We start from the raw sequence: 113,703 nt of genomic DNA on the forward strand, positions 1-113,703 counted from the left end.
TGTCCAGCGCGCCCGCATGGTCAAACATTTCGGCCACCAGCGACATGGTGTTTGTTGCCGTAAAGCACCCGGCGCAGCCACAGGCCATTTCCTTGTTGGCGTCTGTATGCGGAGCACTATCTGTGCCCAGAAAATACCGCGCATCACCGGAGGTCGCGGCCATCAGCAGAGCCAGGCGGTGCTCTTCCCGTTTGGCGACGGGCAGGCAGTAATAATGCGGTTTGATGCCGCCAACCAGAATATGATTGCGGTTGATGATAAGATGGTGTGCCGTGATGGTCGCGCCCAGATCGGTGTCATTGGATTTCACATAATCCACGCCGTTGGCCGTCGTGATATGCTCCATCACCACCCGTAAGCCCGGGGTCGCTTTGCGGATCGGGTCCAGAACGCGGTCGATGAACACGGCCTCGCGGTCAAAGATGTCAATCTCGGCATCGGTGACCTCGCCATGCACACAGAGGGGCAGGCCGATTTCAGCCATCCTTTCCAGAACAGGTCGCACCTTGTCGAAATCCCGCACACCCGAGGCCGAATTCGTCGTGGCCCCTGCCGGGTACAGCTTTACCGCCTTAATCAACCCGCTGGCATGGGCGGCTGCCACGTCTTCGGCATCCGTATCCTCGGTCAGATACAGCGTCATCAATGGTTCGAATGTCATGCCGTCGGGCAAGGTCGCCATGATGCGGTCGCGATAGGCGGCTGCCTGATCCCCGGTCACGACAGGCGGCACCAGGTTTGGCATGATGATCGCACGGGCAAAATGGCGCGCGGTTTCGGGCAGGACGGCCTGCAACATCGCGCCGTCGCGCAGATGCAGATGCCAGTCGTCGGGGCGGCGGATGGTCAGCGTATCGGTCATGCCCCCCGCTAGCACAGCGAACCGGGCGGTGAAAGGCCCTCAATTTTGGTGAAGACCTTGCCTTCGGGACCGGTCGCCGTAAGTCCTTAAAAGATCACGGTCTTGACGCGCGTCCGTTGCCGTGACCTCTTGTGGCGAGGGAGAGATTTTAACATGACACCGCCAGATTCCATCGATGCCGTTCGGACCATGCTGGGCACACAAGGCTATGTCTGTGGGCGCGCTCTGGCGACAGTGGTGTTCCTGTCGCTGAAATTGGGCCGCCCTCTGTTTCTTGAAGGTGAGGCGGGGGTCGGCAAAACCGAGATCGCCAAAGCGCTGGCTTCCGGGCTGAACCGGCGCCTGATCCGGCTGCAATGCTATGAGGGGCTGGACGCGTCCTCGGCCGTTTACGAATGGAATTTCCCGGCGCAAATGGTAGCAATCCGCACGGCCGAGGCTGCGGGTGGGGCAGATCGCGACGCATTGCAATCCGAGTTGTTTTCGGACGAATACCTGATCGAACGCCCGTTGCTGCAAGCAATGCGCCCGGATGAAAACGGCGCGCCGGTCATGCTGATCGATGAACTTGATCGCACCGATGAACCGTTTGAGGCGTTCCTGCTGGAAGCCCTCAGCGATTTCCAAGTCACCATTCCTGAACTGGGTACGGTCAAAGCCACCGAACCACCAATCGTGATCGTCACGTCGAACCGAACGCGCGAAGTACATGACGCGCTGAAACGCCGCTGCCTGTATCACTGGGTCGATTATCCCGATTTCGACCGCGAGATCGAAATCCTGCACGCCCGCGCACCCGAAGCCGCCGAGGCACTCAGCCGCGAGGTCGTCGCCTTTGTCCAGCACCTGCGCACCGAGGACCTGTTCAAAAAACCCGGCGTGGCCGAGACCATCGACTGGGCCAAATGCCTGCTGGCGCTGGACGTTATCAACCTCAGCCCAGAAGTGATCGGGGATACACTGGGTGCGATCCTCAAGTACCAGGACGACATTCAAAAATTGCAGGGGTCCGAGGCGAAACGGATTCTGGATCAGGCAAAAGCATCTCTTGAACCGGCCTGATGCTTCATCTTTTCCGAAATACTCCGGGGGTATGGGGGCAGCGCCCCCATGAACGATGATGGCGGAACAACTCCCACTGGATATCCCCGACGACCCCAAGCTGGCTCAGAACATCACGCATTTCGCGCGTGCCTTGCGCAAGGCAGGGCTACCTATCGGGACGGGCCGGGTTGTGGACGCAATCCGGGCCGTGCAGGCCGCCGGGTTTACCGACAAGCGGGATTTCTACTGGACCCTGCACGCCTGCTTCGTGAACCGTCCCGAGCATCGCACCGTGTTCGCACAGGTCTTTCGCCTGTATTGGCGTGATCCGCGGTATCTGGAGCACATGATGTCCATGATGTTGCCCGCCATCCGCGGTGTGCAGGAGGAGCGTAAAGCTGACGCGGGTGAGAAACGCGCGGCTGAAGCGTTGCTGGATGGTGTGGAGCGCGATTTGCCCGAACCGACGGAACAGGAAGAAGTAAACGAACTGGAAATTGACGCTTCGCAGACCGCTTCTTCAGAGGAACGTTTGCGGAATCTGGACTTCGAACAGATGAGCACAGCCGAAATCGCGCAGGCCAAGCGAATGCTGGCGCGGTTGACCTTGCCGGTCAAACCCATCGAATCCCGGCGCGGGCAGGCCAACCATCTTGGCCATCGGATCGATCGCGCCCGCACTTTGCGTGCCGCAATGCGTCAGGGCGGCGAGTTGCGCGATATCGCGCACCTCAAGCCCAAGCCGCGTTGGCCAAACCTTGTGGTGCTCTGCGATATCTCCGGATCCATGAGTCAGTACAGCCGGATCATCCTGCATTTCCTACACACTGTTTCTAACGAAAAAGGTGCGGGTTGGGCAAAAGTGCACGCCTTCACCTTCGGTACCCGACTGACCAATATCACCCGTCACCTGCAGCAGCGCGATGTCGATGCGGCATTAGCCGCCGCCGGGGCTGAGGCGCAGGATTGGGAAGGAGGCACGCGGATTGGAGAATGTCTGCACGCCTTCAACCGGGACTGGTCACGCCGGGTTATGGGGCAGGGGGCCGTGGTGCTTTTGATCTCGGACGGTTTGGATCGCGGCGAGCCTGAAGCGCTGGGGAAGGAAATGGAGCGACTTAACCTGTCGGCGCGTAGGCTGATCTGGCTCAATCCTTTGTTGCGCTGGGATGGGTTCGCGCCCAAAGCGCAGGGCATCGCAGCGATGCTGCCGCATGTGGACAGCTTCCGCGCAGGGCATTCGATTGCGTCGCTGGAAGATCTTGCCACTGTCATCTCACAACCCGATGACGTGGGTGAGAAAGCGCGGCTGATGACCGCGCTTTCTGGCTGAATCTCAGCTCAGCTGTTCCTCGTTGCACTTGCGTGCCATTTCCATCGCTTTGAAGGTGCCGGTCAGGTCGACAGTGAAAGCGAATTCCTTTTCAGGAAACACAACCATGACTTTTTGCTTTGCAATGTCATCCGCAAATTGGGGGTCATCGGACAGAACGTAGCCGCCGGAATAGCCCTTGGTGATATTGCCCTTCATGCCGGTGGCTTCACCGACGTAAATGTTGTCGCCCAGAAGGATCGCCACGCCTTCTTTCTCACCGCGCTTGATGTCGGTTTTGGCCTTGGTGAAGACACCGACATACCCCACGCCACGGTCTTCAGTCAGACCCATCTGGACCACGTTTTCCGCGTCATCCACTGCTTCGATCAGACAGGATTTTTTCTCCTGATCGATGAAGACTTTCCACCCTTCAACCTCACCATAGCGCAGGAAAGTGTCTGCGGTCGCAGCGGTTGAGGCCAGCAGGCCAATTGCCATTCCGAGTGTAAAAATGCTTTTCAACTCTCTGTCTCCGTTGTGAAAAATTAATATGCGCATACTGGAATGCACCAGTCGCGCGTGTAGGCTAGAATCAGACCTGCTGACAATCAATCCTTAGCGTTACGGACGAAAATCCTGGCTTGTTTATGCCAAAGGTTCGACTTTTACGGCCGTGTCCAACCAATTGAGGGCGGCGGTTACTTTTCATCCTGCCAAACCTCCCTATGTTGGTTCAGAACACCCCGGGAGTGTGCAATGGACAGATTCGACAACAGCCCAGAGACGGCTTTGAACTGGCACAGACAAGGTAAACCTACGGCTCTGGCCACTGTCGTTGAAACCTGGGGGAGTGCGCCGCGCCGTGTTGGCGCACAGCTGGTGATCGGTGGCGACGGAAGTATCGAGGGCTCGGTCTCGGGTGGCTGTGTCGAAGGCGCGGTTGTCGTCGAAGCTCTGGAGGCGATCGAAGAGGGCGAAGCGCGCTTGTTGGAATTCGGGGTCAGCGATGAGGACGCCTTTGCCGTCGGTCTGGCTTGTGGGGGCACCATCCGCGTTCTGGTTGAGCCCGTGGGCAAGGTGCTGCCGGAACTGATGCTGCGCGAGTTGGTCGATGCACGGGCCCGGCGCGAACCAATTGCTTATGAGGTGAACATCGAAACCGGCCACAGGGACCTGCGCCGCAACGCTTATCCTGATCGGTTGCGCATGGATCGGTCGGGGTTCGAGGAGGATGGGCAAACCTTTGTTGCAGTTCACAATCCGCCGCTGAAACTGATCGTCGTTGGTGCGGTGCATATCGCGCAGGCTCTGGTCCCGATGGCGCGGATCGCGGGGTACGATCCGGCCATCATTGATCCGCGTGATGCGTTTGCCTCAAGCGCTCGGTTTCCGGGTGAGACGATCCTGACAGACTGGCCGGATGAAGCAGTTGCCAAGCTGGGGATGGATGCACGCACGGCGGTGGTGCTGTTGACCCATGATCCCAAGCTGGATGATCCGGCCCTGGAGGCCGCGCTGCGGGCAGGGGTCTTTTACATTGGCGCTCTGGGCTCGACGCGAACCCACGCCAAACGCGTGGCGCGCTTGAAAGACGCTGGTTTCACCGATGCCCAGATCTCGCAAATTCACGGTCCCATCGGTCTGGATATCGGTGCTGCGGACCCGTCGGAAATCGCGGTTTCCATTCTGGCGCAGATGACGGCTGTGCTGAGGGGCAAAGCGTGAAGTTTGGCCCTGTTCCCGTCGCAAAGGCTGCCGGTGCCATACTGGCCCACTCTGTGCAGACGGGCGACACCAAACTGCGCAAAGGCATCACCCTGACGCATGAGCATCAAAGCCAGCTGGCCACGGCCGGTTACAGTTCAGTCACGGTCGCCCAGCTCGAGCCCGGAGACTGCCACGAAGACGAAGCCGCCCGCATGTTGGCATCGGCGTTGGCACCTGATCCAGAAGCGGCGGGATTGCGGGTGACACAGCCCTTCACTGGTCGCGTGAACCTGCTGGCCGAAGGACCGGGCGTTGCGGTTTTGGATGTCGAAGCGCTTGAGGCCTTCAATCAGGTAAATCCGATGATTACCGTCGCCACCGTGCCACAACATCAGCAGATGGGCCCCGGTGGGATGGTCGCAACGATCAAGGTCATCTCCTACGCAGTACCCGGCGCGGACGTCCATGAGGCATCTCGTCTGGCGCAACGCGCCATCCGTCTGGCCATGCCCGTTTTTCGAAAAGCAGGGTTGATCGTGACCGACATCCCAGGTGGACCGCCCAATGAAAAGGGCATCGCGGCGGTCCGAGGTCGTGTCGAAGCGTTGGGAATGGAACTCAGTGACGTTCGTATCGTGCCGCATCAAACCGAAGCGATCGCAACCGCAGTGGCGGACACGCAAAGCGATGTGGTGATGATCCTGACCGGGTCCGCGACCTCGGACGTTCTTGATGTCGCGCCCGAAGCCGTGCGTGCCGCCGGTGGTCAGGTGGACCGATTTGGTATGCCGGTCGATCCGGGCAACCTGTTGTTTCTGGGGACTCTTGGAGAACGGCCCGTAATCGGACTGCCGGGATGCGCGCGGTCTCCGGCGCTGAATGGTGCGGATTGGGTGCTGTCTCGCGTTGCCTGCGGGATCGAGACGACTGGTGCTGATATCGCCGGAATGGGGGTCGGAGGATTGCTGAAGGAAATCCCGACCAGACCTCAGCCTCGGGCGTCGCGAAAAGATTGACGTTACGGCAATTTGTTTTCGCATTTAATAGGCTTAGCTAAAGAAGGCTAGGCGCAAAACCTGTGAAAACAGGTGGCGAAGTTTTTTGTTCTCAAACGAAAATTCCCGTGTTTAACTCGGGTCGAACAACAATACGAAATGGGAGGAACTTATGACACAGGTCTCAATGACCGTGAACGGAAAACCCGTGAGCGGTGATGTCGAAGGCCGGACTTTGCTGTCCAGCTTTCTGCGCGACCACCTGTCTTTGACCGGCACGCATGTGGGCTGTGATACCGCGCAATGCGGCGCGTGCGTTGTGCATGTGGATGGCGAGGCGGTCAAATCTTGCAACATGCTGGCGCTTGAGGCCGATGGGTCAGAGGTGGGTACCATCGAAGGGCAAGCCAATTCGGATGGCTCGCTAAATACCATCCAGCAGGCATTTCAGGATCATCACGGGCTGCAATGCGGGTTCTGCACTCCCGGCATGGTGATGAGTGCGGCGGCGCTATTGAAGGAGAACCCGCGCCCGACCGAGGCCGAGGTGCGCAAGTATCTGGAAGGCAACCTGTGTCGTTGCACCGGCTACCACAACATCGTCAAGGCGATCATGGCCGCATCGGGTCAGAACGTCAGCAGCATCGCTGCCGAATGATGCCACTGCGGGCGTGAGAGGAGACGCCCGTGGGAACGGAGAGGATGCGCTATCGCATCCGTTTATGGGAGGAGAACAAGCAATGCCCAAAGACAGTGGCATCGGAGCCAGTTCCAAGCGGCGCGAGGACGTGCGCTTTTTGACCGGAGCGGGCAATTATACCGACGACATCAACGCACGTGGTCAGGCCTATGTGCATTTCCTGCGGTCCGACATCGCGCATGGCAGGATCAAGAACGTAGACACTTCGGCGGCAGAAGGCATGCCGGGCGTGGTCAGGATTTTCACCGGCAAGGACTTTGAAGGCGTGGGCGGGATACCCTGCGGTTGGGAAGTCACCGACCGGCATGGCGCGCCTATGCAGGAACCTGCGCATCCCATTCTGGCACAAGGCAAGGTCCGCCATGTGGGCGACCCGATTGCTGCCGTTGTTGCCGACAGCCTGGAACAGGCGCGCGACGCGGCCGAGGCGATTGATCTGGACATCGAGGAATTGCCAGCAGTTTTGGACATGAAGGCCGCTGCACAGGATGGCGCGACGCTGGTTCATGACGATCTGAAGAACAATATCTGTTATGACTGGCATCTGGGCGAAGCGGACAACGACAAGGTCGATGAAGTTTTTGCCAATGCGGCACATGTGACGACTCTGGATCTGGTGAATAACCGTCTGGTCGCCAACCCGATGGAGCCGCGTGTGGCTGTGGCCGAATACAATCGGGGGACCGAGGAGTATACGCTCTATACAACCTCGCAAAACCCACATGTGATCCGCCTACTGATGTGCGCTTTTGTCTTGGGTCTGCCCGAGCACAAGGTGCGTGTTGTGGCCCCGGATGTGGGCGGCGGTTTTGGCACCAAGATTTTCCACTACGCCGAAGAAGCATTCTGCACCTTCGCAGCCAAGGCCTGCAATCGTCCGATCAAATGGACGGCCAGCCGGTCCGAGGCGTTCATGTCGGATGCGCAGGGCCGCGACCATGTCAGCACAATTGAACTGGCGCTGGATGCAGATAACAACTTTGTCGGGTTGCGCACGAATACCTACGCCAACCTTGGCGCGTATCTGTCGACCTTCTCCAGTTCGGTTCCGACCTGGCTGCACGGGACGCTTATGGCTGGCAACTACAAGACGCCGGTCATTCAGGTGAACGTGAAGGCGATGTTCACCAATACGGTGCCGGTGGATGCCTATCGTGGTGCCGGTCGACCCGAGGCAACATTCCAAATAGAGCGTGTGATCGACAAGGCCGCCCGTGAGTTGGGCGTCGATCCGATTGCCCTGCGGCGTCAGAACTTCATCACGGAATTTCCGTACGATACGCCCGTGGCATTGACCTATGACACCGGCAATTATCACGGGACGATGGACAAGCTTGAAGCGGCGGCCGATCTGGCGGGCTTTGCTGCACGCCGGGCGGAAAGTGAGGCCAAGGGCAAGCTGCGCGGTCTCGGCGTCAATTGCTATATCGAAGCGTGCGGGATTGCTCCGTCGAATATCGTCGGCATGCTGGGGGCTCGGGCGGGTCTTTATGATGCGGCGACGGTTCGGGTGAATGCCACCGGTTCGATCAGCGTCATGGTGGGTGCGCACAGCCACGGGCAGGGGCATGAAACCGCCTTTCCGCAGGTTGTGGCAGACATGATCGGCATCGACGAGTCGATGGTCGAGATCGTGCACGGTGACACCTCAAAAATTCCGTTTGGCATGGGCACCTATGGCTCGCGCTCTCTGGCAGTCTGTGGCTCTGCCATGGTCAAGGCGACCGAGAAGGTGATCGAAAAAGCAAAGCGTATCGCTGCGCACCTTCTGGAGGCATCCGAGGCTGATATTGAACTGAAAGACGGTCAGTTTAGCATTGCAGGTACCGACAAGTCGGTGGCCTGGGGTGATGTGACCCTGACGGCATATGTCCCGCACAATTACCCGTTGGAAGTTGAGCCGGGGCTGGAGGAAACCGCGTTCTACGACCCGGCTAACTTTACCTTCCCGGCCGGTGCTTATGCATGTGAAGTCGAAGTGGACCCCGAAACTGGCAAGGTCAGCATCGAAAAGTTCACCGCAGCGGATGATTTCGGCAACATCGTCAACCCGATGATTGTGGATGGCCAGGTGCATGGTGGCATTGGCCAGGGCATAGGTCAGGCTTTGCTGGAAAACTGCGCCTATGACGAGAATGGCCAGCTGCTGAGCGCGTCCTACATGGATTACGCAATGCCGCGCGCCGATGACGTGCCCTTCTATGCTGTCGACCATTCCAGCCAGACACCCTGTACCCACAACCCGTTGGGTGTGAAAGGTTGTGGTGAGGCCGGAGCGATCGGCTCTCCGCCGGCGGTGGTCAACGCGGTGCTGGACGCGCTGAATTCGGGTGGCAAGGCGGTGGATCACATCGACATGCCGGTAAGCCCGTCGCGCGTCTGGACGGCGATGAACGGTTGAGGAGAGAGGAAGGACCGGGGGCCAGCCCCCGGACCCCCGGAGTATTTCCAAAAAGATGAAGAGCGGAAGAGTGCTCTTTGGAAAGGAAGACGAAATGTACAGTTTCGAGTTTGAGAAGCCCTCGACCATTGCTGACGCGGTCACCGCGTTGGAGGGTGAGGAAGCGCAGGCATTGGGAGGGGGGCAAACCCTGATCCCGACGCTGAAACAACGGCTGGCGGCCCCGTCATCGCTGGTATCTCTGAATGGGATTGCTGAGATGAAGGGGGTGTGCGTCGAGGACGATGGCTCGCTAGCTATTGGCGGTGCAACGACTCATGCGACAGTGGCGCGTGAGGCGGCAGGCAATTACCCGGCGCTTGCGGCACTGGCAGGGCAGATCGGCGACCCGGCGGTGCGCAATCGTGGGACCATTGGCGGTTCGCTGGCCAACAATGACCCGGCGGCTTGTTATCCTGCAGGGGCCTTGGGGTCGGGCGCGACGATCATCACCAACGCGCGTCAGATTTCAGCGGATGACTTTTTTGAGGGCATGTTCACAACAGCGCTTGATGAAGGAGAGATCATCACTTCGGTTCGCTTCCCGGTTCCGCAAGCAGCGAGCTATCAGAAGTTCCTGCAACCCGCATCGCGTTTTGCATTGGTAGGGGTCTATCTGGCCCGCTTTGCGGACGGCGTCCGGGTAGCCGTCACCGGCGCCAGCGAAGACGGGGTCTTCCGCTGGTCCGAGGCTGAGGAAGCGTTGAACAAGGAATTCCGCGGTGACGCGTTGATGGGTTTGCGTATCAACCCGGCCAACATGATTGGCGATCTGCACGGCAGCAAGGAGTACCGCGCGCATCTTGTGGGTGTCATGACGAAGCGTGCCGTGGAAGCCTGCGTGTAATCGGCAAACGATCAGAGCCCCGGTATTTTATCGGGGCTTTTCATATGCGCCGAACCCTTGGGGGCTTAGCCGGTTGCCAATAAGCGCCTGTGTCCTCTCGTGCCTTTTGGTATTCTTCAACCCTTCGGCGGGCTGCGTCCCAACCGGCGTCAAAGAGGTGGCCCAGCAGACACTCCAGAACAGCCATGGCACCTGTAAAGCACGAAAAATGATGCAGAGTGCGGGTGCTGACGGTGAAGGCAGCGTCGGGCTCAACTCCGGGTGCGATCACGTCGCTGTCTGAGATCAGGATAATCTGCAGCCCGTTCTGTTTGGCAAAGCGCATCGATTGGATCGTGTCGGAAGAATAGGGGTGGATCGTGATGGCAATCAGGCAATCGTTTTCGTCGGCGTCCAGCAGGTCGTCAGCAGAACCGATATGTCGTGGAACCAGCTGAATTCCCGGATGTGCCATGTGTCCCGTATAGGAAAAGTAATAGGCCAGCGCGTAGTTTGCGCGAGTCGCGGTCACGAAGCACCGGTGCGCGGAGGTCATGTGTTCAACGGCATGGCGGACGTTTTCGGGTTTCATCAGACGCAGGGAACGTGTGACCGCATTCTGTTCATTTTGAACCAACCTGGCCTGCGTTTTGCTGAAGACGTCTTCAGACCGCATGGTTGTCATCCAGTCCTAGCCCGGGTCGGCCTCCCGGTCCGTCACCAGCGCGATTCTGAGAGGGTCCCGGTATGCCTCAAAACTGTCAAAGCCCAATCGCTGGGCCAAACGGACCAGAACATTTGAACTAGCGCCTATGTCGGCGGCGGAGCCACGGATGGGGTCCAGCCAGAAATCTCCGGGATGGTCGATGATATATTTGGCTGCAGCTTGCAGGCCGGGGGACATACGCCCGATCTCCAGTCGCAGTCGGTCGGTGAGTTGGCTTGGCGTGTTTTGCATGGAAAGAAAAAACATATGTTATCAAATTAGCAAGTAGAAAACAAAACGCAGTCGATTAGATGGAATGAGCAGTTCAGAGGTATGTCGATGTCAGAAACACGACCAGCAAACGAAACAGCCCGGTTACCTTATGTTCTGGTGGCCCCGAATGGTGCGCGGCGGCAGCACTCGGATCACGCGGAACTTCCTGTTTCCTTGGATCAAATCCTGCACAGCGCGCAGACCTGTTTCGAGGCCGGCGCGGATGGAATCCATTTACACGTGCGGGATAAACGGGGACGACATTCCTTGGATGCCGGGCAATATCTGGAGACGATCGCCGAGTTGGGCCGGGTCGTGCCGGACATGGACCTGCAGATCACGACCGAAGCTGCGGGTATTTTCGACGTACCCGCGCAATTTGAGTGTTTGCAGAAGGTGCAACCCGACTGGGCCTCGATTTCCGTGAGGGAAATAGCGCGAGCGCCGGATCTTGCGGCGCGGGTATACGGTTTGTGCGAGGAGCAGGGGACCCGTGTTCAGCACATTTTGTACGACGCAGAGGATGCTGCGTTGCTGGTGCAGTGGCGAAAGGACGGTATCGTTCACAAGGAACAGTCTGACCGTCTGTTGGTCTTGGGCCGCTATACAACCGGTCAGCAGTCCTCGCCTCAAGACCTGGATCAGTTCCCGGTCGGCGCGTCAGACTGGATGATTTGTGCTTTTGGTGCGCAAGAACACGCGTGTCTGGTAGAAGCCGCCGGGCGGGGCGGTGATGTGCGGGTTGGGTTCGAAAACAGCCTGACTGATCGCGACGGGAACACTTGGGAAAACAACGCGGCGTCGGTATCGGCGCTTATCGCCATGCTGGAAAGGGCAACAAAATGAGTCATGTATTTCCACGCCACACGAAGTCTGATTTGCCCGTAGTCGCAGGTGGTGACGGATGCTACCTGATTGACGCGCGGGGTCGGCGTTATCTGGATTGCGGCGACGCAGCCGTGTCCTGTCTGGGCCATTCCAACCCGGCCGTGATCCGAGCGGTAAAAGAGCAGGTCGAGAAGATCGCCTTTGCGCATACCGGCTTTATGACGTCAGAACCGGCAGAGGCGCTGGCTGACCTGTTGATAGAGCATGCGCCGGGTGATCTGGACCGCGTGTATTTTGTATCGGGCGGGTCCGAGGCGACAGAGGCGGCGATCAAACTGGCGCGGCAGTATTATCTGGAGATCGGGCAACCCGAACGGCGGCACGTTATCGCGCGGCGTCAAAGCTATCACGGTAATACTCTGGGTGCTCTGTCAGCGGGTGGGAATGAGTGGCGGCGGGCCCAATTCGCGCCGATGTTGATCGAGATGACCCATATCGCGCCGTGTTTCGAATACGCGGAAAAGCCGGATGGCGAGAGCAGCTATGACTATGGCCAACGGGTGGCCAACGAGCTTGAGGCCGAAATCCTGCGGCTGGGCTCCGATACGGTCATGGCCTTTATGGCCGAGCCGGTGGTTGGGGCCACCCTTGGTGCAGTTCCCGCGGTCGAGGGGTATTTCCAACGCATCCGCGAGATTTGCGACCAGTACGGTGTGTTGCTGATTCTGGACGAAGTGATGTGTGGCATGGGCCGGACGGGGCATCTTTTTGCTTGCGACCACGACGGCGTAGCGCCGGATATTCTGTGCATTGCCAAGGGCCTGGGAGCTGGGTACCAGCCGATCGGAGCGATGTTGTGCACAGGCCGGATCTATGGCGCAATCCGGGACGGTTCTGGGTTCTTTCAGCACGGGCACACTTATATCGGTCATCCGGTTGCAACCGCTGCGGCGCTGGCCGTGGTACGCGAGTTAACCGAACGGGACCTGCCCGCACGCGCGGGAGTTATGGGTGGCAAGTTGCAGGCAGCGCTTGAGGCCGCTTTTGGGCAACACCCGAACATAGGCGATCTTCGTGGCCGGGGGCTGTTTCGCGGCATCGAACTGGTCGCGGATCGCGAGGACAAGACGCCGTTCGATCCGGTGCTCGGCGTAGCCGGAAAGGTCAAGAAGGCCGCGATGGCTGAAGGGTTGATCTGCTATCCGATGTCCGGCACGCGCGATGGTCGATTGGGTGACCATATCCTGTTGGCACCGCCCTTTATTATCGAAGACGCGCAGATTGACGAGCTTGTGAGCAAACTGAGCAAGTCAATTTCAGCCGTGCTCTAGCGGGATCGGGCGCACGGCCTCTTAGCAGCCGTGCGCTTCACGGGTCTATAAGTGCAAAAAAGCCTCCTCAATTTGAGGAGGCTTTGGAAATTTCAGTCTTCGAAGACCTTATTTTTGCGGCAGGGGTCCGATCATCATGATCATCTGACGGCCTTCCATCTTGGGCATGTTTTCGATCTTGCCCAATTCCTTGACGTCCTCGGCCACACGTTCCAGCAGCTCACGACCCAGGTTCTGGTGCGCCATTTCACGGCCACGGAAACGCAGGGTGACTTTGACCTTGTCACCATTTTCCAGAAACTTGAACACGTTGCGCATTTTCACATCATAATCATGCGTATCGGTGTTGGGCCGGAATTTGACCTCTTTCACCTCGATGATCTTCTGTTTCTTGCGGGCTTCGCTCTCGCGTTTTTGCTGTTCGTATTTGAACTTGCCAAAATCCATGATCTTGCAAACCGGAGGATTGGCGTTCGGTGATATCTCAACCAGATCGAGGCCGGCATCAGCGGCAAGTTGCATGGCTTTGGCGGGATGAACCACCCCGACATTTTCACCTTCTGCGCCGATCAGGCGAATTTCGGGGGCACGGATCTTGTCATTGACGCGCGGGCCGGTATCTCGTTGCGGCGGCGCGTTGTGAGGTCTGCGAGCTATGGGTTCATTCCTTTGATGATTGCAGAATTTCGAGCCCGGAATTTAGACTGCTGCGCGTCCCGTTTCAAGCGTCATCCGCGTCGAAACGGTTGAAATTCACAGGATTCCCAGCGGGATTTTGCGCTGGCCAGGCTTATTCCAACGGCCCGCGCGATGGTTCAGCCAACAAAGGCCTTTTCGATCACGAATTCCTTGGGTTCGGAATTGGCGCCTTCGCGCAGGCCGAACTCTTCAAGGATTTCCTTGATGTCCAGGTTGAAGGCCAGCGAACCGCAGACCATGGCCCGGTCGGTGTCGGGCTTTATGCCGCCGTCGATGCCCAGATCGGCGAAGACGGTGCCGTCCTTCAGCAGGTTGGTGATACGACCCATCCTGGGGCTCTCTTCCCGTGTGGTGGTCGGGTAGTAGCGGATCTTGTCGGCAAAGCCTTCGCCCATCAGCTCGGCCAGCATTTCGTCCTGACGGATGCTTTCGATCAACTGACGGCCATACTCCAGCTCGGCCACTTCGCGGCAGGTATGGGTGATGATGACCTCGTCGTAATCCTCATAGGTTTGAGGTTCGCGCAGCAGTGAGGCAAAGGGAGCAAAGCCAGTGCCGGTGGCGAAGAACCACAGGCGTTTGCCGGGCAGCAGGGCGTCATGCACCAGAGTGCCGACCGGTTTGGGCCGCAGGATGATCTGATCGCCCGGTTTGATGTGCTGCAGTTTCGAGGTCAGCGGGCCGTCCTGCACCTTGATCGAATAGAACTCCAGCTCTTCATCCCAGGACGGCGAGGCGATGGAATAGGCGCGCAGCAGCGGCTTGCCGTTGTCGCCCAGAAGGCCGATCATCACAAACTCGCCCGAGCGGAAACGCAGCGAGGCAGGGCGCGATACCTTGAAGGAGAACAGGCTGTCGGTCCAGTGTTTGACGTCCGTTACAGTCTGGGCGTCCGGCAGAACGGGGGCCTTTACGGCGGTTGCTTCGGTCACGGGCTTCATCTCTGTCATCGTTTCACTGCCGGTCTGCTAAACCGACATCTCCGTTTAAGCTTTGATCCACATCAGGAAAAGGGGCAGATTGCCCCTTTCCTTAATTTAAGCTGGCTGTTGGCGGTCTTAACCGCGCAAGCGAGCCTGATAGTTGTTGTCCTGCCAGTTGGCGCGCGCCAGCCACTGATCTTCGGGCTGTCGGTTGGCAAGGGTGTGATCAATTTCGACCTCGTCAAAACCGCTGCGGCGGGCCATGGCGTATTGGTCGGCCAGCACATGGCCCTTGGCACGCAGGCGTCCTGTATAGCCCTTCAGGCGCAAAACACGTGCAATGGTGAAGCCGCGACCATCGGCCGAGGACGGAAAATCCACGCGGACCATCTTCGCGTTTCCCAAACGATCATACAGTTCCTCGGGGTCGGTATCTGATGGTACGTCCAGCGCAACCACATCATTGGCAGCATCTTCCAGCGTGACATAGCCGTCGGTCCAGTCATCGGGGGCGAACCCCTCATCCGTTACGATTACGTTCATGTTTTCTCTCCGGCGCGCACCATCTTGCCATCAACAAAATGGATGCCGCATTCTTCCTTGCTCTGGTCACGCCAACGTCCGGCGCGTGGGTCTTCGCCCTCTTTGACCGGCGAGGTGCAGGGCGCACAGCCGATCGAAGGGTATCCTTTGGCCACCAGCGGATGCCGGGGCAGGTTGTTTTCGTCCATATAGGTACGCACGTCCTCGGGTGCCCAATGGGCCAGCGGATTGACCTTGATCCGGCCGGTGCCATCCTCGACCTCGAAGAACTCGAGCGCGGCGCGTGTGCCCGCCTGAAACCGTTTGCGCCCTGTGATCCAGCCGCAATACCCGTTCAGGGCATGTTGCAGCGGGAACATCTTGCGCAGATTACAGCACGCATCCATATCGCTCAGCCGCAACGCGCCATAAGGGTCTTCGCGCTGAATGTCCTCATCATCCGCGCGGATGATGTGAACGTTCTTCAGGCCCAGACGTTCGCTGACCTCCTGCTGATATTCCAGCGTTTCGGTGAACAGCATCTGGGTATCGATGAACAGGACGGGCGTGGCCTTGTTGACCACAGCCGCCATGTGCAGCAATACAACCGATTCCGCACCGAAGCTGGAGACCAGAGCAAGCTCGTCGATCTCTTCAATTGCGCCGTGCATCACGTCATGGGCGCTGTGGTGGCGAAAACGGGCATTCAGCTCGTCGACCCGTTCGGTCAGTTCGCGTCTGTCCTGGCCCAGTTCCGTCTGGATCAGGTCAAGCGGCATTGGCACGCGCCTCGGGGTAGAGGGCCGCCTTGAACGGTGCCATGCCGACCCGGCGATACGTTTCGAGGAAGGTCTCCTCGGCGCTTTCCCTTTGGTTCAGATAGGTGTCCACAATGCGTTCAACGGCCGGCACGATTTCGTCATAGGCAAAGCCCGGGCCCGTGCGGTCGCCGACCGCTGCGGTTTCTGTTGCGTCACCACCCAGAGTAATCTGGTAGTTTTCGACGCCCGCGCGATCCAGACCCAGAATGCCGATGTGACCGACATGATGGTGGCCACAGGCGTTGATGCAGCCCGAAATCTTGATCTTCAGGTGGCCGATGTCGTGCTCCAGTTTCAAGTCGTCAAAACGGGTCGCAATTTCCTGTGCAACTGGGATTGCGCGTGCTGTAGCCAGCGCGCAATAGTCCATGCCGGGGCAGGCAATGATGTCGCTGATCAGACCGATATTGGCTGTGGCCAGTTCATGCTCTTTCAGCTTCGCGTGGATCGCGGGCAGGTCGGACTTGTGAACATGCGGCAGGATCACGTTCTGCTCATGGCTGATGCGCAGTTCGTCATATGCGAACTCTTCGGCCAGATCAGCCATCACGCGCATCTGCTCGGCAGTTGCATCGCCGGGCGTCTGGCCATGCTTCTTGATCGAGATCGTCACGATTGCATGGTCTGCGTTCTTGTGCGGCGCAATGTTGGTGTCGACCCACGAACGGAAGACCGGATCGTTGGTATAGGCGCTTTCGAACGACGCAACCGAACCTTCGCGGAAGGCGGGTGGCGCGAAGTGGCCCTTGATCTCTTCCAGCAGGTTCATGTCTGCGCCCTTGAACTGCGGGCGAACCTGCAGGAAGCGCTCATTGACCTTGGCGCGGATGGTGTCGATGCCGTTCTCGTGAACGGTGATCTTGATGCGTGCCTTGTACTTGTTGTCGCGGCGACCAATCTGGTTCCACACGGAAACAGTGGCCTCCAGATACGCCAGCAGATCGTCAAAGGCGACGAACTCGGACAGTTCCTTGCCGATCATCGGGGTGCGGCCCAGACCGCCGCCCACAATGACACGGGCGCCCAGAACGCCGTCACGCTCGACCAGTTGCAGGCCGATGTCATGCGCCTTGATCACGGCGCGGTCGTTTTCCGATCCTGTGATGGCGATCTTGAACTTTCGCGGCATGAACTGGAATTCCGGGTGGTCGGTGGACCACTGACGCAGCAGTTCGGCATAGGGGCGCGGATCGGCGATCTCATCCGCGGCGGCACCGGCGAAATGGTCGGCGGTCACGTTGCGGATGGTGTTGCCCGAGGTCTGTATGGCGTGCATGCCAACCTCGGCCAGCGCGTCCAACATATCCGGCACGTCTTTCAGTTTCGGCCAATTATACTGGATGTTCTGACGCGTGGTGAAATGGCCATAGCCCTTGTCCCACTTTTCTGCCAGCAGGGCCAGTTGGCGCATTTGCGCGCTGGACAGCGTGCCATAGGGAATTGCGACCCGCAGCATATAGGCGTGCAGCTGCAAATACAGCCCGTTCATCAGGCGTAGGGGTTTGAATTCGTCTTCAGTCAGCGAGCCGTCGATGCGGCGCTCGACCTGAGCGCGGAACTGCGCGTTACGTTCTGCCAAAAATGCTGTGTCGAACTCGGAGTAGCGATACATGATTAGCTGTCCTTAGTTGCAGCCCCGAACCTTGGGGCCTTGAAGGGGAGAGAGAGGGCCAGAGGTCAGGCCCGGGGCTGCGGGGAAGTTTCCTGTTTGCCGTGGGCATAGTTGGACGGACCAGTCCGGCGGAAGTCTTCCCGGAAATGGGTGGGCTCGGGGCCGTTTTCGCCAGCGACTGCATCCGCCAGATAGGCGCCAACGATCTTGTTTGCCTGGCGCTCGGCGTCCAGCAGGCGGACCTGCGCGTGGGCTTCGTCGGTGATCAGCTCGGCCTCGGATAGTTCGCGCGACCAGCGATCGTCTTCGGTCAGGTAGATGACGTCACCTTCCAACAGGTCGTTGGCGGTCACCACTTTGGGGGTAAAAGCGCGGGCCATCAGGCGTGCTCCTTTTTGAATTCGGTCAGGGCCCGGGCCGCTTGTCGCGGGGCGAGGCCATAAAATGTAAGGGTGGGGCCGTCCATTTCGGCGGCGGTAAGGTCGGTCGGCAACTGGTTCAGCGTGGTGGCCAGAATGCGCTGATCGGAGCGCGAGGCGTTTTCCACCAGCGTCACCGGCGTATCGCGGTCAGCGCCGTGCATGATCAGGCGGCCCTGAATGAAACGCGCGGACATTTTGCCCATGTAGATCGCCGCAACAGAACCAGGGCGCGCCAGTGCGTTCCAGTCGTGATCGGCAAAGCCCTTCATGTCGTGGCCGGTCAGAATGCGCACAGACGAATTACGGCCACGGCGGGTCAGGCTTTGGCCAATCCCGGCGACGGCTGCCGATGCAGCAGTGATTCCGGGTACGATCTGCCATGTGATACCTGCAGCCTCGACCGCTTCGATCTCTTCGTCCAGACGTCCGAAAACGGTTGGATCTCCGGATTTCAGCCGCACCACGCGCTGACCTTTCAAGGCGTAGTCCACCAGCAGGGCGTCGATGTCTTCCTGTTTCCAGGATGGGCCGAATCCGGCCTTGCCGACATCAATCAAATCAGCGGACTTTCCGGCCAGTTCCAGAACCTCGGCACTGATCAGGCGATCATGCAGCACGACGTCAGCGCGCTCGAAGGCACTCAGCGCCTTGAGCGTCAGCAATTCCGGATCGCCCGGGCCCGCGCCGACAAAGTCGACGTGTCCAATGCCATCATGAGAATGCGTAAACTGCATGTTCCGTCTCGGGTTGGTTTGACTTGACCTGCAATATAGGAAATATTCCCGGTAATACGCTATATGGGCGCATAAATAAGAACATTCGTTCCCTTGGGGTCGCCAAACGGGACGTGAGTTCCGAAACAAAGGAAAAATTGGAATGTCGGTGCGGATTGATGATACGGATCGGAAAATTCTGGTTGAGCTGCAGCGCGACGCCAGCCAATCGCTGGACGAAATCGCGGCTCGTGTCGGCAGTTCCAAGACGCCGGTCTGGAATCGAATCCGCAAGCTGAAAGGCGCGGGTGTGATCGGTCAACAGACCGTTCTGCTGGACGCCGAAGCGCTGGGGTTCGAGGCGACTTTTTTTGTCCTGATCCGCACCTCGGAACATGAGGCAGAATGGCAGCGCAAGTTCCTCAAGGCGCTACGCGACCGACCCGAAGTACAGGAGGCGCACCGACTGGCGGGGGACATCGACTATATCCTCAAAGTGCGCGTCAAGAACGCAAGAGCCTATGATGTGTTCTATCAAACACTGATCTCGGAAGTTCGGGTTCACAATGTGACCGCGCTGCTGTCGATGGAAGAGATCAAATCAACGACCATGCTGCCGCTGAACGCGCTGATGGAAAACTAAGACGGCTCAGACCTGGACCATTAGTCGGGTCAGCCCGTGGAAGTGGTAGGTGTTCGAGTACTCCGGCTCTGCGGTAAGGCGCATGTTCGAGCATCTCTCGAACAGCGCAGTCAACGCAATGCGCATTTCCAATCGTGCCAGCGGTGCCCCGACGCAGAAATGCAAACCGCCGCCGAAACTGGTATTGGTGACAATCGGACGACTGGGGTCAAACGTGTCGGGGTCAGTCCAAACAGCGGGGTCCCGGTTCGCGGCGCCAAGCAACAGAGCGACTTCATCACCGCGTTTGAATTCATGGCCAAAGACCTCAACGTCCTCATACGCAAAGCGCGTGAACATGTGCAGCGGCGGGTCATAGCGCAGGATTTCTTCGACCAAACCGTCAATTCGATCCTGCGCAAAGACCAATGGGTCAATGCCCAATTCCAGAACCATTTTGACGCCGTTTCCAAGCGAATGGACCGTTGCCTCATGCCCGGCATTCAGCAGCAGAATGCAGGTGGCCACCAGTTCGTCGCGCGACAGTTTCTCGCCGTCTTCTTCGGCAGCGATGAGGCGAGTGATCAGATCGTCCTGCGGGTCGTTGCGGCGTTGCTCGATATAGTCGCCAAGAAAGGCCGTAAAGTCCTGCGCGGCGGCCGCGGCGATGTCCTCGGTCTGACGGGTGCGGCTGGCCTGGTACATTGCCACCATGGCATGGGACCAACGCAACAGGTCACGCGACATGTCCTCGGGCACACCCAGCAGGCGGCAGATCGTAATCACCGGCACCTGCGTGCAAAACGCATCCAGCAAGTCAAAAGGACTCGTGGGAAAGCGGTCAATCAGGGTGTGACTGAGATCCAAAATGGAAGGCTCCAGTGCGGTAATCGCGCGCGAGGTAAAAGCCCGCATGACAAGCGCGCGCAGACGAGTGTGCCGGGGCGGCTCGGCCTCAAGGAGGGAATGCGCCTCGACATTTAACCAGGGCGCAAGATGGGCTGGTCTGGGGCGTTGCAGTTCAGCGGGAACTTCGCGACCAAAACGGCGGTCTTTCAGCAAGGCCTGCACAGCCCGGTGCGAAACCGCCGCAACCTTTTCGTAGTCATCCCAATAGACAAGATCACCCTCAGCCCGGGCCATGTCATAAAACGGGTAGGGGTTTTGCACGAAATCCGGTTTGACCGGGGATTGGAACACCGTCTTCATGCGGCGCAGACTTGCCATGCGGCGCGCTGAATGCAAGACCCTATGTCATGTACCGAGTTTGGGTCATATTGAGTTTTCTGTTTGCCGTCGGGCTGTTGTCCGCCGGAGTTTGGTCCTACGGCTATCGGCAGGCGCTGTCGCAACTGAGCGAAAAGGCCGAGGCTGACCTTGAACTGGCCGCCGACAGGCTGAGCACACAGATGCAAGGCTATCAGGAACTGGCAGTGCTGATGGCAAATCATCCCGTCCTTGAAGTGCTGGAAACTCCGGCTCAACGGCGGGCGGCGCAAGCGGTGCTGCTGGATGTGGCCGATAAGACGGCGGCTGCCAATATGATGTATCTGGACCGGAGCGGTCGGGTCCTTGCCGCGGCTCAGCCGGCAGCGCAGCGCAATATGGCCGGGCATCCCGCCTTTGAGCGCGCCATGCAGGGCGCGATGGGTAGCGCGCACGGCGTCCAGCCGGTCAGCGGCGATCGGATCTATTCCTATGCAGCACCAGCCTTTAGTCCCTCGGGGCAGGTGGTGGGCGCGTTGATGGTCGTCGCCGATGTTCAGGACGTTGAGCAGACCTGGCGCGGCAGCACCGAGGCTGTTTTCTTTGTCGATGGAGATGGGGTGGTCTTTATCTCGAACCGGTCCGACCTGTTGTTCTGGCACCGTGCCGACGAACAACGGGGGCTGACATCTCCGGAAGGTGGAACGGTGGATTTCGCCACGACCCAGGTCGGCGAACACGAGCTGTGGAAGCTGAACTGGGGACGTTATCTGCCCCGTCACGCACTACATCTGACGCTGGATCTGCCGGTCATAGACATGACCGCAGAAGTTTTGGTCGATGTGGCGCCGGCTCGGCGTCTGGCCGGGTTGCAGGCCGCTACGGTTGCCGCGATCTGTATGGCGTTCGGCGCGTTGCTGTTTCTGGCGACCGAGCGCAGGCGTACATTGGCCGAGGCCAACACGGTTTTGGAAAGCCGTGTTGCGCAGCGAACCCGCGATCTTACAGTCGCAAATACCTCACTGCGCCGGGAAGTTCACGAACGGCAAGAAGCAGAGGCAGCCCTGAAGCATGCGCAGGAAGAACTTATTCAGGCCGGCAAGTTGAGTGCGCTAGGGCAGATGTCGGCCGGAATCAGCCACGAACTGAACCAGCCCCTGATGGCAATCCAGCAATTCGCAGACAACGGGGCGGCATTTCTGACGCGTGGGCGGGAAGAAAAGGCAGCTGAAAACCTGACCCGTATTTCAGACATGGCGGCCCGGATGGCGAGGATCATCAAAAACCTGCGCGCCTTCGCCCGCAATGAAAGCGAACCCATGGGCAAGGTTGATCTGGTGCAGGTGATCGACACAGCGGTGGAACTGACCGAGGCGCGGTTGCGGGCCGACGAAGTCGCGATGGAGTGGCAGCCGCCTGACAAGCCCATCTATGCATGGGGGGGAGAAGTTCGTCTGGTGCAGGTTTTTGTGAATCTGATCAACAACGCCGCCGATGCGATGAGCCAGCAGGAAGACCGGCTTGTTCGTATTGAAATCAACAACGGAAAGATGCTGGCCGTTACGGTGCGGGATATCGGGCCGGGTATCGAGAACACGGAGAAACTGTTCGAACCGTTCTACACGACCAAAGCCGTTGGGACGTCCGACGGGATGGGGCTTGGTCTTTCGATCTCTTATGGTCTGGTCCAGAGTTTTGGCGGCAACATTCGCGGTGCTAATGCGCAGACCGGCGCGATGTTCACTGTTGAGCTAGAGTATTACAGGGAAGACGAGGTGGCATGACGCGTAAGGTACTTCTGGTCGATGATGACGCCGCAGTGCGTGAGGCGCTGGCGCAGACGCTGGAACTGGCCGACTATGACGCGGTCACGGCAGGTTCCTTCGTTGCTGCCAAGGACCACATTCGAGCGGATTTTCCGGGTGTGATCGTTTCGGACATTCGGATGCCTGGCCGCGACGGGTTCCACTTGCTGAACTACACGCATGACATTGATCCGAATCTGCCTGTAATCCTTCTGACCGGCGAGGGTGACATTCCCATGGCAGTGCAGGCTATGGGGCAAGGCGCGTTCGACTTTCTTGAAAAACCTTGTGCGGCGGCCGATCTGCTTGAGGTTCTGGAAAAGGCATTCAACAAACGCACTGAGATTCTGGAACAGCGTGCTTTGAAGCACGAACTTGAGCGCGGAGACCCAGCCGCGCGGTTGTTGTTCGGTCTGTCCGCTCAGGCCGAGGCGTTGAGAGAACGCGTGCGGACAGTTGCTCCGACCGGTGCCGAGGTGCTGGTGACCGGGCCTGCGGGAAGTGGGATTTCCAAGGTGGCCGAAGTTGTCCATCTGATGTCACCGCAAGGGCAGGGGCCGTTTGTCAAAAGGCCCTCGTCCGGATTGTCGGCCGATGATCTGGGGCGGGTGTGCGAGGATGCGGCGGGGGGCTCTCTGTTCCTGGATGAAATCTCGGCGATGCCCGAAGCCACTCAACATGCTGCACTGGAAATGGTCGAACAGGGCGTAAGCGCGCGAATTCTGGCGGGTACAACCGCCGATCTTGCGCGTTTGTCCTCTGACGGTCGGTTCCATGCGGACCTTTTCTATCGGCTGGACGTCATGCGCGTGCGCATTCCTTCGCTGGCGGAACGGCCCGAAGACATTCCTGTGATCTTTCGACACTATGTTTCCCAGGCGGCGGAACAGGCCGGAATTGCAGAGCCGGAAATAACGTCCGAACATCTGGCGTCGCTAATGGCCAGTGACTGGCCGGGCAACGCGCGATCCCTGATGTCAGCGGCGATGCGGTTCGTATTGGGAATGCCGGATGAGGTCGCCCAAGCCACGGATCTGGGTCTGAGCGAGCAAATGGCGCGGGTCGAACGGTCGTTGCTGATTGCCGCTTTGGGGCGGCACAACGGTAAGGCCTCGGATGCCGCCAAAGCTCTGAAGCTGCCGCGCAAGACGTTTTACGACAAGCTGGCGCGCTATCAGATTCGTCCGGAGGATTATCGCAGATAGCTGAAGATCCTCCCGCCCCCTTTTTTCGCATTATCATGCGGTTAAAGGCGTTGGGCCGGGCAGTCCGCTGTCACGGACTGCGGGTGGTTTGAAATTTGGATGTAATGATTCGGTTTCAATGATTCGAGAACAGTGCGGAAATCCGCACAACAGGTTTCGGACATGTGCGATTTTCCGCACACCGGTGGTGGCTGTTGTTTTCTTCGGCATTGGCGGCGGCCATAACATTCTAATATCGTAGAGAAAAATATCAAAATCCCATTCGCGTAACAAAAAGTTGAGTGGTGACAGTCGATTCGGTTCACTTTGCGGCGTGGGGTGCTGATCCGGTGCCCATTGGAGATTGTGAAAGTCTGGGAGGAAGAGGTTAATGAAATTCCTGACAACGGCTGCAACCGCAGTTGCGCTGACCGTAACCGCGACAGCAGGCACGGCCGCCTGCGATGACAACGAGATCGTCGTGAAGTTCGCGCATGTAACGAACACTGACAAACACCCCAAAGGCATTGCGGCCTCGCTGCTGGAACAACGCGTCAATGACGAAATGAACGGCGTGATGTGTGTGGAGGTCTACCCGAACTCGACGCTTTACAATGACGACAAAGTGCTCGAGGCGATGCTGCAGGGCGATGTGCAGCTGGCCGCGCCGTCGCTGTCTAAGTTCGAAAAATTCACCAAACAGTTCCGCCTGTTCGACCTGCCGTTCATGTTCAAGAACATCGATGCTGTCGACGCGTTCCAGGCCTCGGCTGAAGGTCAGGCGATGAAGGACAGCATGCAGCGCCGCGGCCTGCAGGGACTGGCCTTCTGGCACAACGGCATGAAGCAGATGTCGGCCAACAAGCCTTTGGAAGATCCCTCGGATGCGGATGGTCTGAAATTCCGTGTTCAGTCCTCGGACGTTCTGGTGGCGCAAATGGAAGCCATCGGAGGCAGCCCACAAAAGATGGCCTTCTCGGAGGTTTACGGCGCGCTGCAGCAGGGCGTTGTGGACGGGCAGGAAAACACCTGGTCAAACATCTACGGCAAGAAGTTCTTCGAGGTGCAGGATGGTATTACCGAGACCAACCACGGCATCATCGACTATCTGGTGGTGACGTCCGTGGACTGGCTGGACAGCCTGGATCCTGAAGTACGGGATCAGTTCCTTACAATCCTTGCCGAAGTCACCGAGACCCGGAACAAAGAAGCCTTTGCCGTGAACGAAGCGGCCAAAGCGTCGATCACCGATGCGGGCGGTATCATTCGTGAGCTGAACCCGGAACAGCGTCAGGCCTGGGTTGATGCGATGAAGCCGGTTTGGGACAAGTTCGCGGACGATGTTGGTCAGGACAAGATCGACGCCGCTCAGGCGATCAACGCCGGGTTCTGATCCCGGATCAGGCCGCGCGTCCGGGGACTGGGGAGTTATCGACGCGCAGGCCGGGCGGGCCGAAAAAGGCCCGCCCCAATCCTTCTCATCAACAAAAATTGTGGGGACAGAGAGATGTCTGGTGCGAATTCAGGCCATGGCGGGCTGGTCGACCATATCGAAGAAACCCTGATCGCGGTGCTGTTGGGCCTGATGACGGCCGTGACCTTTGCCAACGTGATCGCGCGGTTCGCGTTTAATTCCAATATCTTGTGGGCGCTGGAGCTGACCGTGTTCATGTTCGGCTGGCTGGTCTTGCTGGGCGCGTCTTACGCGGTAAAGAAACACGCCCATCTAGGGGTTGATGCGATCCTGAACATGCTGGCCCCTGCGCCGCGCCGGATGCTGGCGCTGATTGCGGTGGCCTGTTGTCTGGTGTTCTCGCTGCTGTTGCTGAAGGGGTCGTACGATTACTGGGCGGTATTTGCCGACCTGCCGCCGACCTCAGGCCGTTGGTTCCCCACAGGGTTCGACACCGGTGCCCGCAGCCAGAGCTTCTATGAGGTCGATGACATCCCGATGGTCGCCCCGCTGCGCTTTCTGGAAGACCTGATCAACTATGGCGAGGGGTACGAAAAACTGCCCAAGGTTGTGCCGTACCTTGTGCTTCCGGTTTCGATGCTGCTGCTGGTGATCCGCTTTGCGCAGGTCGCAGTTCAGATCTGGCGCGGTGAAACCGACCGCCTTGTCGCCAGCCACGAAGTCGAGGACGAGATCGAAGAGGTCCGGGCTCAGCAAGGAGAGCATGACTGATGGACGTAGTACTTCTTTTCTCGATGGTCATCGGCCTGCTGCTGATCGGTGTTCCGATTGCGGTGTCCCTTGGCCTCAGCTCGACCCTGTTCCTGCTGATCTATTCAGACAGTTCACTGGCCTCGGTTGCCGGCACGTTGTTCGAAGCGTTCGAGGGGCACTTCACCCTGCTGGCGATCCCGTTCTTCATCCTGGCATCGTCCTTCATGACGACAGGTGGCGTGGCGCGACGGATCATCCGGTTCTCAATCGCTTGCGTGGGCCATCTGCCGGGTGGTCTGGCGATTGCGGGTGTGTTCGCCTGTATGCTGTTTGCGGCGCTGTCGGGGTCGTCTCCGGCGACTGTGGTCGCCATCGGCTCCATCGTCATCGCCGGGATGCGGCAGGTGGGTTATTCAAAGGAATTCGCCGCCGGTGTGATCTGTAACGCGGGTACGCTGGGCATCCTGATCCCACCGTCCATCGTGATGGTTGTTTACGCAGCCGCCGTTGAAGTCTCGGTCGGGCGTATGTTCCTTGCGGGCGTCATTCCGGGCCTGATGGCAGGTCTGATGCTGATGGTTACAATCTACGTCATGGCGAAGGTCAAGAACCTGCCCAAGGGTGACTGGAATGGTTGGGGCGAGGTTTTTGTCTCGGCCCGCGAAGCCGGGTGGGGTTTGTTCCTGATTGTGATCATTCTGGGTGGCATCTACGGTGGTATCTTCACGCCGACCGAGGCCGCCGCGGTGGCTGCGGTGTACGCGTTCTTCATTGCCAGCTTTGTCTACAAGGACATGGGACCGCTGAGAACCGAAGGGGATGCGCGCAATATCCCATTGCTGAAAAAGCCCTATGCTCTGATCACGGCATTCTTCCATCCGGACACCAAACACACCTTGTTCGAGGCGGGCAAGCTGACCGTCACGCTGCTGTTCGTCATTGCCAACGCGCTGATCCTGAAACATGTGCTGACGGACGAACAGGTGCCCCAACATATCGCCAGCGCCATGTTGTCGGCGGGTCTGGGGCCGGTGACATTTCTGATCGTGGTGAACGTGATCCTGCTGATCGGTGGTCAGTTCATGGAGCCTTCGGGCCTGCTGGTCATCGTGGCGCCTCTGGTCTTTCCGATTGCCATCGAACTGGGCATCGATCCGATCCATCTGGGCATCATCATGGTGGTCAACATGGAGATTGGAATGATCACGCCTCCGGTCGGTCTGAATCTGTTCGTGACTTCAGGTGTGGCGGGCATGCCGATGATGAGTGTGGTAAAGGCCGCGCTGCCGTTCCTGGCGGTTCTGTTCGTCTTCCTGATCATGGTGACGTACATCCCGTGGATATCGACCTTCCTGCCCAATACCTTCATGGGGCCGGAGATCGTGACCAACTAGATGGGTATTTGAAAGTTGGAGCCGGGCGGCTGGTACGCCCGGTTTTTCTTTTCCATGGCCTTGAAGCGCCAGATGGTTTTCTTACCTAACAGCTGAGGACGACCTCCCCAAAATGGGCGATCATTCGGGACGACCCGAGTTGAGAAGGGGTGTCCTTATGTCCTGGATATACCTGTTATTCGCTGGCTTGCTGGAAATCGTCTGGGCCGTGGCAATGAAACAATCTGCCGGTTTCACACGGTTCTGGCCAACCGCCATCATGGGCGTGTCAATGATCGGGTCTTTCGGGCTGTTGGCCATGGCGATGCGGACGCTGCCATTGGGTACTGCTTACGTCATCTGGACCGGCATCGGCGCGGTCGGCGCGTTTCTGGTCGGAGTGATGCTGTTGGGAGAAACGGCGAACGCCGCGCGCATCGTCGCGGCGGTTCTGATCGTGACAGGACTGGTGACGATGAAGCTGGCCTGAGTGTGCTCAGGCCTTTTGCAGGGCGTCGATGATGCCCGAGAAATCTTGCGCCTTAAGGCTGGCACCACCCACCAGCGCGCCATCCACATTCGACACGGCAAAGATATCCGAGGCATTGGACGGTTTGACCGAGCCGCCATAAAGCAGGCGGACGGAACGACCGACGCCTTCGCCAAAACGTCGCTCAAGACGAGTACGGATGAAATCGTGGACCTCTCCGATTTCGTCAAGCGTCGGAACTTTGCCTGTGCCGATCGCCCAGATCGGTTCATAGGCGACAATAAGGTTCTCACCTGTTGACTGGTCCGGAATTGAGCCGGACAACTGGCCACCGATGATGTCCAGCGTATTGGCCGCCTCCCGTTGCTCAAGGCTTTCGCCAACACAAACGATCGCCTTCAACCCGGCATCCATTGCGACACGCGCCTTGGCTCGGACGTCCTCGTTTTGCTCACCATGGTCCTCGCGGCGTTCGGAATGGCCCAGAATGACGGCATTCGCACCGGCATCGACCAGCATGTCGGCGCTGATGTCTCCGGTATGCGCCCCCGAGATCGCGGCGTGACAATTCTGTCCCCCAACGGTGATATCTGTGCCGCGCACTGTTTCCGCTGCTCGGTAAAGCAACGTGGCTGGGGGGCAGATCAGGACGTCGATCGAAGGGTTAGGAAAGGAGCGGGCAAGCTCCTCCAGCTCGCTCAACGCAGCAGCTGTTCCATTCATCTTCCAATTACCAGCCGCCAGCTTGCGCCGCATTTCGCATTCTCCCTGAGATAGTTCATTGTTCTGAAATCCGGATAACATCGCCAGCCCGGTCTTACAATTCCGGTTGCAGAGTACGCGGCAAAACGGCAGGTTCCGCGCGTATAAAGTCAGGTCAGAATGATCGAAGTACTTGATCTGGAAACACTGGACTGGCGTGACCCGACCGAGTTGGGCAAACTGTTGCACGCCGTTGGAGAAGTGGGGTTTTTGGTCGTGTCCAACAACGGGTTGAAAGGCGACCGAGTGCTTCGGGCGATCGGTGCGTATCGCGATTTTGTCCACTTGCCCGAAGCCGCGAAAGCGGGCGTCGATATGGCCCGCACCGGGTCAAATCGCTGTTGGGCGCGTCCCGGTCCGAGCAGGTGGATCCAAATGCGAACCCGGATTTCAATGAGGTGTTTGATTGCGGGATTGAAGTGCCATCAGACAACCCATATGCCGCCGCGCAGCGTCGACACCGAAATTGATACACCGAAGGCGCTGCTACGAGGCAATTTCTACCCTAGTCGCCCTGCTTGGGCAGGGAGTCGGGACAATGGTATCGGACCTCGCCGGGCTCAGGCGCGACCATTCGCGCAGGCGAGCACCTTACTCAGCGCTTTAATGAAACGTATCTGCACCTTAAGGCAGCGTCTTAATTCTGGGGTGTCAGGCTCTCATCGAATTTGATCGACTCTCCGCATCCGCAAGCGTCCACGACATTTGGATTGCGGAATTTGAAGCCCGATTCCAAAAGAGTCACTTCGTAGTCGATCTCGGTTCCGAACAGGAACATCTGCGCCATGGGGGCAATCATGACACGCGCGCCGTCCTGTTCGACGACCTCGTCATTCGTGTCCGGCTGGTCCACATAGTCCATCGTGTATTCCATGCCGGCGCAGCCGCCTTTCTTGACTCCAATGCGCAAACCCGCATGGCCGCCTGAGGCCATCAGGCGTGCAATCTGCTCTGCAGCTTTTGGCGTCATTGTCACGGCTTGTTTGCCGGGAATGCCGAACATAGTGATCTCCGTCGTCGCGCGTTACCTCCAATCTAGTGCCGAGAGCCCACAGGCTCAAGACATAGCAGGTATGCTTACCTAACTTTTAAGACCTGGACGCGAGAACATTGTAATCGGAGCGCGGGTTGGTGCTTGCCTTTTGAAACAAGGTCACCTTAGCCTGAACGCGGAGTCCTCGGGCTGAGGTTGATTTCTAGCAGTTTGATGAAGGGTAGGACAAAATGAACAATTATCAGATTTCTAGCAAAAACATGGTATTGTCATTGTTTCTGGGTGCATTTTCCATGACCGCTGGTATCGCATCGGCCGAGACCGAGAACAAACGCCATCCGGTGAATTGTGCGACCGCTGAAGGCGACTTGCGGGCAATTGCGGCTGAAAAGAAGCATGCACAGGACCAGCAGGTAGAAAGCGTGATTTCCATAATGCCCGCTGGAGCGTTGCTGGGGCTGGTGACCGGAACTGAACACAAAAGATTGGAAATGTTATCAGGCGATTACGTCAAGGAATTGGATGAAAGAGCCGCAGAAATCAAATCCAAGTGTGGGGTCCAGTAGCCAGCCTTTCGACAGGTTTCGACAAAAAAGACCGCTCTCGGGCAAGAGCGGTCTCAATTTCAGGCCGGATTCTTTTGGGGGGTAGACTACTTCTTGTCAGGCCCATACTGCGCGCATTTTGGGACACAGGCACAAGTATGCTGGGACTATTCCCAATCTATGTGACGTTTTCCCAAAGGGCTGATGACAAAAATGTAAATCTTTTGGGACAGTAGGCAATTTTGCAGGCCAGACGTCCGGCTTACATAAAACCAAGTTCCAGCCGAGCCTCGTCGGACATCATTTCCATGCCCCAAGGGGGCTCCCACGTCAGTTCGACGTCAACTTCTTTGACGCCCGCAACGGGTTCGATAGCTTCGACGATCCAACCAGGCATGTCCCCTGCAACGGGACAGCCCGGAGCGGTCAGGGTCATTATCACCTTTACGGCGTTTTCCTTGGTAATGTCGATCGTGTAGATCAGGCCAAGATCGTAAATATTCACTGGAATTTCAGGATCATAGACCGTGCGACACGCTTCCACTATGGATTCGTACAGGGGGTGCTCAATGGTCGAAGGTGCAATCAGCGGGGTGCCTTCAAACTGTTCACTCGGATGAGTCATTCGTGCCTCGGGTCTGTTACCTGAGGAATTATATAGGGAAAGGCAACGGCAGCGTCCAGAGGTGCAATGGCGCCCCGACAGGGCGCCAGCAAAGTTTAATCATTAATGTCGTGCCTGAAAGTTTTGACCTGACCGTGGGGCAGAGCATACACGCGCCGCAGAACCAACCATGCGATCAGGGACAGAACTGCGAAGATCAGCAACAGGATGGGAAGAACAGGTGTGACCCCGGGGATCACCAGCAGAATACCGGTGATGGCCGCACCAATTGCAAAGCCAAGAAAAATGAACCCGGGCAGCACGATCTCTAGAATGCCGAGGGCCAGTGCCGCTGCCAGCCAGATCCACCAAGTAAGCCAGAAAGGATCGGCCATTACTTTCCTCCTCTCAGCATTTTAAAGGCGTCGCCAAATGCTTCAAGCGCGTTTGCCGGAACGACGATCGTCTGCGATCCGGTGCCGTTGCCAAGAGCGTTCAGGGCTTCGACCTGTTTGAGGGCAACCTGATACTGCGCAGCTTCGATACCGTTGTCCTGAATGGCCTTGGCGACAACACCTGTGGCATAGGCTTCTGCTTCGGCCTGAATTCGCCGCGCCTTAGCTGTCTGCTCCGCTGCATAGAGCTCAGCATCAGCCTGCAATTCAACAGAGCGTTTCTGACCTTCGGCCTCAGTCACCTGCGCGCGACGTGCACGTTCGGCGTTCAGCTGCTGCAACATCGCATCACGGGTGGCCTGATCCAGGTTCACGTCAAGAATTTCGGCGCGGGTCACTTCGATACCCCAGTCATCCACGGCAGTTTCGACGCTTTCCTGAATGCGTTCGATGAGTTGAGCGCGGTTGGATTGTACCTCATCCAGGTCCATCTTGCCGATTTCAGCACGCACGATCCCGGCAACGGTGGTTGCGATCGCGCCATCTACGTCACGAATTCGGTACACCGTCTTTTCCGGTTCCAGAATGCGGTAAAAGACAGATGTATCGATCTGCACCAGAACGTTATCCTTGGTGATTGCGTCCTGTGTTGCGTTGGGCAGTTGGCGTTCAAGAATGGATATCTTGTGACGTGCAACATCGAGAAAAGGAACAATAAAGTTTATACCCGGGCCCAGCACCGAGTGCAGGCGCCCGAACCGTTCGACCACGTACTTCTCGGACTGCGGGACGATTTTTACGCCTTTGAAAATGACGGCGATGATCAAAACGGCCGCCAGCAGATAGATGATGTTCGACGTCAGCAATCCGATAATCTGGTCTTCAGTCATTTCTGTCCTCTTTTATTGTGTACATCGGTATACATTAGGGGGTTGAGTCGCCCGATTTCAACTCTGGTATGGAGGGATTGGGTGGGGATGCAAATCTCTGAACTTGCGGATGACAGGTGGATTTTTCAGAATGTGACCGCTTTGCATCCCGCTTTGTTTGCGGTATCGGGCGATATGAAACTGATAATCGACACTGATCCCGGCATCGATGACGCAATGGCGATTGCCTATGCAGCTGCTGCGCCTGAAATTGACCTGATTGGTCTGACCACTGTGTTCGGCAACACGCACGTGCATCAGTCCAGCCGTAACGCGCGGTTCCTGCTGCACAAACTGGGTCTGGATGCGCCTGTGGCCGAAGGTGCCGCATTTGCAACGGGGGAGACCAGCCACGCGCCGTCGGAGCATGTGCACGGACCCGAAGGCTTTGGCGACATCACTGATGTTCCGCAAATCGGTTCGAACCACTCTTTGCCCGCCGCAGAATTTCTGGTCGAAATGGCCCGTGTACATAAGAACGAGTTGGTTGTTTGCGCGGTTGGCCCTCTGACAAATATCGCCGATGCAATGCGACTGGATTCAGACTTCGCACGCAATCTCAAGCGTTTGGTGATCATGGGCGGCGCCGTCTTTTGTCCGGGCAACATCACCGAACATGCTGAAGCCAATATCTATCACGATGCCAAAGCGGCGGATGAAGTATTTGCCGCGCCGCCTGACACTGTTCTGGTTGGTTTGGACGTCACGCTGAAAACCCTCTACGAAACTGCCGACTTTGAGGCGCTGGCCATCCGGTCGCCTGACATGGGTGCATTTTTGCGTGATATTTCTCGGTTTTACCTGAAGTTCTACAAAGAAATCGGTGGGCTTGAGGGGTGTGGACTGCATGACTCGACCGCTGTGATCGCCTGCACTCATGAACCAATGTTCGACATGGTCGAAACCGGCCTGCAGGTCACTGTCGAGGGGCCAGAGATCGGGGCAACGCGGCCCGTATCGACACGTCCCATAGTCCGCGTGTGCCGGGATGTGGACGGGGCAGGGGTTGTCAACCTCTTCACCGAACGTGTCGCGTCGCTGCCCTGACGGGTTGCAAAGACTGATCGGATCAGGCAAATGCTGCCCGGTTCAGCGACCCCGAGGCACCCCATGACCGAGCGTTTTTCTTTTGAGCTAAAGGCAACAGACGGCAAGGCCAGAACCGGCGTGATAAACACACCGCGTGGCGAAGTGCGCACGCCTGCCTTCATGCCTGTCGGAACCGCGGCGACGGTCAAGGCGATGATGCCCGAGAGCGTGCGCGCGACGGGGGCCGATATTCTGCTGGGCAATACTTATCACCTGATGCTGCGCCCGACCGCTGAGCGGATCGACCGGCTTGGTGGTCTGCACAAATTTATGAATTGGGAACGGCCCATCCTGACCGACTCGGGCGGGTTTCAGGTCATGTCGCTGGCCGGGCTGCGCAATTTGACTGAAAAGGGCGTCACGTTCAAATCTCATATCGACGGCTCCAAGCATGAGCTGACGCCGGAACGGTCGATGGAAATTCAGCGCCTGCTTGGGTCGGACATAGTGATGTGTTTCGATGAATGCCCGGCCTTGCCAGCGGACCGGGACCGCATTGCCGAGTCGATGCGCCTGTCGATGCGTTGGGCCGAGCGGTCGCGTGAGGCTTTTGGTGATCGGCCGGGTCATGCGCTGTTCGGCATCATGCAGGGTGGGCTAGAGCAAGACCTGCGTGAAGAAAGCGCCGAGGCTCTCAAACAGATTGGGTTCGAGGGTTACGCCGTCGGCGGTCTGGCCGTGGGCGAAGGGCAGGAGGCCATGTTCGACTGCCTGGATTATGCACCCGGATTCCTACCGGAAGACAAGCCACGTTACCTGATGGGTGTCGGAAAGCCCGACGACATCGTCGGCGCGGTCGCGCGCGGCATCGACATGATGGATTGCGTTCTGCCTTCACGATCCGGTCGCACGGGTCAGGTGTTCACTCGCTACGGAGTCGTAAACATCAAAAACGCCCGCCACTCCGACGATCCGCGCCCGCTGGATGAGGCCTGCACGTGTCCGGCCTGTTCAAGTTACTCCAGAGCTTACCTGCACCACGTGTTCCGCGCCAACGAGATGATCTCGGGCATGCTGCTGACCTGGCACAATCTACATTATTTCCAGGAAATCATGCAGGGTATGCGAGATGCGATTTCGGCAGGGACCTTTGACGTTTGGCAGGCTGATTTCCACGCGCAGCGTGCACAAGGCGACATCGAGCCTATTTGATCACCCTCATACAGTTTCTTTTCGCAAAACTGGTGGATATGTCGGCGCGATACCTTGCAGTCCGAAAATCCTCGGGTCATTCTGATCGTGACAAATGACGATGAGGTTGAAATGGGGCAATGCTTGCCCCACCTTAATTGTCCAAGACAGGAGATGGCCGAGCGTTGCCTCAATGAGGGACCAGAGCTGTCTTGCCAATGATAAGGATTGAGCATGCAAGAGCCCCTTAATTCCTCTTACCCGGTACTGCCGCTGCGCGATATCGTGGTTTTCCCACACATGATCGTGCCGCTGTTTGTGGGGCGGGAAAAATCCGTCCGCGCGCTGGAAGAAGTGATGCAGGACGACAAGCAGATTTTGCTGTCCAGCCAAATTGATCCGGGCGACGATGACCCGAATGAAGAGGGTATCTACCGTTCGGGCGTATTGGCCAATGTTCTGCAATTGCTGAAACTTCCTGATGGCACTGTTAAGGTGCTGGTTGAGGGTCAGGCGCGTGTGCAGATCACGGAATTTCTTGAAAACGAAGAGTTTTTCGAAGCTCGCGCCGAATACCTGACCGAGATTCCAGGCGACGTGACAACCACCGAGGCACTGCTGCGCACCGTCGCGGATGAGTTCGAGCGTTACGCCAAAGTGCGCAAGAACATCCCTGAAGAGGCACTGGCCGCCGTGGGCGAAACCACCGAGCCCGCCAAGCTGGCCGACCTCGTGTCGGGGCACTTGGGCATCGAGGTCGAGCAAAAGCAGGAACTGCTGGAAACCCTCAGCGTCAGTGAACGGCTTGAGAAGGTCTATGGCCTGATGCAGGGCGAGATGTCGGTTCTGCAAGTCGAGAAAAAGATCAAGACCCGCGTCAAATCCCAGATGGAGAAGACGCAGCGCGAGTACTATCTGAATGAGCAGATGAAGGCCATTCAGAAGGAGCTTGGCGATGGTGAGGACGGCTCGAATGAAGTGGCCGAACTGGAAGCCAAGATCGCTGAGACCAAGCTGTCGCAAGAGGCGCGCGAAAAGGCCGAGGGCGAGCTGAAAAAGCTGCGCAACATGAGCCCGATGTCTGCCGAAGCGACCGTCGTGCGCAACTATCTGGACTGGATCCTGTCGCTGCCGTGGGGCACCAAATCCCGGGTCAAAAAGGATTTGGGCCGCGCGCAGGATGTTCTGGATGCCGATCACTATGGTCTTGAAAAGGTCAAGGAGCGGATCGTTGAATATCTGGCCGTTCAGCAGCGCTCGAAAAAGCTGAAAGGCCCGATCCTGTGCCTTGTTGGTCCTCCGGGCGTGGGTAAAACCTCGCTTGGTAAGTCGGTAGCCAAAGCCACGGGGCGCGAGTTCATTCGAATCTCGTTGGGTGGTGTGCGCGACGAATCCGAGATTCGCGGCCACCGCCGGACCTATATCGGTTCGATGCCCGGCAAAATTATCCAGGCGCTGAAAAAGGCGAAAACCACGAACCCGCTGATCCTGCTCGACGAGATCGACAAGATGGGTCAGGACTTCCGTGGCGACCCGGCCTCAGCGATGCTTGAGGTGCTGGATCCTGAGCAGAACAACACGTTCATGGACCACTATCTTGAGGTGGAATATGACCTGTCGAACGTGATGTTTCTGACCACGTCCAACAGCTACAACATGCCCGGGCCTCTGCTGGACCGGATGGAGATCATCCCTCTGGCCGGTTACACCGAAGAGGAAAAAAGCGAGATCGCCAAACAGCACCTGATCGCCAAGCAGGTTAAGAACCATGGTCTGAAGGCCAAGGAGTTCGAACTGACCGATGAGGCGCTGCAAAAGATCATCCGCACCTATACGCGCGAAGCGGGTGTGCGGAACCTTGAGCGTGAGATTGCCAAAGTAGCGCGAAAATCGCTGACCAAGATTATCAAGAAAGAGGCGGAAGAAGTCACTGTAACGCCCGACAATCTGGATGAATTCCTTGGTGTGCCGAAATTCCGTTATGGCCTCGCCGAGCAGGACGATCAAGTCGGTGTTGTCACCGGTCTGGCGTGGACGTCCGTGGGTGGCGACCTGCTGCATATCGAAGCGCTGAAACTGCCCGGCAAAGGGCGGATGAAGACCACGGGTAAGCTGGGCGATGTGATGAAAGAATCCATCGACGCCGCTTCGTCCTATGTGCGGTCAATCTCGCCTCAGATCGGGGTGAAACCGCCGAAATTCGACACGCTGGATATTCACGTCCACGTTCCGGATGGGGCGACGCCCAAGGACGGTCCTTCGGCTGGTCTGGCGATGGTGACCTCAATCGTGTCCGTGCTGACAGGTATTCCGGTGCGCAAGGACATTGCAATGACTGGCGAGGTTTCGTTGCGCGGTAACGCGATGCCGATTGGCGGGCTGAAAGAAAAACTTCTGGCTGCACTGCGTGGTGGTATCAAAACGGTTCTGATCCCTGAAGAAAACGAAAAGGATCTGGCCGAAATCCCGGACAACGTGAAGGAGGGGCTGGAGATTATTCCGGTCACCCATGTTTCGGAAGTCTTGAAACATGCGCTGGTTCGGACGCCTGAGGCGGTCGAGTGGGACGAAGCTGCGGAAGAGGCTGCCGCGGCGGCTGCCAAGGCTGCGGAAAGCGCCGGTCCTTCGGCAACTGCGCATTAAGACACTGATTTGAAACCGAAAGGGCGGGGATCAGTCCCCGCCTTTTTTGTATTCAGAAACCTATGATGGGTTTCTTTGGGTCCAAAACCTCTTCTTCTGAGATGTAGGTTTGGAACTTCTTGGCAGGCAAGGCCGACCGGACCGCGAGGCCGAAAATGACCGCCGAAAACAGCACGCAGAGTACAATGTCCCAACCAAACGGGATTTGTTTTTGCGCGCCTTCTCCGAACTGCCCGAGAAACGAGATCAACCCGATACCGGTGAAATAGGGAACAAGCCACAAGGCCTCGGTCACATCCATTTCGTCCAGACGGTTCCAAAACCGAACCAGAAGCAGCAACATGCCGACAGCCAGCGCAACACCCAGTCGCCAGACGGTGTCCCAACCGCTCCAGTAAACGATTAGTGTCGCAATGGCGAATGCCGATACAGCAACCAGTTTGACGGCAGGGATGCGGATAGATCTGGGATGATCCGGCATCAACTGGCGAAGGCACACCACAGCGATTGGCCCGACCGCGAAAGACAAAACAATGGCGGCGCCATTCAGAGCAATGACAGTGGTGAACGGTACCGTCAGCAAGAACAAAATCCCGATCAAAAAGTTAAGCGCCAAAGCCCACAGGGGTACTCCGAACGAAGAAAGGATTTGCAGGCATTTTGGCAGGAAACCGTTCTGTGAAAGGGCCAGCGCGATCCGCGCGTTGGAGCCCGTTGACACCAGCCCGTTTCCAAAGGGTCCAATCACGGAGCCGACATTCAGGAAGCTCAGGAACCAAACGATCCCGACCGACAGGATGACGCCATCCAATGGACCCTGACCCCCAAAGTTCAGACTTGCCCAGCCATTCTTCAGCATTTCAGGGTCCAGCGCGCCGATAAACGCAATCTGTAGCCCGGTATAGATGGCTGCACACAGAATAATGGACAATACCAGTGCGGCGGGAATGGCTATTTTCGGATTTCGAACCTCTCCCGCCATATCGACCACATGGCGGAAGCCGATGAAGGAAAAAATGACACCTCCGGTCGATACCGCCGCCATAATGCCCTGCAAACCGTAGGGTGCGAATCCGCCGGGTTGCGTGAAATTCGTGGTGTCAAAGCGACTTGCAATCAGCAAACCTGAAAGCACGATTGGAATGGCGATCTTGGCCCAGGTCAACGCTGCGTTGACCTGAGTGAAGAACTTAACCCCCAACGCGTTGACCGCGACAAACAACAGCATGAAGAACAAAGCCACTGTGATGCCCGCACCGGTCAAGTCACCCGTATCGGCCGCGTGCAGCCAAGGAGCATAAGGAGCGAGGTATTTAAGCATAGCTTCAACCTCGATCGGGGCTGTTGTGTTGTACCCAATCCATGCCGTCCATCCCATGGCCATCGACACAATGTTGCCATGCGAGAAGTGGGGCACCCGTGCAATCCCTCCGGGTATTGGCAGCATGGCCGAGATTTCAGCAAACGTTATGGCCAGAAAGAACATGGCCACTGCACCGATAATCCAGGAAAGAACTGCGGCAGGGCCTGCATGTTGAACCGCAAGAAGCGGGCCGAAAAGCCATCCAGACCCGATGATACCGCCCACCGAAATAAACGTGAGGCCGACCAGGCCAATATCCCGTTTCAATTTGGCCATGCGCGACCCCGTTCAGTGGAGCCGATAGATCACACGGCCGATGCTCGCACGATACGCAGCTGAAATACTGGCTGGCAAGCCGTGCAAACTCAAGACTTTAACAGGAGAGGGGTGCGGTGGGTGATAACAGATTTGAACTCCTGACACCTTCGAAATGTCTCAGCTGGCGCAAAACGGGTAGTTAAGGAAAACCATGCCATGCAAAATCAACGTGTTATGGCTATACTAAATAGGGGCTGCATACATTCCAACACTATATATAGTAGTACAAAAACGCACACACTGATTATTGGTAAGGCGAAACAGGGAAGTAGAGCAGCTACTTATAACTCTCCTCTGAGGAGAGTATGACTGGTCACCGCAAGTCTTTCATTTATGCGTCCCAATAAACCAAAAATGGCGTATCCAATTTGGCGGCCAAAACCGTCGTTCGCCTGATCAATCAGACCAACGTTGCGTTATTTGCCCCTTAAAGGAAGAAAAATCGGCTTGCTAATGTAGCCACTCCGATCCCCTGCACAGTTATCTGTACTTAAAAAGATAAACGATCACTTTAGATCACTGAACGTTAAGATCAATCGGGGCCGTGATGACGCAATTTTAAGTAATTCGTCAACCCGTCTCGCGACTGAGATAAATTTAAACTGAACAACCCCAAAAAGGGATGCCTTGAACAGTTTGATACCGACAACACCAATAGAGGTTAGTCTTAGGGCTTGTTCTTGTTTCAGAGCCAGAACATAGCGGAAGCTGCAAAAGCGGTTGCGGACTAGAACACCTGCGGACACCTGCCGTATCGGGTCGGGCATCCCTGGTCATCGCCGATTGGCAGAATTGCGGAAGCAACTGGAATCGGTTGATGGCGTAGGAGGTGGGAGCGGAGCGTTTTGGGTATCAAAATAAATAACGAAACCAATAAGATAGGTAGCGTACACGTTTTCCGGCGTAGTCGGTGCAGGAGAGCGCAAGCCATCTCGATACCTGAATGTCAGAGGCCCAAATCCTGCTCCTGTAATAAGTATTGGCGTGCAACACCAACCTTTAACTCCGCCCAGCGCAGGGCTTTCCGCGTTCCGCGAAAACAACCGGAAGCAATGTGGAGGCAACATGGGCGAAAGTATCCAGTGGCAAGTCAGCAACTACCATAACTCCACTAATGATCCGCAATGGTCGTAATGATCCAATTAGCTGCCCAATTACATCTGGGCAATTGGAGATTGCGGACAAATAACACGATCTTACGTTGTTCAATCTTGCCGTAGAAAGCGGGCCACGCGGAAGAGGTGGAAAATCATGGGCCGAGCCAAGCCGCCGGGCCAGGTCCAGAGATTTCTCGCAAGCCACGATCCGATATGAAAAATCTTTCACCTACGCCGCTATCGTTTCTCTGCGCCTCTCTAATGCTACGCCCGATCACACTCCTCCCATCTTTGGATAGGCAATGTGACTGAATTGGGTGTCAGAAGGCGGTCGTCCCCAGCAATTCTCTGTCGCCACTCAACAATTTGGCAATGCCTCAGATTACGATCCGCAAGAATAGATATTTTTGAATAAGCTGCTATACTGCGCATCAGTGTTTTTGAGTGAAATGTGTTAAAGAGTGTTGCTGTGCAGGTAGATTTGATTGAGGGACGGACCGCGATCGCCGAGTTGCGTTCGCAATGGGATGCAGTTTATCAGGCGGATCCCGAGGCCCATTATTTCCTGTCATATGAATGGCTTTTCGGAACTGCGGAAGCAGCCGGAGCTGGTAGCTTTGTTATTGCGGTCCGGGCGCCCCAAGGCGAACCGGGGTATGCGGCCTTTCTTCCGGTTCGACTGACAACCAAGCACGATTCCGAAGGATTTTACAATGAGATTATCCTGACCGGAAACTACGTCTCGGACTATAACGGGTTCATTTGCAAGCCAGAATTTGAAGAGATGGCCATACCGGCGCTTGCTCAACGGCTGCAAAAAATGAACTGGCGACGTCTTCGCCTTCTTAACTTACCGACTTCCTTCAAGCGGCTGGATCTGTTCCTCAAGGCGTTCTCGGGTGAGATACTCAAGTTGAAGCACTTGAAAACGATTGAACCCGACGGCACCAATAACGGGGTATGCCCTCATACCATTCTCACCGGAGATTGGGACGACTTCCTCAGTCAAAGAGTCAGCAAAAATACCCGTCAAAAGATTCGGCGTTTTCTGCGTCAGGTTGAAAGCTCGGACGCGTATCGTTTTACGCACACAACAAGTGAAACGCTTGACCGCGACATGGATATTCTGAACCGGCTGTGGGTCGACAAATGGGGGGAACGCAAGGGCAAGCGGTTGAATGCCATTCTGAAAACCCAGCGCAGAATGCTCCGTACGGCTTGTGCAACGAATACCCTGTTCATGCCGATGCTCTGGCACGGAGACCGCCCGATTTGCGTGCTTACAATTCTGGTCGACCAGAAAGACAAGACCTACAATTTCTATATCGGAGCGCGAGACACGAGGTTCCAAGGCCCGCCTCCGGGTCTGGTCCTTCATGCCTATGCCATTAGGCATGCCATTTCGCAGGGCTTCGGCAAGTACGATTTCCTGCGCGGCGACGAGCCTTACAAGTACTCTTTCGGATCAGAGGACGCAAAAATCAGGTCGCTGCTTCTGATTACGCAAAGTGGAAAAAACTTAGGGGAGAAGCTCGACCGGCGTTGCCTGCGCTATGTGCTGCAACGTTCAGGCGCGTTCTATAACGCCGGAGATCTGGCTGCTGCAGAACGCGGCTATGCGCAAATTCTGGATGCCGAGCCGAACGCTCTGCACGTACGCTACATGCACGGGGTTATAGCCGCAAGACTGGGCGACAACGACACCGCCTACCGGGAGTTCGCGAAACTTGTCGAACATAAGCCACATTCGCTCAAGACATGGCTGAGACTGGGGCGTGCGCTGATGGCTGGGAAAAAGGGCGCGGGCGAGGCGCAAAAGACCGGCACCGGTTTGTTAAACGATTCCATGGACGTAGCGAAAATCATTTCCCTGTTTGGGCGCGCGCTTTTGAAGCTTGATCTGGCCGATCACGCATTGGCCGTAGTCAAGGCAGCATTGCGCCTTGATCCGGACAACGCGGACCTGCAGGGCGCCCTCGCAAAAGCGCTGCGCATTAGGAGGCCGGGGACCACCCTTCGGGACGGTCAACAGGCGCTCAAGAACTCGGGCATAGATATCAAAACGGACAAAATACCGGTGCCGAATGGTTCAAATACGCAGACGAACGCAAAGATTGTCACAGCCTTGGATATCGACGCCCAACGCAACCTCGCGTTTGACACAATGAGTCGGAAAACAACGGAAACCGCTCTGGAGCGTGTGATGGTTGCTTCCAATTCGACCAGGGTCACGCCAACCAAGTCGCCCGATATGCAGCGGCGCTGAGCCCGTCCAACGTGATCATAACTTTGCGCGACCATTATGCAGTGGGGTAGGCGACAAAGTCTGCTGATCGCAGCTTGCTGACCTTTCTACTGGTGAGTTTGGAGCACCTGCGCAGGAACCCGTTGATTGCGAAATTCTCATTCTCCGCGCATCTTTTTGCGCCGGTAACGTTGTCTCGGTATTTTCGAAGCACTTCACCCAAAGTCATCTCGGACCCACTCGTGCCGAAGGTGGGAGCTAACAGTCCTCTGTCTGCGCTCAACTCTGTCTCACGCCCCACTTCGCCGCATCAGCACGCATTAGAAAGGACCTAGATTGGGTTCGCCCGTCCTTCCGCACCTTTGCCTGCCACTTCCCACTAGGCCGTTTTACGATTGTTGCCATGGCCCCAATCTCCTGTGTTGGAGACTTCTTTTCCGTTTAAGTGCAGTGGAGGCGCAGCGGAAACAGTTTCACACGCAGCAAAGCAAGGGGCGCTAGTCGCGTAAGACCTTGAGGCCATGCGAGGAATAATGGTGGGTGATAAGAGATTTGAACTCCTGACTAATTGTTAAATATCAATAACTTACGTGTGATTTTGTAACCGTGTAACCGGCCCTAAAATGGGCCTATTGACTTCGCGTCAATCCATCCACTTCTTGGACTCCTGATACGATCTGGAAGTTTCTCGCAAAACAATATTGCATTCGTGCAGCACTTCTTCTGTCGATTTCAGTTCTTTTAGAGCCTGCCGTTCCTTTTCGTCATCACCCAACAACCTGTGAACTTCTATCGATTGTTTAATGAAGTCGACTTTCTCTCGTAAGTGATTTCGTTGGTTGACCAGTTCACTAATTTTGGCCCGGCTTTCAAACTGCTCTCTGTGTAGGGCGGCTGAGGCTCTCCGTCTTTCATAAATTTGGTCGGCTGCTGTATCCAAATAGTCAGAGAACTTTACTTTCGCCGCCTTAGAAACTTGTTTTTCGTGGTCAGCTTTCACTTCCTTAAGGGTTTCCTCGCTGACAGCGGAACCAAGATTTTCCTTTGCCAATTGGACAAACCTATCAGGCGAGTAGATCAGAATTGACTGCCCTGTTTCATTGCAAAACTCGCTGATCAACTCTGGGCGCGGAGCAATTGTTTTTCCTGACTGGACTTGCCACCAATCCTCTTTGGAGTCATCCGTCACAAAGATAACGTCAATGTTGCTGTTCTTCGCCTCGGAGATTGTTTGAAGCCATACAATCAAGTCACCGTATATCCGACGCCAGTCAGCGTGGGTTTTCGGGTCTTTTACTTTTGCTTTATCTTTGTATCCCGGAGGAATGCTCTCTTTGTAGCGCTTTTCTCCCTTATCAAAGATGTCCTTGTAGTCGTCTTCAGAATATGGGTTTCCGACGCGCCCATCAAAAATGTCCGCTAATGAGCTTTTAATGTCGTCTTTGGTGATCCTCGTCTCCTGTGAACTTAGGCTTTTTTCCAGTTCTTTGGAGATTTTCTTCAATACAGCGGTCAGCTCGCTGTGGTTGCCGTCCGAAATAAAAGGGTGACGATTGGAGCCTGAGAACGTTTTTTCAATCTTCGATAGTTCCGCTGCGGTGTTCCTGTAAGCCTGTTCTTGTTCGCTGATCACGCCCAAGCGGTTCGAGAAGTATTCAAAGGCGCTTTGCTCAGGAAGCCACAGCCTATCCTTCAACTCACTAATGATGCGAACAAACTCTTTTCGTGTCTTATCCGAATAGCGATACAGGTTGAGCAGGACATTCGCGTCAAACACAAAGGTTGCCGACTGCCAAAGCTCGTCAATGGTTTCCTGAGTTTCGCTAAAATGGCCCGGGAATTTTGAACGCATGAACTGCCCCTAGAATCTTTTGAGGGACTGTGATCTGGCGAGAGGGAATGTGCAACCCAATGAAGAAACCCGCCAGCTTGCACCGGCGGCTGGATTGTTTATGGGGCGGCGTTAGGGATAGTTACAGCGGTCGCAAACCGGCCCTAATATGGGCCGGATGACGTAACGTTACTGCAATGGGGTTGTTGAGTTGGAGGCCATCACATCGGCTTCTGAAATGCCGTCATCATCACCAATGTAGATGTTGTAAGTGTCGGAACTAGAAGGGCGCCAAATCCAAGCAGGAAAAACAGACCCACCATCGCGCGAGCAAGGAATTTCGAAAAGCTGAGCGAGTAGAATTCAACAAAGAAGACTTCTTTGGATCTTCCTTCCGCTTCTGCGTGCATTAGATGTAGAAGCGCAAAGGTTGCGGCGTTACCAGCGGTCATTATTTCCATTATGTTGTCAGTTTGTAGATAACCTGAACCAGTATAAATGGTGTAGGGTGAGCCTTCGAAAAATGTGCCGGGTGTCTCATAGGAAAGCTCTAGGTCAGGCAATTTGCTCGGCGATATATCCCTCCAAAGATTGCCAATAAGATCGTGAAGATAACCTGATGCCTCACTTGGGAATGAAAGTGATTGGCCATAAAAAAAGGGGCTTCTTGCTTCACCTTCGTTGGCATTGAGAAACCTACTAACGGTTTCAGTTAGCTTATTCGCGATCAATGTCTGCGAAGCCACTCCCTGCATTTCAGTGATGTATCCTGAAACATCCGAGTGTTTTCTAAGCGCGTCGGGCGCAAGGATGACGAAGAGCAAATTTCCGAGGCCTAAGAACAGCAAGCCAAAATACAAAAATACAAGCCTTTGGCCGTGTAGTTCTGAGAACCAGTCATACGTATTTGGTATTCCACCCGGAAGCTCCTGTTGAAAGAAGTTAATAAACGATGGATTGAAGACTACTAGGTAACCGACAAATGGAATTAGTATCGTCAATCGACCTATATTCGACCGACCTACTGCACCAAGTTTGTCCCATCTCACAGAATTACTAAGCTTTTCGAGAAACACCCGGGTTGCAAGGCTAATTGAAAACCGCAAAGAACTGTTAATCCTTCAATAATTTGTCGAAGAGTTTACCCCAAGGTAGCTAACGAAAGTCATTGCGCCGTGTCGAGTGGTGTTCGTGATTTTCTACGAAAAACCCGCCAGCTTGCACCGGCGGGTTCGTCGAATTCCGAATTGTGTGTCGCTAGGCTGCGACGCCGCCGCGCACTTCTGCGATCAAGTCCTTGGCTGTTTCCCAAAGCGCTTCGCTAGGGCGCTTCACCTCTACCTGGACAGCATCGGAAGAAACCAAATGCCGAGCCGTGATAGGGCCAACCAGTGTGTCATTGAAAATCTCAACCTGCGCAAACTTCGAGCGATCAAACTCGCCTTTAGGCAGGTCTTTAGAAGGCGTTTTCCAGTGGTCGTTCTTCGGGTTGCCGTGCATCTCATGCAAGAAGGCGTCGAATTCTCGCCGCCCCATGAGAAGTGTCACAGTGTCAGTCAGAGTTGCTCCATTCGTTGAAGTCGCGTATTCTGATGCCATAAATGGCTCCTTTCTGGTGGTCATTGATATGAAAGTGGCGCGGCTCTGTTTGCCGACGGTTCCGCGTCACAACTCCCTTATAGCATAAAAATGATAGGAAGTTCGTAGGAAAATTAGGACCGTATCGGTCCTATGCCGCCTCCGCGACCTGAGCATCATCCAGCACTGAAACAGGCCAGATGTTCCCGATCTCACCCAGAGCCGCGACAATTTCGGTCTCAGGGTCGGTGCCGCATTCTTCGAACGGCTCAGATACCAGCTTTTCCAGCTTGGCTTTCAGTGCGTGGTAGATGTGATCCGGCAGATAGACTTCTTGTGGATTAGTGGGGGTCTGCACGAAATTATTCCTCTTTAAGATGATTTGGTGTGTGCAGATTCGCATGAGCGGAATCTGGTGCGCAAGAGGAAAAATGGCGTAACCTATAGATTTTATTGTAAGTAAATTCTTACTTACCGCTGAAGAAATGAACCCCGCGCCGGGTGACTTACATCGCATTGATGATCCTGCGCGGGGTTCGGAGAGGGCATAGTTGGAAGCCAGCCCCTGCATGTGATATTATAACAAAAAGTCTCCCAGATGTTCAAGAAATTTGTCCTGTTCCCGATGTTTTTCTGCGAGTGAGCGCAGCTCTGCCGGGATTGTTTTCAGGTTCATTTGTTCATCACCGCCCCGGACCTGTTTGGGCCACGAGATCGTGAGTGCCTCAAGAAGAGATCGTGCTGTCATTTCTACGTAACTCCTGCGCGCTCGCTAAAGCTCGCTTTCGGGCGCTTCGCGCCCACCGTTTCTGTTTTTCAGCCGGAAGAAGGACGAAAGGCACAGAAAAAATGATAATCAATAATCCCTGCAGAAATAGGACTTTCCCCCTAGGACAGCACAAACGCTAATCTGTGATGTCCTAGGGGGATGTTCTGCATATAACAGGTGGTGAAGGGCTTCTAACACTAGGTGGCTTCCATTGACCTAGCAGCGCCCCGATCCCGGTCTTTCAACCAAGCGGTTACAGCCTTTCGGCTGAGCATCACGCCCGGCTTTCCTCCAACCTGAGCGTGACCGGTTGTTGTGACCCAGAGCCGAAGCTCACCGCACATTGCAACCGTCTTTCTGTGCCATTTCGTCATATGACCGGCGGCAACCACTTGGGGCGTCCGGTGATCTCCACCGGGGAGCGATCCAAAGCGATCTTTCCTGCACCTTCCAGCTAGGCGACTCGCTGCCCGGTCATGTTCCCGGCGCTGGCGTCTTATGTTGGGCTGGTATCTCGGCGTCGGCGAGCGTCATTGAAAGTATCGGCTCGAACCTGACTGCTTGGTGCTTTGTGCTGCCTTAAAGGCAAGAACAAGAATACCAAAACCCAGACTCAGCTACAAGGCGATTTTCAGCAAGATTCCCAAATTCAGCGCGCACCTTGCCGCCGGTTGTTCGCCATGTTCCCCGGTCTTCCTTGTCTACGCATTTCGTCTACCACAACCCCTCTCATGGACGCTTCAAGTTGCGCCGACATGCGCTCAGCCAGATCGGCGTTTTGCTGCGGAGTGCCAGCGGACCCATTGACGGTGATCGGCGAGTTGATTGTGACGTTCGGTGCGGCAGCAGCGCCCACAGACTCAGAGCGCGCCGCTGAGACCGCCTGAACGGGTGCCCGGCCACCCACATACCCGCCAGACGCATACCCCCGCTTAGCGGAGCTGTGCAGCGCCTCTAGGTTTCTGACGCCAATGCGGTTGGTGGCCTCTTTGGACATGACGTATTCGCCGCGGTGAACGACACCAGCCGGTTGAAGCTTGGGGCCATCTCCGGTGTAGCCACCTTCGGCGAAGCCGCCCAACAAAGTCGCGAAGCTGTTCATCCAGCCTTGACCGCCACCTGCCAAACCACCAAGCATCTGAAGAATGAACTTCTGCGCGGCGTAGCGGGCTAGGTCTTTCATCAGGTTCGCCATAGCTTCCCTGAAAGTCATGGTGCCTCTGATGAGACCATCAAAGGCATTCGCTGCTGAATTTTCGATGTGCATTCTGGCCTCATCGATTTTCTGCAGCCCCCGTGCGGCCAATTCTGATTTTTTAGCGCTATCGGCATATGCCTGAGCAAGTTTTGAGATTTCGCTGCGAAGCTCCGGAGTAACTGTCCTGCCGGACATTTGCGCCTGATGCAGCATTTCGGCTTCACGGCGCGCCGTCGCAATTGCAGCAGTGTATTCACCCCCGGCAGCGGCACTTGCGACAAACGCAGCGGCTTCAAGTTCCAAAAGTGTGATCTCTGAGCGCAATGCAGTTGTCGCACGTGCGAAGTCGTCACCCCTGCCAGCGCCACCGCGCCCAGTGTCTACGTTCTCATGCAGCATCGGCGGAGCGACCCGGGGGCGGGGCGATGATGTCGGGGCCAGATCAGATGCAGGCTGATTGCCTTCGAACTGGCGGCGTTCAACTTCGGCCTGACCGTCACCACGACCAGAGGATGTATAACCGCCGTTGTCCGGCAGCTGGGTTTTCAGAAGAGCGGCTTTGCCAATCGCTTTGTCCAGCGAATCGCCGATTCCACCAATGGCGGAAATCACATTTGCGAAACGGGCACCGTCGATCTCTGCCAGCTCCGTGGCTACTTCGCGTGCCTCTCCGACCAGTTCACCGATTTCCTTTTCAAATTCGCTGGCTTCGATCTGGCCGCCTTCAAGGGCATCGACCAGCCGTTTCAGGTCGCCCATGATATCAGCCAGGGCGAACCGGGCATCAGTGTTGTCGATCTCGAACACACGCACGCCGTCCGGGCCGGTCATACGGTTGATCAGGTTGAACAGCTCATCATACGTCCCGTGTAGGTCGCGCAGATCATCAGCATGGGCAGTAAGGGCTGCTTTGTTGCCTTCCAGCCCCTTAGCCAGTTCTTCGCCCAGCACAGCCTCAGCGCGTTCGATATCGCCGAAAATGCCTTCAAGGTTCTTCTTGGCGCTGAGAATGCCAGAAACACCTTCAGACATTGCTACGGCCAGCCGCTTGCCGAATGCACCCATCCGGGTTGTCATCTCGTCGAACTTGCGGGTGACTTCATCTGCCGATGCAACAACGTCATCATCCAGCACCGCGCCCAGCTCGTGGGCTTTGGCGATTGTGTTTCTCAGCTCAGCGTCACTTTGAGCCATCAGCGCAACAAACCGTTCGCCGCCCGTGCCGCCGAAAATCTCATCGGCGACACGAATACGACCTGCGCGATCCAGACGCCGCGACCGCTGTAGAATTTCAAGCATCAGCTCAGAAGGTTTTTCCAACCGTTTGCTGAGTTGTTCGGCACTGAAGCCAAGGCGCTCGAACATTTCGGCACCGCCACCCTTGCCGGTTTCAATGAATTCATCAGCCCGGATGTTCAGTTCTTTGAAAGAGTCGATCATCGCATCCACTTCGATGCGGTTTTGCTGCGCGATGAAACGCCACTCCTGATGCTCTTTGAGCGACAACCCAGCGCGTTCGGCTTCGTCGCCAAGCTCGGCAATGCCTCTGGTGGTGTCAGAGATAGCCCTGAGCGTCGAAGTGGAGGCGACACCGGCGGCCAGCGGAACGGCCATGCGCGCGAAACTGGCAGCTACGTTCCGGCCCATCTTGGCATAAGTGGCGTCGATACGTTTGGCCGATTGTTGCGCGCGACGTTCCATCTGTTGTGCGCCGCGGCGTTGTGCACGGTTTGCACGCTGCAGACCCTTTTCAAGTTTGTCGATCCGGGCTTCGATAGGGACTATTAGGCCGGGCAGTGTTGCGTCGTTCATGCTGCTTCCTCAAGGATATCCGCCAACGTTTTGTAGTTGGGGTCGTTGTATTTCGATTGATTGGACTCTGCGGCGACTGCCCGTGACACGGCCATAACAGCGGCAAAGGCACCGTCTATGTGGTCGTGTCTCGGATCGGCCTTGAACATTGTGATTTTGCCGGTGTCGCCTGTCACCGCAGCGACGTTGGCAAAGTGATTGCGGAGCACCGGATTGCCGTCATGGCGGATATTGCGACCGTTCACAGTGCGGACGAATTCGCCGGTGGCCGGTGCCATAGTCGCCGGGCCTTGGCGCATCTCGATCATAGGCAGGCCCTTGTCGTGCAACTCCATTGCAGCCACACGGAACTTCCACGGATCGTAAGCGACTTCTTCGACTGAATAGTCTGCGCACAGTTTCTCAATCAGGTCTTGAACATCTTTTTGCGGAATAACCGGACCGTCACTGGCGGTGATAAACCCATCGTCAATCCAGCGCTGATACGGCAAGCCTTCCAACTTTTCGCGCTCTTGAAGCCCTTCGCCAGCCACGAAAAACCACGGCTTAATAGCTATCCGCTTGTCCGGGAATCGCCACGCTGCAACCACGGCGGCAAGGTCGCCAGACTGCGCGTAGTCAACGCCAAGGTAGCAGGGAAGTTGCAACAAATCAGTTTCATCAGTCGGGAAACAGCATTCGTCATAGGTGTCGAAGTCAAACAATGGTTCTCGGCTGTTGGCGTGCCAGACATTCAGGCGGTATTGCTGAAACTCGAAACGCTTGGATGAGTTTTCTTGCGCTTCCTGCGCATCAGACCGAACACCTTTGAGATCACAAAACCCGTCTTTCAAGCCGGGATTGAGCTTGTGCCAGACTTTCTCATCTAACCAGTCGTCACCCTCTTCAGGTTCAAAGATGATTGGCAGAAACGCAGGGTTGTCGATTTCGCCAAGCGCCACCTTGCGCGCATATTCATAGCGCTCAGCCGCAAGACCTTCGCGGCCACGGCCTGCGGTCGTGGCAACTACCGTCAACCCGCCAACGCGCTTTGTCATACCGCTCTTGAGCGCTTCCCACATTTCGCGGCCCGCCTTGTTTCGCCAAACGTGGATTTCATCAGCCAGGACAAATGTCGGCGTGGTGCCATGCACATTTTTGCCTTCGCTAGAAACAGCTCTAAGCCGGGAACTATCCGGTTTAGATTTAATGGATTGAGGCGCGTTGCTCGGTTCGTAGATTCTGGCGGCACGGTTTAAGCTCTTTTGGTGACGCACCAGCTCAGCGGCTTCTTCAAAGCCGGTCGCGGCCTGCGTTCGATCCGCCGCAGCAAAGATGATCTGGCCGCCCGGCAGCTTCTGCGGCCCTAGCAAGTGAAGGATAGAAAGCGCCGCCGCTAGTGACGTTTTCCGGTTGCCGCGCGGGATCATCAGAAACACCTCACGCACCAGCCGTTCGCCGTCTTCGTCAACCGGGCCATAGATGCGCCGCACAATCCGTTCCTGCCATTCAGCCCATTTGATTTTCTGCTTAGGCTCAAGGCTCTTTGGGTGCCGCAGACCACGCAGAAAACGAACGGCGCGTTCCCCATGTCCAAGAGGGTCCGGGATCTCGCTGCCGTCGAACAGCCAATGCGGATATGTGCTTTTCTTTGGCATGTCAGATTTTGGTCAGGTCTTCGTCATCGTCATCCGACTGCACCGCCCCGATCCGGGCGCGGCTTGTCGGCGTAAGACCGTATTCGGCGGCGAATTGGCGTGCTGTCTGCATGTAGCGAATTTGCAGCCCGCCCAATTTCAGATCAGGCAAGACGCCAGCGCTCATGGTGTCTGCGATCAATCTGGATGCACCAACAGCCACGCAATAAGCCTCAATGCCTGCCATGTCGGCTTTTGTGATGACGCGCCGGGCGATTAGCTGGGGCATAATGCGTTTCCACTCAGCTTTTGCATGGGCCGAAAGGAATTTCGGCACTGGCGGCGCTTTGGTCAAAGCTTCGGCATCGGGGGAAAGGGGCGGCTTCACGCCTCGCGAATGCACACTCATGCGGCCACCACAGAACAACGCAGCTCAAGGCCGCGTTTCCGGCCCAGCTCTGCAATCTCGTCAATGTCATAGGTGGTGCTGTCTAAGGTCACGCGATCAACCGTGGTGATCCCGCTCAGATACCGGGTGCGGAACACCGCGCCGCCAGCATCACCTTCGCCAAAGCTGGTCAGGTATTCCTCTGCTCTGAGCTGCACCAACTCTGCCCGAACCGTCGCCACGGGTGCCCATGTCTTTGACACGGCACCAGACGCGGCTACGGTCTCGGTTTCGCGTTCAATGGTGATCTGCTTATCCAGTTTGCCTGCCCGGATCATGGTCACGGCCTCCATCGGACAACACCCGAAACCGTGGCGACGCCGTGGCAGTATGCTTTGTCGGGGTCAGGGTCGCGCATGTATTTGAAGCTGGGGCGGCCATAGGCGTCGATATCGGTCTCAACCAAATTGGGCGCATCCCAGAGCGCATGAGCAACCGCAGCACCGATCTGCCGTGCCATATCTGCGCCGTCTTCAATCGCCCAAACATGCAGGTCCAGCCAAACGCGCGTCAGATGCCAATCACCAGAACGGCCAAGATTGGCGGTGTCAGGGTTCGCCAGAATGACACAAGGCAGCTTATCCGGTCGTGTCGATCCAGCCCGGATATGGTCAGCGGGAACAAGGTTGGTCACTGCAGAGCTGGCGATCAGTGCCGATCTGATTTGTGTCTGGAACTCGATATCGGGCGCGATCATGCTTTGCCCTCCGCTGCCTTCTTAATTGCCTGACCGATTGCACGGTTGATGCGCCGTTGTGCACGGGGCTTTGCTAGCCGGGCACCGGGCCGCATAAACGGCTGTGCTTCCTGTTTGACGGTGCCGAATTCCTGCAAGTGGCCGTGCCGCACATCTTCGTTGCCGACAGTGACAAGTGCCTGATTGGGGCCAGCGGTGCGCCTGCCGCCACCTTCGGCGTAAGCCGGTGTGGTCTCGCCCGGTGCGGTGACGGTGATAGACTCTTTCAGGTCGCCTTCATCAACAGGCACCAGAGCGCGCATGGCGGCGGCGTATTCCTCGGCGCTTTTGATAAGTGCAGGACGCAAGGACTTTGCGATATCACCAGCCATCGACCCAAAACGGGCGCTCAGGATGTTAGATTGCTCAGTCAGGCTCTTATTCTTGGACATAGCCAGTCACCGGATTCTTGTAAGGGGAAAGCAGTTCACGGACGCCAAAGGGCACCGGGGCCGTGGTCATACCGAATGACGCGGCCTCACGTTGCTCATACCAATAGGCTGCAAGCTGCAAAGCGGCTTCGGTCAGGGGTGCATCACCGGCAACAAAGGGCGTCCCGGTGTAGTGGCCGATCCATGTTTCGGCGGCGTCCAGCTTATGCGCCAGCAGGGCATCATCAAGGTCATGATCAAGGTTGAGCTGCGATTTCAGCAACGCAACAGGTGTCAGTGCGGCCATCAGCTCGCCTCTCTTTCTGAAAAAGTTATTTTCGGTGTGTCTTGTGCGGAGGTCCCCACGCCGGTCCCCTCAGAGGCCCTAAAGTTCGAGACCACCCCCGTTAGGACTCTTTTGGTGTCGACCGGTCCAACGAACCTTCGTCTTTTGCTTGGAGGCTGATTGTGGCTTGATAAGTTATGGAAGAGTGTCGCTGGGAGAACTTTATGCGCGGAGTAAAAGATCAAGAAGAAATCGACCAACTTAAGGCAGAACGCGCTTTGATTGGAACTTACATTGACCACGCTTATGACCTTGAGAAAGTTAAGTGGCTGTTGGATGCGTGCCCTGCTTTTGATGCCCATGTCAAAGATGCCTGGCACCTTATTCTCCCGTTCAAAGGTCGAGGGTTTGCCGTCGACGTTTCGATGAATCCGGAAGACTACGACATAGAGAAAGCTCGCGCCGAGATTGATAGACTCAAGGTTGCGCATGGGGAACTTCCCTGCATCGTGTTCGACGCGGTTAACGACCACAAATACTTCTTGAAACTTGGTGGAATGAAGAAAGATGAAGTCATAAAAGTCATCGGCGAGATAGGTGACATTGCTGTTAAATGTTGGAATGATGACCAATTGGACCGGTCGATTTTCAAGAACGAAGTCAACCGCAAGGTTATGCGTTACCTTAGAAGAAGACGCCTTCTCAGCGTGGCAAAAAAATCTCTGCCGATCGTAGGTCCGCTTCTTGGTGGCGTTGTAGATATTAAGGAGCTGGCGAAGGAACTGGTGTAAATTCATAACTAGCTTTCCTGCCGTTGCTTGTGGCGACTGTGACAGGATATGCAGAGCGGTTGCCAGTTTGAGCGATCCCAGAACAGGCGCATGTCGCCACGATGAGCGATGATGTGATCTACAAGCGTGGCCTTTGCCCTACAGCCGGGCCATGCGCAGCGATCATTGATCCTTAGGAAGGTGTCACGAGCTGCGCGCCACTTGCTGCCGTAGCCTCTTGCCGACGCAGACGGGCGGCGCGCGTCATGGCGTTTGTTTCGGGCACGGGCGCGCGCAACCTGACAGGCGCAGCGCTCACCATGCGGAACGATGCTGCCACATGTGCAGATATGAGGCGGACGGGGCATCAGATTACCAAAGCAACGTGAACGTTACGTCTTCCGGTATGAGGTTGCTGCCAGTGACGTGAATGCGTGTCGGGCGTATCCGGTGGATGACACCGGGCAGCAGCCGCAAGGTGACGGTGATCCCGTTTTGTAGGGTCATGAGGATAGGCAGCGGGGTTGCCCAATGGCTGTTCAAGACAAGCGCACCGGGCATAACAGGCAGGTCAGCGTTATCATCTGCCTGCACTTCTACGGCGTTCTCATAGGGTCCGTCAGGGGATTGGCCGTAACCGCTATAGGGGTCAACAATAGGCATTAGATCATTTGTCCTTCTCGTATTGTGCTGAGCGCGCGCAGGTTTGCCAGCCCGGCGCGGTCAAACTCAGGATCAAAGCCGTTCTGAACATTCTCTTGGCGTTGTTCCTCGGTAGGGCCTTGCTGTTCATCGGTTGCGCCGTGGATAGCCATGAGCTTGCTCATATGGGCTTCAAAGGCGTCTGTGATTTCTTGGGGCGTGGCATTCCAAGCGGTCTCGGGCGGCCAGCCCATCCAGCCGGTTGCGTAGCCATAGAGCTGCTTAAACAGATCGGCCCAAGGTAAGGGATCGGTGCTGGTCGATTTGGTTTCGCTATCGTCTGCACTGGTCGGGAACAGAGCCGTGATAAACTCAAAAAGAGCTGCGATAGCCGCGTTGGCGAACCCGGACAGGGGTTGCGTTGCGACATACCCAAACAGAGCATCAGTAGCCGTTCTTCCAGCCCCAGCGGTGATAATGTGCCAGACAGTGAACGTGTCGAATTCTTCCAGCTTGCGTAGCAGTTCGGGAAAGCCGCCGTGCAGCCGTTCAAGGCGCATAGCAGCCCGCAAAGACGGGCGCAGGAATACGGTGTGATCACCGTATCCCAATGCGATTGCGTCATATGCGAGCTGCGGTTTCATAGATTGGGTTAGGCCGCCATTTTCAGCTTACGGAACGCAGCAGGCAGAACCACACCAGCACCAGTCCGGCGGCGCGCATGGTAGCGAACCAGACCGTTGATACGCTGCGTGTAGGGGTCACTCAGCACGGCCAGCGCCAGACGGTCATAGATGCGATAGCCGCGTTTGAAGTCACCAAAGATGATCGGCTCTGCATCAGCGCCAATATCCGGCATGTCCACGGCCTCAATAACCGGGCGGCCAAGGATCGTTTCGGGCTGGCCTGCCTGATAGGACGGTTGCCACAGATAGTTGCCATGACCGTCTTTCAGCGTGCGAATGACTGCCAGCGTCTGGGCATTCATCACCCACGAACCGTTGTTCCGGTAGGTGGCCGGCAGAGCATACATCAGGGCAATCAGCTCATCAGGGTCTATAGCTGTCTGAGCGGTTGCTGTGGTGTTGCCGATGGTTGCATCAGCCATGAACCCGGCAGGTTCAAGAGCGGTGCTGCCGTTGACGTAGGCGAGATTTTCTTTCTGGGCGAAGTCTTCGGCCAGAGCCAGATTGACCTCGCTCAGAACGTTGTCACTGTCTTCGGCGAGCTGCAGCGAGATATCAACGTAGGTTGCGATTTCGTTGATTGCGATCTTGGATTGATCAAAGGCGGGCTGGCTGCCGGTCCGGGTGGTGGTCTCATCAACCCAGACGGCATTCGTGATGCCGGTGCGTTTCGGTAGGATGACGCTACCGCGTGCGGTGGTGCGCACGTCAGCGATGGAACGGACAGGGCTGAATTCGACCAGATTGCGGATGAACTCAGACTGCACGTCTTCCGGTGCCAGAATGTGGTCGGACGTGTCGCTGGCGGTGGTCAGGGATTTCTTTTCGCCAGTGGACAAGTAAGCAGCGAAAGCTTTGACTTCTTCGCCGCCCATGACGGGGTTTGCCGGGCCGGTGATCTGGGGCCGGTTGCCTTTGGCTTCCAGTTTGTCCAGGCGGGCGATGACTTTGTCGAATGCCTTGATGTCGATCTGGGGCACCTGCGGTGTATCGTTGGCCGGGGTCACGGCCTTCTGCTCGGTCTCGATTTCTTCGTTTTTCAATTTGGGGGTCTCCATAGAGGGGGTCAGGGGGTCATCCGATTTGATGGACGTGATCTGTGCGCCCGGATGACACGGGACGGCGACAACAGAGATTTCGTGCAGGTGGGCAGCGGTGATGGTGCGGCCCTTGGCGTGGCGTTTGTGCTGTTTGGTGACAAAGCCGATGGACAGGCCGGAAATGGCCTTGCTGCGGATCATGGCGCGCACTTCACGGGCACGCTCAACGTCATCCACCAACAGGCGGCCTTTGACGGTCAGGCCTTCGTCGGTTTCGGTGATCCGATCCCAAACGCCGATGACTTGCCCTTGATCGTGAGCAAACAGCATCGGCAGATTTTCAGGGGATGTGATCGCTCCCTTTTCGATCACATCCCCAACCCGGTCAGCAGAGCCGAAGGGCCAAGCAATGCCGGTGATTTCGCCTGCGTCGGTGACTTCGAATGCGGCTTTGATCTCAATACGGTCGGTCATTCGGCGGCCTCACTCGGAGCCGCTGAAGGGTCGCTATCCAATGGCCAGACAAGTCCTGTCATACCCGCAAGAAAGCCGCTGATGCTCAAAAAGGTATCGGGGCTATACCAAGATATGCCTGCCACGATTGACGCATTGGCTAAAATGAGGGTGAGCGTTGTGGCGAGCATGAAAATTTTCGCCATACGAAATGAACGTAGTTTAGGCATGAGCGACCTCACTCAGAGCTGCCGAAAGGTCGCCTGTTTGGGCTGCATCGATGGTGTCAGGTTTACCGCCCCAGCGCGCATCCAGAACGTCCAGCGCCAGCGGATACAGATCATCAATCGGAGTGTTCCGGGCGTAGGTGTCTGTAAGTTGTGCCGCGCGTTCCGGTTTGGTGCCGCCACCGATCAGGCCAAGCCGGATGATCTCAATCAGATCAGCCAGTTTGAACTGCATGTTCACGGCGCGCATGTAGAACGCGCCAATGCCAAGATCGGCGATGCGCTCAAGCTCAGTGATCATGTCATCGGTCAGGGCGAATGTGTATTCGCCATCGCCGAAAAAGGCGGTGTGGGTCAGGTTCATTCAACCTGTTCCTTCTGGGTTGTGGTGTAGGGATTACTCAGCTCATCGCCGCCTTCACGGGGCGGCAGATTGAGGCCAGCGCGAACGTCATTCGCAGATAGAACACCCATGCTGCGATACTGACCGTATGCGGTTGCACGGGCTGCCGTGTCGGTGGTCAGCAGATCGTCAGTGACGGCTTCAAAGTAGAAGTCATCCTGTTCTTCAGGCGTCAGTAGGCATTGCGCGTATGCATCCGTCCAATCTTTCAGCCACGGCTTGAGCGTGACGGTGTGAAATTGGCGGAACATCTCTTCAGTGTTTGACCATGTGCCGCGCGATAGCTCGAACAACATGGTGGGCGGCACCCGGAAGACACGGGCGATTTCGTTGATTTGCTCAAGGCGGTTTTCGGCAAACTGAGCATCGGCAAGGGTCATGGAAATGGCCTTGTATTCCATGCCCTCATCAAGGACTGCCGGTGAGCCGTTTCGACTGCCGGAGTGTTGGGCCGCCCAGTCCTTAATAAAATTCAGTTTGCCGACCGCATCCATATCGCTCTGGATTTGGATCACGCCGGAGGGCCGCGCACCATTCTTGAGGGAGGTTGCCATGTGATTCTCAAAGCTGATTGCCAGCGCGATAGCTTCACGGCCAAGAGTGATCGGTGCCACTCCGCCGACAGCCTCAATGCGCAGCACATCCCGGTAGGAAAGCCGCACTTGCCCGGTATCGGTGGAAACGCGAAAGAACGGTTCGCCGTCCGGCTCCTGATCCCGTTGGACTTTGCCCGGTTCCAGCCGGAGCAGCTCATACGGTGTGTCATCAGAAAGGCGAACCACCTGAGCATGACCGGCACCATGCAGCAGTGCGTCGATGGTCAGTTGTTCGCGTAGCTTGGCGGCGCTGGTCCACGGGTTCACGCGGCCATGCACCAGCCGATAGGCCGGGTGATCTGTCAGGGTGTCTTTGGATGCGCGGTCATACAGCTTGACCGGCAGCGCGCCGATGGTCTCTGAGATGAGCGACACGGCGCAGTTGACCGCAGGAACACGCATGGCGTTGCTGGGGCCGACTGACACGCCGGTTGCGGTCGGCAACACCCCGAACAGTGTCAGGGCGTCCGGGTCGGTCAGGGTCAGCGCCTTTTCCTCAACGCCGAATCCGAGTGCTTTTTTGATCTTGGTAAGGGCCATGCGATCCACGTGAGAATAGTAGTGTGGCAAAAATACCACACTGTGAATCGCGATAAAAGGTAAATGTTATGTAATAACAAACTAAGTGTCAGCTTAGGTCGTATAAGGGCAGTTTGTTGATTGCGTCGATCTTAGCTTTAAGGCTCACATCGCCGTAATTGTCGGAGGCGTCGTTACTGGAATGGCCCTGAATGGCGTCATAGACGCGCTTCAAGATGCCAAGTTCAATGCACTGGCTCTTGAAACGGTGTCGCCAAGCATGGGTAGGGCGCACGTCGTCTGGAACAAGCTCCATTTCTTGCAGCCAACTGGCTAGCCGGTTTGATATTTGCGTGGCGGCTGCGAGGTATTTCTCAGGATCAGTGCCGTGGTGGAATAGGGGGCCAGACTCTGAGCTTTGGGCGAACTCAATGAACCCTTCATCAATGATCTGGGGATGCAGCGGCACGTCGCGGTATTCACCTGTTTTGATTGTTCCGGCGTCCGGCGTAAGTCTGGCAACCCATGTGCCGCCTTCCTTACGGATGTCCTCTTTCCGTAGCTGGGTGATTTCGGTGACACGTGTGCCGGTGAAGGCACCAATGATCGGCACCCAGCGCTTGGCCGCGATCATGTGTTTGGTTTCCCGGATGCGGCCTTGCTCGTCTTGTGTCGGGGCATAGGAACGAGACGCCTTGAGGATTTTCACGGCCTCTGTGTCGGTGAACCCTTTCTCTCGGGATTGAACTTGCTTCGGCTTCGGTTGTTTCACTTGCGCGGCTACGTTGTCGCTGAGCCTATCATTCTCCACAGCCCAATTCAGCAGCGAGCGCACGGTTGAGAGATACTTATCGCTCACCGTGCGCGGCGAGAGGGATTTCAACAGTTGGTCACGCCACGCGATGATGTCCTTCTTTGTCAGCCGGGCGGCGTCATCGTGGCGAACGAACTTCTTTAGGGTTTCAACAGCCAAGCCGAGTTGCTTGCCACCGTCACGCATGGACCCTGTTTGCTGGCGCATTTTCACATAGTCGGTCCAGAGCTGTTTGAGGCTCACAGGCTCAGGTGCTTTTTCCGGAGGCTGTGCGTTCACAATGATCGGGGCAGTGGGTGTGCCGGTGAAGTCGCCTTCATCGCGCTCAGCAGAGCGCGCAAGGGCTTCCAGCTCTGCGTGACACAAGGCACGGGCTATCTCGCGCCATTCTATGCTACCGCGTGCAGCATCTAGATTGCCAGCAGCCCGGAAGCGTTCGATCTGTGCGCCGACCAGTTCGCCCAGCTCTGCGTCATTGGCATTCCCGGCTATGGCTGCACGCAGGCGTTCTACCAGCAGGTCATCAATACCAACAGCAGAGTAGCGTGGATCATTTCTGAGTTGGTCATCAAAGGCCATGCGCTGGTAGTAGTGGCTGTGTGCGATCTGGCCGGGTGCCAGCGGGTAGCGGGCAGGGGTGTTCGGTGCCTGATTTGGGTTCGCCTTTTGCTCTGCAACCGCGATCTGGTGTTGAAGCTCAGCGACCGCGCCGGGGAGTAACTTGAGCGCCTGACGGTAATCGCCTCCTAGCGGGGTGCGCAGCTCTGTCTTACCGACGATTCCCCGTAGGTCTTTTGGCACCACTAGCCGGGCATGATACCGCCCGGAACGGGTGACGAAGTGACGAACTTTGCCTGCCATGGGAACACCTTTTGTAACCAAAGTTGTAACCTTCAAACGGACATATGCCCTTGTTTGCAAGGCTTTTCTTTTAATTCAAAAGGTTAGAATGGTGGGTGATAAGAGATTTGAACTCCTGACATCTTCGATGTGAACGAAGCGCTCTACCACTGAGCTAATCACCCGTGAGGCCGTCTGTTATCCGAAGTTAACTTCTGTCGCAAGAGGTGAAAGGCCGGGTGGAGAACAGTTTTCGATTGGCAACGCGAGGCGCAGTGACTGCATTAAAGTGGGAAAAGAGTTACAAAAAAACGGGGCAGTGGCTGCCCCGTTAAAAAACATACCCTGCGAACCTGTTAGAGAATGAAATCATCCTCAGTCAGGTCATATAAGCCATTGAGATAGATGATCATTTCCGGGTACTTGTCGCCGTCAGTGTCAACAAGAACCAAGGTTCTGTCATTATCCGTGCCAATCCCGTCCTTCTTGACGTAGAAAACCTCGCCCTCATCCGAAGTCCCCGCGCGAACAGTCCCGTTGAAAATAAAGGCGTCATCTGACGCCAGGACGGTACTAGCATCAATTGCGCTGAGGTCGATCTTATCCACACCTTGTTGGAAGTCTTTGATGACGTCGGCATCCGCAGCGGTGGCGCCACTTTCGTTAATTGCATTGAAGACGAAGGTATCCAAGCCTTGTCCTCCGGTCATTGTGTCGCGCCCAAGCCCGCCGATAAGGGTGTCGGCACCATTATCGCCGTTCAGGAAGTCGATACCGCCATCACCATTCAGGACGTCAACGCCGGCTCCTCCGACCATGATGTCCAATCCATAGCCGCCACTTATTGTGTCGTTACCGTCGCCACCATTCAGAATGTCTTTGCCTCCGCCGCCGCTGAGATCGTCGTTGCCCGATCCTCCGATCAGTGAGTCTTTGCCGTCCTGACCGTCAAGCGTATCGTTGCCCGCGTGCCCCTCCAACCGATTGTCGGACGCGTTACCGGTAATCTGGTCATCCTTGGTGGTGCCTTGGACATTTTCAATTTTGGTGATTGTGTCCAGGCCGTACCCTGTGTCCTGGGCTGCCGTGTCTGACAGGTCCACGGTAACCGCCGACGTTCCGTTGTACCGCAACCAATCGACACCATCGCCACCATTGATGATGTCCTTACCGTCATAGTCGAAAAAAACGAAATTGTCCGCGCCGCTTCCGCCGTACATCGTGTCTTTGCCTGTCCCACCCATCAACGTGTCGTTGCCACCTCCACCATAGAGGGTGTCATTGCCGTTCAGCCCCGAGAGCGTATCGTCTCCGACGCGGCCAGTAAGGATGTTGTTGGCTTGATTGCCGATTAGGAGGTCATTGCCATTACCGCCCATGGCGTTTTCGATGACCACTCCATTTGCAATGGTATAGCCGCCACGGATACCTTTTGCGTGCGACGGAACTCCACCTGCATCATTGCCTTGCAGGTCAGCGTCGTTCAGGTTGATCTGGACATCAAGGTTGACGTCTTTGGCTGAAATTGTGTCAATTCCGCCGGTATCCCAGATGGCTGACCAGTAAGTGCCGGGGCCGTTTGTTCCGTCAATCTTGTAGGTATCGTTCCCGGTGTTGTTGGACCTAGTACCGTAAATTGCCTGCAACGCGGCGATGTCCAGAGCCATCGGACCTGCAGCATCGCCGTAAGTGTAGGATGTGATCGGCAGTTTTTCTGCGTAGCCGGGATTGTAGGACATAACCGTATAAATGCCCTGGTTCTGATTGTCAGTACCATAGTCGCCAAACGGTTGTGACACGCCCGGAAACTTGGTGGAACTTCCGCCTGTATCGTGCGGATGCGCCAGACCAAGTCCGTGCAGAATCTCATGGACGACTGTCGAAAATCCAAAGCCGCCTTTTTGCAGTCCAGCGTCAGTATATATGACCGAGTCATAGACAAAGATGCCATACAGTGAATTGACACCAAAACTATCTAGTAGGGGAACGTCTCCTGGCACCTGATGAAATCCGACATAACCCGAGCCGCCAAGTGTATTCTGGCTGAGGGTCGCGTAGGCTAAATCGGTGTTTAGAGATGTCGATTGCACGAACTCAACCGGAATGATGGTTTCGATGATGTCGAACGCTTTACTGATTGCAGATTTTAGTTGTGCCGATACCGGAGCTTCTCCGGTATTGTCGAAACGATACGTGAGGTTCAACCGACCAGGGGATGACGAAGCCCAAGATGTTCCCCAAATCAGACTGTCGACATAGGTGTTTCCGGTCGAACTTGCCCCGGGAGAGTTCGTAGTGTACGCCATACTGCTACCAATTCCTTCTTAACGTAAACGCAACTGGTGACCAGGTGAGCGGTTTAAAATCCAATTGCGTCAAAATCTTCGTTCAAACCCCAATACAGATTCGAATCTGGTTTCATTAGTTTAGGACCGTCTTATTCCAAGCTTGTATATGCAAGCGGGTTGTCCAAATTTCTAAGCGACAGAGGTTCATCTGCATCTCTTGCAAAAAATTTGTGGCTGAAACGTGGCAGGTGAACGGCGTTTGCCGCCACGTCAATCAGGTGACTGCCGTCGTGTTTGTACACAGCCTGGTTCTATTTGATATTATGCACAATTTAACTTAGCGACACACATACTACGCGTGTTTTTCACAAGTGCTCGCCATGGCGTAGTTGACACTCTGGTTTCACTTATCAGACCGAAGGGGCGGGGATATTGGGATGCAATTTCCTCACAGGCAAGTGTCGGTCTTGGCTGGGTCTTGCAAGTTATCGATCAAGGAAGAAATCAAACAAAAATTGCGTTCTTCGAAAAAACTTCAAAACGCCGCTTGACGCTGCCCGACCGTAGCCATAATACACCCCAACGTTCAGCAACGAACGGGCAGCGGGCGGTTGTAGCTCAGTTGGTTAGAGTACCGGCCTGTCACGCCGGGGGTCGCGGGTTCGAGCCCCGTCAACCGCGCCATCGCTGCCAGCCTTTGATCCGGGTTAATGGATCACACATAGACCCTAAATGCGCGGTTGTAGCTCAGTTGGTTAGAGTACCGGCCTGTCACGCCGGGGGTCGCGGGTTCGAGCCCCGTCAACCGCGCCATTTCCCTTAAAGATACCGATGATCTCTCGCTCCGGCACGGGGCGGACGTCGGATTGGGCGTTTGTGTCAGGAGTTGTCGGCAATAAACCGTTAGTTCACACTTTGTTCTAACTTTTTTGTTGGAGACTCAGTGCCGCTCGCCTATTTCTAGGACACTTGTGTGTTGGGGGCCAAAATGGCTGAGCTGAAGAATATCGAGGTGCGCGGTGCGCGCGAACATAACCTCAAGAGCATCGACGTAGACATCCCGCGCGATCAGCTGGTGGTGATCACAGGGCTGTCCGGCTCGGGCAAGTCGTCTTTGGCGTTCGACACGATCTACGCCGAGGGCCAGCGCCGCTATGTCGAAAGTCTGTCCGCTTACGCACGCCAGTTCCTGGACATGATGGAAAAGCCGGATGTGGACCATATCAGCGGCCTGTCCCCGGCGATTTCTATCGAACAGAAAACTACGTCGAAGAATCCGCGCTCGACGGTTGGAACGGTCACCGAAATTTACGACTATATTCGCCTGTTGTTTGCCCGCGCCGGGACGCCTTACAGCCCCGCCACCGGCCAGCCGATCGAGGCGCAGCAGGTGCAGGACATGGTCGACCGCATCATGGCAATGGAGGAGGGGACGCGTGGCTATCTGCTGGCACCCATCGTGCGGGACCGTAAGGGTGAGTACAAAAAGGAATTCCTTGAACTCAGAAAACAGGGCTTTCAGCGCGTCAAGGTGGATGGTGAGTTCTATGAACTCGACGAACCGCCAACGCTGGATAAGAAGTTCCGCCACGACATCGACGTTGTCGTCGACCGACTGGTCGTGCGCGAAGGCATGGAGACCCGGCTTGCGGACAGCTTGCGTACCGCGCTGGACCTGGCCGACGGAATCGCGATTCTGGAAACCGCACCGCGAGAAGGTGATCCCGAGCGTATTACATTCAGCGAGAGTTTTGCCTGTCCTGTCAGCGGCTTTACGATACCCGAGATCGAGCCGCGCCTGTTTTCATTCAACGCCCCGTTCGGGGCTTGCCCGGATTGTGACGGTCTGGGGGTCGAACTGTTCTTCGACGAACGGCTCGTTGTACCGGACCAAACGCTGAAACTTTACGACGGTGCGCTGGCGCCATGGCGCAAGGGCAAATCCCCCTATTTCCTTCAAACGATCGAGGCGATTGCCCGGCATTACGAGTTCGACAAGAACACGCCGTGGAAAGACCTGCCAGCGAATGTTCAGCAGGTCTTCCTGCGTGGCTCTGGCGATGAGGAAATCCAGTTCCGCTATGACGAAGGCGGGCGGGTGTATCAAGTCACCCGCAGCTTTGAGGGCGTGATTCCCAATATGGAACGCCGCTATCGCGAAACCGACAGCGCCTGGATTCGGGAAGAGTTCGAGCGGTATCAGAACAATCGACCATGTGGGTCATGTCACGGGTACCGCCTGCGGCCAGAAGCACTGGCCGTTAAGATTGCCGGTCTGCACGTCGGGCAGTTGGTTCAGATGTCGATCAGAGAGGCTCTGGCCTGGGTTGAGGACGCGCCGAACCATCTTAGCAATCAAAAGAACGAGATCGCCCACGCCATTCTCAAAGAGATTCGCGAGCGGTTGGGTTTTCTGAATAACGTTGGATTGGAATACCTTACGCTATCTCGTTCAAGTGGAACCCTGTCTGGTGGCGAAAGTCAGCGGATTCGTCTGGCCAGTCAGATTGGCTCGGGTCTGACCGGTGTTCTTTATGTTCTGGACGAGCCTTCGATTGGCTTGCACCAGCGCGACAACGACCGTCTGCTGGGAACGCTGAAAAACCTCCGCGATCAGGGCAACACGGTGATCGTCGTCGAACATGACGAGGAAGCAATCCGCGAGGCTGACTATGTGTTCGACATCGGTCCGGGGGCCGGTGTCCACGGTGGACAGGTTGTCAGCAAAGGGACGCCGGATAAGATTGCCAATGATGCAGCCTCGTTGACTGGTCAATATCTGGCCGGCACCCGCGAAATTCCGATTCCGGTTGATCGGCGCAAAGGCAACAAGAAGAAGGTCTCGGTCGTCAAGGCGACCGGTAACAACCTGAAGCATGTCACTGCCGATTTCCCGCTGGGTAAGTTCGTCTGCGTGACCGGAGTGTCTGGTGGCGGCAAGTCGACGCTGACTATTGAGACGCTGTTTAAGACTGCCTCCATGCGCCTGAACGGGGCGCGTCAGACGCCCGCGCCGTGCGAAACGATCAAGGGGCTGGAGCATCTGGACAAGGTCATTGACATAGATCAGCGTCCCATTGGGCGGACTCCGCGTTCAAATCCAGCGACTTACACAGGGGCTTTCACCCCAATTCGAGACTGGTTCGCGGGTCTGCCCGAGGCCAAGACACGCGGTTACAAACCGGGGCGGTTCAGCTTCAACGTCAAAGGTGGGCGGTGCGAAGCGTGTCAGGGCGATGGCGTTATTAAGATCGAGATGCACTTTCTTCCAGACGTTTACGTTACCTGCGAAACCTGCAAGGGCGCGCGGTACAACCGCGAAACTTTGGAGGTGAAATTCAAAGGCAAGTCCATTGCCGATGTCCTCGATATGACCGTCGAAGATGCGCAGGAGTTTTTCAAGGCCGTGCCCTCGATCAGGGACAAGATGGATGCGCTGGCACGTGTTGGTTTGGGTTATATAAAGGTTGGGCAACAGGCAACGACGCTCTCGGGCGGTGAAGCGCAGCGTGTGAAGTTGTCAAAAGAACTGTCCAAACGTTCGACCGGCCGGACGCTATACATCCTGGATGAACCCACGACGGGGCTTCATTTCGAAGACGTCCGTAAGCTGCTGGAAGTTTTGCATGAATTGGTCGATCAGGGGAACACGGTCATTGTGATCGAACATAATCTGGACGTCGTCAAAACTGCGGACCACATTATCGATATCGGCCCAGAAGGCGGCGATGGCGGCGGCGAAATCGTAGCCACCGGAACGCCCGAGGATGTGGCTGCGGTCGATCGCAGCCATACCGGCAGGTATCTGAAACAGATGTTGGACGGGGCCAGAGTGGCTGCGGAATAGTGGCTGGCTGTTAATATAGAATGTCAGCCACTGCACCAATCAGGTTCAGAACCTTTTGCGTGTCGGGGTCAACGCGATAGACGTAATCCCCCGCGCGGACATAATAACCGTCCCGCCGCAGGCCATAACGGTAGGGGTCATTGATCCAGCGATAGTCGCGGGTGATGTAATCGCCTTTGTTGTACAGTTTCTTCGCCTGGCCTGGCGGTACGCACGGCACTGCTTTTTTTGCCAGGCCGGGCGGGCAGTGACCCGCCTTGCCTTGGACGACTACGTTGGTTTCTGGCGCTACCCGGAACACTTTGTCGACTTTTTGGTTCTTTCCATTGCCCTTGCCGTTTCCAGCCATAGCTGTGGCAGGGGTGATGGCAATCGCCAGCATCGTCATCATAACAACCAGAGTTCGCGACATCGTATTTCCCTTAACGTACCCACTTAATTTCAGAAATAGATGGCTGTAGGCTGACCGCTGGTCAACCCCGTGGGCGGTATGCCGCCCACGGCGCGCGTTCACTCGCGTCCGCGCTTTTCGAACCGAGGTAACATGGCCGAGAAATCCTTGCCCAATCCGCCTTCGCTTTCGACGAATTGCTCATAAAGCGCAGTTGCAGCCTGTCCCATGGGTGTGTCGGCGTCCGAACTTTCGGCGGCCTGCTGACTCAATCGTAAGTCTTTCAGCATCAATTCCGCCGCAAAGCCGGGCTGGTACCCGTTGTCTGCAGGGCTGTCCGGTCCGACGCCCGGGGCAGGGCAGTAGGCGTTCATCGTCCAGCTGTAACCCGAGGACGTGCTGACCACGTCAAACATCTTTTGACGGTCCAGCCCAAGTTTGTCGGCCAGCGCGAAGGCTTCGCAGGTTGCGATCATGGTGACGCCCAAAATCATGTTGTTGCAGATCTTGGCGGCCTGACCGGCACCGGACTCGCCACAATGAACGGCCTTCTGACCCATGATGTCGAATAGCGGGGCGGCTTTGGCGAACGCAGTGTCGCTTCCGCCGGCCATGAAGGTGAGGGTTCCGGCAGCTGCACCGCCGATGCCGCCCGAAACTGGAGCGTCGACCGCAAGGATGCCTGCCTCTTTCGATTGATCCGCAACGGCCCGGGCGCTGTCGACATCGACGGTCGAGCAGTCGATCCAAACCGATCCGGCCTGCATGGCAGGAACAACCTCATCTGCGACAGCACGCAAGATATTCCCGTTCGGCAGCATCGTAATCACGATTTCGGCGCCTGAGGCGGCCTCGGCACCGGACCCGGCCATGGTGACACCCGGAACATCGACATCGGCCATGTCAAAGCCTGTTACCTCATGTCCGGCCTTGGCCAGGTTAGCCGCCATCGGATTGCCCATGTTCCCAAGGCCGATAAAACCGATTTTCATGTCCTACTCCTCCTCGAATGTCAGTGTGTCTGTGCACAGAGGCTGCAACATCTTTGAAACCGCTACCGTCGGCACCGATTGGTCAGCAAACTGCCAGCGCGGATTGCGGTCCTTGTCGATGATCTGAGCGCGAATACCTTCCAGAAAATCACCATGCTCCATGGCTCGGAAAGTATAGCGGTACTCCAGCTCCAACGCTTTGCGCAGTGTCAGGCTCGGGCCGCGAAGCCGGTGCAGTATTTCAACCGTGCAGGCCATGGATAGTGGTGAATTGCGTCCCATCTGCTTCATTGCCGCAGAGGACGTATCCTGATCAGAGTGGCGCAGAGCATTCAGTATGTCCCCCAATGTTTCGCCGTCAAACAGGACGTCAATTTCGGCCTGCAGTTCTCGCAGTTCGCTATCGGGCGGAGTCGTGGAATGCTGCTCCAGAATTTCAACATTGCCTGACACTTCGAGCATTTCGATCAGATCGGCCCATTGCTCGATTGGGATGAAGCGATCAGCGAAACCGGCAAAAATGGCATCTCCGGGACCCATGCGATGACCAGTGGTTCCCAGATATTCACCCAGCCGACCGGGCGCCAACGCCAGCATCAAAGTGCTTCCGACATCCGGCACCAGACCGATCGAGCATTCTGGCAGAGCGATTTGTGAGTTTTCACCGACAACGCGATGGCTGCCGTGGCAGCCAATGCCCACGCCTCCGCCCATCGTAAAGCCCTGCAGAAAACTGACAACAGGTTTGGGGTATTCAAAGATCAGTGCGTTCAGCCGGTATTCGTCGCGCCAAAAGGTACGACCGAACTCATAGTCTCCTTTAATGCCAGTTGCATAGAGCTGAGCGATGTCGCCACCCGCGCAAAAGGCTTTTTCACCTTCGGCGTCAAAGATGACCAAATCCACCGCATCGTCCTCGCGCCAATTGCGCAGAGCAGTATCGATGGCCATGCACATGTCATAGGTCATCGCGTTCAGCGCCTTGGGCCGCGTCATCGTGATGCGTCCGGCGCGTCCCGTGATGCGAATGTCTATTTCAGGCATTGGGACCTCAGCGATCTGCGAGCATTTGGCGAGCAACAATGACACGCATGATTTCGTTCGTACCTTCCAGAATCTGGTGCACACGCAGGTCGCGGACAAGCTTTTCAATGCCGTAATCCGCAAGATAGCCGTAGCCACCATGCAGTTGCAGGCACTGATCGACCACTTTCGAGCCTGTCTCGGTCACGAATTTCTTGGCCATGGCGCAGAACTTGGTGGCATCGGGTGCGCCCTGATCCAGTTTCCAGGCGGCCTGGCGCAGGAATGTGCGGGCGGCCTGAAGCTCGATCTCCATATCGGCGAGCCGGAATTGCAGCGCCTGAAACTGGTCGATGGATTGCCCAAAGGCCTTACGTTCCGACATGTATTGCAGCGTCATGTTCAGCCCGGCTTGTGCGGCACCCAATGAGCAGGACGCGATATTCAATCGACCACCATCCAGACCCTTCATCGCGTATTTGAATCCGTCGCCCTCGACGCCTACAAGGTTACGCGAAGGTATTTTGCAATCATCGAATTGCACCTGCGCCGTGGGCTGGCTTTTCCAACCCATCTTTTGTTCCAGCGCGCCAAAGCTTAGGCCGTGTGTACCATCCTCGACATATACGGTTGAGATACCCTTGGGGCCGTCCTGACCGGTGCGAACCATACACACATATGCATCCGAATAGCCGCCACCAGAGATAAAAGCCTTGGTCCCGTTCAGCGTGTAGCCCTCGTTCGTGCGATCCGCGCGGGTTTTCAGCGCGGCCGCATCTGAGCCCGAACCGGGCTCGGTCAGGCAATAGCTGAGGACCGTATTCAGGCTCAGCACATCGGGCATAATTCGAGATTTCAGATCGTCACTTGCGAAACTGTCCAGCATCTTGGCGCACATGTTGTGGATCGACAGGAACGCTGCGACCGAAGGGCAGGCCATCGACAGGGCCTCGAACACCAGCGTTGCGTCCAGACGGCTCAGGCCCGACCCGCCGCTGTCTTCCGAAACGTAAAGCCCGCCGAATCCCAGCTCGCCAATGCGCGGCCAGAGGTCCTTGGGAATGGTGCCTTCGGCCTCCCATTGCCGGGCGTAAGGGGCGATGTTTTCCTGACCGAAATCATACGCCATGTCGAAGATTGCGGTTTGCTCTTCTGTTGGTGCAAAATCCAAGGCTTGCCTCCCACGCTGCCAAATGAATTGAACGAGTGTTTATTTCTCAATTCTTACAGAAATTTTGCACAGGCAGCAATCTTTGGAGTGCGACGTTCTCCCATGGTTAAATGCAATTCTCAAAGATCAGCGTGGTATTCTTCGATCAGGTGCTGAACTACAGCTTTGCCCGGATCTTCTCCCTTTGCCGCGGCCTCGGCATGGACGCGGCGTTGACGGGTGGCTGAGGTTCCGTTTTGTGCGATCTGCTGCAGGCGCGCCAGTTCGGTCATGGTTCCCATCGCCTCGGCGTCTTCGGCGAGCATTCCCATCAATTCGCCCATCAGTTCGGTCATCGGTTTAATCGAACGATCGCCAAAGTCGATCAGGCCTTCGCCTACGCCATAACGCTGCGCCCGCCAGCGGTTTTCGCCAATGAGGAACTGATCATAATGGCGCCACCTCAGGTTCCGATCCTTCAGGCGGCAAAGCATGCGCGTCAAAGCCTGAACCAAAGCGGCCAATGACAGCGTATGTTCCAGCCTCGGCTGCACGTCCATTATGCGGGTTTCGAGTGTCGGGAACTGATGCGACGGTCGCAGATCCCACCAGATTTTCGTCGTGTCCTCGATCACCCCAAGCTCGACCAGAATGCCGGTTGTGCGTTCGTAGTCAGACCAACTGGCCAGAACTGGCGGCAATCCCGTCCGTGGCAGGTTGTCAAAGACCGTCAGACGGTAAGAAGACAGCCCCGTATCCTCGCCATTCCAATAAGGGGAAGAGGTCGACAGCGCCAGAAGGTGGGGCAGGAAGTACGAAAACTGCGGCATCAGATCGGCGCGCAAGGCCGGGTCTTCGACACCGACATGAACGTGCATTCCGCAAATCAGCATGCGGCGCGCGACTCCACCCAAAGCGTGTTGTAGCGCGTCATAGCGGTCTTTTCGGGTGTGATGTTGCTTTTTCCAATCTGCAAAGGGGTGACATGAAACGGCAATTGGGGCGAGGTTGTATTCGGCCGCCCGTTCCGCCACGCAGGACCGCAGACGCTTCAGGTCTTCGCGTGCAGACTTAACTGTTGTGTGGGGCCGGGTGCCGACCTCGATCTGGCATTGCAGGAATTCGGGGCTGACCTGTCCTTCGAAGTCAGCCTGACAGGCTTCCATCAAGGCGGCCGGCGCTTCGGCGAGTTGCAGGCTGTCGCGATCGACCAGCAAATACTCTTCTTCGATGCCCAGCGTATATTCCTGCTGCATGGCGGACCTCGTGTTGTATTTCGGAACAGTGAATACGGATTTTTGCTTTTTGCCAAGTGTTTGCCTGTCGGGTTCTTGCAGAGCCCCCATCGGCAGCGCTAAGGAACGGGGCAGGTTAGTCCCATCCGGAGCGCTCATGTGAAACCCAGGAAATTCCCACGGCTCAATGCCGCTCTTGACCGGTTTGGTGTGAAACTGATCGACAAAGTGACCGAGAGGGATGAGCGCGCCCGGCTTGAGGCTTTTGAACAATCAGGGGGGCTGGCACGGCCGGCTTACGCTTTGTCTCCGGGGATGGAAGGGTTCGATATTGGGCCGTTGGTTCAGGAATACGGTCAATACGCGGATTCTTTGGCGGCGCTGAAAGATCCCAGCCGGAACCAGACCGGTTATCGTATCGGAAACGGGTACTACGATAGCCCCGACGCAGATGCGTTGTATCTGATGATCCGGCGTTACAAACCCAGGCGTGTAATCGAGGTTGGCTGCGGAAATTCGACCCGCGTGACACGCCAGGCAATCATCGACGGCGGACTTGAGACAACGATCACTGCGGTTGATCCATATCCACGCGCAGACATCGCCCATGTCGTCGATCAGTTCGAGCAAAAACGGCTGGAAGAAGTCGATCCGGCGCTTTTCGAAAAACTTGAAGCTGGCGATGTCTTGTTCATCGACTCCAGCCATGTTGTCCGCATGAGCAACGATGTGGCGCATCTGTTCTGCCGGATCATCCCGGCGCTGAAACCGGGCGTCGTTATCCACGTGCACGATGTTTTTCTGCCCTACGAATACCCCAAGCGGTTTTTCTACGACTGCCCAGGCTGGGGAGAGCAGTACATGCTGCACGCTTTGCTGCAATCTGGTGCATATTCAATGCTTTGGCCCGGATATTACCTTCAGCAGGATCGCCCTGATGCGGTCGATTCATTGCCGTTCCTGAAAGAGGGCCGGGCGCAGAGTATTTGGGTTCAGGTCAAAGAAAATTGATTTCCAAGTGATCCGAGGCGGCTGAGCCCCCGTACCCCTTTCCATAACAAGCTGGAGAGGAGAAGACAGCCATGTTTCGCCGTACATTCATGGGCGCTGCCGCCGCACTTGCACTTGCTTTGCCTGTTAAGGCTCAGGCCGCGGATATTGTGGACACCGCCGTTTCGGCCGGGTCTTTCAATACGCTGGTCGCCGCCGTTCAGGCCGCAGGTCTGGTCGATACGTTGAAGGGCGACGGTCCGTTTACCGTATTTGCGCCGACTGATGAGGCGTTCGCGGCGTTGCCTGAAGGTACGGTGGAAACGTTGCTTCTGCCCGAAAACAAAGCGCAATTGGTCGAGATTTTGACGTATCACGTGGTTCCGGCCAAGGTCATGTCGGGTGACATCGCCGGTAAGCGTGCCAAGGTTCTGACCGTGCAGGGCGACCGTCTCAGTGTGAACGCGAAGAACGGTGTGAAGGTAAATGGTGCCGAAGTAGTTCAGGCGGATATCGAAGCCAGCAACGGCGTCATCCACGTAGTCGACGCGGTGATTCTTCCGGAATAAGCGCTATTTCATAGATCAAAAAGCCCCGGTCCATTTGGCCGGGGCTTTGTTCGTCAGACTAACCTGACCTGTGTTCCGATTTGCACCAGAGGATACAATTCCTCGACATGCTGATTGTAAAGGCCGATGCAGCCGGAAGAGCTTTGACGTCCGATTTTCCGCGTGTCATGCGTGCCGTGCACCAGATAGGCGGGCCAGTCCAAATACATGGCGCGCGTGCCAAGCGGGTTGCCGGGATCGCCACCTTCCATCCGCACGGGCAACGACGGGTCACGTTCACGCATAGACGAAGTCGGAGTCCAGCTTGGGTTCTCGGTCTTGCGCACGACCTTGGTATAGCCGCGTTTGGTCAGTTCTTCGCTCATGGGAACCGAGCTGGGGTATAGCTTGTAAGTTCCATCTGGCCCCCAATAGTGGACAGCGCGGCTGGTAATATCGGCTAACAGACAGCCAACACCCAACTCATCAAAGTGGTCCTGCCAGTTCTGCTGTGAGAATGAGGAAACGTTGCGGCGTACCGGCAGCTGAGTGCTGATCGCTTCTTCATCCAGCGGGAAAGCGTCGGTGCTTTGTTGTGCACGCAAAACGGCAGGCGTCGCCAGAAGCGACGCTGCGCCCAACAAGGCAGAGCGGCGGGTCATGCGGGGATTTGACAAATTGGCCTCCGGTTCAGGAACTGCTCGAGCAATAATTTGCTGCTAAATTATTGACCGTGGACCTGATTTTCTAGGGCTCAGCGACTGAATTTATCGTGAAGCGGCCAAAAAGGATCAGAATTGGCGGTGCATTGCCGAAAAAACCCGGCCTGAGACAGGCCGGGCTGATTGGTGCCACTGGTCCGGTGTTCGGATCAGTCCATTGCTTTGAAGTTGAACTCGCCGCCTTCCTTGATCCCGGACGGCCAGCGCGCCGTTACTGTCTTGGTGCGGGTGTAGAACTTGAAGCTGTCCGGGCCATGCTGGTTCAGGTCGCCAAACATGGATTTCTTCCACCCACCGAAGGTGTGGTAGGCCAGCGGAACCGGGATCGGTACGTTGATCCCGATCATGCCGATGTTTACACGGCTCGCGAAATCACGTGCGGTATCGCCATCACGGGTAAAGATCGCGGTGCCGTTGCCGTACTCATGGTCCATGGCCAGCTTCAGCGCTTCTTCATAGGAACCTGCGCGAACGGTTGACAGAACCGGACCGAAGATCTCCTGCTTGTAGATGTCCATGTCAGGGGTCACGTTGTCGAACAGGTGCGGGCCGACAAAGAAGCCGTCCTCATAGCCCTGCAGGCTGAAATCACGGTTGTCGACGACCAGTTTCGCGCCTTGCTCCACGCCCGAGTTGATCAGGCCCAGAATGCGCTCTTTCGCAGCGCTGGTTACGACAGGACCCATGTCCACGTCGTCGCCTGCTGTGTACGGACCAACCTTCAGCTTTTCAACGCGTGGGATCAGTTTTTCGATAAGCGCGTCGGCGGTTTCCTCGCCCACGGGAACGGCGACCGAAATGGCCATGCAACGTTCACCAGCAGCACCGAAACCTGCACCGACCAACGCGTCGGCGGCCTGATCCAGATCCGCATCCGGCATGACGATCATATGGTTTTTCGCGCCGCCAAAGCACTGCGCGCGCTTACCGTTCGCGGTGGCACGCGAATAGATGTATTGCGCGATCGGGGTCGATCCCACAAAGGACACGCCCTGAATGATTTCGCTGTCCAGCAGAGTGTCCACGGCTTCTTTGTCGCCATTGACGACCTGGAAGACACCTTTGGGCAGACCGGCCTCGACGAACAATTCGGCCAGCATCAGCGGAACCGAGGGGTCACGCTCGGACGGCTTAAGCACCACGGCGTTGCCGCAGGCTAACGCCGGGCCGACATGCCACAACGGCATCATGGCCGGGAAGTTGAAGGGCATGATCGAAGCGACGACACCCAGCGGCTGGCGCATGGAATACATGTCGATGCCAGGGCCTGCGCTGTCGGTGAACTCGCCTTTCAGCATCTGAGGCGCGCCGATGCAGTATTCGATCACTTCCAGACCGCGCTGCAGGTCGCCCTTGGCGTCGGGGATGGTTTTGCCGTGCTCACGGCTTAATGCCTCGGCCAGCTCGTCCATGTCGCGATTCATCAACGCGACCATTTTCATCATGACGCGTGCGCGTTTCTGCGGGTTGGTCGCGCCCCATGCGGGCTGAGCGGCGGCCGCGTCTTCGATGGCGACCGTGGTTTCAGCCACGCTTGCCATCGGGCATTTATACTGTACTTCACCCGTTGCCGGGTTGAAAATATCGTCGAAACGTCCGGACGCGCCAGCAACGTTTTCACCGTTGATGAAATGGGTCAGTTCGGTCATGGCCAATTCCTCCATTGATTTTGGGCGCAGAATAGGCTTGCAAAATTCACATGAACAGAGGCAATGTCTCAAAGGAGTTTTGCAAAAATGCAAAGGGCAAGGCGTGGCGACAAACTGGGATGACATGCGTGTTTTTCTGGCCGTTGCACGGGAAGAGAGTCTGTCGGCTGCCGGGCGTATTCTCAAGATCGACCCCGCAACAGTAGGGCGCAGGATTGCGCGGCTTGAAGCCTCGCTAGATGCGCCGCTATTTACCAAATCGCAGCAAGGCTATGTACTGACCTCTGCTGGCGAACGCCTGCTGGACCACGGATTAAAAGCTGAAGAGGCCATGCGTTCGGCTACGGGCGCGCTGGCGGGGTCGTCCAAAACGCTCAGCGGGCAAATCAGGATAGGGGCCCCTGACGGCAGCGCCAATTACCTTTTGCCGCAAGTTTGCGCAAAAATCAGCGACGCCAATCCCGATCTGGACATCCAGATTCTCGCCTTGCCGCGGGTCATTAACCTGTCCCGGCGCGAGGCCGATATGGCCGTGACAGTCAGTGCGCCAACGGCAGGGCGAGTGCTGGTTCAGAAGATCAGCGACTACAGGCTACATCTGGTTGCAACTCAGGACTATCTGAACTCGCATGATCCGATCCGGACGGTCGCTGACCTGAAAGGCCACCGGGTGATTGGTTACATACCGGATATGATCTTTGACCGCGAGCTGGATTATCTCGTTGATATCGGTGTTGACCGTGTCGCACTTGCATCGAACTCTGTCTCAGTCCAGCTGCGGCAGGTTGTGCAAGGGTCGGGTATATGTGTGGCGCATGACTTTACGCTGCCATTTCATCCAAACCTAAAGAAAATCCTGACGGATCAGGTGAGTCTGACCCGGAGTTTCCACCTGGTGCGACACCAGGGCGACCAACGGAACGAGCGCCTGAATCGCTTTGCTCAGGCTCTTAGTCTGGGCATTCGCGAAGAGGTTGAGCGGCTTGAGGCCCAAGCTTCATCTTGACAGGCCCAGACATTCCGGCAACGCTTTGGAAAACAGGTAATTATTTCGGAGGATACGCTTATGCTTGTTCAGGCTATTCTGAATTCCAAGGCCACCGGAGGTGTTGAAACGGTTACCCCGTCGGTCACCGTGTCCGAGGCAGCGAAAATCCTGGCGGAAAAGCGGATCGGGACAGTTGTGGTGTCCGAGGATAACGGCCAGACGGCCTCAGGCATTCTGTCCGAGCGCGATATCGTGCGGGAACTTGCAGCAAATGGCAGTGCCTGCCTGACGCAACCCGTCAGCGCATATATGACTCGCAATCTCGAAACGGCGACAAAACAGGACACAGTTCAGGATATCATGTCACGCATGACCGAAGGTCGCTTTCGCCACATGCCGATTATCGAAGATGGCAAGCTGATTGGCATCGTGACACTGGGTGACGTCGTCAAGGCGCAGCTGACAGAGCTGGCTATGGAAAAAGACGCTTTGCAAGGCATGATAATGGGGCATTGATACGCCTCGCCCCTAATGCCGCCCCTTGCACCTGCGGCAAAGTTATGTTTGCTTGCGCAGAAATTTTGTTGCGCAGGAGGCCGCGATGAGGGTTGGATTATATCCCGGAACATTTGATCCGATCACGCTGGGTCATATCGACATCATACGCCGCGCCTCAGCTCTGGTGGACAAGCTTGTCATCGGCGTGGCCATCAACCGTGACAAAGGGCCTTTGTTTTCTCTGGAAGAACGCGTCGAGATGATTGAGGCAGAATGCGCCCATCTGACCCAGCAGACCGGAACGGAAATCGTAGCCCATCCCTTTGAGAACCTGCTGATTGACTGTGCACGTGACGTAGGTGCGCAAATCATTGTGCGCGGACTGCGGGCTGTGGCGGATTTTGAATATGAATTCCAGATGGTTGGAATGAACCGGGCCCTCGACGATTCGATAGAGACCGTATTCCTGATGGCCGAAGCCCGGCATCAGGCCATCGCCTCGAAACTGGTAAAGGAAATCGCGCGGTTGAATGGGGACGTGTCGAAATTCGTCACGCCCCGCATCAATACTGCGCTTAAAGAACGGTTAGGCTAAGGCACCCATCGCCGCCGCCGTATCCAGCATCCGGTTCGAGAAACCCCATTCGTTATCGTACCACGCCAATACGCGGACCAATGTGCCGTCGGTGACGTTTGTTTCGGGCAGCGACACGGTCGAGCTGTGGGAGTCGTGGTTGAAATCCACCGAGATCAGCGGCCGGTTCTCGGCTGCCAGAACGCCGGGGATCCTGGCTGCGGCCTCGACAAACAGGGCGTTTACCTCTTCTTCGGTCGTCGGGCGCGAAACCTCGGCCACCAGATCAACAACGGAGACATTGGGGGTTGGAACCCGAATGGCCTGACCGGTCAGTTTGCCAGCCAGTTGCGGCAGCACGAGACCAACCGCCGAGGCTGCTCCGGTTGTGGTTGGGATCATCGACAGAGCGGCCGCACGCGACAGGTACGGGTCCTTTCCGGCCGTGTCGTGGGCGGGTTGGCTGGCGGTATAGGCGTGAATGGTGGTCATATTGCCGTGCACGATGCCAAGCCCCGCATCCAATGCCGCCGCGACCGGAGACAGACTGTTGGTGGTGCAGGAGGCGTTGGAAACGACCGTATCATCTGCCGTCAGTTCGTGTTCGTTGACACCAAAAACTACTGTTCTTACCGCTCCATCACCGCGGGCAGGGGCCGAGATCAGAACTTTTTTCGAACCGTTTTCAAAGTGGCGGGATGCGGTTTCACGTGTACGGAACACTCCGGTGCACTCAAGTACAACATCCACATCTGACCAGTTCAGCATTTCCGGCTCACGCTCGCTGGTCAGGCGGATCGGGCCTGCGCCCACGTCCAGACCCGCGTCGGTCAGGTTCACCGGATTGTTGTAGCGCCCATGCACGCTGTCGAACTCAAACAGATGCGCGTTCATTTCCGGTTTGGCCAGATCATTGACGGCTACAATTTCTACATCCGTGCGGCCGGTCTCCATGGCGGCCCGCAGAACACCGCGTCCGATCCGTCCAAATCCGTTGATTGCCAACTTGAGTGCCATGTTCTGCTCCGTCCGGGTATCGGTTTGATAAAAGTTAGCGCTAACAACGCCAGATCAGCCGAAATGTCAAGCAAAACCTCTGTTACCGCCAGAAAGCGATCCAGTCCAAAAAGGCGTAGAGCTTTTTACCGAGGAAAACCAAATGGTCGGGGCCAAAGACGGCATAGTCAGTGATCACCCCACCAAGGATCAAAAGGCCGAGCCATATAGCAATTTGATTGGTCATAGTGGCCCCGAACGAAAACGCCCGCCCAGATAACCTGAGCGGGCGAAAAGGTTCAAGAATTCAAACCGATCTTAGTTAAGCCGCCCCATGGCAACGGCTACGTCCGCCATGCGGACAGAGAAGCCCCATTCGTTGTCATACCAGGCCAGAACACGGACCATACGGTTGTCGACTACACGGGTCTGATCCGGTGCAAAGATCGAGCTTTCCTCGGTGTGGTTGAAGTCGGTCGACACCAGCGGCGCAGGCTCGTAGCCCAGAACGCGCTGCATCGGGCCTTGTGCGGCTTCGCGCACGATTGCGTTCACTTCGTCAGCGGTGACGTCACGCGCGGCGCGGAAGGTCAGGTCTACGGCCGAGACATTCGGGGTCGGCACGCGGATGGCGGAACCATCAAGACGACCTTTGAGGTTGGGCAGAACTTCACCCAGCGCCTTCGCGGCGCCGGTCGAGGTCGGGATCATCGACATGGCCGCAGCACGGGCGCGGTACAGGTCGCTGTGGCGACGGTCCAGGGTCGGCTGGTCGCCGGTGTATGCGTGGATCGTGGTCATGATGCCGTGCTCGATACCGATGCCTTCGTCCAGAACCTTAGCAAGCGGAGCAAGGCAGTTCGTGGTGCATGAGCCGTTAGAAATCATCTTGTCTTCAGCGACCAGGCTGTTGTGGTTCACGCCATAGACGATGGTTTTGTCGACGTTTTTACCAGGGGCCGACAGCAGAACCTTTTGCGCGCCACGCTCAAGGTGTGTGTTGGCCTTCAGGCCGTCGTTGAATTTGCCGGTGCACTCCAGAACGACGTCGCAGCCATCCCAGTCCAGCTCGTTCATGTCATAGGTTGAGAACATCTCCATAGGGCCGCGGCCCAGATCCATGGTGTTGCCGTTGATGGCGACATCACGGGGAAAACGGCCATGGACGCTGTCATATTTCAGCAGATGCGCTGTTGTTTCCAATGGGCCGGTTGCGTTGACCTTGATCACTTCGATGTCGTTACGACCTGACGCGGCGATGTGCGACAGGGTGCAGCGGCCGATGCGGCCAAAACCATTGATACCGACCTTGATGGTCATTAGACGTCTCCAAATGCGCTTGCTTTGTGGGCCATATAGCGGTCAATGCGCTTTCTCAAAAGACCAAAAGTGACATATTTTTAACGTGTTAGCGCAAACCTGCGCCGATTGCGCTAACGCTTGCGCTAAGCGTCGGATCAGGTAGGGTCCGGTTGCGGCAGGTGAAAGGAAAGGAACCAGCATGAGCGGTCTTTTGGCGCTGTTGGATGATGTTGCAGGTATTGCCAAGGTTGCAGCGGCGTCGGTGGATGATGTGGTTGCTGCGGCAGGTAAAGCCGGGGCCAAGACTGCGGGAGTCATCATTGACGATGCGGCTGTCACGCCGAAATACGTTCAGGGATTCGCGCCCGCACGGGAATTGCCGATCATCTGGCGCATTGCGCGGGGATCGGTGTTCAACAAGATCGTCTTGCTGCTGCCTGTCGCTTTGCTGCTGGCAAATTTTGCGCCTTGGCTGATTACGCCGCTATTGATGCTCGGGGGGTCCTATTTATGCTTCGAGGGCGCGGAGAAGATATTTCACGTTCTGTTTCCCCATGGCAGTCACGCCATTGATGAGGATATGAGCGTCCGGGATCCCGGACATCTGGAAGAACAAAAGGTCAAAGGCGCGATTAAGACGGATTTCATCCTGTCGGCGGAAATCATGACCATAGCGCTGGCCGCGATTGAGGCACCGAACCTCTGGATGCAAGCCGCAACATTGGCGGTTGTTGGGATTGGTGTGACATTGGCGGTGTACGGTTCAGTCGCCTTAATCGTGAAAATGGACGACGTTGGCTTGTTTCTCGCCCAAAACGCGCCGACACCTGTCGGGCGTGGATTGGGGCGCGGGTTGGTCAAGGCGATGCCCGGGGTGATGAAAACTCTTTCCATTGTCGGGACCGCCGCGATGCTATGGGTCGGCGGATCGATCATCATTCACGGGATGGAGGTTCTGGGATTTGGCTGGCTGGGCCATCACATTCACGACTGGGCCTATGCGATCGGGCATTCAGTTTCAGAACAGTGGGCTGGCGCAGTTGAGTGGGTCATCAAAGCCGCAATGGATGGTGTCTTTGGGCTGGCCTGGGGGATGGTCCTGATACCTATTGCGACAAAGGTGATTGGGCCGGTTTTGCAATCAGAGTCTCAGAAAACTGATAGTCACTAGAAAAAAAGCGAAGAGAATTGAATACCAAGAACGCACCAATAATCAAAATTATCTCCGGGCCAAGCCCCACTGAGCAGGGTGTGAAAAATGCTGCAAGTGATGGATTGGGATCGGTAGTTTCTGCAATGAGCGCAGCAGCTGACCTGATGCCTTTTGATTCCAAGGAGTTATTCAGTGTATTGCACTTTCGCCTTCACACCGCACAGGAAGCGCAAAAGCGCAGTGGTTGGATAGGAGGGCGACTGTACAATCGCTTCACTGGCTAATCGACTGAATACATTCCGCTTTCTGGCGCGCACCTTGTGCAGACGTTTTCAGCGGCGGGGATTCAAGCACCCGACTTTGTTATCGCGAGAGGGCAATATGAGCTGCGTTTGGATTATGCCAAGCAAGCACATGACGCGTTGAAGAAACGATTTGAGGCGTGACAAAACAAAAGGGCGGCTAACGCCGCCCTTTGCTTGGGGTCTTGGTTGGACTTACAGGCCCAGCAGTTCCTTGACCTTGGCGACGGTCGCTTCGGCGGTGATGCCGAAATGCTTGTACAGCTCACCCGCCGGTGCAGAGGCACCAAATCCGGACATGCCAATGAAACCGGCCTTGGCTTCTCGCCCACGCTCGCCCAGCAGCCAGCGATCCCAGCCGCCGGCGCGAACTGCGGCTTCGATACCGACGCGAACGGCGCCCGCGGGCAGAACGCGTTTGCGATAGGCTTCGTCCTGCTCGGCGAAAAGTTCCATGCAGGGCATGGAGACGACGCGGGTGCCGATGCCTTCGGCTTCGAGCTTTGCCTTGGCTTCCATCGCGAGCGAAACCTCGGAACCGGTCGCGATCAGGATGGCCTGACGTTTGCCCTCGGCTTCGGCCAGAACATATGCACCTTGGGCGGTCAGGTTCTTGGTCTTGTGCTGGGTGCGAACGGTCGGCACGCCCTGACGGGTCAGCGACAGAACCGAGGGGCTGTCCTTGGAGGTCAGCGCCAGTTCCCATGCTTCGGCGGTCTCGATGGTGTCCGCGGGGCGGAAAACATAGGTGTTCGGCGTCGCGCGCGAAATCGCCAGATGCTCGACCGGCTGGTGGGTCGGGCCGTCTTCGCCCAGACCGATCGAGTCGTGGGTCATAACAAATACAGTGGGCACCTTCATCAGCGCGGCCAGTCGCATGGACGGGCGGGCATAGTCGGTGAAGGCCATGAAGGTACCGCCATAGGGGCGGATGCCACCGTGCAGCGCCATGCCGTTCATTGCGGCCGCCATGCCGTGTTCGCGGATACCGTAATGGATGTAACGGCCCTTGCGGTTTTCTGGCAGGAACACGCCCATGTCGGCGGATTTGGTGTTGTTCGATCCGGTCAGGTCTGCCGAACCTCCGACGGTCTCGGTCATGATCGGGTTGACGACGTTCAGGACCTTCTCAGACGAGGCGCGGGTTGCGAGCTTCGGCTGATCTTCCGACATCAGCTTTTTGAACGCACGGATGGCACCGGCCAGCTTTTTCGGGGCCTCAAACGCATAAGCGCGGTTGAACTCAGCCTGTTTGCGCTCGGACAGTTGCGCGAAACGCTCGTCCCAGGCCGCACGTTCGGCGGCACCACGGGCGCCGATGGCTTCCCACGCTTTTTTCACGTTTGCCGGAACTTCGAAGGCATCATGCGGCCATCCATAGCCGTCTTTTGCGGCCTTCAGCTGGCCTTGATCGGTCAGTGCTCCGTGGCCTTTCGAGGTATCCTGAGCGGCGTGACCCAAAGCAATGTGGCTTTCACACGCAATCATGGTCGGTTTGTGCGATGATTTCGCCTGTACAATAGCCGCGTCAATGGCCTTGGGGTCGTGGCCGTCGATCTCGATCACATGCCAGCCCGATGCCGCGAAACGGCGCACCTGATCGGTGCGGTCCGCCATATCAACGGTGCCGTCGATGGTGATGTTGTTGTTGTCCCAGAACACGATCAGCTTGCTCAGCTCGTGACGGCCTGCCAGAGTGATGGCCTCCTGGCTGACACCTTCCATCAGGCAGCCGTCGCCCGCAATCACATACGTGTAGTGATCGACGACCTTCTTGCCGTAATGCGCACGCTGAATCTCTTCCGCCATGGCGAAACCAACGGCGTTCGAGATACCCTGACCCAACGGGCCGGTGGTGGTCTCGATCCCCTCGACCAGAAAATTCTCCGGATGACCTGCGGTTTTTGCGCCCAGCTGGCGGAAATTCTTGATCTCGTCCAGCGTTACATCCGTGTGGCCTGTCAGATAAAGCAGCGAATAAACTAGCATCGAGCCGTGACCCGCCGACAGAATAAACCGGTCGCGGTCAGGCCAGTTGGGGGCCGACGCATCGAATTTCAGGTGCTTTTCGAACAGCACGGTCGCGACATCGGCCATGCCCATCGGCATGCCGGAATGGCCGGAATTGGCGGCGGCGACGGCGTCAAGGGTCAGGGTGCGGATGGCCGCAGCTTTGTCCCAGTGTTCGGGGTTTGCTTTGCGCAGCGCAGTCAGGTCCACGGGCGTTGTTCCTTTGGATTACAGGCAGATGAGGCGCTCAATACCATCCACCTTCCAAAGTGCAAGCGGAACAAAGCGATACATCCGGTCCGTGGTTCAAGAAAGCACCCCAAGTTGTTGAAAGCAAAGAGTGGGTATTTTCCGCCCCATTGGGTTAGACTAGGCAAAGAAGCGGATTACGTTGATTCGGACAAACCCGCGTTACAAGGAACCTTGGTAAAGAGGTGGCAGGGGCATGAGCCAGATCGAAGAACTACAACGCCGCATCGTTGTCGCGATGGAGCGGATCGGAACCGGCGTCGAGGCGCTGCGGGACGCGACCCCGGCAAACGAAGGACAGGATACCAACCTGCAAGCGGCCCTTGATGATGAGCGCGTTGCTAACGCGCAGTTGGAAGAGCGTCTGAAATCCCTGAAAACTCGCCATGAGCAGGAAGTCGACGCCATGCGCGCCGATATGGAAAGCCTGCGGGCGGTTCCGGCGGAGGACCCCGAAAATGCAAGTCTGCGAGAGCAACTGGCCGAAGCGACCGCGAAACTCGCTGCTGTCGAGGCGGCGCGCGCCGAACTGGCTGATGCGAAGGCAGCGCTGGAAAATCAGGACGAGCTTGAAGCCTTAAAGGTTGAAAACACGCAATTGAAAGCAGCGGTAAGCAACACGCAAGGGATTGAAGCCGAGAATGCACGCCTGCGGTCCGAACTTGCAGATAGTGAACGCGTTGGCGAGCTGAGCGCTGAGTTGGAGATGTTGCGTGCGGAACGCAGCAGCCATGGCGCGGCAATGTCACGCCTGGATGACGATTTACAACGGATGCGCAAGGCAAACGAGCAGTTGCGCAAGTCGGTAGACGAGCTGCGCGCCGCGTCCGAAGATGGCGTCCCGGACGCTGAACTGCTTAACCGGGCCACGGTTGCCGAGCTTGAAGCCACACGCGCCGCGCAGGCAACTGATGCCGCCGAAGCTCATGCCGTTCTGGCCAGACTTGAACCATTGTTGTCGCAGGCAAAACTGGCTGAAGGAGAAGTGGAATAATGCCCGAATTGACTATTCAAATCGGTGGTCGCGGCTTCGAAGTCTCGTGCCAGGAAGGTGAAGAGGTTTTTCTGCAATCCGCAGCCAAAATGCTGGATGATGAGGCACAGGTTCTGTCGGATCAAATTGGCCGGATGCCGGAATCCCGGATGTTGCTGATGGCCGGACTGATGCTTGCGGACAAAGCGGCTGCAACAGAAGACAAGATCAACGCGCTTGAGTCGAAACTGGCCGAAGCGGAAATAGAACTGCAGAATCTGAGAAACAGACCGCAGCCTGAACCAGAGCGGATCGAAGTGGCCGTGGTTCCGCCCTCGGTGACGGATACTCTGGCAGAACTTGCTGCACGCGCCGAGGCGTTGGCGTCTGTCGTCGAGGAAAGATCTGCCGGATGACCCCTTTGAAGACGCTGGCCTGCACTGCGGTTATGTCGCTGCCGGGTAGTGTCGCTTGGGCTGAGATCGACATTCTGCCAGTGACCTTCATCTGTGAGAACGGTGTTCCCCTGCAAGTCGCGTATTTCAATGCCCCGGACGGATCCAGCGCAGCGGCGATGATGGTCGACAATCAGCTGGTTACGTTGCGCCAGACCCAAAGCGGATCAGGAATTCGCTACGAATCCGATGGTGGGGCAGGGACTTATATCCTGCGATCCAAAGGGTGGGACGCCAGCGTGGGCTTTCTGGCGACAGGTGGGGATGCCGCCAGTGAGCAGGTTGTTTTGCAGAACTGCGTCAGCCGCTGATCAGGCGTTCGCTTCGCGGATCTTGTCGGCCGCGTCTTTGTTGTAGCCGACACCGTTATCGTCAAACAGCGTGTCCAGCTCGCCGGACAGGGTCATCTCGGTGATGATGTCGCAACCACCAACAAATTCGCCTTTGACAAAAAGCTGAGGCACAGTCGGCCAGTCGGAATAGTCCTTGATGCCCTGACGCACGTCTTCATCGGCCAGAACGTTCACGTCAGTGTATTCAACACCCATATAGTTCAGCACACCGGCCACACGGGATGAGAAACCGCATTGCGGCATCTCTTTGGTGCCTTTCATATACAGCACCACATCGTTGGCTTTGACGGTTTCGTCAATCTGGGTCTTAACGTCGGTCATCTTGCTTGTCCTTTTCACCCGCATCCGGGGCGGTCGTTTCATCCTGTGACGGGTCGGGGGCCCATCCTTCTTCCTCTAGCCGCCGATGCTCGGCCTGTGCCAAAGCGAGCGGATCAAGTCCGTACCTTTCAATGCCACCAACCTTGCTGAGTTTTTCCGGATCCGGACGCAAGTCGGCAAGGTTACGTTTTCTGTTGCGCTTCACATAGGCTTCGATCAACGCGGCGGCAACTATCAACGTTGCGATTACACCTATCCAGAACAGCCAACTACTCATTTTTTGCCACTCAGCTTTGGCGACGTTCGAAGCCGCGGCGTCTCAATTTCCTTGTGACACCCAATATCTGGGTCCGTATTTCAGTAGCTTTGGTAGATCACAAAACAAGATCGCTATGAAGTTGACGAAATCAAAGACCAGATAGGTCAGCCTAAGCAAAACCCATCCGATTGGCTCATCCACTATTCAGGCACTTTCGTTGTTAAGGCCAGCGCGTGCAGCTCTCCGTCCGGTCCGTCCATCTTACCCTTCAACGCAGCATAGACCGCGCGTTGTTGCTGCACCCGGTTTTTGCCGCGGAAGCTTTCGTCCACGACCATGGCGGACATATGCATGCCGTCATGCCCGCCGACCTGAATTTCCGCATCAGGAAAGGCTTCGCGCAGTAGGTGTTCGATTTCGTGAGCGCTCATTGGCATGTAAGTTTCTCCAGAAGGTCTTTCCCAAGATGTAGAGCGCCCGGACGGGGCGCGCAAGGGCGTGATATGGGCCTTGAAACGACGAAACCCGCGCCTGTTCAGACGCAGGTTTCGCGATTCAGTTCTGATCCAAGATCAGGCGACGGCTTCGGCAAAGCTGTTGCGGAAGGTGGCTGTGAGTTCCTCCAACGGTGCTTCTGAGCTGCCGACGCGAATGCTGTCCCCGGTGAAGCGGCCGACAGAAACCAGCGGAACGCCTGCCTGACCAGAGGCGATCATCAGTGCTTCGGCCTGATCGAAGTTGCAGGCGACCAGATAGCGCGCCTGATCTTCACCAAACAGGAACTCGGTCGAGGCGTCGTCGAGATGAACGCCAACACCCGTGGCCTCGGCCAGTTCGAACGCGGCCAGCGCCAAGCCGCCATCGCCCAGATCGGTGCAGGCCTTGATCATCTCGCGGTTCGCGCGGATGAACTCGCCGTTGCGCTTTTCCGCGTCCAGATCGACATGCGGGGCGTCGCCGTCTTCACGGTTGAACACTTCGGCCAGCAGGGCGGATTGACCAAGATGGCCGTTGGTTTCGCCAATGACCAGCGCGACATGGCCCTCGCGAACCTCGTTGCCAATGATCTCATCCGTATGGGCCAGCAGGCCAACCGCGCCGATGGTCGGAGTGGGCAGGATCGCCTGACCGTCGGTCTCGTTATACAGAGATACGTTGCCTGAAACGATGGGCATGTCCAATGCGGCAACCGCTTCACCAATACCTTGGATTGCGCCGACGAACTGGCCCATGATCTCGGGCTTTTCGGGGTTGCCGAAGTTCAGGTTGTCGGTTGTGGCCAGTGGCTTGGCTCCAATGGCAGTCAGGTTGCGATACGCCTCGGCGACCGCCTGCTTACCGCCCTCAACAGGGTTGGCGCGGACGTAGCGCGGAGTGACATCGCTGGTGAAGGCCAGCGCCTTGTCGGTGCCATGCACGCGGACCATACCAGCGCCCAGACCCGGCGTGCGGGCGGTGTCGGCCATGACCATGGTGTCGTACTGTTCATAGACCCACTGCTTGCCCGCATAGTTGGGCGAGGCGAGCAGGGCGCGCAGACCGTCGATCGGGTCGATCTGAGGTACCTCGGTCAGTTCTTCGGCTTCCGGCGTGGGGTCCCACGGGCGGTCGTATTCCGGGGCCGTCGAGGACAGCTTGGACAGGACCAGATCGGCCTTGACCTCTCCGTTATGAACGATCAGGAACCGGTCCTCGGCGATGGTTTCTCCGACAATGGCGAAGTCCAGATCCCATTTCTCGAACACCGCGCGGGCTTCGGCCTCCAGCTCGGGTTTAAGGACCATGAGCATGCGCTCCTGGGACTCGGACAGCATCATCTCATATGCAGTCATGTTCTCTTCGCGCTGAGGCACGTTCTCAAGATCCAGCCTGACACCCAGACCGCCTTTGTCGCCCATTTCAACGGCCGAACAGGTCAGGCCTGCCGCACCCATGTCCTGGATCGAAATCACGGCGCCGGTCTGCATCAGCTCCAGCGTTGCTTCCATCAGACGTTTTTCGGTGAAGGGGTCGCCAACCTGAACGGTGGGGCGCTTTTCCTCGATGGTGTCATCAAATTCAGCCGAAGCCATGGTGGCGCCACCAACACCATCACGGCCGGTTTTGGCACCCAGATAGACCACAGGCATACCGACACCTGAAGCGGCCGAATAGAAGATCTTGTCGCTGTCGGCCAGACCTGCGGCAAAGGCGTTCACAAGGCAGTTGCCGTTATACGCCGGGTGGAACCGGACCTCGCCACCCACACAAGGAACACCGAAACAGTTACCATAGCCACCGATGCCTTCGACAACACCGTTGACCAGTTGGCGGGTCTTGTGGTGGCCCGGTTCACCAAACGATAGAGCGTTCATTGAGGCGATAGGGCGTGCGCCCATAGTGAAGACGTCGCGCAGGATACCTCCGACGCCGGTTGCCGCGCCCTGATACGGTTCGATGTAGGATGGATGGTTGTGGCTCTCCATCTTGAAAACGACGGCCTGCCCATCGCCGATATCTACTACGCCTGCATTCTCACCGGGACCGCAGATGACCTGAGGGCCGGATGTCGGCAGAGTGCGCAGCCATTTCTTGGAGGATTTGTAGGAACAGTGCTCGTTCCACATCGCCGAAAAGATCCCGAGTTCGGTGAAAGTCGGCTCGCGCCCGATGATCTCGAGGATCATGTCGTATTCTTCGGGCTTCAACCCGTGGGCGGCAATCAGATCCGGTGTGATGGCGGGCTCTTGCATCGTCTGTCCTGTTCTCAAGGTGGCCGAGATTGCGCGCCTTTTAGGGCAAGGGCGCGTCGGTGGAAAGGGTTAAGACCGGAACCGTGGGGTTTCCTGTTGCCTTCCGGTTAAAAAAGACCGCCCGACGGGTGCGACGAGCGGCCTTTTCTTCGTTTTGGAGGATTAATCTCTATTTCGGCGCGCCGTGTTCAGAACCGGATTTCTGGCCCTGCTGTTCGGCTTGCTGATTGGCGGCTTCTCCGGCAGCGGCCCCGACTGCGGCCTTTTGTTCTTCGCTGAGGTTTTCAGCCTCTTCCAGACCCGGGATCGCAACGCGCACCTCGCGGCGGGCAAAGTCGATGCCGTTCTCTTTGAAAGCGGCCTTGACCCGGTTGAAGATTTCCTTGCGCAGAGTGAACTGCTTGCCGGGCTTAGCCATGAACTTGCCACGGATGATCATGCCCACATCGTCAAAGTCAAACACGCCTTGCGACTTGAAGGGCTGAAGGAAGCCATCCTTGTGAATCTCGTCCTCCATCATTGCGGCACCGATCTTCTTGAAGATCTTCTTTACTTTGTTCGGATCAGTATCAAAGGGCACGGTGAACTTCAGCTTCATGATAACCCAGTCGCGGCTGTAGTTGGTCAGCTTCTGAATTTCGCCATATGGGATTGTGTGCACCGGACCGCGGTGGTGGCGCAGCTGCATGGAGCGGATCGAGATTTTCTCGACCGTTCCGGTGGTTCCGCCCACATCGACATACTCGCCAACGCGGAAGGCGTCGTCGATCAGGAAGAAAATCCCTCCAACGATATCCGAGACCAGTTTCTGGGCGCCAAAACCGATGGCCAAGCCGAGGATACCAGCACCGGCCAGGAGAGGTGTGATATCCAGACCCAGCGCGCCGAGCGCAAGAAGAATGAAAATCACCGCAATAGCCACCTGGGCCGTGACTCGCAGCAGGGGCAGGACGGTCGCCAGGCGTGATCCTCCGGATCCACCGCCTTCTCCGGCCTCTTCATCCGGGCTTTGCTCGGCCGCTGTTTGCTCTTTGGCAAGACGCCGATTGATCCAGAGCGAAACGACTTCGTTCAGGATGTAACCGACTGCAATGATGATGAAGAATTGAATCAGCTTGCTGCCGGATTCCTCAGCACCACCCGCGATTTCCCGAAGATCAAGATCCCAGGCTCTGGCAATCATCAGGATAACAAGGATGCCGGCCAGGACCCTGCCGATGCGGATGTAGCTGCGTTTGGTCGATTTATAGGCTTGCTCGGCCACCGGGCCTTCACCCAGCATCGGCGGCTGCAGATGACGCACCAAACCACGTATCAGCGTGTCCAGCGCAGGCGCGATCAGCAGCCAGAACATAGTGGTGAAATGAGCGCCCTGAACCAGACGGTTCAAGAGAACCGGGTCGCGCTGCGCGACAAGAAATTCGACAAGCAACCAGATCACTGCCGACACACCGATGGCAAAGTAGGGGTAATATTGGGCTACTTCTTCGTCGAACTTGGTGTGATCGGGGTCCGTGCCCAGCATCATCTGAGAAAGCCCTTCGCGTGCTTTCCAGGCAATTACGCCAATATAGACGTGGATTGCAGCATTGAGCCAGAACCCGATGCGTGTTTCGCCACCGGTGATCCCGTTCAGTTCGTTGAAATGGAGAATGAACAGCGTGAATCCGATCAGGATCAGCAGTCCGATCAGATTGCGGTGCAGGAACTTAGCCCAGTGATCGTCAATGTTCACCAACCGGAAGTGAGGTTTGTTCGGAGCCAGGATGAACCTCGAGGCGGCTGCGCCCAGACGGGGAATCCAGATCAGGTAGAAAACGAAAGGCGCAGCATAAGTTATCTGTTCCGGTGTCAGAAGACCGCGTCCGAGGGCACGGATGACGACGTAAAACACGACCAAGCCAGCGATCTCGTGACAGAAGCGACGGAACAGGTAACTGACCGCTCCCCAAAGATCGTTCTCATCTGCCATTTCAGCCTGGCTGTGCCATTTACGCGTAAGCAGGCCGAACAGTTTTTCCGCGATGAACCCGGCGACCAGAACACTCAGGATCAGACCCATAAGGACAAAGGCACCGGTTGTCCCGAAAGTACCGACAAAATTATCGACCGCATGCACCTGAGCACTGAAAATGTTTGGCACTGTCACCGCGACATGCGTCCATGACGCCACCATTTCGGCCCATATCTCGTTTATTTCTGTGATCGGGTCTTCACGGTCCGCCGCCGCAGCCGCGTGTTTTTCGGCGACTGCATCTAGCCGTTCAAGCAGGATCGCGCGAACCTGGTCGTCGGACATGCGCGCGACCATGTCGTCCACTTGTTCGGGGGTCAGATCCTCGGGGATCGTGATGGTGGCAGTCGAACTGGCGGAATCACCTTCCTGTGCGATTACCGGTCCGGAAAGCAAAACGACTGAAAATATCGCCAGTAAGAGACGAATAGGGTGAAACATCGAATCTGTCCTCGAACACAAGTCTTCGTGATTTTTTTGTGATCATAGGTCTAAGTGCCCGACTTTCCCAGATGTTTTGCCGATTTGCACCTGTGGGCGTTGCGTGAAAGCAAAAAAAAGGCCGAGCACTAAGCTCGGCCGTAGTCCAACAGGGAGGTATGAAGATGATGAGCGTTTCAGCATCACCGCCTTCGAGTGCTCATTTAGGGATCAGTTTGTGAGCGATCAAGATGTTTCAGACTGATTGCAGATCATGTCCGCTATGCCATGTGTGCATAGCTAAAGTTTTCCCATTTGTTTCAGCTGCTTGCGTTGGGCGATGATCTCATCCTGAACAAAGTCCCGGAAGGCCGCCACGCGCTTGGAGTGGCGCAATTCCTCGGGATAGGCGAGGTAAACAGGAACATCCGCGCTTTCGATATCGGATAGGATCGGAACGAGCTGGGGAAAGTCCTTCGTCACGTAATTCGGCAGAACGCCGATACCAAGGTTGTGCAGAACACCTTGCAAAACGCCAAAATAGTTGTTCACCGTCAAAAGGGAACCGGGATCGTAAGTCATCAGGTGCCGCACCATCGTTGCGCTGGCACCCACCTGAGGCGCAGATGGTGTCTGACAGATCAGCCGGTGGTTTTTGATTTCCTCGACTGCATTCAGCATACCGCCATGAGTCTCGATATATTCCTGCGTCGCATATAGCAGCATTTGCACGGTCATCAGGCGTTTGCGGACCAGATCGGCCTGGCTGGGCTCTTTCATCCGGATCGCCACATCTGCTTCGCGCATCGGCAGGTCCAGCACACGCTCTTCCAGCATCAGGTCGATATTGAGGTCGGGGTATTGCTCATAAAGCTTGGGCAGGCGAGGGGCCAGCCAAAGGGTGCCAAAGCCGAAAGTGGTGGTGACGCGCAGTACGCCGAATACTTCTTCCTCGCTGTCGCGAATGCGTGCTGCGGCGGCGTCCAGTCGTTTGGACATGGCCGAAGTCGCGTCAAACAGCAGCTCTCCTTGCTCGGTCAGGATCAGGCCGCGCGCATGACGATGAAACAGGGTCGAATCGAGTGATTCTTCAAGCGCCCTGATCTGCCGGCTAACAGCTGATTGAGACAAATTCAGCTTGTCACCCGCATGAGTCAGGCTGCCCGCATCCGCGACCGCGTGAAATATCCTAAGCTTGTCCCAATCCATTGCCGCAACTTTCGTTATCTTTCGGAATGCCTATATGAAATAGGTGGCAACTTCCACATTCAAACGGCGAAATCCTTATGTTTCAGAGGATAAACCCTATACAGGTCAGAAGTTGTGACCTAAAATGAATAAAAATGTCGCACACTGATCTGACGAGGGGAGGCGTCCGATGAGCCAGCCAAAAATTTCGCTAAACGACCGCTTTGATCTGGAAAAAAATCCCGTTCTTTTGAACGGCACACAGGCGCTTGTGCGGCTAATGCTGATGCAAAAAGCGCGGGATAAAAAAGCAGGTCTGAACACTGCTGGCCTGGTTACAGGTTATCGGGGCTCGCCCCTGGGAGCGGTCGATCAGCAGATGACGCGGGCCCGGAAACAACTGACCGAAAGTGATGTCACGTTTCAGTTTGGTCTGAACGAGGACCTGGCCGCAACCGCGCTTTGGGGCAGCCAACAGGCCGGTTTGCGCGGGGACGGACGCTTTGATGGCGTTTTCGGTCTTTGGTACGGCAAGGGGCCGGGCGTCGACAGATCGGGCGATGTGATGCGTCATGCGAACATGGCGGGCACCGCGAAACACGGCGGTGTTCTTGTGGCAATGGGCGACGATCATACGGGCGAAAGCTCGACAGTGTTGCACCAGTCCGAATGGTCTCTGGTTGATATGTACATGCCGGTGGTCAGCCCGGCAGGCGTGCAGGAAATACTGGATTACGGCGTTTACGGCTTTGCGCTCAGCCGGTTTGCCGGGGTCTGGGTTGGCCTGAAGACAATGAAGGACACCATTGAGGTTACGTCGGTTGTGGATGGCTCCCCTGGTCGTATGAACCTCGTTGCTCCGGATTTTGATATGCCGGAAGGCGGATTGAACATCAGGCTGGGTGACACGCCGCACCTGCAGGAAAGCCGGATCATCGACTTTAAACGCTTCGCGGCCGAAACGTTCTCTCGTGCCAACAAAATGGATAAACGGGTCTGGGGCAAACCGAGCGCGAAAATAGGGTTCGTAGCGGCGGGGAAGAACTGGCTGGACCTTGTTCATGCCATGTCGCTGCTGAATATCGACGAGGCCGAGGCCGAGCGTCTGGGCATCACCACATATAAAATTGGGCAGACTTTCCCGCTGGACATGGCTGGCTTTCACGAATGGGCTGAAGGGCTGGACCTGATTGTAATCATTGAGGAAAAGCGCAAGCTAATCGAAGTGCAGGTCAAAGAGGCCATCTTCGATGATCGCCGGGGCCGTCGTGTCTATGGCTGGTACAAGGGTGGCGCGGGCACATTGCATCGGGAAGAGCTGTTCCCGACACGCGGCGCCCTCGACCCGATCATGATCGCCGAGAAACTGGGCGGAATTCTGATCGAAGAAGGCCGCGATACGGATGATGTCCGTGCCGGATTGGCCAAGCTTTCCGAGGCACGCCGGGCTGACAACGCGGAAGAAATCGCAACGCGTTTGCCGTATTTCTGCTCCGGCTGTCCGCATAACAGCTCGACCAAAGTGCCGGAAGGCAGCCGCGCATATGCCGGGATTGGTTGTCACTACATGGTGCAGTGGATGGATCGCGAAACCACTGGTTTCACGCAAATGGGTGGTGAGGGCGCAAACTGGGTTGGAGAAGCGCCGTTTTCAACCACCAGGCACGTCTTCCAGAACCTTGGCGACGGGACATATAACCATTCCGGCGTGCAGGCGATCCGGGCGGCACTGTCCGCGGGAACCAACATCACGTTCAAAATTCTGTTCAATGACGCCGTCGCCATGACCGGCGGGCAGGAAAACGAAGGCGACCTGACAGCGGAACGGATCGTGGCCGAGGTCAAGGCCATGGGCGTTCAGCACGTTGCGGTGGTCTATGACGAGAAAGAAGACGTGAACGTCCAGGCTCTGCCTTCCAGCGTCGAAACCTTTGAACGTGCCGATCTGATGAAGGTTCAGGAACGGTTCCGCACGATCGAAGGCGTCTCGGTCATCGTTTACATACAGACCTGCGCGGCGGAAAAAAGACGCAGACGTAAACGCGGCACATTCCCGGATCCGGACAAGCGGGTATTCATCAATTCCGACATTTGCGAAGGCTGCGGCGACTGCGGTGTGCAGTCGAACTGTGTGTCGATTGTGCCAAAGGAAACTGAATTTGGCCGCAAACGCGCGATCGACCAATCCAGCTGCAACAAAGATTTCTCTTGCCTGAACGGGTTTTGCCCGTCGTTCGTAACGCTGGAAGGCGCGAAAATCCGCAAGGAAGCGACGACCGAGATTGACCTGCCAGATTTGCCCGCGCCGAACCTGCCCGAAATTCAGGGCACCCACAACGTTGTTATCACCGGCGTAGGAGGCACCGGTGTCGTGACGCTGGGTGCCGTACTTGCCCAAGCAGCTCAGATCGACGGCAAGGGCGCAGGGATGATGGAAATGGCCGGTCTCGCCCAAAAGGGTGGTGCGGTGAATATTCACTGCCGACTAGCCAACCGCCCCGAAGACATCAGCGCCATTCGCGTTGCGACGGGCGAGGCACATGCTTTGATCGGCGGGGATCTGGTTGTGTCAGCCGGGGCCAAAACGCTGGGGTTGACGCGCACGGACCAAACCGGAGCTGTGGTTAACAGTCACGAAACAGTCACGGGCGACTTTACCCGCGACACCGAGTTCCGGATACCTGGCGACCGTCTGGAACTCGCCCTGCAGGCGCGTCTGAAAGAGAAACTGTCGCTGTTCGATGCCACCGAACTGGCCCGTGCGGTGATGGGGGATTCGATTTACTCCAACATGATGATCTTCGGCGCGGCGTGGCAGCGAGGTTTGCTTCCTGTCAGCCACGAGGCAGTGTTACTGGCCATCGAGTTGAATGGCACGGCGGTCGAACGCAATAAAAGGGCCTTTGACATTGGCCGGTGGGCGGTTCTGCACCCTCAGGAAGTTTCGAATATTCTCGAGCCCAATGTAGCGGAATTGCCGAAAACACTCGATCAGATAATCGACCATCGGGCAGAGCATTTGGCGGCATATCAAAACAGTCGACTGGCCAGGCGGTATCGCAAATTGGTCGCCTCGTTTGAAGATGAAGCGATCAGGGAGGCCGTCGCAAAAGGCTTTCACAAGTTGTTGTCCTATAAGGATGAATACGAGGTGGCCCGCCTGATGCTGGACAGCCGTGAAAAGGTCGCCGCCGAATTTGACGGGGATTTCAAAATGACTTTCCATCTTGCACCCCCGATCCTTGGTGGGACCGGTGCGGATGGTCGACCTCGCAAAAGGCAATTTGGCGAATGGATGCTGGGGCCGATGAAGATTCTGGCAAAGATGAAGATTCTGCGAGGAACCCCTCTGGATGTCTTTGGATACAGCTCTGAACGGCGTATGGAACGCGCGTTGATCAAGCAATATGAACGCGATATCAAAGAGATAGCGCCTCTTATTACAGCAAAAACCCGTGATTCTGTCATAGCCTTGGCTGGGCTACCGCTGGACATTCGCGGCTTTGGACCGGTTTTGCAGGCAAATGAAGCCAAAGCCGCCAAACGGCGTGAAGAATTGCTTTCGGCCATACGAAACGGAGGGCAAGAGTTTCGCGCCGCTGCCGAGTAAATCGTTTCAGGTTTGTCACGATATCTAGGCAAAATTGTCGCCTGCATCTATTTTGCAGGCACAAAACCGGAGACTCGAATGCCCTCGCGCCGCCATGTCGCTCGTGACATTTCCTATGCCTATTCCGCCGAAACCAAAGGCGGACGCATGGTTATCAAACTGATCGAGAATACGACCGGGCGTTTGCGCCTGATTAAACGTGCTGATGGGTATGAGAAAGAGGTCGCCAACGGGCGTGATTTCTGGTCGGTTATGGTGGAACGGTATGGGTTGTCGCTGGATGTCGTCGGTGGCTCTCTGACGAGTATTCCGCGAACCGGGCCGCTGATCCTGATCGCCAACCACCCCTATGGCATTTTGGACGGGATGATGATGGGGCACATGTTGTCCCGGACGCGGGGGGATTTCCGCATTCTGGCAAACCATGTTTTCCGCAAGGCCGAAGACTTGAGCCGAGTCATTCTGCCGATTTCGTTCGATGAGACGAAAGAGGCAATGAAACAGAACCTGGAAACTCGGAAAACGGCGCTGAATTATCTGGGTGAGGGTGGTGCCATAGGAATATTCCCAGGCGGCACGGTCAGTACCGGTGTTAAACCCTTCTCGCACCCGATGGATCCGGGCTGGCGCGGGTTTACGGCAAGAATGGTTGCCAAATCGAACGCCTCTGTTGTTCCGGTTTTCTTTGACGGCCACACCTCGCGCCTGTTCCAGATTGCCAGTCATCTGCACAATACGCTGCGTATGGGATTGCTGATCAAAGAGTTCAAAAAACGGGTCGATACGCCGGTCAAAGTGGTCATTGGTGAACCCATTGGCCGCGATGTTCTGGACCCATTGGGCAAAGACACGCGCAAGACGATGGATTTCTTGCGCAAAGCGACGTATGAGCTGTCACCTAAGCCGCTGAAGTCGTATGACTACGGCTATGAATTCGAGGAACGGCATCGCGCCTGAAGGGACAAATGGCAGTAGGCATTTTTGATTCTGGTTTGGGCGGTCTGACCGTTCTGGACGCCGCGCAGAAACGTCTGCCGGACGTGGATTTCCTGTATTTTGCGGACAGCGCACATGCGCCTTACGGGGTGCGCGATTCCGAGAATATTTATGAACTGACACGCGGCGCCGTGAATGACCTGTGGAACCGGGGTTGCGATCTGGTGATTCTGGCCTGCAATACCGCCAGCGCCGCGGCTCTGCGCCGGATGCAGGAGGAAGGCGTGCCCGAGGGCAAGCGTGTTCTGGGTGTCTTTGTGCCGCTGATCGAAGCACTGACCGAACGGCAATGGGGCGACAACAGCCCACCGCGTGAGGTTGCGGTCAAGCATGTGGCGCTGTTTGCCACACCTGCAACGGTGTCCAGTCGGGCATTTCAGCGCGAACTGGCATTTCGAGCCATAGGTGTCGATGTCGAGGCACAGTCCTGTGGCGGCGTTGTCGATGCGATCGAAGACGGTGACATGATTCTGGCCGAGGCGCTGGTGCGCAGCCATGTGGACGCATTGAAACGCAAGATGCCGGAACCGCAAGCGGCAATTTTGGGCTGCACCCATTACCCTCTGATGGCGGAAACCTTCCAGCAGGCGCTTGGCCCGGATGTTCAGGTGTTCAGCCAGGGTGACTTGGTCGCGGAAAGCCTGGCGGATTACCTGCAGCGCCACCCAAACATGAATGGCGAGGCCAGGGGTGGATTTCTGACCACGGGCAAGCCGCGGTTTGTCAGTGACCGGGCGACCCAGTTCCTCCGACGACAGATCACGTTCGAAGCTGCCTGACTTAGGTCAAGGACGCCGACGTACTTTATCCTTTATTCGAAGGCCGTCGCATTGGCGGTCGTGATATGTGACACACTGAAACAAGAGGTCTGACATGACCCATAAAATCGCAATTTTGGGCGCTTCCGGCTATACTGGTGCCGAACTGGTGAGGCTGATCGCCGAACACCCGAACCTGGAAATTGCCGCTCTGGCCGCCGAGCGCAAGGCAGGCCAGTCGATGGCGCAGGTTTTCCCTCATCTGCGTCACATGAACCTGCCGGACCTGTGTAAGATCTCTGAGATTGATTTCTCGCAAATCGACCTGTGCTTTTGCGCGCTGCCGCATAAGACAAGCCAGGAGGTCATTCGGGACCTGCCGAAAAACCTGAAAATCATTGACTTGTCAGCTGACTTCCGGCTGCGCGATGCGGACGAGTATGAAAAGTGGTATGGCAATCCGCATTCCGCGCTGGAACAGCAGGAAGAAGCCGTCTACGGCCTGACTGAATTTTACCGAGATGACATTCGCAATGCGAGGCTGGTCGCAGGGACCGGCTGCAACGCAGCGACTGGACAATATGTTCTGCGTCCTCTGATCCAAGCGGGGGTCATTGATCTGGACGACATCGTGCTGGACCTGAAGTGCGCGGTGTCCGGGGCAGGGCGCGCATTGAAAGAAAACCTGCTGCATGCGGAACTCAGCGAGGGATACAATGCCTATGCGGTAGGTGGAACGCACAGACATCTGGGCGAGTTTGATCAGGAATTCTCGGCATTGGCCGGGCGCAAAGTGCACGTGCAGTTTACGCCGCACCTGATCCCGGCCAACCGGGGCATCCTGGCGACAACCTACGTCAAAGGCGATCCGACCAGTGTGTATGAGACTCTGGTCAATGTCTATGAAAACGAACCGTTTATTCAGATGCTGCCTTTCGGCGAAACCCCGTCTACGCACCATGTGCGGGGCTCGAATTTCTGCCATATCGGTGTCGTCGGCGACAGGATCGAACGTCGCGCCATCGTGATCGGTGCTTTGGATAACCTGACAAAAGGTAGCAGCGGGCAAGCCTTGCAGAACGCCAACCTGATGTTAGGTGAAACTGAAACCGCGGGGCTGATGATGGCTCCGTTGTTCCCGTGAGGATAAGATGAAAACGCTTAAAAAACGCCGTCGTGTACAAGTCATTCTGCTGGCCGTTGTCGCCTTGGTTTTGTCGACGGTGTTGATTGGGTATGCGATGCGGGACGGGATTAACTTTTTCCGCTCGCCCAGCCAGGTGATTGCTGAACCGCCCAAACCGACCGAAGTGTTTCGGATCGGTGGTCTGGTCGAAGAGGGTTCGATCATTCGCGGTCAAGGCGAGACGGTGCACTTTGTTGTAACCGATGGCGGCGAAAGCGTTCCTGTCGCATTTACAGGAGTGCTGCCTGACCTGTTTGCCGAAAATCAGGGTATGGTGGGGACAGGTTCTTACGTGAATGGTGTCTTCGAAGCCACTGAAATTCTTGCGAAACACGATGAAACATATATGCCGAAAGAAGTTGTGGATGCCTTGAAGGAACAGGGCGTTTATCAGGACGCAGGCGACAGTTAAGCTGAGCCAGACAAGGTATCCGAAACGGGCGTTGCGTGTGACGAGCAGGCAGCGCCCTTTCTAATTGCCCGGAATTAACGAAATCGCTCCAGCGTTTGTGCCAACAAATGCGGAGGGTACGATGCGGACGGTTCGACAAATAGCCGCTGAGATAGTGGCGCGCGAAGGCGGTTTCGTTGACGATCCGGACGATCCCGGTGGTGCGACCAAATATGGTGTGACCATTCACACGATGCGCCGACTTGGTCTCGACCTTTCGGGCGACGGATCAATCGACGGCGCAGATGTGCGGATGCTGAGTGAGTCGCAGGCGGTGGATTTGTTTGTGCGGCACTATTTTGAGTTGCCACGGTTAGGATTGCTGACGCAGGTTCTGCAGGCGTCTGTTTTTGACATGTACGTCAATGCCGGTGTTCAGGCTGTGAAGATTCTTCAGCACCTTCTACGTGACATGGGATATGGGATTGTTGTTGACGGACTCATCGGGCCGAAAACAGCGAAGGCGTGCCAAGACGCTGCTCCACCGGAACCGGTGGCCCTAAGGGATGCTTACGGGGTGGCGCGACGAAATTATTATTTCCGTCTGGCCGATCTGAGGCCCGCTTCTAGAAAATATGCTCGAACACAGGCCGGAAAGAAAGGCGGATGGATACGACGGGCCGAGGAATTTGTCTCACCGGCCTATCACCTTAGCGATGCGGATTTTCAAACAAGGGTTGCAGGATGGGATTGATCTCGGACGTATTGACGTTTCTGTTTGGCGGCGGGCGAAATGTCGTGCGCGAAACCGCTGAAATATTTCGGGAAAATGCCGAGAACGGCGCACAACGCAACCTCGCCTTACAGCAACAGGCGATGGTGCAGTTTGGGGCGGAGTTTCAGGTTTCAACAAAAAGCGCATTTGATCGGTTTATGGATGGACTCAACCGTCTGCCGCGACCGGCCATGGCGCTTGGTACGCTGGGTCTGTTCATTGCCGCCATGGTAGATCCTCTGTGGTTTGCCGCCCGGATGCAGGGCATCGCGCTGGTGCCCGAGCCTTTGTGGTGGTTGCTGGGGGTAATCGTGTCTTTCTATTTTGGCGCGCGCCATCAGGCGAAGGTGCAGGACCTGCAAAGAGAGATTTCTGCCGGTATGCGACGAATGCCCGAAGTTCTTGCAAATCTCGAGGCGCGGAAAACCCTGCGTACCGAACGTGTCGGAAGCGCGGATCCGGGCACCGATGCACGACTGGCCGAAGTTTCGCGCCGTCCGGATGACAATCCCGCCCTTGAGGATTGGCGGCGCAAACGCGTGATCTGACCCGCGACACTATGCTCGTCCCGAAGGGGTGAAAGTGATTGGTGCTTGCCTCGCAACGGGATTATATCCGGGGCCATGTTTACAGAACTTGGCCACTTTGCCCTGATACTCGCTTTCCTGGTTGCTATCGTGCAGTCGGTGGTTCCTTTGATCGGAGCTGCCAAACGATGGACCCGGTGGATGACCTTTGCCGAACCTGCGGCGATCGTTCAGTTTCTCTTGGTCGCGTTTTCTTTCGGCGCGTTGGTCTGGGCGTTCGTGACCTCGGACTTCTCGCTGCGGATCGTGGTTGAGAACAGTCATTCGGCCAAACCGATGCTGTACAAAATCAGCGGCACCTGGGGCAACCACGAAGGGTCCATGTTGCTGTGGGTGCTCATTGTCGCCTTGTTCGGAGCCATGGCTGCGGTATTTGGTGGTGGCCTTCCGCCGACATTGAAAGCGCGGGTTTTGTCGGTTCAGGCTGCAATTGCGGTGGCGTTCTTTGCGTTCATCCTGTTCACCTCGAACCCGTTTGACCGGTTGATCGTGGTACCCTTTGACGGGCGCGACCTGAATCCGCTGTTGCAGGACCCCGGATTGGCCTTCCATCCGCCGTTTCTGTATCTGGGCTATGTGGGCCTGAGCATGGCCTTCAGCTTTGCCGTCGCCGCCCTGATAGAAGGGCGAATCGATGCGGCCTGGGGCCGGTGGGTACGTCCCTGGACTCTTGCTGCGTGGATTTTCCTGACCATCGGTATCGCACTGGGTTCGTGGTGGGCGTATTACGAACTTGGCTGGGGCGGATTCTGGTTCTGGGATCCGGTCGAAAATGCCTCGTTCATGCCCTGGTTGCTGGCTGCCGCGCTGCTGCATTCTGCCATTGTGGTAGAAAAGCGTGAGTCGCTGAAAAGCTGGACCATTTTGCTGGCGATCATTGCGTTCGGGTTCTCTCTGATCGGTACGTTCATTGTGCGGTCGGGATTGCTGACCTCTGTTCACGCCTTCGCCAACGACCCCGAGAGGGGCGTGTTCATCCTGTTCATACTGGTTATCTTCATCGGCGGGGCGCTGACGCTGTTTGCCGCCCGTGCGCAGGCGATGGAGGCCAAAGGTGTCTTTGGCATGGTCAGCCGCGAAAGTGCTCTGATTCTGAACAATATTCTGCTGGCAGTAAGCTGTTTTGTCGTATTTTTTGGTACGCTTTGGCCGATGGTGGCCGAGATGGCTTTTGACCGGAAACTCTCGGTCGGCGCACCGTTCTTCAACTCTGCATTTACGCCGTTCATGGTCGCGTTGGGAATTGCGTTGCCAGTCGGGTCGATGCTGCCATGGAAGCGGGGCAGGCTGGGTAAAACGGCCTATTCCCTGCGCTACGCATTTGTCTTGGCCATTGCGCTGGCCCTGTTGGTCTGGGTTATGCAGACGGGACGCAGCGCACTGGGTCCGGTCGGGCTGTTCCTGGGTGCCTGGGTCACATTTGGGGCTGCGGTGGACCTGTGGAGCCGGACAGGCCGCAAAGGCAATATCAAGCGACTGTTCCGTCTGCCTGGTGCAGATTGGGGCAAAGCCGTGGCCCATACCGGTCTGGGTGTGACCATGTTTGCGATTGCCGGCCTGACCGCGTGGGAGGTTGAGGACATCCGCGTCGCGCAACCCGGTCAGCCGTTCCAGGTCGGTCAGTTCACGCTGACACTGGAAGATGTCAAGCGCGTACAGGGTCCCAACTATTTCTCAACAATGGCCGACGTCTTAATCGAAAAGGACGGGCGGGCCATTGGAACTCTGCACCCCGAAAAACGCGACTACCCGGTGGCACGTATGCCAACAACAGAGGCTGCAATCGACTATCGGTTCCTGCGTGATCTTTATGTGGTCATCGGTGATCAGCAAGCCGATGGAGGCTGGGTCATGCGGACCTATATCAAACCCCTTGCGAACTGGATCTGGGGTGGGTGTATCCTGATGTCTCTGGGTGGTCTGCTCAGCCTGTCGGACCGCAGGTTCCGGGTCGCGGCAGGCGCGCGTAAGGCTCCGTCAGGAGGAGTACCTGCGGAATGAAACGTCTGATTCTAATCCTGATGCTTCTGGCGTCACCCATCTTGGCCGTACAGCCGGATGAGGTGCTGGACGATCCGGTACTCGAACAGCGGGCCCGCGATCTCAGCACCGGGTTGCGTTGTCTGGTTTGCCGTAACGAAAGTATCGACGAGAGCAACGCAGAGCTTGCCCGCGACCTGCGCTTGCTGTTGCGCGAACGGCTTGTGGCCGGTGATACAGACAAAGAGGCGATTGCGTTTATCGTGGACCGTTACGGTGAGTACGTTTTGCTGAAGCCAACCACGACGGGTTCGAACCTGATGCTGTGGCTGGCAGGGCCGATCATGCTGCTGATTGCGGCTGCAATGGGCTGGAGTTTCCTGCGAAAACGCTCACGGGTACAAGCCTCTGGCGAAAACGAAGCCCTGAGTGAGGCCGAGAAAGAACGGTTGCGCAAAATTCTGGAAGACTGACCCAGGGTTCATCTTTTCCTTCCACATCAATTAGGTCAGGGTTCTCCAAAGCTCGGGCCCCTGGGAGGATTTCATGGAATACGAAACGGTCCTGTTGGATATCACGGACGATCTGGCGGTTCTTACCCTGAACCGGCCAGACAAAATGAACGCGATGACAGCGCAGATGCGGGCCGAGGTGACCCATGCAATGAAACACGCCGCTCGTCATGCCCGGGTGGTCGTTCTGACAGGCGCGGGCGGGTCGTTTTGCTCGGGGCAGGATTTGGGCGATGCCTCCAGCACCGGAAAGGTCGACCTCGAGCGGACACTGCGCGACGAATACGAGCCGATGCTGGAAACGATTTACGACTGCCCGGTTCCCACCATCGCGGCCGTGAACGGCCCCGCAGCCGGGGCAGGGGCGAATCTGGCTTTGTGTGCTGATGTCGTGATTGCGACCGAGAGCGCCTATTTCCTTCAGGCCTTTGCCCGGATTGGCCTTTTGCCGGATGCGGGCGGCACGTGGTTCATGCCGCGTCAGATGGGGTTTGCGAAGGCCATGGGGGCAGCGCTGTTCGCTGACAAGATCAGCGCGCGGCAGGCGGATGAATGGGGCCTGATTTGGGAAGCCGTTGCCGACGACGAATTCGAAGCGCACTGGCGTAAGCGGGCCGAGTATCTGGCCAAAGGTCCCACCGCCGGGTTCGGGGCGATCAAACAGGCCATTCGGGGAACCTATGAAAAAACGCTGCCTCAGCAACTGGCGATCGAGGCCCATTTGCAAGGGGAATGCGGACGATCACGCGATTTTGCCGAAGGCGTGGTCGCCTTTATGGAAAAACGCCCCCCGAAATTCGAGGGGCGCTAAGGACGTTAAGCGCGACGACGGCGGCGTGTGCGCCGCTCTGGCGCCGCGGCATCATCACCAGTGCCATCCGAGGCGGACGAAAACGGCCCCAGTGCATCCGTGATCTGCTCTAACGTGGGGCGCGACCCGCGCGTTGTGCTATCCAATGCTTCGCGCATCTTTCGAAGGTGCGCAGGCATGGTCCCGCAGCAGCCGCCAATAATCGTGGCTCCTGCATTCCGTGCCATGGCGGCGTAGTCGCCCATCAGTTCAGGCGTTCCGTCATAGTGGATGTGACCGTCTACATATTTCGGGATGCCCGCGTTACCTTTTGAGATCACGGGCCGTTCCGTCCCTTGCGCTACAAAACCAAGCACGGTGCGCAAAATATCCGATGCGCCGGTTCCGCAATTGGCTCCGAAAGCGATGGGAGGGTTGGGCAAGGTCTCAACCAGTTGCGCCAGATCGGCCGAAGTCACGCCCATCATCGTGCGCCCGGCCGTGTCAAAACTCATGGTGCCGCACCACGGCATGTCGGCAAGGGCAAACGCCTCGGCCGCTGCACGGAACTCTTCCGGCGCGCTGATAGTCTCCAGCCACAGAACATCGGCACCACCTGCCTTGAGGGCGTCGGCCTGCTCGTGGAACATTTCAACCGCTTCTGAATGGGACAGGCTGCCGACGGGTTCCATGATCTCTCCCGTTGGACCGACCGAGCCAGCCACAACCACGGTGCGCCCGGCTTTGTCTGCTACTTCACGACCGAGCTGGGCGCCTATGCGGTTCAACTCACCAACCCGGTTCTGTGCGTCATGCAGCTTCAGTCGTGCAGCAGTTCCGCCAAAAGTGTTGGTCAGAAACAGGTCACTGCCCGCGTCCACCGAGCCCTGGTACAGCGCGCGAATCTTGTCGGGTTCGTCCACATTCCAAAGTTCGGGGGCATCGCCGGATTGCAGACCCATGTTGAACAGATTGGTGCCGGTTGCCCCATCCGCCAAAATCGCGTCGGTAGTTTCCAGAAGCTTGCTCAGTGCGTTTGTCATTGGGATGTTCCGAAAAATGGCGCATATGGCCAAAAGAGAAAAAGAAGAGACGCCCCGTTTGTCACGACCGGGACGTCAAATCAAACTCATATAACTCATGAAGATCATGAGCCTTGCATATCAGGTTTTAGATTTCGGCCTCTGCCATAACCTGCTCTTTGGCTTCGATCAGCAATTCCGCCATCTTTTCGCGTATCTTCGTTTCGCCGGCCAAGTCGCCCAGGTACCCCTTTACAGCTTCCACGACGTCATCCTCACTGACATTCTGCAAGTCGGTGTGAACCAGTTCCTGACCGTAAGCGCGGGCTTTTTCAACGGTCTCGCCCTTCAGGGTCGAGGCCCAAACGGCCATAAACCGGTTTCGGCGCATCCGGGCAATAAATTGCATCTTCTCGTCATGCGCGAACTTGTTCTCAAACGCGGCTTCACGCTCGTCAAATGTGGTCATTGGTTGGGGACCTCTTGGATTACAACTTCTTTCCTGATGATATGACTATACCTGAACCCGTTCGCAAGGGAATTGCGCTGCGTCAAAGCCTCTCGGGCCAGTGAACTTGCGGGAAAGTGGGGCTTGCACTATGACGGCGCCAACGTGAAGGGAGTCATTCCCTCTCAACAGACTGGAAGGGTCGCTTATGGCGCGTCGCAAGAAAATCTACGAAGGCAAGGCCAAGATTCTGTACGAAGGCCCCGAACCCGGGACCATCGTGCAGTATTTCAAGGATGACGCCACCGCGTTCAACGCCGAGAAAAAGGACGTGATTGATGGCAAGGGCGTGCTGAACAACCGCCTGAGCGAGTTTTTCATGAACGGCCTTACTCAGATTGGCGTGCCGACCCATTTCATCCGCCGTCTGAACATGCGCGAACAACTGGTTCGCAGCTGTGAGATCATTCCTCTGGAAGTGATCGTGCGCAACTATGCCGCCGGTTCGATGTCCAAACGTCTGGGCATTGCCGAGGGCACGCAACTACCCCGTCCGATTGTGGAATACTGCTACAAGGACGATGCACTTGGCGATCCTTTGGTGACCGAAGAGCATATCGCCGCCTTTGGTTGGGCCAGCCAGCAGGACATGGACGACATCCTCAGCCTGGCATTGCGCGTCAATGACTTCATGAGCGGCGTGATGCTGGCCGTGGGTATCCGACTGGTTGATTTCAAGATTGAGATCGGCCGCGTCTACGAGGGTGATTTCCAGCGTCTTATCGTGGCTGACGAGATCAGTCCCGACAGCTGCCGCCTTTGGGATATCGAGACCGGCCAAAAGCTGGACAAGGATGTATTCCGCCGTGATCTGGGCAATCTGGCCGATGCCTATTCCGAGGTTGCACGGCGTCTGGGCGTCCTGCCTAAAAGCAACGTCACCAAACCGACGCTGATCAACTAAGCCGTTCGTCGTCGAAAGCATCTGTTAAAAGCGCTGTTTTCCGAAGACAGCGCTTTTTTCTTTTATTTTGGCGGTTTGACAGTGCCGCCGCTCGTCCCGCATTGTCGGTTCAGATTCTACCAAGGGTATTCCCGACATGGCCGAATTGTTCGATCAGGCGGTTTTTCTGAAATTTCTCGCGGCGTTGCTGGCGATTTTCAATCCGCTTTACGGCATCCCGATCTTTCTGAGCATGACCGATGGGTGTTCCACTTCGGAACGTAAGCGCATCGCTCTGATCGTCACTGGAACGGTCGTAATCGTGGCTTTGATCGCGGTACTGGTCGGAGAAGAAATACTGGCAGTCTTCGGCATCGACATTCCGTCCTTTCGCATTGCTGGCGGGCTGATCATTCTGGGGGTGGGCATGTCGATGCTGAATGCTTCGGACAGGCCGCAGGGGGATCAAAAGGCGGTTGAAGAGGGTGAAAGAAAGAAAAGCAACATCGCGGTCGTTCCGCTTGCGATTCCCCTGACCATCGGACCGGGAACGATCGCCACTACAATCGTGTTTGCACATACGCTTTCGGACGGGGCTGAAATAGTGACATTGGGTTCCGCAGTGTTGATAGCCTGCGCGATTGTCGGGCTTGGGTTGCTGTTTGCAGACCCGATTTCCCGGTTTTTCGGGCCGACCATGATCAACGTGATCACGCGTGTCATGGCGATTATTCTGGTGGCTGTGGCGGTGGAAATGGTACTGACCGGGACCTTCCACGCCATTGACGCTCATTACCCGGGATTGTCGGGCGGTAGCTGAACGTTTTGCCCTGCGGCAAACTGTAAGCTGACAAGGGTTGTCGAACGCCTTTAGGCACGTTATCCCCCGCCCAACGGAACGGGCCGGAAACCAAGGCCCTCAGCTGGAGTTGCGAGAATGAAAGCACGGGTGCATGTGATGCTCAAGAATGGGGTTCTGGACCCGCAGGGTGAGGCAGTGCGTCACGCGTTGGGCGCCATGGGCTTTGATCAGGTCGAAGGCGTGCGTCAGGGCAAGGTTATCGACCTTGAACTTGCCGAGGGCGCGACCGAGGCGGATATCACCGAGATGTGCGAAAAGCTGTTGGCTAACACGGTCATCGAGCGCTACGAAATCGAACTGGTCTGAACCTAATTTCTGGAGGGCCCGCCATGCGCGCAGCTGTCATCGTTTTCCCAGGTTCAAACTGTGACCGGGATCTAGCCGTTGCCTTTGAACAGGCTGGTTTTCAGGTCGATATGGTCTGGCACAAGGACGCCGCACTGCCCGAAGGCATCGATATCGTCGGCGTTCCGGGCGGGTTCTCGTACGGGGACTACCTGCGTTGCGGTGCAATCGCTGCGCAATCGCCGATCTGTAAGGCAGTCGTCGATCATACCCAGCGTGGTGGCTACGCCGTAGGGATCTGCAACGGTTTCCAGATTCTGACCGAAACCGGCATCCTGCCGGGTGCGCTGCTGCGAAACGCTGGTCTGAAATATATTTGCCGCACTGTGGGGCTGAAGGTCGAAACCAGCGACAGCGCCTTTACCGAAGGCTACAATGCGGGCGACGTGATCGGTATTCCGATTGCACACCATGACGGAAACTATTTCGCGGATGACTCCACTTTGTCCGCATTGCGGGATCAGGATCGCATCGCGTTCACCTATACCGAGAATCCCAACGGTTCAGTTGGCGACATCGCCGGTATCCTGTCTGAGAACCGCCGCGTTCTGGGTATGATGCCGCATCCCGAGCGTGCGGCGGACGAAGGTCACGGTGGAACCGATGGGACGGCATTGTTCCGCGCATTGTCCGGTGTGCTCGCGCCCGCGTGACTTGAGGTTGAAACCACAGCGGCGTAAATTTCGGGGATGAGTTCCGACATTCGCTCTGGCTGGTCCATTCTGACAAAACCGTTTCGCGGCGCACCCCTTGGGTGGCAGCTGCGTGTGGCTGTGCTGGTCCTGTTGATGGCAACCGTTGCGACGGTTTGGATCACAAACCGTTTACTGACGGACCGGTTCACCGAGTCGACCCGAAACAGGGCGGAGCTGCGCCTTGCGCTGTATTCAGGCAACCTTCTTAGCGAATTGCGCCGCAACGCGATTGTTCCACAACTTCTGGCGCGCGACCCCACGCTGATTTCCGCGCTTCAATCCAGCGACTTCACTTTGTCCACACAGCGTCTGATCTCTTTCGTAGAAGAGATCGGGGCAGCCTCGCTAATGTTGTTGGACAGCGACGGCCGTTCGGTCGCCGCGACGGACCGGAACCGTTTGGGCGAAGCTCACCGGAGTTCGCACTATTTTGTGGATGCTATCCGTTCAAATTCGACAATCTTCACGGTGATCGAGAAGGAATCCGGCGGCTACAGCTTTATCTATTCGCGGCGTATCGAAGCCTCGTCGGATATCCTGGGCGTCATTGTCGTTGAAGTCGATCTACAGAAGTTCGAGCGAGCTTGGGCAGGGATTTCGGATGCTGTCATAGTGGCGGACAGCACCGGTACAATCATTCTGTCGACGGAACCCCAGTGGCGAGGCCTGGAAGAAGGTGCCGCCATGCTGCGCCAACCACCCGAAGGCGCAATTCAGCGCGCGATCCGCGCTACGACTGACTGGACCGCATTGCCGCCGGACGCGTATCTGCAGGGTGAGGCTGTGATGCGGATGGAAACGCGTATTCCATTCCGGGGTTGGACGATGACCTCGTTCACCACCTATGCGTCGATCAGGGAAAAGGTGAACAGCGTCATTGCGCTCGAAATCATGGGATTTGCGATTCTTCTGGCGTTGGCCTTTTATGCGCTCAGCCGCAGGGCCACCTTGCGGATGACCTTGTTCCAGCGCGAGTCGGCAGAGCTTCGCGCATTGAATGCAAGGCTACAGCGGGAAATCGCTGAGCGGGAAAGGGTTGAAAAGACGCTGGAAGTTGCTGAGCAGACGTTGGCCCAAAGCTCGAAACTGGCGGCTTTGGGTGAGATGTCTGCCGCTGTCAGCCACGAGTTGAATCAACCACTGGCTGCGATGAAAACCTATCTGGCCGGGGCCCGTCTTTTGCTGCGCAGAAACCGCCCCGAAGAAGCGCTTGCCAGCTTTGGCCGCATCGACGGTCTGATCGAACGAATGGGTGCGATCACGCGGCAGCTCAAGTCCTACGCGCGCAAGGGCGCTGACGCGTTTTCTCCTGTAAATCTTGGGGAAGCGCTTGGAATGGCCCTGTCAATGATGGAGCCGCAACTACGTCAGCGCCACGTAAAGATCACTCAAATCCTGCCGGAAGAGCCGGTTGTGGTGATGGGGGACCGGATGCGGATCGAACAAGTGATGGTCAACCTCTTGCGTAATGCGCTGGACGCTACCAAATCAGTGTCAGACCCGGATGTGGAAATCATCTTGGCGGCGGGCGATATGGCTGTGTTGACCGTGCGCGACAATGGGCACGGGATCGAGGATATCGAGAACCTGTTCGAACCCTTTTACACCACCAAGCAGCCCGGAGACGGCGTCGGTTTGGGGCTTGCCATCTCATCGGGTATCGTGAACGACCATGGTGGACGGCTGACAGCACGCAATAGCCAACACGGCGGTGCGGTGTTTGAGATGCAACTGCCGATACTGGGAAGCGACGGCCTTGAGGCCGCTGAATAACGAGGAATTACTATGGCACAGGCCATGAAAATCGCCATTGTGGATGACGAACAGGACATGCGCCAGTCGATCAGCCAATGGCTGGCGCTGTCTGGATACGACACCGAGACCTTTTCCAGCGCCGAGGATGCGCTGAAGGTGCTGGGCCCTGAATATCCGGGCATTGTGATTTCAGACATTAAAATGCCGGGGATGGATGGCATTCAGCTGCTGAAAAAGCTGATGGGGGCCGACAGCACACTGCCGGTCATCATGATCACGGGCCACGGCGATGTGCCCATGGCCGTCGAGGCCATGCGGGTCGGCGCGTTCGATTTCCTTGAAAAACCGTTTAACCCGGATCGGATGTCCGAACTGGCCAAGCGCGCCAGCAACGCGCGTCGTCTGACGCTGGACAACCGGGCGCTTCGGCGTGAGTTGTCCGGCGGCACTCAGATCATGAACAAGCTGATCGGTGCCAGCCCGGTTATGGAACGTCTGCGCGAGGACATTCTGGATCTGGGCCAGGCCGACGGCCACGTGTTGATCGACGGCGAGACCGGAACCGGTAAAACTCTTGTGGCCCATGCATTGCATGCCGTAGGAAGCCGGGCGGGTAAGAAATTCGTGCTGGTTTCCTGTGCCGCACTGGAAGAAGAGGCGCTTTCGAAACGTCTGTTCGGCCCAATGATGCCCGAAGATGCGCAGTTGCCAGCTATCGAAGAGGCGCGTGGCGGAACACTGGTTCTGGAAGATGTCGAAGCACTGAGCGACACGTTGCAAGCCCGCCTGTTGAGCGTCATGAATGATCAGGGCACACCTGCCGAAACGCGGATCGTCGCCATCTCCAACCTGCAAGAGGCCGGGAAGACCAGCGAAGATGTCCTGCGTCCGGATCTGTTCTATCGTTTAGCAGCGTTGCGGATCACTATGCCGCCGCTGCGACAGCGAGGAGAGGATATCCTGACGCTGTTCACCCGTCTCAGCGAACAGTTCGCCGAAGAATATGGCTGCGAAGCCCCACAGGTCAGCGCGCAAGAGGCCGCACAGTTGCTGCAGGCGCCGTGGCCGGGCAATGTGCGTCAGTTGATCAACATCGCGGAGCGCGCGGTGCTGCAGTCTCGTCGCGGCTCCGGCACGATTGCGTCGTTGTTGATGTCGGATCACGAAGAAATGCAGCCTGTGATGACAACCGAGGGCAAACCGCTCAAGGAATATGTCGAGGCATTTGAACGTATGCTGATCGACAATACGATGCGCCGGCATAAGGGCTCGATCGCGTCGGTCATGGAAGAGCTGTGCCTGCCGCGCCGGACGTTGAACGAGAAGATGGCCAAATACGGTCTTCAGCGCTCGGACTATCTGTAACAGGGGCTCCGCCCGATTGTGGTGCAAGTCGTCCATCGGACGATTTGCCCCTTATCGCTTTATTCACAGGGTATTTTTGACCCGTTAACGGGTTTCCGCGCGGCCTTCGGCTGTAGCGGTGCAGTTTGCCCATTGTCTTTTCCACAGGACTGCTTTTATTGTAACCGGACGGGCCGGGCCGTTTTTTACGTCCATAAGCCCCGAATCTTTGAGTTTCGCTGCAACGCCGCAGGTGGTGACCTATCCCACACGGCGAAGCAGACCGATTGAGCCCCGACAGGGGCAGTTGAACGCCTGAGCCCGCAAATGCGGGCGAAAGGAAAAAATGGGCAGGTAGCGGACGACCGCACCTGTCGGAGAAGAACCGCGATGACGCGCGCGCAACGACTGAGTATACGGGCAGGGGGCCACAGCGCCAGACCCTGCCGCGCGCCGTCCGATATCGCCCTGACAAGACACCACCCCAAAAGCGCCTGTCCCCCCGGACGGGTAAGGACAACGCGTTTGGCGCGGTGCACCAAGGACACATGGCTAAGAAAATGCTTATCGATGCCACCCACGCGGAGGAAACCCGCGTCGTGGTGGTCGACGGAAACAAGGTCGAGGAGTTTGACTTTGAATCCGAAAACAAACGCCAGCTTGCTGGCAACATCTATCTGGCAAAAGTAACGCGGGTTGAGCCGTCTCTGCAGGCGGCATTTGTGGACTACGGCGGGAACCGGCACGGCTTCCTGGCGTTTTCCGAGATTCACCCGGATTACTACCAGATCCCCGTCGCCGACCGCGAAGCGCTCATGGAAGAAGAGCGTGCTTATGCCGAGGCGATGAAGGCGCGGGACGAAGCCGAAGAGGCCAAACCCAAGAAACGCCGGTCCCGGTCGCGGACCAAGGCTGCAGACGTGAAGTCAGACGACGTAGTCGAAAGTATCGAGGTTTCGTCCGAACCCACAGGGATGGAGACGATTGACCTGGACGAAGGTGAAGAGGGCGCCGATATGTCGGTTCCCGAAGGCACCTCGCCGGTGGAACTCGTCGCTGAGACACCAGTCGAAGAGCCTGGTGATGAAGCCGATGCGCCTGAACGGACAGAGGGTGCTGCTGAAGGTATTCAGCAGGAGGCTGATGAATCGGTCGAGGTTGAGACCGTAGAGGCTTCGGACCAGGAAGAAACGGCAGAGACCGAGCCAGAAGCAGTTGCCTCTGAGGAAGACGTTGCCGAAGGTGAAGCCGTTGCGGAAGCTACGGATGCAACTGATGCTGAGGCCACTGAGGAAACTCAGGAAGCTGCCGAGGCTGAGGACGAAAAACGCAAAGACGACGCTCGGGACTCGGACGAAACCGAAGCCCGCGCAGATGCGTCTGCCAAGGATGACACGATTGAATCCGTTGCTGATGAGGATGACAGCGAGGACATTCGTCCGCCGCGCAAGCCGCGTCCGCGTCGGTACAAGATCCAGGAAGTCATCAAGGTACGTCAGGTTCTGCTGGTGCAGGTTGTCAAAGAAGAGCGCGGCAACAAGGGCGCCGCTCTGACCACATACCTGTCGCTTGCTGGTCGCTACTGTGTCTTGATGCCCAACACCGCTCGGGGCGGTGGGATCAGCCGCAAGATCACCAATGCACCAGACCGCAAGAAACTGAAAGAAATCGCGGCGGACATTGACGTGCCGACCGGTGCAGGTCTGATCATCCGGACAGCGGGTGCCAAGCGTACCAAATCCGAAATCAAACGTGATTATGAATACCTGCAGCGCATGTGGGAGCAGATTCGCGAACTGACATTGCAGTCCATTGCACCCGCGAAGATTTATGAAGAAGGCGACCTGATTAAACGCTCGATCCGCGATCTCTATAACCGCGAAATCGACGAAGTTCTCGTCGAAGGTGACGGCGGATACCGCATCGCCAAGGACTTCATGAAGATGATCATGCCGTCCCACGCCAAAAACGTGAAACGGTATGAGGACGCATTGCCTCTGTTCGCGCGGTATCAAGTCGAAAGCTACCTGACGGGGATGTTCAACCCGACCGTTCAGTTGAGGTCCGGCGGGTATATTGTAATCGGCGTGACTGAAGCGCTTGTAGCGATTGATGTGAACTCGGGCCGGGCCACCAAGGAGGGCTCGATCGAGGACACGGCGCTTAAGACCAATCTTGAAGCCGCCGAGGAGGTTGCGCGGCAATTGCGTCTGCGCGACCTGGCTGGTCTGATTGTCATCGACTTCATCGATATGGATGAGCGCAAGAACAACTCGGCCGTCGAAAAACGCCTGAAAGAAAAGCTGAAAACCGACCGTGCACGTATTCAGGTCGGCCGGATTTCCGGCTTTGGCCTGATGGAGATGAGCCGTCAGCGTCTGCGCCCTGGTATGTTGGAGGCAACCACGCAACCGTGCCCGTCCTGCCATGGCACCGGCCTGATCCGCTCGGACGACAACATGGCGCTGACCATCCTGCGTCAGATCGAGGAAGAGGGTACGCGCCGCCGTTCACGCGAGGTTCTGGTGCGCTGCCCGGTCAGCATTGCCAACTTCCTGATGAACCAGAAACGCGAACACATCGCCCAGATCGAGGCGCGCTATGGATTGTCGGTGCGCGTTGAAGGCGATGTCCATCTGGTCAGCCCCGATTTCTCGATGGAGAAGTTCAAGACCGCCAGCCGGTTTGTACCCGAGCCCACCGCACCGGTCGTATCGGTGGATGCGACCTTGATGGATCTGGTGGACGCGGACGAGGAAGACGCGGTCGAGGAGGAAACGGTCCAGGCCGAAGAAGAGACCAAGCCCAAGCGTAAACGCCGCCGTCGTCGCCGCAAAAAAAGCGGCGGATCTGGTGAGACGCCGGAGGTCGAAGCCGAGAACGACGAGGCAGCCGCCCGTGAATCGGTCGAGGAGTCCACATCGGAACCTGAAGCCGAAGACGCCGAGAAAGAAGAAAAGCCCAAACGCCGCCGTGCTCCGCGCCGCAAGAAGAAGGACACCGAACCGGTTGAAGCGGCTGAAGAAAACACCGCCGAAGTGGAAGCCAGGGTCGCCGACCCGATTGAGCAAACCGATGTCGTTGCCTCTGGTGAGGAAGCTTCTGAAGCTGAGCCGCAAGCCACTCCGGAACAGACCAGCGAAGGCGTTGAGGAGGAGGCAGAACCAGCTGTTGAGGTCGAGATCGAGCCAGTAGCAGAGGAAGCGACTGAGGTTACCACAGAAGAGGTCACCGAGCCTGTAGCGGATGAAGCCAATGAGCCGGTAGCGGCGGAATCCTTGGAGCCGACGCCGGAAACACCGGTCGAAGAATCGCCCGAGCCCGTCTTGGAAGTGGTTTCAGATGAACCCGAGCAACCCAGCAAGCCGGATAAGCCCAAGAGGCGCGGCTGGTGGTCATTGGGCCAGTAATAAGAAAGGCGGGCTCCGGGCCCGCCTTTTCTTTTGTCGTGAGTGATCTCAACTCAGCCTGATTTCTGAATGACGTAGATCTGATGCCCGTCCGCGTCCTCTTGTGACAGCAAGCTGTGTCCGCTTTCAGCACAGAAATGTGGAACATCGATAATCGCCGCGGGATCATCGGCCAACACGCGCAAGACTGCCCCTTGGGGCATGGAATTAAGACGTTTTCTGGCTTTCAGCACGGGGAGAGGGCATAGCAGGCCCAAAGCATCGAGCGTTTCGGTGGGATTTGACATAAAGGTCAGATATTTCCACTTTTACGCAGTGTCCAGCGTGCAAGCACGA

The 113,703-nt window shown here is 56.8% G+C and carries 108 protein-coding genes and 3 tRNA genes (1 of these 111 only partly in view); 52 read left to right on the forward strand and 59 right to left on the reverse strand.

The window, feature by feature from the left end; translation table 11 throughout:
- Positions 1-862: the 5' portion of a dihydroorotase gene (pyrC, locus tag GOX66_RS05235; protein ID WP_170760309.1), read on the reverse strand. 176 nt of this gene lie to the left of the window's left edge; only the first 862 of its 1,038 coding nucleotides appear in the window; the start codon lies at positions 860-862; its stop codon lies beyond the left edge, outside the window.
- A gap of 153 nt (positions 863-1,015) precedes the next feature.
- On the opposite strand from pyrC, the gene GOX66_RS05240 reads away from it, so the two are divergent.
- Positions 1,016-1,924: an AAA family ATPase gene (locus tag GOX66_RS05240; RefSeq protein WP_170760311.1), complete on the forward strand. Its 909-nt coding sequence runs from the start codon at positions 1,016-1,018 to the stop codon at positions 1,922-1,924.
- Between the two features lie 58 nt (positions 1,925-1,982).
- On the forward strand, positions 1,983-3,239 hold the full coding sequence (locus GOX66_RS05245; RefSeq protein WP_170760313.1) for a vWA domain-containing protein: 1,257 nt from the start codon (positions 1,983-1,985) through the stop codon (positions 3,237-3,239).
- 3 nt (positions 3,240-3,242) lie between these two features.
- Here GOX66_RS05245 and GOX66_RS05250 read toward each other — a convergent pair whose 3' ends face one another.
- Positions 3,243-3,743, reverse strand: coding sequence for a hypothetical protein (locus GOX66_RS05250; protein ID WP_237212513.1), 501 nt, complete (start codon positions 3,741-3,743; stop codon positions 3,243-3,245).
- A gap of 234 nt (positions 3,744-3,977) precedes the next feature.
- Here GOX66_RS05250 and GOX66_RS05255 point away from each other — a divergent pair, with 234 nt between their 5' ends.
- The 5 genes from GOX66_RS05255 (at position 3,978) to GOX66_RS05275 (ending at position 9,910) form a co-directional block, all read left to right on the forward strand.
- Positions 3,978-4,946, forward strand: coding sequence for an XdhC family protein (locus GOX66_RS05255; protein WP_170760315.1), 969 nt, complete (start codon positions 3,978-3,980; stop codon positions 4,944-4,946).
- On the forward strand, positions 4,943-5,944 hold the full coding sequence (locus tag GOX66_RS05260; protein ID WP_170760317.1) for a molybdopterin-binding protein: 1,002 nt from the start codon (positions 4,943-4,945) through the stop codon (positions 5,942-5,944). Before GOX66_RS05255 ends, GOX66_RS05260 begins: the two co-directional genes overlap by 4 nt.
- 151 nt (positions 5,945-6,095) lie before the next feature.
- A complete protein-coding gene (locus GOX66_RS05265; RefSeq protein ID WP_170760319.1) occupies positions 6,096-6,581 on the forward strand; it encodes a (2Fe-2S)-binding protein in 486 nt (161 codons plus the stop codon).
- Positions 6,582-6,663: 82 nt separating this feature from the next.
- Positions 6,664-9,024 (forward strand): xanthine dehydrogenase family protein molybdopterin-binding subunit, encoded by a 2,361-nt coding sequence (locus GOX66_RS05270; protein WP_170760320.1) that lies wholly within the window; start codon positions 6,664-6,666, stop codon positions 9,022-9,024.
- Positions 9,025-9,118: 94 nt separating this feature from the next.
- A complete protein-coding gene (locus tag GOX66_RS05275) occupies positions 9,119-9,910 on the forward strand; it encodes an FAD binding domain-containing protein (RefSeq protein WP_170760322.1) in 792 nt (263 codons plus the stop codon).
- 40 nt (positions 9,911-9,950) lie between these two features.
- Here GOX66_RS05275 and GOX66_RS05280 read toward each other — a convergent pair whose 3' ends face one another.
- Positions 9,951-10,565: a MurR/RpiR family transcriptional regulator gene (locus GOX66_RS05280; protein ID WP_237212515.1), complete on the reverse strand. Its 615-nt coding sequence runs from the start codon at positions 10,563-10,565 to the stop codon at positions 9,951-9,953.
- Positions 10,566-10,580: 15 nt separating this feature from the next.
- The gene (locus GOX66_RS25755) at positions 10,581-10,862 is read right to left on the reverse strand and encodes a MurR/RpiR family transcriptional regulator (protein WP_237212516.1); all 282 of its coding nucleotides are present in this window, start codon (positions 10,860-10,862) and stop codon (positions 10,581-10,583) included.
- A gap of 72 nt (positions 10,863-10,934) precedes the next feature.
- On the opposite strand from GOX66_RS25755, the gene GOX66_RS05285 reads away from it, so the two are divergent.
- On the forward strand, positions 10,935-11,714 hold the full coding sequence (locus GOX66_RS05285) for a beta-keto acid cleavage family enzyme (RefSeq protein ID WP_170760324.1): 780 nt from the start codon (positions 10,935-10,937) through the stop codon (positions 11,712-11,714).
- The gene (locus GOX66_RS05290; protein WP_170760326.1) at positions 11,711-13,027 is read left to right on the forward strand and encodes an aspartate aminotransferase family protein; all 1,317 of its coding nucleotides are present in this window, start codon (positions 11,711-11,713) and stop codon (positions 13,025-13,027) included. Before GOX66_RS05285 ends, GOX66_RS05290 begins: the two co-directional genes overlap by 4 nt.
- Before the next feature lie 108 nt (positions 13,028-13,135).
- On the opposite strand, the gene infC is transcribed toward GOX66_RS05290, so the two are convergent.
- The 7 genes from infC to cobA all read right to left on the reverse strand — a co-directional run bounded on the left by infC (position 13,136) and on the right by cobA (position 18,760).
- A complete protein-coding gene (gene infC, locus GOX66_RS05295; protein ID WP_473773042.1) occupies positions 13,136-13,726 on the reverse strand; it encodes a translation initiation factor IF-3 in 591 nt (196 codons plus the stop codon).
- A gap of 116 nt (positions 13,727-13,842) precedes the next feature.
- Positions 13,843-14,676: a ferredoxin--NADP reductase gene (locus tag GOX66_RS05300; RefSeq protein ID WP_170760328.1), complete on the reverse strand. Its 834-nt coding sequence runs from the start codon at positions 14,674-14,676 to the stop codon at positions 13,843-13,845.
- 108 nt (positions 14,677-14,784) lie between these two features.
- Positions 14,785-15,192, reverse strand: a complete 408-nt coding sequence (locus tag GOX66_RS05305; RefSeq protein ID WP_170760330.1) for a DUF934 domain-containing protein — start codon at positions 15,190-15,192, stop codon at positions 14,785-14,787.
- Complete coding sequence (locus GOX66_RS05310) at positions 15,189-15,950, reverse strand: phosphoadenylyl-sulfate reductase (RefSeq protein WP_170760332.1); 762 nt, start codon at positions 15,948-15,950, stop codon at positions 15,189-15,191. The genes GOX66_RS05305 and GOX66_RS05310 overlap by 4 nt, the downstream gene beginning before the upstream one ends.
- Positions 15,940-17,604 (reverse strand): nitrite/sulfite reductase, encoded by a 1,665-nt coding sequence (locus GOX66_RS05315; RefSeq protein WP_170760334.1) that lies wholly within the window; start codon positions 17,602-17,604, stop codon positions 15,940-15,942. The genes GOX66_RS05310 and GOX66_RS05315 overlap by 11 nt, the downstream gene beginning before the upstream one ends.
- A 65-nt stretch (positions 17,605-17,669) precedes the next feature.
- The gene (locus GOX66_RS05320) at positions 17,670-17,984 is read right to left on the reverse strand and encodes a DUF2849 domain-containing protein (protein WP_170760336.1); all 315 of its coding nucleotides are present in this window, start codon (positions 17,982-17,984) and stop codon (positions 17,670-17,672) included.
- On the reverse strand, positions 17,984-18,760 hold the full coding sequence (gene cobA / locus GOX66_RS05325) for a uroporphyrinogen-III C-methyltransferase (RefSeq protein WP_170760338.1): 777 nt from the start codon (positions 18,758-18,760) through the stop codon (positions 17,984-17,986). The genes GOX66_RS05320 and cobA overlap by 1 nt, the downstream gene beginning before the upstream one ends.
- A gap of 142 nt (positions 18,761-18,902) precedes the next feature.
- On the opposite strand from cobA, the gene GOX66_RS05330 reads away from it, so the two are divergent.
- Positions 18,903-19,382, forward strand: a complete 480-nt coding sequence (locus GOX66_RS05330; protein WP_170760340.1) for an Lrp/AsnC family transcriptional regulator — start codon at positions 18,903-18,905, stop codon at positions 19,380-19,382.
- 6 nt (positions 19,383-19,388) lie between these two features.
- Here the strand turns inward: GOX66_RS05330 and GOX66_RS05335 are convergent, their stop codons facing one another.
- Positions 19,389-20,570 (reverse strand): cytochrome P450, encoded by a 1,182-nt coding sequence (locus tag GOX66_RS05335; RefSeq protein ID WP_170760743.1) that lies wholly within the window; start codon positions 20,568-20,570, stop codon positions 19,389-19,391.
- Positions 20,571-20,617: 47 nt separating this feature from the next.
- On the opposite strand from GOX66_RS05335, the gene GOX66_RS05340 reads away from it, so the two are divergent.
- From GOX66_RS05340 to GOX66_RS05365, 6 genes are all read left to right on the forward strand, one after another.
- The gene (locus GOX66_RS05340) at positions 20,618-22,351 is read left to right on the forward strand and encodes a sensor histidine kinase (protein WP_170760342.1); all 1,734 of its coding nucleotides are present in this window, start codon (positions 20,618-20,620) and stop codon (positions 22,349-22,351) included.
- Positions 22,348-23,577 (forward strand): sigma-54-dependent transcriptional regulator, encoded by a 1,230-nt coding sequence (locus GOX66_RS05345; protein ID WP_170760344.1) that lies wholly within the window; start codon positions 22,348-22,350, stop codon positions 23,575-23,577. Before GOX66_RS05340 ends, GOX66_RS05345 begins: the two co-directional genes overlap by 4 nt.
- 370 nt (positions 23,578-23,947) lie before the next feature.
- Positions 23,948-24,949 (forward strand): DctP family TRAP transporter solute-binding subunit, encoded by a 1,002-nt coding sequence (locus GOX66_RS05350; protein ID WP_170760345.1) that lies wholly within the window; start codon positions 23,948-23,950, stop codon positions 24,947-24,949.
- 114 nt (positions 24,950-25,063) lie between these two features.
- A complete protein-coding gene (locus GOX66_RS05355; protein WP_170760347.1) occupies positions 25,064-25,741 on the forward strand; it encodes a TRAP transporter small permease in 678 nt (225 codons plus the stop codon).
- A complete protein-coding gene (locus GOX66_RS05360) occupies positions 25,741-27,117 on the forward strand; it encodes a TRAP transporter large permease (RefSeq protein ID WP_170760364.1) in 1,377 nt (458 codons plus the stop codon). Before GOX66_RS05355 ends, GOX66_RS05360 begins: the two co-directional genes overlap by 1 nt.
- Positions 27,118-27,274: 157 nt before the next feature.
- Positions 27,275-27,586: a DMT family transporter gene (locus tag GOX66_RS05365; protein WP_170760366.1), complete on the forward strand. Its 312-nt coding sequence runs from the start codon at positions 27,275-27,277 to the stop codon at positions 27,584-27,586.
- A 6-nt stretch (positions 27,587-27,592) separates the two neighbouring features.
- Here the strand turns inward: GOX66_RS05365 and tpiA are convergent, their stop codons facing one another.
- Entirely contained in the window at positions 27,593-28,342 is a 750-nt protein-coding gene (tpiA, locus tag GOX66_RS05370) for a triose-phosphate isomerase (protein WP_170760367.1), read from the reverse strand.
- 126 nt (positions 28,343-28,468) lie between these two features.
- On the opposite strand from tpiA, the gene GOX66_RS05375 reads away from it, so the two are divergent.
- Positions 28,469-29,020, forward strand: a complete 552-nt coding sequence (locus tag GOX66_RS05375; RefSeq protein ID WP_237212517.1) for a 2-oxoglutarate and iron-dependent oxygenase domain-containing protein — start codon at positions 28,469-28,471, stop codon at positions 29,018-29,020.
- Here the strand turns inward: GOX66_RS05375 and GOX66_RS05380 are convergent.
- Complete coding sequence (locus tag GOX66_RS05380) at positions 28,986-29,351, reverse strand: HesB/IscA family protein (protein ID WP_170760368.1); 366 nt, start codon at positions 29,349-29,351, stop codon at positions 28,986-28,988. The genes GOX66_RS05375 and GOX66_RS05380 overlap by 35 nt on opposite strands.
- Before the next feature lie 221 nt (positions 29,352-29,572).
- Here GOX66_RS05380 and GOX66_RS05385 point away from each other — a divergent pair, with 221 nt between their 5' ends.
- A complete protein-coding gene (locus tag GOX66_RS05385; RefSeq protein WP_170760369.1) occupies positions 29,573-29,908 on the forward strand; it encodes a hypothetical protein in 336 nt (111 codons plus the stop codon).
- 241 nt (positions 29,909-30,149) lie between these two features.
- On the opposite strand, the gene GOX66_RS05390 is transcribed toward GOX66_RS05385, so the two are convergent.
- The 3 genes from GOX66_RS05390 to GOX66_RS05400 form a co-directional block, all read right to left on the reverse strand.
- The gene (locus tag GOX66_RS05390) at positions 30,150-30,512 is read right to left on the reverse strand and encodes an SUF system Fe-S cluster assembly protein (protein ID WP_170760370.1); all 363 of its coding nucleotides are present in this window, start codon (positions 30,510-30,512) and stop codon (positions 30,150-30,152) included.
- Positions 30,513-30,607: 95 nt separating this feature from the next.
- Positions 30,608-30,886 carry an NfeD family protein gene (locus tag GOX66_RS05395; RefSeq protein WP_170760371.1) on the reverse strand — a complete coding sequence of 93 codons (279 nt, stop codon included), beginning with the start codon at positions 30,884-30,886 and terminating at the stop codon, positions 30,608-30,610.
- Positions 30,886-31,776 (reverse strand): SPFH domain-containing protein, encoded by an 891-nt coding sequence (locus tag GOX66_RS05400; RefSeq protein ID WP_170760372.1) that lies wholly within the window; start codon positions 31,774-31,776, stop codon positions 30,886-30,888. The genes GOX66_RS05395 and GOX66_RS05400 overlap by 1 nt, the downstream gene beginning before the upstream one ends.
- 174 nt (positions 31,777-31,950) lie before the next feature.
- Here GOX66_RS05400 and GOX66_RS05405 point away from each other — a divergent pair, with 174 nt between their 5' ends.
- The 3 genes from GOX66_RS05405 (at position 31,951) to lon (ending at position 36,678) form a co-directional block, all read left to right on the forward strand.
- Entirely contained in the window at positions 31,951-32,862 is a 912-nt protein-coding gene (locus tag GOX66_RS05405; protein WP_170760745.1) for a nucleoside hydrolase, read from the forward strand.
- Positions 32,863-32,925: 63 nt separating this feature from the next.
- Positions 32,926-34,056 (forward strand): tRNA guanosine(34) transglycosylase Tgt, encoded by a 1,131-nt coding sequence (tgt, locus tag GOX66_RS05410; protein WP_170760373.1) that lies wholly within the window; start codon positions 32,926-32,928, stop codon positions 34,054-34,056.
- Between the two features lie 213 nt (positions 34,057-34,269).
- Complete coding sequence (gene lon, locus GOX66_RS05415; protein WP_170760374.1) at positions 34,270-36,678, forward strand: endopeptidase La; 2,409 nt, start codon at positions 34,270-34,272, stop codon at positions 36,676-36,678.
- A 52-nt stretch (positions 36,679-36,730) separates the two neighbouring features.
- Here the strand turns inward: lon and GOX66_RS05420 are convergent, their stop codons facing one another.
- Positions 36,731-38,317, reverse strand: a complete 1,587-nt coding sequence (locus tag GOX66_RS05420; protein ID WP_170760376.1) for an APC family permease — start codon at positions 38,315-38,317, stop codon at positions 36,731-36,733.
- A 1,608-nt stretch (positions 38,318-39,925) separates the two neighbouring features.
- Between GOX66_RS05420 and GOX66_RS05425 the strand changes: the two genes are divergently transcribed.
- Positions 39,926-41,722 (forward strand): GNAT family N-acetyltransferase, encoded by a 1,797-nt coding sequence (locus tag GOX66_RS05425; RefSeq protein WP_170760378.1) that lies wholly within the window; start codon positions 39,926-39,928, stop codon positions 41,720-41,722.
- A gap of 622 nt (positions 41,723-42,344) precedes the next feature.
- On the opposite strand, the gene GOX66_RS05430 is transcribed toward GOX66_RS05425, so the two are convergent.
- The 11 genes from GOX66_RS05430 to GOX66_RS05480 form a co-directional block, all read right to left on the reverse strand.
- On the reverse strand, positions 42,345-43,553 hold the full coding sequence (locus GOX66_RS05430; RefSeq protein WP_170760380.1) for a PIN-like domain-containing protein: 1,209 nt from the start codon (positions 43,551-43,553) through the stop codon (positions 42,345-42,347).
- A gap of 200 nt (positions 43,554-43,753) precedes the next feature.
- Positions 43,754-44,533, reverse strand: a complete 780-nt coding sequence (locus GOX66_RS05435; protein WP_170760382.1) for a hypothetical protein — start codon at positions 44,531-44,533, stop codon at positions 43,754-43,756.
- 256 nt (positions 44,534-44,789) lie between these two features.
- Positions 44,790-45,131 (reverse strand): hypothetical protein, encoded by a 342-nt coding sequence (locus tag GOX66_RS05440; RefSeq protein ID WP_170760384.1) that lies wholly within the window; start codon positions 45,129-45,131, stop codon positions 44,790-44,792.
- A 130-nt stretch (positions 45,132-45,261) separates the two neighbouring features.
- Positions 45,262-45,468 carry a hypothetical protein gene (locus GOX66_RS05445; protein ID WP_170760387.1) on the reverse strand — a complete coding sequence of 69 codons (207 nt, stop codon included), beginning with the start codon at positions 45,466-45,468 and terminating at the stop codon, positions 45,262-45,264.
- A gap of 1,060 nt (positions 45,469-46,528) precedes the next feature.
- Entirely contained in the window at positions 46,529-48,889 is a 2,361-nt protein-coding gene (locus GOX66_RS05450) for a phage tail tape measure protein (protein ID WP_170760389.1), read from the reverse strand.
- Positions 48,886-50,526 carry a terminase large subunit gene (locus GOX66_RS05455; RefSeq protein ID WP_170760391.1) on the reverse strand — a complete coding sequence of 547 codons (1,641 nt, stop codon included), beginning with the start codon at positions 50,524-50,526 and terminating at the stop codon, positions 48,886-48,888. The genes GOX66_RS05450 and GOX66_RS05455 overlap by 4 nt, the downstream gene beginning before the upstream one ends.
- Before the next feature lies 1 nt (position 50,527).
- Complete coding sequence (locus GOX66_RS05460; RefSeq protein ID WP_170760393.1) at positions 50,528-50,914, reverse strand: P27 family phage terminase small subunit; 387 nt, start codon at positions 50,912-50,914, stop codon at positions 50,528-50,530.
- The gene (locus GOX66_RS05465; protein WP_237212518.1) at positions 50,911-51,246 is read right to left on the reverse strand and encodes a phage head closure protein; all 336 of its coding nucleotides are present in this window, start codon (positions 51,244-51,246) and stop codon (positions 50,911-50,913) included. Before GOX66_RS05465 ends, GOX66_RS05460 begins: the two co-directional genes overlap by 4 nt.
- A complete protein-coding gene (locus GOX66_RS05470) occupies positions 51,234-51,650 on the reverse strand; it encodes a DUF3168 domain-containing protein (RefSeq protein ID WP_170760394.1) in 417 nt (138 codons plus the stop codon). Before GOX66_RS05470 ends, GOX66_RS05465 begins: the two co-directional genes overlap by 13 nt.
- Positions 51,647-52,081: an HK97-gp10 family putative phage morphogenesis protein gene (locus GOX66_RS05475; protein ID WP_170760397.1), complete on the reverse strand. Its 435-nt coding sequence runs from the start codon at positions 52,079-52,081 to the stop codon at positions 51,647-51,649. Before GOX66_RS05475 ends, GOX66_RS05470 begins: the two co-directional genes overlap by 4 nt.
- Entirely contained in the window at positions 52,068-52,367 is a 300-nt protein-coding gene (locus GOX66_RS05480) for a head-tail connector protein (RefSeq protein WP_170760399.1), read from the reverse strand. Before GOX66_RS05480 ends, GOX66_RS05475 begins: the two co-directional genes overlap by 14 nt.
- A 203-nt stretch (positions 52,368-52,570) precedes the next feature.
- Here GOX66_RS05480 and GOX66_RS05485 point away from each other — a divergent pair, with 203 nt between their 5' ends.
- Positions 52,571-53,137: a hypothetical protein gene (locus GOX66_RS05485; protein ID WP_170760400.1), complete on the forward strand. Its 567-nt coding sequence runs from the start codon at positions 52,571-52,573 to the stop codon at positions 53,135-53,137.
- 8 nt (positions 53,138-53,145) lie between these two features.
- On the opposite strand, the gene GOX66_RS05490 is transcribed toward GOX66_RS05485, so the two are convergent.
- From GOX66_RS05490 to GOX66_RS05535, 10 genes are all read right to left on the reverse strand, one after another.
- Complete coding sequence (locus GOX66_RS05490; protein WP_170760402.1) at positions 53,146-53,484, reverse strand: HNH endonuclease signature motif containing protein; 339 nt, start codon at positions 53,482-53,484, stop codon at positions 53,146-53,148.
- A 4-nt stretch (positions 53,485-53,488) separates the two neighbouring features.
- Positions 53,489-53,779: a spike base protein, RCAP_Rcc01079 family gene (locus GOX66_RS05495; protein WP_170760404.1), complete on the reverse strand. Its 291-nt coding sequence runs from the start codon at positions 53,777-53,779 to the stop codon at positions 53,489-53,491.
- On the reverse strand, positions 53,779-54,402 hold the full coding sequence (locus tag GOX66_RS05500) for a hypothetical protein (protein ID WP_170760406.1): 624 nt from the start codon (positions 54,400-54,402) through the stop codon (positions 53,779-53,781). Before GOX66_RS05500 ends, GOX66_RS05495 begins: the two co-directional genes overlap by 1 nt.
- 8 nt (positions 54,403-54,410) lie before the next feature.
- Entirely contained in the window at positions 54,411-55,958 is a 1,548-nt protein-coding gene (locus GOX66_RS05505; RefSeq protein ID WP_170760408.1) for a phage major capsid protein, read from the reverse strand.
- A complete protein-coding gene (locus GOX66_RS05510; protein WP_170760410.1) occupies positions 55,955-56,167 on the reverse strand; it encodes a hypothetical protein in 213 nt (70 codons plus the stop codon). Before GOX66_RS05510 ends, GOX66_RS05505 begins: the two co-directional genes overlap by 4 nt.
- A complete protein-coding gene (locus tag GOX66_RS05515) occupies positions 56,160-56,528 on the reverse strand; it encodes a gene transfer agent family protein (RefSeq protein WP_170760412.1) in 369 nt (122 codons plus the stop codon). Before GOX66_RS05515 ends, GOX66_RS05510 begins: the two co-directional genes overlap by 8 nt.
- Positions 56,525-57,703, reverse strand: coding sequence for a phage portal protein (locus GOX66_RS05520; RefSeq protein ID WP_170760414.1), 1,179 nt, complete (start codon positions 57,701-57,703; stop codon positions 56,525-56,527). The genes GOX66_RS05515 and GOX66_RS05520 overlap by 4 nt, the downstream gene beginning before the upstream one ends.
- Before the next feature lie 88 nt (positions 57,704-57,791).
- A complete protein-coding gene (locus tag GOX66_RS05525; RefSeq protein WP_170760416.1) occupies positions 57,792-59,357 on the reverse strand; it encodes a DUF6538 domain-containing protein in 1,566 nt (521 codons plus the stop codon).
- Positions 59,358-59,446: 89 nt separating this feature from the next.
- A tRNA-Val gene (locus GOX66_RS05530) sits at positions 59,447-59,521 on the reverse strand.
- A gap of 171 nt (positions 59,522-59,692) precedes the next feature.
- Positions 59,693-61,642, reverse strand: coding sequence for a M10 family metallopeptidase (locus GOX66_RS05535; protein ID WP_170760418.1), 1,950 nt, complete (start codon positions 61,640-61,642; stop codon positions 59,693-59,695).
- A gap of 589 nt (positions 61,643-62,231) precedes the next feature.
- On the opposite strand from GOX66_RS05535, the gene GOX66_RS05540 reads away from it, so the two are divergent.
- The 3 genes from GOX66_RS05540 to uvrA all read left to right on the forward strand — a co-directional run bounded on the left by GOX66_RS05540 (position 62,232) and on the right by uvrA (position 65,471).
- Positions 62,232-62,308 (forward strand) — tRNA-Asp (locus tag GOX66_RS05540).
- Between the two features lie 52 nt (positions 62,309-62,360).
- A tRNA-Asp gene (locus GOX66_RS05545) sits at positions 62,361-62,437 on the forward strand.
- A gap of 175 nt (positions 62,438-62,612) precedes the next feature.
- Positions 62,613-65,471 (forward strand): excinuclease ABC subunit UvrA, encoded by a 2,859-nt coding sequence (gene uvrA / locus GOX66_RS05550; RefSeq protein WP_170760420.1) that lies wholly within the window; start codon positions 62,613-62,615, stop codon positions 65,469-65,471.
- Positions 65,472-65,481: 10 nt separating this feature from the next.
- On the opposite strand, the gene GOX66_RS05555 is transcribed toward uvrA, so the two are convergent.
- From GOX66_RS05555 to GOX66_RS05575, 5 genes are all read right to left on the reverse strand, one after another.
- Positions 65,482-65,883, reverse strand: a complete 402-nt coding sequence (locus GOX66_RS05555) for a hypothetical protein (RefSeq protein ID WP_170760422.1) — start codon at positions 65,881-65,883, stop codon at positions 65,482-65,484.
- A gap of 98 nt (positions 65,884-65,981) precedes the next feature.
- Entirely contained in the window at positions 65,982-66,854 is an 873-nt protein-coding gene (mmsB, locus tag GOX66_RS05560; RefSeq protein ID WP_170760424.1) for a 3-hydroxyisobutyrate dehydrogenase, read from the reverse strand.
- Between the two features lie 3 nt (positions 66,855-66,857).
- Positions 66,858-67,898 carry an enoyl-CoA hydratase/isomerase family protein gene (locus GOX66_RS05565; RefSeq protein WP_170760426.1) on the reverse strand — a complete coding sequence of 347 codons (1,041 nt, stop codon included), beginning with the start codon at positions 67,896-67,898 and terminating at the stop codon, positions 66,858-66,860.
- A 7-nt stretch (positions 67,899-67,905) separates the two neighbouring features.
- Complete coding sequence (locus GOX66_RS05570) at positions 67,906-69,048, reverse strand: acyl-CoA dehydrogenase family protein (protein ID WP_170760428.1); 1,143 nt, start codon at positions 69,046-69,048, stop codon at positions 67,906-67,908.
- 119 nt (positions 69,049-69,167) lie between these two features.
- Positions 69,168-70,283 carry a carboxylate-amine ligase gene (locus GOX66_RS05575; protein WP_170760430.1) on the reverse strand — a complete coding sequence of 372 codons (1,116 nt, stop codon included), beginning with the start codon at positions 70,281-70,283 and terminating at the stop codon, positions 69,168-69,170.
- A gap of 138 nt (positions 70,284-70,421) precedes the next feature.
- On the opposite strand from GOX66_RS05575, the gene GOX66_RS05580 reads away from it, so the two are divergent.
- Positions 70,422-71,273, forward strand: coding sequence for a class I SAM-dependent methyltransferase (locus GOX66_RS05580; protein ID WP_170760433.1), 852 nt, complete (start codon positions 70,422-70,424; stop codon positions 71,271-71,273).
- A 71-nt stretch (positions 71,274-71,344) separates the two neighbouring features.
- A complete protein-coding gene (locus GOX66_RS05585; RefSeq protein WP_170760435.1) occupies positions 71,345-71,821 on the forward strand; it encodes a fasciclin domain-containing protein in 477 nt (158 codons plus the stop codon).
- Between the two features lie 53 nt (positions 71,822-71,874).
- On the opposite strand, the gene GOX66_RS05590 is transcribed toward GOX66_RS05585, so the two are convergent.
- Both GOX66_RS05590 and GOX66_RS05595 read right to left on the reverse strand, forming a co-directional pair.
- The gene (locus GOX66_RS05590) at positions 71,875-72,462 is read right to left on the reverse strand and encodes a L,D-transpeptidase (protein ID WP_170760749.1); all 588 of its coding nucleotides are present in this window, start codon (positions 72,460-72,462) and stop codon (positions 71,875-71,877) included.
- A 209-nt stretch (positions 72,463-72,671) separates the two neighbouring features.
- A complete protein-coding gene (locus tag GOX66_RS05595) occupies positions 72,672-74,171 on the reverse strand; it encodes a CoA-acylating methylmalonate-semialdehyde dehydrogenase (RefSeq protein WP_170760438.1) in 1,500 nt (499 codons plus the stop codon).
- 103 nt (positions 74,172-74,274) lie between these two features.
- Between GOX66_RS05595 and GOX66_RS05600 the strand changes: the two genes are divergently transcribed.
- The 3 genes from GOX66_RS05600 to coaD all read left to right on the forward strand — a co-directional run bounded on the left by GOX66_RS05600 (position 74,275) and on the right by coaD (position 76,252).
- Positions 74,275-75,177 carry a LysR substrate-binding domain-containing protein gene (locus tag GOX66_RS05600; protein WP_170760440.1) on the forward strand — a complete coding sequence of 301 codons (903 nt, stop codon included), beginning with the start codon at positions 74,275-74,277 and terminating at the stop codon, positions 75,175-75,177.
- 60 nt (positions 75,178-75,237) lie between these two features.
- Complete coding sequence (locus tag GOX66_RS05605) at positions 75,238-75,675, forward strand: CBS domain-containing protein (RefSeq protein WP_170760442.1); 438 nt, start codon at positions 75,238-75,240, stop codon at positions 75,673-75,675.
- A gap of 85 nt (positions 75,676-75,760) precedes the next feature.
- The gene (coaD, locus tag GOX66_RS05610) at positions 75,761-76,252 is read left to right on the forward strand and encodes a pantetheine-phosphate adenylyltransferase (RefSeq protein ID WP_170760444.1); all 492 of its coding nucleotides are present in this window, start codon (positions 75,761-75,763) and stop codon (positions 76,250-76,252) included.
- On the opposite strand, the gene gap (GOX66_RS05615) is transcribed toward coaD, so the two are convergent.
- The 3 genes from gap (GOX66_RS05615) to gap (GOX66_RS05625) all read right to left on the reverse strand — a co-directional run bounded on the left by gap (GOX66_RS05615) (position 76,244) and on the right by gap (GOX66_RS05625) (position 78,547).
- Positions 76,244-77,248, reverse strand: a complete 1,005-nt coding sequence (gene gap / locus GOX66_RS05615) for a type I glyceraldehyde-3-phosphate dehydrogenase (RefSeq protein WP_170760446.1) — start codon at positions 77,246-77,248, stop codon at positions 76,244-76,246. The genes coaD and gap (GOX66_RS05615) overlap by 9 nt on opposite strands.
- 82 nt (positions 77,249-77,330) lie before the next feature.
- Positions 77,331-77,474, reverse strand: a complete 144-nt coding sequence (locus GOX66_RS05620) for a hypothetical protein (protein ID WP_170760448.1) — start codon at positions 77,472-77,474, stop codon at positions 77,331-77,333.
- 71 nt (positions 77,475-77,545) lie between these two features.
- Positions 77,546-78,547, reverse strand: coding sequence for a type I glyceraldehyde-3-phosphate dehydrogenase (gap, locus tag GOX66_RS05625; RefSeq protein WP_170760450.1), 1,002 nt, complete (start codon positions 78,545-78,547; stop codon positions 77,546-77,548).
- Between the two features lie 181 nt (positions 78,548-78,728).
- Here gap (GOX66_RS05625) and GOX66_RS05630 point away from each other — a divergent pair, with 181 nt between their 5' ends.
- Positions 78,729-79,700 (forward strand): DUF808 domain-containing protein, encoded by a 972-nt coding sequence (locus tag GOX66_RS05630; RefSeq protein WP_170760452.1) that lies wholly within the window; start codon positions 78,729-78,731, stop codon positions 79,698-79,700.
- 479 nt (positions 79,701-80,179) lie between these two features.
- On the opposite strand, the gene tkt is transcribed toward GOX66_RS05630, so the two are convergent.
- Positions 80,180-82,204 (reverse strand): transketolase, encoded by a 2,025-nt coding sequence (gene tkt, locus GOX66_RS05635; protein ID WP_170760454.1) that lies wholly within the window; start codon positions 82,202-82,204, stop codon positions 80,180-80,182.
- Between the two features lie 235 nt (positions 82,205-82,439).
- Between tkt and GOX66_RS05640 the strand changes: the two genes are divergently transcribed.
- From GOX66_RS05640 to GOX66_RS05650, 3 genes are read left to right on the forward strand one after another with little or no spacing between them, the layout of a single operon-like run.
- Positions 82,440-83,237 (forward strand): hypothetical protein, encoded by a 798-nt coding sequence (locus tag GOX66_RS05640; RefSeq protein WP_170760456.1) that lies wholly within the window; start codon positions 82,440-82,442, stop codon positions 83,235-83,237.
- The gene (locus GOX66_RS05645) at positions 83,237-83,632 is read left to right on the forward strand and encodes a cell division protein ZapA (RefSeq protein ID WP_170760458.1); all 396 of its coding nucleotides are present in this window, start codon (positions 83,237-83,239) and stop codon (positions 83,630-83,632) included. The genes GOX66_RS05640 and GOX66_RS05645 overlap by 1 nt, the downstream gene beginning before the upstream one ends.
- Positions 83,629-83,982: an MliC family protein gene (locus GOX66_RS05650; RefSeq protein WP_170760460.1), complete on the forward strand. Its 354-nt coding sequence runs from the start codon at positions 83,629-83,631 to the stop codon at positions 83,980-83,982. Before GOX66_RS05645 ends, GOX66_RS05650 begins: the two co-directional genes overlap by 4 nt.
- On the opposite strand, the gene grxD is transcribed toward GOX66_RS05650, so the two are convergent.
- From grxD to GOX66_RS05680, 6 genes are all read right to left on the reverse strand, one after another.
- The gene (gene grxD / locus GOX66_RS05655) at positions 83,983-84,345 is read right to left on the reverse strand and encodes a Grx4 family monothiol glutaredoxin (protein WP_170760463.1); all 363 of its coding nucleotides are present in this window, start codon (positions 84,343-84,345) and stop codon (positions 83,983-83,985) included.
- Positions 84,332-84,622 carry a hypothetical protein gene (locus GOX66_RS05660; protein WP_170760465.1) on the reverse strand — a complete coding sequence of 97 codons (291 nt, stop codon included), beginning with the start codon at positions 84,620-84,622 and terminating at the stop codon, positions 84,332-84,334. Before GOX66_RS05660 ends, grxD begins: the two co-directional genes overlap by 14 nt.
- 182 nt (positions 84,623-84,804) lie before the next feature.
- Positions 84,805-85,041 (reverse strand): BolA/IbaG family iron-sulfur metabolism protein, encoded by a 237-nt coding sequence (locus GOX66_RS05665; RefSeq protein WP_170398586.1) that lies wholly within the window; start codon positions 85,039-85,041, stop codon positions 84,805-84,807.
- A 135-nt stretch (positions 85,042-85,176) separates the two neighbouring features.
- Positions 85,177-87,336 (reverse strand): phosphoribosylformylglycinamidine synthase subunit PurL, encoded by a 2,160-nt coding sequence (gene purL / locus GOX66_RS05670; RefSeq protein WP_170760467.1) that lies wholly within the window; start codon positions 87,334-87,336, stop codon positions 85,177-85,179.
- Between the two features lie 169 nt (positions 87,337-87,505).
- Positions 87,506-89,791: a mechanosensitive ion channel family protein gene (locus tag GOX66_RS05675; RefSeq protein WP_170760469.1), complete on the reverse strand. Its 2,286-nt coding sequence runs from the start codon at positions 89,789-89,791 to the stop codon at positions 87,506-87,508.
- A gap of 279 nt (positions 89,792-90,070) precedes the next feature.
- Positions 90,071-90,979, reverse strand: a complete 909-nt coding sequence (locus GOX66_RS05680) for a LysR family transcriptional regulator (protein WP_170760471.1) — start codon at positions 90,977-90,979, stop codon at positions 90,071-90,073.
- A gap of 169 nt (positions 90,980-91,148) precedes the next feature.
- Here GOX66_RS05680 and GOX66_RS05685 point away from each other — a divergent pair, with 169 nt between their 5' ends.
- From GOX66_RS05685 to GOX66_RS05730, 10 genes are all read left to right on the forward strand, one after another.
- On the forward strand, positions 91,149-94,568 hold the full coding sequence (locus GOX66_RS05685) for an indolepyruvate ferredoxin oxidoreductase family protein (protein ID WP_170760473.1): 3,420 nt from the start codon (positions 91,149-91,151) through the stop codon (positions 94,566-94,568).
- 78 nt (positions 94,569-94,646) lie between these two features.
- Positions 94,647-95,525, forward strand: coding sequence for a lysophospholipid acyltransferase family protein (locus GOX66_RS05690; RefSeq protein ID WP_170760475.1), 879 nt, complete (start codon positions 94,647-94,649; stop codon positions 95,523-95,525).
- Positions 95,526-95,533: 8 nt separating this feature from the next.
- Complete coding sequence (gene murI, locus GOX66_RS05695; protein ID WP_170760477.1) at positions 95,534-96,343, forward strand: glutamate racemase; 810 nt, start codon at positions 95,534-95,536, stop codon at positions 96,341-96,343.
- Positions 96,344-96,437: 94 nt separating this feature from the next.
- Positions 96,438-97,466, forward strand: a complete 1,029-nt coding sequence (gene argC / locus GOX66_RS05700; RefSeq protein ID WP_170760479.1) for an N-acetyl-gamma-glutamyl-phosphate reductase — start codon at positions 96,438-96,440, stop codon at positions 97,464-97,466.
- A 7-nt stretch (positions 97,467-97,473) separates the two neighbouring features.
- Positions 97,474-97,920 (forward strand): cytochrome c maturation protein CcmE, encoded by a 447-nt coding sequence (gene ccmE / locus GOX66_RS05705; RefSeq protein ID WP_170760481.1) that lies wholly within the window; start codon positions 97,474-97,476, stop codon positions 97,918-97,920.
- Between the two features lie 121 nt (positions 97,921-98,041).
- Positions 98,042-98,653 carry a holin-associated N-acetylmuramidase gene (locus GOX66_RS05710; protein ID WP_170760483.1) on the forward strand — a complete coding sequence of 204 codons (612 nt, stop codon included), beginning with the start codon at positions 98,042-98,044 and terminating at the stop codon, positions 98,651-98,653.
- Positions 98,644-99,222: a holin family protein gene (locus tag GOX66_RS05715; RefSeq protein ID WP_170760485.1), complete on the forward strand. Its 579-nt coding sequence runs from the start codon at positions 98,644-98,646 to the stop codon at positions 99,220-99,222. The genes GOX66_RS05710 and GOX66_RS05715 overlap by 10 nt, the downstream gene beginning before the upstream one ends.
- A 75-nt stretch (positions 99,223-99,297) precedes the next feature.
- Complete coding sequence (locus GOX66_RS05720; protein WP_170760487.1) at positions 99,298-101,262, forward strand: heme lyase CcmF/NrfE family subunit; 1,965 nt, start codon at positions 99,298-99,300, stop codon at positions 101,260-101,262.
- Positions 101,259-101,714, forward strand: a complete 456-nt coding sequence (locus GOX66_RS05725) for a cytochrome c-type biogenesis protein (protein ID WP_170760489.1) — start codon at positions 101,259-101,261, stop codon at positions 101,712-101,714. The genes GOX66_RS05720 and GOX66_RS05725 overlap by 4 nt, the downstream gene beginning before the upstream one ends.
- Before the next feature lie 73 nt (positions 101,715-101,787).
- Positions 101,788-102,564, forward strand: coding sequence for an enoyl-CoA hydratase-related protein (locus GOX66_RS05730; protein ID WP_170760490.1), 777 nt, complete (start codon positions 101,788-101,790; stop codon positions 102,562-102,564).
- A 5-nt stretch (positions 102,565-102,569) separates the two neighbouring features.
- On the opposite strand, the gene bmt is transcribed toward GOX66_RS05730, so the two are convergent.
- Both bmt and GOX66_RS05740 read right to left on the reverse strand, forming a co-directional pair.
- The gene (gene bmt / locus GOX66_RS05735) at positions 102,570-103,586 is read right to left on the reverse strand and encodes a betaine--homocysteine S-methyltransferase (protein ID WP_170760492.1); all 1,017 of its coding nucleotides are present in this window, start codon (positions 103,584-103,586) and stop codon (positions 102,570-102,572) included.
- Positions 103,587-103,713: 127 nt separating this feature from the next.
- A complete protein-coding gene (locus GOX66_RS05740; RefSeq protein WP_170760494.1) occupies positions 103,714-104,034 on the reverse strand; it encodes a DUF1476 domain-containing protein in 321 nt (106 codons plus the stop codon).
- Between the two features lie 187 nt (positions 104,035-104,221).
- Between GOX66_RS05740 and purC the strand changes: the two genes are divergently transcribed.
- The 7 genes from purC to GOX66_RS05775 all read left to right on the forward strand — a co-directional run bounded on the left by purC (position 104,222) and on the right by GOX66_RS05775 (position 113,367).
- Positions 104,222-104,977 (forward strand): phosphoribosylaminoimidazolesuccinocarboxamide synthase, encoded by a 756-nt coding sequence (gene purC, locus GOX66_RS05745; RefSeq protein ID WP_170760496.1) that lies wholly within the window; start codon positions 104,222-104,224, stop codon positions 104,975-104,977.
- A gap of 136 nt (positions 104,978-105,113) precedes the next feature.
- Positions 105,114-105,776 (forward strand): MarC family protein, encoded by a 663-nt coding sequence (locus GOX66_RS05750; protein WP_170760498.1) that lies wholly within the window; start codon positions 105,114-105,116, stop codon positions 105,774-105,776.
- Between the two features lie 117 nt (positions 105,777-105,893).
- On the forward strand, positions 105,894-106,124 hold the full coding sequence (purS, locus tag GOX66_RS05755; RefSeq protein WP_109311572.1) for a phosphoribosylformylglycinamidine synthase subunit PurS: 231 nt from the start codon (positions 105,894-105,896) through the stop codon (positions 106,122-106,124).
- 23 nt (positions 106,125-106,147) lie between these two features.
- Complete coding sequence (gene purQ / locus GOX66_RS05760; protein ID WP_170760500.1) at positions 106,148-106,816, forward strand: phosphoribosylformylglycinamidine synthase subunit PurQ; 669 nt, start codon at positions 106,148-106,150, stop codon at positions 106,814-106,816.
- Between the two features lie 135 nt (positions 106,817-106,951).
- The gene (locus GOX66_RS05765; RefSeq protein WP_419555544.1) at positions 106,952-108,631 is read left to right on the forward strand and encodes a sensor histidine kinase; all 1,680 of its coding nucleotides are present in this window, start codon (positions 106,952-106,954) and stop codon (positions 108,629-108,631) included.
- Positions 108,632-108,643: 12 nt separating this feature from the next.
- Complete coding sequence (locus tag GOX66_RS05770; protein WP_170760504.1) at positions 108,644-109,978, forward strand: sigma-54-dependent transcriptional regulator; 1,335 nt, start codon at positions 108,644-108,646, stop codon at positions 109,976-109,978.
- A gap of 527 nt (positions 109,979-110,505) precedes the next feature.
- The gene (locus tag GOX66_RS05775) at positions 110,506-113,367 is read left to right on the forward strand and encodes an Rne/Rng family ribonuclease (RefSeq protein ID WP_170760506.1); all 2,862 of its coding nucleotides are present in this window, start codon (positions 110,506-110,508) and stop codon (positions 113,365-113,367) included.
- 53 nt (positions 113,368-113,420) lie between these two features.
- Here GOX66_RS05775 and GOX66_RS05780 read toward each other — a convergent pair whose 3' ends face one another.
- A complete protein-coding gene (locus GOX66_RS05780) occupies positions 113,421-113,654 on the reverse strand; it encodes a sulfurtransferase TusA family protein (RefSeq protein ID WP_170760508.1) in 234 nt (77 codons plus the stop codon).
- Positions 113,655-113,703: the final 49 nt, after the last annotated feature.

Origin of the sequence: Ruegeria lacuscaerulensis, from assembly GCF_013031245.1 — a bacterium.
Classification (GTDB): Bacteria; Pseudomonadota; Alphaproteobacteria; order Rhodobacterales; family Rhodobacteraceae; genus Ruegeria; species Ruegeria lacuscaerulensis_C.

Bases quoted from the DNA above. Each gene is read 5' to 3' on its own strand.
- GOX66_RS05240 (WP_170760311.1), top strand. From the start codon at position 1,016: ATGACACCGCCAGATTCCATCGATGCCGTTCGGACCATGCTGGGCACA.
- GOX66_RS05245 (WP_170760313.1), top strand. From the start codon at position 1,983: ATGGCGGAACAACTCCCACTGGATATCCCCGACGACCCCAAGCTGGCT.
- GOX66_RS05255 (WP_170760315.1), top strand. From the start codon at position 3,978: ATGGACAGATTCGACAACAGCCCAGAGACGGCTTTGAACTGGCACAGA.
- GOX66_RS05265 (WP_170760319.1), top strand. From the start codon at position 6,096: ATGACACAGGTCTCAATGACCGTGAACGGAAAACCCGTGAGCGGTGAT.
- GOX66_RS05270 (WP_170760320.1), top strand. From the start codon at position 6,664: ATGCCCAAAGACAGTGGCATCGGAGCCAGTTCCAAGCGGCGCGAGGAC.
- GOX66_RS05275 (WP_170760322.1), top strand. From the start codon at position 9,119: ATGTACAGTTTCGAGTTTGAGAAGCCCTCGACCATTGCTGACGCGGTC.
- GOX66_RS05280 (WP_237212515.1), bottom strand. From the start codon at position 10,565: ATGCGGTCTGAAGACGTCTTCAGCAAAACGCAGGCCAGGTTGGTTCAA.
- GOX66_RS25755 (WP_237212516.1), bottom strand. From the start codon at position 10,862: ATGTTTTTTCTTTCCATGCAAAACACGCCAAGCCAACTCACCGACCGA.
- GOX66_RS05285 (WP_170760324.1), top strand. From the start codon at position 10,935: ATGTCAGAAACACGACCAGCAAACGAAACAGCCCGGTTACCTTATGTT.
- GOX66_RS05290 (WP_170760326.1), top strand. From the start codon at position 11,711: ATGAGTCATGTATTTCCACGCCACACGAAGTCTGATTTGCCCGTAGTC.
- GOX66_RS05300 (WP_170760328.1), bottom strand. From the start codon at position 14,676: ATGACAGAGATGAAGCCCGTGACCGAAGCAACCGCCGTAAAGGCCCCC.
- GOX66_RS05305 (WP_170760330.1), bottom strand. From the start codon at position 15,192: ATGAACGTAATCGTAACGGATGAGGGGTTCGCCCCCGATGACTGGACC.
- GOX66_RS05310 (WP_170760332.1), bottom strand. From the start codon at position 15,950: ATGCCGCTTGACCTGATCCAGACGGAACTGGGCCAGGACAGACGCGAA.
- GOX66_RS05315 (WP_170760334.1), bottom strand. From the start codon at position 17,604: ATGTATCGCTACTCCGAGTTCGACACAGCATTTTTGGCAGAACGTAAC.
- GOX66_RS05320 (WP_170760336.1), bottom strand. From the start codon at position 17,984: ATGGCCCGCGCTTTTACCCCCAAAGTGGTGACCGCCAACGACCTGTTG.
- cobA (WP_170760338.1), bottom strand. From the start codon at position 18,760: ATGCAGTTTACGCATTCTCATGATGGCATTGGACACGTCGACTTTGTC.
- GOX66_RS05330 (WP_170760340.1), top strand. From the start codon at position 18,903: ATGTCGGTGCGGATTGATGATACGGATCGGAAAATTCTGGTTGAGCTG.
- GOX66_RS05335 (WP_170760743.1), bottom strand. From the start codon at position 20,570: ATGAAGACGGTGTTCCAATCCCCGGTCAAACCGGATTTCGTGCAAAAC.
- GOX66_RS05340 (WP_170760342.1), top strand. From the start codon at position 20,618: ATGTACCGAGTTTGGGTCATATTGAGTTTTCTGTTTGCCGTCGGGCTG.
- GOX66_RS05345 (WP_170760344.1), top strand. From the start codon at position 22,348: ATGACGCGTAAGGTACTTCTGGTCGATGATGACGCCGCAGTGCGTGAG.
- GOX66_RS05350 (WP_170760345.1), top strand. From the start codon at position 23,948: ATGAAATTCCTGACAACGGCTGCAACCGCAGTTGCGCTGACCGTAACC.
- GOX66_RS05355 (WP_170760347.1), top strand. From the start codon at position 25,064: ATGTCTGGTGCGAATTCAGGCCATGGCGGGCTGGTCGACCATATCGAA.
- GOX66_RS05360 (WP_170760364.1), top strand. From the start codon at position 25,741: ATGGACGTAGTACTTCTTTTCTCGATGGTCATCGGCCTGCTGCTGATC.
- GOX66_RS05365 (WP_170760366.1), top strand. From the start codon at position 27,275: ATGTCCTGGATATACCTGTTATTCGCTGGCTTGCTGGAAATCGTCTGG.
- tpiA (WP_170760367.1), bottom strand. From the start codon at position 28,342: ATGCGGCGCAAGCTGGCGGCTGGTAATTGGAAGATGAATGGAACAGCT.
- GOX66_RS05375 (WP_237212517.1), top strand. From the start codon at position 28,469: ATGATCGAAGTACTTGATCTGGAAACACTGGACTGGCGTGACCCGACC.
- GOX66_RS05380 (WP_170760368.1), bottom strand. From the start codon at position 29,351: ATGTTCGGCATTCCCGGCAAACAAGCCGTGACAATGACGCCAAAAGCT.
- GOX66_RS05385 (WP_170760369.1), top strand. From the start codon at position 29,573: ATGAACAATTATCAGATTTCTAGCAAAAACATGGTATTGTCATTGTTT.
- GOX66_RS05390 (WP_170760370.1), bottom strand. From the start codon at position 30,512: ATGACTCATCCGAGTGAACAGTTTGAAGGCACCCCGCTGATTGCACCT.
- GOX66_RS05395 (WP_170760371.1), bottom strand. From the start codon at position 30,886: ATGGCCGATCCTTTCTGGCTTACTTGGTGGATCTGGCTGGCAGCGGCA.
- GOX66_RS05400 (WP_170760372.1), bottom strand. From the start codon at position 31,776: ATGACTGAAGACCAGATTATCGGATTGCTGACGTCGAACATCATCTAT.
- GOX66_RS05405 (WP_170760745.1), top strand. From the start codon at position 31,951: ATGAAACTGATAATCGACACTGATCCCGGCATCGATGACGCAATGGCG.
- tgt (WP_170760373.1), top strand. From the start codon at position 32,926: ATGACCGAGCGTTTTTCTTTTGAGCTAAAGGCAACAGACGGCAAGGCC.
- lon (WP_170760374.1), top strand. From the start codon at position 34,270: ATGCAAGAGCCCCTTAATTCCTCTTACCCGGTACTGCCGCTGCGCGAT.
- GOX66_RS05420 (WP_170760376.1), bottom strand. From the start codon at position 38,317: ATGGCCAAATTGAAACGGGATATTGGCCTGGTCGGCCTCACGTTTATT.
- GOX66_RS05430 (WP_170760380.1), bottom strand. From the start codon at position 43,553: ATGCGTTCAAAATTCCCGGGCCATTTTAGCGAAACTCAGGAAACCATT.
- GOX66_RS05440 (WP_170760384.1), bottom strand. From the start codon at position 45,131: ATGGCATCAGAATACGCGACTTCAACGAATGGAGCAACTCTGACTGAC.
- GOX66_RS05450 (WP_170760389.1), bottom strand. From the start codon at position 48,889: ATGAACGACGCAACACTGCCCGGCCTAATAGTCCCTATCGAAGCCCGG.
- GOX66_RS05455 (WP_170760391.1), bottom strand. From the start codon at position 50,526: ATGCCAAAGAAAAGCACATATCCGCATTGGCTGTTCGACGGCAGCGAG.
- GOX66_RS05460 (WP_170760393.1), bottom strand. From the start codon at position 50,914: ATGAGTGTGCATTCGCGAGGCGTGAAGCCGCCCCTTTCCCCCGATGCC.
- GOX66_RS05465 (WP_237212518.1), bottom strand. From the start codon at position 51,246: ATGGAGGCCGTGACCATGATCCGGGCAGGCAAACTGGATAAGCAGATC.
- GOX66_RS05470 (WP_170760394.1), bottom strand. From the start codon at position 51,650: ATGATCGCGCCCGATATCGAGTTCCAGACACAAATCAGATCGGCACTG.
- GOX66_RS05475 (WP_170760397.1), bottom strand. From the start codon at position 52,081: ATGTCCAAGAATAAGAGCCTGACTGAGCAATCTAACATCCTGAGCGCC.
- GOX66_RS05480 (WP_170760399.1), bottom strand. From the start codon at position 52,367: ATGGCCGCACTGACACCTGTTGCGTTGCTGAAATCGCAGCTCAACCTT.
- GOX66_RS05485 (WP_170760400.1), top strand. From the start codon at position 52,571: ATGCGCGGAGTAAAAGATCAAGAAGAAATCGACCAACTTAAGGCAGAA.
- GOX66_RS05490 (WP_170760402.1), bottom strand. From the start codon at position 53,484: ATGCCCCGTCCGCCTCATATCTGCACATGTGGCAGCATCGTTCCGCAT.
- GOX66_RS05495 (WP_170760404.1), bottom strand. From the start codon at position 53,779: ATGCCTATTGTTGACCCCTATAGCGGTTACGGCCAATCCCCTGACGGA.
- GOX66_RS05500 (WP_170760406.1), bottom strand. From the start codon at position 54,402: ATGAAACCGCAGCTCGCATATGACGCAATCGCATTGGGATACGGTGAT.
- GOX66_RS05505 (WP_170760408.1), bottom strand. From the start codon at position 55,958: ATGACCGACCGTATTGAGATCAAAGCCGCATTCGAAGTCACCGACGCA.
- GOX66_RS05510 (WP_170760410.1), bottom strand. From the start codon at position 56,167: ATGCCTAAACTACGTTCATTTCGTATGGCGAAAATTTTCATGCTCGCC.
- GOX66_RS05515 (WP_170760412.1), bottom strand. From the start codon at position 56,528: ATGAACCTGACCCACACCGCCTTTTTCGGCGATGGCGAATACACATTC.
- GOX66_RS05520 (WP_170760414.1), bottom strand. From the start codon at position 57,703: ATGGCCCTTACCAAGATCAAAAAAGCACTCGGATTCGGCGTTGAGGAA.
- GOX66_RS05525 (WP_170760416.1), bottom strand. From the start codon at position 59,357: ATGGCAGGCAAAGTTCGTCACTTCGTCACCCGTTCCGGGCGGTATCAT.
- GOX66_RS05535 (WP_170760418.1), bottom strand. From the start codon at position 61,642: ATGGCGTACACTACGAACTCTCCCGGGGCAAGTTCGACCGGAAACACC.
- uvrA (WP_170760420.1), top strand. From the start codon at position 62,613: ATGGCTGAGCTGAAGAATATCGAGGTGCGCGGTGCGCGCGAACATAAC.
- GOX66_RS05555 (WP_170760422.1), bottom strand. From the start codon at position 65,883: ATGTCGCGAACTCTGGTTGTTATGATGACGATGCTGGCGATTGCCATC.
- mmsB (WP_170760424.1), bottom strand. From the start codon at position 66,854: ATGAAAATCGGTTTTATCGGCCTTGGGAACATGGGCAATCCGATGGCG.
- GOX66_RS05565 (WP_170760426.1), bottom strand. From the start codon at position 67,898: ATGCCTGAAATAGACATTCGCATCACGGGACGCGCCGGACGCATCACG.
- GOX66_RS05575 (WP_170760430.1), bottom strand. From the start codon at position 70,283: ATGCAGCAGGAATATACGCTGGGCATCGAAGAAGAGTATTTGCTGGTC.
- GOX66_RS05585 (WP_170760435.1), top strand. From the start codon at position 71,345: ATGTTTCGCCGTACATTCATGGGCGCTGCCGCCGCACTTGCACTTGCT.
- GOX66_RS05590 (WP_170760749.1), bottom strand. From the start codon at position 72,462: ATGACCCGCCGCTCTGCCTTGTTGGGCGCAGCGTCGCTTCTGGCGACG.
- GOX66_RS05595 (WP_170760438.1), bottom strand. From the start codon at position 74,171: ATGACCGAACTGACCCATTTCATCAACGGTGAAAACGTTGCTGGCGCG.
- GOX66_RS05605 (WP_170760442.1), top strand. From the start codon at position 75,238: ATGCTTGTTCAGGCTATTCTGAATTCCAAGGCCACCGGAGGTGTTGAA.
- coaD (WP_170760444.1), top strand. From the start codon at position 75,761: ATGAGGGTTGGATTATATCCCGGAACATTTGATCCGATCACGCTGGGT.
- gap (WP_170760446.1), bottom strand. From the start codon at position 77,248: ATGGCACTCAAGTTGGCAATCAACGGATTTGGACGGATCGGACGCGGT.
- GOX66_RS05620 (WP_170760448.1), bottom strand. From the start codon at position 77,474: ATGACCAATCAAATTGCTATATGGCTCGGCCTTTTGATCCTTGGTGGG.
- gap (WP_170760450.1), bottom strand. From the start codon at position 78,547: ATGACCATCAAGGTCGGTATCAATGGTTTTGGCCGCATCGGCCGCTGC.
- GOX66_RS05630 (WP_170760452.1), top strand. From the start codon at position 78,729: ATGAGCGGTCTTTTGGCGCTGTTGGATGATGTTGCAGGTATTGCCAAG.
- GOX66_RS05640 (WP_170760456.1), top strand. From the start codon at position 82,440: ATGAGCCAGATCGAAGAACTACAACGCCGCATCGTTGTCGCGATGGAG.
- GOX66_RS05645 (WP_170760458.1), top strand. From the start codon at position 83,237: ATGCCCGAATTGACTATTCAAATCGGTGGTCGCGGCTTCGAAGTCTCG.
- GOX66_RS05650 (WP_170760460.1), top strand. From the start codon at position 83,629: ATGACCCCTTTGAAGACGCTGGCCTGCACTGCGGTTATGTCGCTGCCG.
- grxD (WP_170760463.1), bottom strand. From the start codon at position 84,345: ATGACCGACGTTAAGACCCAGATTGACGAAACCGTCAAAGCCAACGAT.
- GOX66_RS05660 (WP_170760465.1), bottom strand. From the start codon at position 84,622: ATGAGTAGTTGGCTGTTCTGGATAGGTGTAATCGCAACGTTGATAGTT.
- GOX66_RS05665 (WP_170398586.1), bottom strand. From the start codon at position 85,041: ATGCCAATGAGCGCTCACGAAATCGAACACCTACTGCGCGAAGCCTTT.
- purL (WP_170760467.1), bottom strand. From the start codon at position 87,336: ATGCAAGAGCCCGCCATCACACCGGATCTGATTGCCGCCCACGGGTTG.
- GOX66_RS05675 (WP_170760469.1), bottom strand. From the start codon at position 89,791: ATGTTTCACCCTATTCGTCTCTTACTGGCGATATTTTCAGTCGTTTTG.
- GOX66_RS05680 (WP_170760471.1), bottom strand. From the start codon at position 90,979: ATGGATTGGGACAAGCTTAGGATATTTCACGCGGTCGCGGATGCGGGC.
- GOX66_RS05685 (WP_170760473.1), top strand. From the start codon at position 91,149: ATGAGCCAGCCAAAAATTTCGCTAAACGACCGCTTTGATCTGGAAAAA.
- GOX66_RS05690 (WP_170760475.1), top strand. From the start codon at position 94,647: ATGCCCTCGCGCCGCCATGTCGCTCGTGACATTTCCTATGCCTATTCC.
- murI (WP_170760477.1), top strand. From the start codon at position 95,534: ATGGCAGTAGGCATTTTTGATTCTGGTTTGGGCGGTCTGACCGTTCTG.
- argC (WP_170760479.1), top strand. From the start codon at position 96,438: ATGACCCATAAAATCGCAATTTTGGGCGCTTCCGGCTATACTGGTGCC.
- ccmE (WP_170760481.1), top strand. From the start codon at position 97,474: ATGAAAACGCTTAAAAAACGCCGTCGTGTACAAGTCATTCTGCTGGCC.
- GOX66_RS05710 (WP_170760483.1), top strand. From the start codon at position 98,042: ATGCGGACGGTTCGACAAATAGCCGCTGAGATAGTGGCGCGCGAAGGC.
- GOX66_RS05715 (WP_170760485.1), top strand. From the start codon at position 98,644: ATGGGATTGATCTCGGACGTATTGACGTTTCTGTTTGGCGGCGGGCGA.
- GOX66_RS05720 (WP_170760487.1), top strand. From the start codon at position 99,298: ATGTTTACAGAACTTGGCCACTTTGCCCTGATACTCGCTTTCCTGGTT.
- GOX66_RS05725 (WP_170760489.1), top strand. From the start codon at position 101,259: ATGAAACGTCTGATTCTAATCCTGATGCTTCTGGCGTCACCCATCTTG.
- GOX66_RS05730 (WP_170760490.1), top strand. From the start codon at position 101,788: ATGGAATACGAAACGGTCCTGTTGGATATCACGGACGATCTGGCGGTT.
- bmt (WP_170760492.1), bottom strand. From the start codon at position 103,586: ATGACAAACGCACTGAGCAAGCTTCTGGAAACTACCGACGCGATTTTG.
- GOX66_RS05740 (WP_170760494.1), bottom strand. From the start codon at position 104,034: ATGACCACATTTGACGAGCGTGAAGCCGCGTTTGAGAACAAGTTCGCG.
- purC (WP_170760496.1), top strand. From the start codon at position 104,222: ATGGCGCGTCGCAAGAAAATCTACGAAGGCAAGGCCAAGATTCTGTAC.
- GOX66_RS05750 (WP_170760498.1), top strand. From the start codon at position 105,114: ATGGCCGAATTGTTCGATCAGGCGGTTTTTCTGAAATTTCTCGCGGCG.
- purS (WP_109311572.1), top strand. From the start codon at position 105,894: ATGAAAGCACGGGTGCATGTGATGCTCAAGAATGGGGTTCTGGACCCG.
- purQ (WP_170760500.1), top strand. From the start codon at position 106,148: ATGCGCGCAGCTGTCATCGTTTTCCCAGGTTCAAACTGTGACCGGGAT.
- GOX66_RS05765 (WP_419555544.1), top strand. From the start codon at position 106,952: ATGGCAACCGTTGCGACGGTTTGGATCACAAACCGTTTACTGACGGAC.
- GOX66_RS05770 (WP_170760504.1), top strand. From the start codon at position 108,644: ATGGCACAGGCCATGAAAATCGCCATTGTGGATGACGAACAGGACATG.
- GOX66_RS05775 (WP_170760506.1), top strand. From the start codon at position 110,506: ATGGCTAAGAAAATGCTTATCGATGCCACCCACGCGGAGGAAACCCGC.
- GOX66_RS05780 (WP_170760508.1), bottom strand. From the start codon at position 113,654: ATGTCAAATCCCACCGAAACGCTCGATGCTTTGGGCCTGCTATGCCCT.